Source organism: Cutibacterium sp. KB22876, assembly GCF_059728865.1.
The window spans coordinates 57672-173014 of sequence record NZ_AP040858.1; the positions used below are offsets into that span (position 1 = coordinate 57672).

Annotated in this window: 99 protein-coding genes, 4 tRNA genes and 2 pseudogenes (2 of these 105 cut by a window edge); 36 read left to right on the forward strand and 69 right to left on the reverse strand. The window is 63.9% G+C overall.

Annotation, left to right across the window (positions count from 1 at the left end; all coding sequences use genetic code 11):
* Positions 1–140, forward strand: partial view of a M13 family metallopeptidase gene (locus tag AC6I1W_RS00290; protein ID WP_270236271.1) — the end only. 1843 nt of this gene lie to the left of the window's left edge; 140 of the gene's 1983 nt are visible here — the last part of the coding sequence; the start codon falls outside the window, past its left edge; the stop codon is at positions 138–140.
* A gap of 149 nt (positions 141–289) precedes the next feature.
* Here AC6I1W_RS00290 and AC6I1W_RS00295 read toward each other — a convergent pair whose 3' ends face one another.
* From AC6I1W_RS00295 to AC6I1W_RS00385, 19 genes are all read right to left on the reverse strand, one after another.
* Positions 290–1156 (reverse strand): hypothetical protein, encoded by an 867-nt coding sequence (locus tag AC6I1W_RS00295; RefSeq protein WP_270236269.1) that lies wholly within the window; start codon positions 1154–1156, stop codon positions 290–292.
* 70 nt (positions 1157–1226) lie between these two features.
* Entirely contained in the window at positions 1227–2096 is an 870-nt protein-coding gene (locus tag AC6I1W_RS00300) for an HpcH/HpaI aldolase/citrate lyase family protein (protein ID WP_270236268.1), read from the reverse strand.
* 96 nt (positions 2097–2192) lie between these two features.
* On the reverse strand, positions 2193–2975 hold the full coding sequence (gene cobF / locus AC6I1W_RS00305; protein ID WP_270236267.1) for a precorrin-6A synthase (deacetylating): 783 nt from the start codon (positions 2973–2975) through the stop codon (positions 2193–2195).
* A gap of 39 nt (positions 2976–3014) precedes the next feature.
* Positions 3015–3989, reverse strand: a complete 975-nt coding sequence (locus AC6I1W_RS00310) for a polyprenyl synthetase family protein (protein ID WP_065673477.1) — start codon at positions 3987–3989, stop codon at positions 3015–3017.
* 190 nt (positions 3990–4179) lie between these two features.
* Entirely contained in the window at positions 4180–5796 is a 1617-nt protein-coding gene (gene nuoN, locus AC6I1W_RS00315; protein ID WP_270236264.1) for an NADH-quinone oxidoreductase subunit NuoN, read from the reverse strand.
* Positions 5793–7286 carry an NADH-quinone oxidoreductase subunit M gene (locus AC6I1W_RS00320; RefSeq protein WP_284950545.1) on the reverse strand — a complete coding sequence of 498 codons (1494 nt, stop codon included), beginning with the start codon at positions 7284–7286 and terminating at the stop codon, positions 5793–5795. The genes nuoN and AC6I1W_RS00320 overlap by 4 nt, the downstream gene beginning before the upstream one ends.
* 17 nt (positions 7287–7303) lie before the next feature.
* Positions 7304–9190 (reverse strand): NADH-quinone oxidoreductase subunit L, encoded by a 1887-nt coding sequence (nuoL, locus tag AC6I1W_RS00325; RefSeq protein ID WP_221268303.1) that lies wholly within the window; start codon positions 9188–9190, stop codon positions 7304–7306.
* A 10-nt stretch (positions 9191–9200) separates the two neighbouring features.
* Entirely contained in the window at positions 9201–9500 is a 300-nt protein-coding gene (nuoK, locus tag AC6I1W_RS00330; protein WP_003866464.1) for an NADH-quinone oxidoreductase subunit NuoK, read from the reverse strand.
* Positions 9497–10357 carry an NADH-quinone oxidoreductase subunit J gene (locus tag AC6I1W_RS00335; RefSeq protein WP_065673481.1) on the reverse strand — a complete coding sequence of 287 codons (861 nt, stop codon included), beginning with the start codon at positions 10355–10357 and terminating at the stop codon, positions 9497–9499. Before AC6I1W_RS00335 ends, nuoK begins: the two co-directional genes overlap by 4 nt.
* A complete protein-coding gene (nuoI, locus tag AC6I1W_RS00340; RefSeq protein ID WP_249361276.1) occupies positions 10354–10929 on the reverse strand; it encodes an NADH-quinone oxidoreductase subunit NuoI in 576 nt (191 codons plus the stop codon). The genes AC6I1W_RS00335 and nuoI overlap by 4 nt, the downstream gene beginning before the upstream one ends.
* Positions 10929–12251, reverse strand: coding sequence for an NADH-quinone oxidoreductase subunit NuoH (gene nuoH, locus AC6I1W_RS00345; protein ID WP_065673483.1), 1323 nt, complete (start codon positions 12249–12251; stop codon positions 10929–10931). Before nuoH ends, nuoI begins: the two co-directional genes overlap by 1 nt.
* Positions 12248–14692, reverse strand: coding sequence for an NADH-quinone oxidoreductase subunit G (locus tag AC6I1W_RS00350; protein WP_065673484.1), 2445 nt, complete (start codon positions 14690–14692; stop codon positions 12248–12250). Before AC6I1W_RS00350 ends, nuoH begins: the two co-directional genes overlap by 4 nt.
* Positions 14689–16023 (reverse strand): NADH-quinone oxidoreductase subunit NuoF, encoded by a 1335-nt coding sequence (nuoF, locus tag AC6I1W_RS00355; RefSeq protein ID WP_004809125.1) that lies wholly within the window; start codon positions 16021–16023, stop codon positions 14689–14691. Before nuoF ends, AC6I1W_RS00350 begins: the two co-directional genes overlap by 4 nt.
* Entirely contained in the window at positions 16020–16805 is a 786-nt protein-coding gene (gene nuoE, locus AC6I1W_RS00360; protein ID WP_065673485.1) for an NADH-quinone oxidoreductase subunit NuoE, read from the reverse strand. Before nuoE ends, nuoF begins: the two co-directional genes overlap by 4 nt.
* A complete protein-coding gene (locus tag AC6I1W_RS00365) occupies positions 16802–18103 on the reverse strand; it encodes an NADH-quinone oxidoreductase subunit D (RefSeq protein ID WP_016666149.1) in 1302 nt (433 codons plus the stop codon). Before AC6I1W_RS00365 ends, nuoE begins: the two co-directional genes overlap by 4 nt.
* Positions 18103–18933, reverse strand: a complete 831-nt coding sequence (locus AC6I1W_RS00370; RefSeq protein WP_065673486.1) for an NADH-quinone oxidoreductase subunit C — start codon at positions 18931–18933, stop codon at positions 18103–18105. The genes AC6I1W_RS00365 and AC6I1W_RS00370 overlap by 1 nt, the downstream gene beginning before the upstream one ends.
* Positions 18930–19487, reverse strand: a complete 558-nt coding sequence (locus AC6I1W_RS00375; RefSeq protein ID WP_004809129.1) for a NuoB/complex I 20 kDa subunit family protein — start codon at positions 19485–19487, stop codon at positions 18930–18932. The genes AC6I1W_RS00370 and AC6I1W_RS00375 overlap by 4 nt, the downstream gene beginning before the upstream one ends.
* A gap of 90 nt (positions 19488–19577) precedes the next feature.
* Positions 19578–19937 (reverse strand): NADH-quinone oxidoreductase subunit A, encoded by a 360-nt coding sequence (locus tag AC6I1W_RS00380; RefSeq protein ID WP_015582128.1) that lies wholly within the window; start codon positions 19935–19937, stop codon positions 19578–19580.
* Between the two features lie 120 nt (positions 19938–20057).
* Complete coding sequence (locus tag AC6I1W_RS00385; RefSeq protein WP_117189447.1) at positions 20058–21335, reverse strand: geranylgeranyl reductase family protein; 1278 nt, start codon at positions 21333–21335, stop codon at positions 20058–20060.
* Positions 21336–21598: 263 nt separating this feature from the next.
* Here AC6I1W_RS00385 and AC6I1W_RS00390 point away from each other — a divergent pair, with 263 nt between their 5' ends.
* Positions 21599–22786, forward strand: coding sequence for an isochorismate synthase (locus AC6I1W_RS00390; protein WP_065673555.1), 1188 nt, complete (start codon positions 21599–21601; stop codon positions 22784–22786).
* Between the two features lie 25 nt (positions 22787–22811).
* On the opposite strand, the gene AC6I1W_RS00395 is transcribed toward AC6I1W_RS00390, so the two are convergent.
* Entirely contained in the window at positions 22812–24545 is a 1734-nt protein-coding gene (locus tag AC6I1W_RS00395; RefSeq protein ID WP_065673488.1) for a DUF6297 family protein, read from the reverse strand.
* Entirely contained in the window at positions 24542–25195 is a 654-nt protein-coding gene (gene ccmA, locus AC6I1W_RS00400; RefSeq protein WP_171023514.1) for a heme ABC exporter ATP-binding protein CcmA, read from the reverse strand. Before ccmA ends, AC6I1W_RS00395 begins: the two co-directional genes overlap by 4 nt.
* Between ccmA and AC6I1W_RS00405 the strand changes: the two genes are divergently transcribed.
* The 3 genes from AC6I1W_RS00405 (at position 25185) to AC6I1W_RS00415 (ending at position 29645) form a co-directional block, all read left to right on the forward strand.
* The gene (locus tag AC6I1W_RS00405) at positions 25185–25964 is read left to right on the forward strand and encodes a demethylmenaquinone methyltransferase (protein WP_270236256.1); all 780 of its coding nucleotides are present in this window, start codon (positions 25185–25187) and stop codon (positions 25962–25964) included. The two genes, ccmA and AC6I1W_RS00405, sit on opposite strands and share 11 nt — an antisense overlap.
* 1 nt (position 25965) lies before the next feature.
* Positions 25966–27714, forward strand: a complete 1749-nt coding sequence (locus AC6I1W_RS00410; protein WP_270236254.1) for a TM0106 family RecB-like putative nuclease — start codon at positions 25966–25968, stop codon at positions 27712–27714.
* A gap of 143 nt (positions 27715–27857) precedes the next feature.
* Positions 27858–29645, forward strand: a complete 1788-nt coding sequence (locus AC6I1W_RS00415) for an ABC transporter ATP-binding protein (RefSeq protein ID WP_493536988.1) — start codon at positions 27858–27860, stop codon at positions 29643–29645.
* A gap of 1 nt (position 29646) precedes the next feature.
* Here AC6I1W_RS00415 and AC6I1W_RS00420 read toward each other — a convergent pair whose 3' ends face one another.
* On the reverse strand, positions 29647–30522 hold the full coding sequence (locus AC6I1W_RS00420; protein ID WP_270236251.1) for a 1,4-dihydroxy-2-naphthoate polyprenyltransferase: 876 nt from the start codon (positions 30520–30522) through the stop codon (positions 29647–29649).
* A gap of 203 nt (positions 30523–30725) precedes the next feature.
* Between AC6I1W_RS00420 and AC6I1W_RS00425 the strand changes: the two genes are divergently transcribed.
* The 4 genes from AC6I1W_RS00425 (at position 30726) to dhaM (ending at position 34165) form a co-directional block, all read left to right on the forward strand.
* Positions 30726–32003 (forward strand): MFS transporter, encoded by a 1278-nt coding sequence (locus AC6I1W_RS00425; RefSeq protein ID WP_036979564.1) that lies wholly within the window; start codon positions 30726–30728, stop codon positions 32001–32003.
* 91 nt (positions 32004–32094) lie between these two features.
* Positions 32095–33096: a dihydroxyacetone kinase subunit DhaK gene (gene dhaK / locus AC6I1W_RS00430; protein WP_270236249.1), complete on the forward strand. Its 1002-nt coding sequence runs from the start codon at positions 32095–32097 to the stop codon at positions 33094–33096.
* Positions 33084–33737, forward strand: a complete 654-nt coding sequence (gene dhaL / locus AC6I1W_RS00435) for a dihydroxyacetone kinase subunit DhaL (RefSeq protein WP_493536987.1) — start codon at positions 33084–33086, stop codon at positions 33735–33737. The genes dhaK and dhaL overlap by 13 nt, the downstream gene beginning before the upstream one ends.
* Positions 33734–34165 carry a dihydroxyacetone kinase phosphoryl donor subunit DhaM gene (gene dhaM, locus AC6I1W_RS00440; protein ID WP_004809145.1) on the forward strand — a complete coding sequence of 144 codons (432 nt, stop codon included), beginning with the start codon at positions 33734–33736 and terminating at the stop codon, positions 34163–34165. Before dhaL ends, dhaM begins: the two co-directional genes overlap by 4 nt.
* Positions 34166–34289: 124 nt before the next feature.
* Here dhaM and AC6I1W_RS00445 read toward each other — a convergent pair whose 3' ends face one another.
* Positions 34290–34748, reverse strand: a complete 459-nt coding sequence (locus AC6I1W_RS00445; protein WP_063279320.1) for a deoxycytidylate deaminase — start codon at positions 34746–34748, stop codon at positions 34290–34292.
* Positions 34749–34844: 96 nt separating this feature from the next.
* Positions 34845–35780: a cation diffusion facilitator family transporter gene (locus AC6I1W_RS00450; protein ID WP_270236246.1), complete on the reverse strand. Its 936-nt coding sequence runs from the start codon at positions 35778–35780 to the stop codon at positions 34845–34847.
* A gap of 136 nt (positions 35781–35916) precedes the next feature.
* Between AC6I1W_RS00450 and AC6I1W_RS00455 the strand changes: the two genes are divergently transcribed.
* From AC6I1W_RS00455 to AC6I1W_RS00465, 3 genes are all read left to right on the forward strand, one after another.
* Positions 35917–36882, forward strand: coding sequence for a lactate/malate family dehydrogenase (locus tag AC6I1W_RS00455; protein ID WP_270236245.1), 966 nt, complete (start codon positions 35917–35919; stop codon positions 36880–36882).
* A 133-nt stretch (positions 36883–37015) separates the two neighbouring features.
* Complete coding sequence (locus tag AC6I1W_RS00460; protein ID WP_065673495.1) at positions 37016–37981, forward strand: L-lactate dehydrogenase; 966 nt, start codon at positions 37016–37018, stop codon at positions 37979–37981.
* 50 nt (positions 37982–38031) lie between these two features.
* Entirely contained in the window at positions 38032–39534 is a 1503-nt protein-coding gene (locus AC6I1W_RS00465) for a patatin-like phospholipase family protein (RefSeq protein WP_270236243.1), read from the forward strand.
* 69 nt (positions 39535–39603) lie between these two features.
* On the opposite strand, the gene AC6I1W_RS00470 is transcribed toward AC6I1W_RS00465, so the two are convergent.
* Positions 39604–40383, reverse strand: a complete 780-nt coding sequence (locus tag AC6I1W_RS00470) for an HAD-IIA family hydrolase (RefSeq protein WP_065673497.1) — start codon at positions 40381–40383, stop codon at positions 39604–39606.
* Positions 40384–40513: 130 nt separating this feature from the next.
* A tRNA-Lys gene (locus tag AC6I1W_RS00475) sits at positions 40514–40587 on the reverse strand.
* A 466-nt stretch (positions 40588–41053) separates the two neighbouring features.
* Here AC6I1W_RS00475 and AC6I1W_RS00480 point away from each other — a divergent pair.
* The 4 genes from AC6I1W_RS00480 (at position 41054) to AC6I1W_RS00495 (ending at position 43251) form a co-directional block, all read left to right on the forward strand.
* Entirely contained in the window at positions 41054–42442 is a 1389-nt protein-coding gene (locus AC6I1W_RS00480) for a C40 family peptidase (RefSeq protein WP_462552739.1), read from the forward strand.
* 163 nt (positions 42443–42605) lie between these two features.
* Positions 42606–42678 (forward strand) — tRNA-Glu (locus tag AC6I1W_RS00485).
* A gap of 364 nt (positions 42679–43042) precedes the next feature.
* Positions 43043–43116: transfer RNA gene (locus AC6I1W_RS00490), tRNA-Asp, on the forward strand.
* Between the two features lie 61 nt (positions 43117–43177).
* Positions 43178–43251 (forward strand) — tRNA-Phe (locus tag AC6I1W_RS00495).
* 465 nt (positions 43252–43716) lie between these two features.
* Here AC6I1W_RS00495 and AC6I1W_RS00500 read toward each other — a convergent pair.
* The 10 genes from AC6I1W_RS00500 to purL all read right to left on the reverse strand — a co-directional run bounded on the left by AC6I1W_RS00500 (position 43717) and on the right by purL (position 56213).
* Complete coding sequence (locus AC6I1W_RS00500; RefSeq protein ID WP_284950849.1) at positions 43717–44643, reverse strand: carbohydrate ABC transporter permease; 927 nt, start codon at positions 44641–44643, stop codon at positions 43717–43719.
* A complete protein-coding gene (locus AC6I1W_RS00505; protein WP_063279322.1) occupies positions 44643–45539 on the reverse strand; it encodes a carbohydrate ABC transporter permease in 897 nt (298 codons plus the stop codon). Before AC6I1W_RS00505 ends, AC6I1W_RS00500 begins: the two co-directional genes overlap by 1 nt.
* Before the next feature lie 176 nt (positions 45540–45715).
* Positions 45716–47023 (reverse strand): ABC transporter substrate-binding protein, encoded by a 1308-nt coding sequence (locus tag AC6I1W_RS00510; protein WP_270236238.1) that lies wholly within the window; start codon positions 47021–47023, stop codon positions 45716–45718.
* Positions 47024–47170: 147 nt separating this feature from the next.
* Positions 47171–48127: an alpha/beta hydrolase gene (locus AC6I1W_RS00515; RefSeq protein WP_117189404.1), complete on the reverse strand. Its 957-nt coding sequence runs from the start codon at positions 48125–48127 to the stop codon at positions 47171–47173.
* Between the two features lie 15 nt (positions 48128–48142).
* On the reverse strand, positions 48143–48346 hold the full coding sequence (locus tag AC6I1W_RS00520; RefSeq protein ID WP_023033181.1) for a DUF3073 domain-containing protein: 204 nt from the start codon (positions 48344–48346) through the stop codon (positions 48143–48145).
* A 135-nt stretch (positions 48347–48481) separates the two neighbouring features.
* On the reverse strand, positions 48482–49549 hold the full coding sequence (gene purM / locus AC6I1W_RS00525) for a phosphoribosylformylglycinamidine cyclo-ligase (protein ID WP_117189405.1): 1068 nt from the start codon (positions 49547–49549) through the stop codon (positions 48482–48484).
* Positions 49546–51033, reverse strand: a complete 1488-nt coding sequence (purF, locus tag AC6I1W_RS00530; protein WP_016666173.1) for an amidophosphoribosyltransferase — start codon at positions 51031–51033, stop codon at positions 49546–49548. The genes purM and purF overlap by 4 nt, the downstream gene beginning before the upstream one ends.
* An 82-nt stretch (positions 51034–51115) precedes the next feature.
* The gene (locus AC6I1W_RS00535; RefSeq protein WP_117189406.1) at positions 51116–52363 is read right to left on the reverse strand and encodes an MFS transporter; all 1248 of its coding nucleotides are present in this window, start codon (positions 52361–52363) and stop codon (positions 51116–51118) included.
* 176 nt (positions 52364–52539) lie between these two features.
* Positions 52540–53883: a dipeptidase gene (locus AC6I1W_RS00540; RefSeq protein WP_117189407.1), complete on the reverse strand. Its 1344-nt coding sequence runs from the start codon at positions 53881–53883 to the stop codon at positions 52540–52542.
* 71 nt (positions 53884–53954) lie between these two features.
* Complete coding sequence (gene purL / locus AC6I1W_RS00545) at positions 53955–56213, reverse strand: phosphoribosylformylglycinamidine synthase subunit PurL (RefSeq protein WP_065673505.1); 2259 nt, start codon at positions 56211–56213, stop codon at positions 53955–53957.
* Positions 56214–56352: 139 nt separating this feature from the next.
* Here purL and AC6I1W_RS00550 point away from each other — a divergent pair, with 139 nt between their 5' ends.
* On the forward strand, positions 56353–57651 hold the full coding sequence (locus AC6I1W_RS00550) for an MFS transporter (RefSeq protein WP_117189451.1): 1299 nt from the start codon (positions 56353–56355) through the stop codon (positions 57649–57651).
* Positions 57652–57684: 33 nt separating this feature from the next.
* On the opposite strand, the gene pepN is transcribed toward AC6I1W_RS00550, so the two are convergent.
* From pepN to AC6I1W_RS00570, 4 genes are all read right to left on the reverse strand, one after another.
* Entirely contained in the window at positions 57685–60228 is a 2544-nt protein-coding gene (gene pepN / locus AC6I1W_RS00555) for an aminopeptidase N (protein ID WP_493536986.1), read from the reverse strand.
* A gap of 139 nt (positions 60229–60367) precedes the next feature.
* Positions 60368–60805 (reverse strand): hypothetical protein, encoded by a 438-nt coding sequence (locus tag AC6I1W_RS00560; protein WP_004809191.1) that lies wholly within the window; start codon positions 60803–60805, stop codon positions 60368–60370.
* Positions 60806–60985: 180 nt separating this feature from the next.
* Positions 60986–61699 (reverse strand): C39 family peptidase, encoded by a 714-nt coding sequence (locus tag AC6I1W_RS00565; RefSeq protein WP_065673510.1) that lies wholly within the window; start codon positions 61697–61699, stop codon positions 60986–60988.
* Between the two features lie 84 nt (positions 61700–61783).
* Entirely contained in the window at positions 61784–62341 is a 558-nt protein-coding gene (locus AC6I1W_RS00570; RefSeq protein WP_171048623.1) for a cell wall hydrolase, read from the reverse strand.
* Between the two features lie 383 nt (positions 62342–62724).
* Between AC6I1W_RS00570 and AC6I1W_RS00575 the strand changes: the two genes are divergently transcribed.
* Positions 62725–63687, forward strand: coding sequence for an N-acetylglucosamine kinase (locus AC6I1W_RS00575; protein ID WP_221268337.1), 963 nt, complete (start codon positions 62725–62727; stop codon positions 63685–63687).
* A gap of 99 nt (positions 63688–63786) precedes the next feature.
* Here AC6I1W_RS00575 and purQ read toward each other — a convergent pair whose 3' ends face one another.
* Together purQ and AC6I1W_RS00585 are read right to left on the reverse strand one after the other, a co-directional pair.
* Entirely contained in the window at positions 63787–64461 is a 675-nt protein-coding gene (gene purQ / locus AC6I1W_RS00580) for a phosphoribosylformylglycinamidine synthase subunit PurQ (protein ID WP_270236232.1), read from the reverse strand.
* Positions 64462–64463: 2 nt separating this feature from the next.
* On the reverse strand, positions 64464–65753 hold the full coding sequence (locus AC6I1W_RS00585) for a phosphoribosylaminoimidazolesuccinocarboxamide synthase (RefSeq protein WP_270236231.1): 1290 nt from the start codon (positions 65751–65753) through the stop codon (positions 64464–64466).
* A gap of 136 nt (positions 65754–65889) precedes the next feature.
* Between AC6I1W_RS00585 and ahpC the strand changes: the two genes are divergently transcribed.
* The 3 genes from ahpC to AC6I1W_RS00600 all read left to right on the forward strand — a co-directional run bounded on the left by ahpC (position 65890) and on the right by AC6I1W_RS00600 (position 69082).
* Positions 65890–66453 carry an alkyl hydroperoxide reductase subunit C gene (ahpC, locus tag AC6I1W_RS00590; RefSeq protein WP_021107927.1) on the forward strand — a complete coding sequence of 188 codons (564 nt, stop codon included), beginning with the start codon at positions 65890–65892 and terminating at the stop codon, positions 66451–66453.
* A gap of 97 nt (positions 66454–66550) precedes the next feature.
* Complete coding sequence (gene ahpF, locus AC6I1W_RS00595; protein ID WP_063279332.1) at positions 66551–68125, forward strand: alkyl hydroperoxide reductase subunit F; 1575 nt, start codon at positions 66551–66553, stop codon at positions 68123–68125.
* Between the two features lie 6 nt (positions 68126–68131).
* A complete protein-coding gene (locus AC6I1W_RS00600) occupies positions 68132–69082 on the forward strand; it encodes a LysR substrate-binding domain-containing protein (protein ID WP_270236229.1) in 951 nt (316 codons plus the stop codon).
* A 144-nt stretch (positions 69083–69226) separates the two neighbouring features.
* On the opposite strand, the gene purB is transcribed toward AC6I1W_RS00600, so the two are convergent.
* The 4 genes from purB to AC6I1W_RS00620 form a co-directional block, all read right to left on the reverse strand.
* A complete protein-coding gene (gene purB / locus AC6I1W_RS00605; RefSeq protein WP_270236227.1) occupies positions 69227–70660 on the reverse strand; it encodes an adenylosuccinate lyase in 1434 nt (477 codons plus the stop codon).
* Complete coding sequence (gene purD / locus AC6I1W_RS00610) at positions 70657–71979, reverse strand: phosphoribosylamine--glycine ligase (protein ID WP_462552888.1); 1323 nt, start codon at positions 71977–71979, stop codon at positions 70657–70659. The genes purB and purD overlap by 4 nt, the downstream gene beginning before the upstream one ends.
* A 97-nt stretch (positions 71980–72076) precedes the next feature.
* Complete coding sequence (locus AC6I1W_RS00615; RefSeq protein ID WP_117189414.1) at positions 72077–73375, reverse strand: adenylosuccinate synthase; 1299 nt, start codon at positions 73373–73375, stop codon at positions 72077–72079.
* A gap of 164 nt (positions 73376–73539) precedes the next feature.
* Entirely contained in the window at positions 73540–74511 is a 972-nt protein-coding gene (locus AC6I1W_RS00620; protein ID WP_270236226.1) for a GNAT family N-acetyltransferase, read from the reverse strand.
* A 70-nt stretch (positions 74512–74581) separates the two neighbouring features.
* On the opposite strand from AC6I1W_RS00620, the gene AC6I1W_RS00625 reads away from it, so the two are divergent.
* Positions 74582–75316: a FadR/GntR family transcriptional regulator gene (locus AC6I1W_RS00625; RefSeq protein ID WP_270236224.1), complete on the forward strand. Its 735-nt coding sequence runs from the start codon at positions 74582–74584 to the stop codon at positions 75314–75316.
* A 71-nt stretch (positions 75317–75387) separates the two neighbouring features.
* Here AC6I1W_RS00625 and AC6I1W_RS00630 read toward each other — a convergent pair whose 3' ends face one another.
* From AC6I1W_RS00630 to AC6I1W_RS00650, 5 genes are all read right to left on the reverse strand, one after another.
* Positions 75388–76077: an N-acetylmannosamine-6-phosphate 2-epimerase gene (locus tag AC6I1W_RS00630; RefSeq protein ID WP_270236222.1), complete on the reverse strand. Its 690-nt coding sequence runs from the start codon at positions 76075–76077 to the stop codon at positions 75388–75390.
* A gap of 40 nt (positions 76078–76117) precedes the next feature.
* Positions 76118–77083, reverse strand: coding sequence for a dihydrodipicolinate synthase family protein (locus AC6I1W_RS00635; protein ID WP_065673518.1), 966 nt, complete (start codon positions 77081–77083; stop codon positions 76118–76120).
* Positions 77080–77982, reverse strand: coding sequence for a DUF4862 family protein (locus tag AC6I1W_RS00640; RefSeq protein ID WP_117189418.1), 903 nt, complete (start codon positions 77980–77982; stop codon positions 77080–77082). Before AC6I1W_RS00640 ends, AC6I1W_RS00635 begins: the two co-directional genes overlap by 4 nt.
* 14 nt (positions 77983–77996) lie before the next feature.
* The gene (locus AC6I1W_RS00645; protein WP_117189419.1) at positions 77997–79601 is read right to left on the reverse strand and encodes an MFS transporter; all 1605 of its coding nucleotides are present in this window, start codon (positions 79599–79601) and stop codon (positions 77997–77999) included.
* A 126-nt stretch (positions 79602–79727) separates the two neighbouring features.
* Entirely contained in the window at positions 79728–80258 is a 531-nt protein-coding gene (locus AC6I1W_RS00650) for a DUF3151 family protein (protein ID WP_270236219.1), read from the reverse strand.
* 100 nt (positions 80259–80358) lie between these two features.
* Here AC6I1W_RS00650 and AC6I1W_RS00655 point away from each other — a divergent pair, with 100 nt between their 5' ends.
* The 4 genes and pseudogenes from AC6I1W_RS00655 to AC6I1W_RS00670 all read left to right on the forward strand — a co-directional run bounded on the left by AC6I1W_RS00655 (position 80359) and on the right by AC6I1W_RS00670 (position 84374).
* Entirely contained in the window at positions 80359–80535 is a 177-nt protein-coding gene (locus AC6I1W_RS00655) for a DUF8730 family Cys-rich protein (protein ID WP_488192297.1), read from the forward strand.
* 120 nt (positions 80536–80655) lie between these two features.
* Positions 80656–82518 (forward strand): translational GTPase TypA, encoded by a 1863-nt coding sequence (gene typA / locus AC6I1W_RS00660; protein WP_117189421.1) that lies wholly within the window; start codon positions 80656–80658, stop codon positions 82516–82518.
* Positions 82519–83081: 563 nt separating this feature from the next.
* Positions 83082–83132 (forward strand): annotated as a pseudogene (locus tag AC6I1W_RS00665) (hypothetical protein); the annotation flags it as partial.
* Positions 83133–84020: 888 nt separating this feature from the next.
* A complete protein-coding gene (locus AC6I1W_RS00670) occupies positions 84021–84374 on the forward strand; it encodes a L,D-transpeptidase (RefSeq protein ID WP_065673561.1) in 354 nt (117 codons plus the stop codon).
* A gap of 148 nt (positions 84375–84522) precedes the next feature.
* On the opposite strand, the gene AC6I1W_RS00675 is transcribed toward AC6I1W_RS00670, so the two are convergent.
* Genes AC6I1W_RS00675 through AC6I1W_RS00690 form a run of 4 tightly spaced genes read right to left on the reverse strand, consistent with a single transcriptional unit; the run spans position 84523 to position 88253 of the window.
* On the reverse strand, positions 84523–84885 hold the full coding sequence (locus AC6I1W_RS00675) for a biotin/lipoyl-containing protein (RefSeq protein ID WP_063279339.1): 363 nt from the start codon (positions 84883–84885) through the stop codon (positions 84523–84525).
* 15 nt (positions 84886–84900) lie between these two features.
* Entirely contained in the window at positions 84901–85143 is a 243-nt protein-coding gene (locus tag AC6I1W_RS00680; protein ID WP_004809241.1) for a hypothetical protein, read from the reverse strand.
* Between the two features lie 26 nt (positions 85144–85169).
* Positions 85170–86744, reverse strand: a complete 1575-nt coding sequence (locus tag AC6I1W_RS00685; RefSeq protein WP_117189422.1) for an acyl-CoA carboxylase subunit beta — start codon at positions 86742–86744, stop codon at positions 85170–85172.
* A gap of 15 nt (positions 86745–86759) precedes the next feature.
* Complete coding sequence (locus tag AC6I1W_RS00690; RefSeq protein WP_270236213.1) at positions 86760–88253, reverse strand: methylmalonyl-CoA carboxytransferase subunit 5S; 1494 nt, start codon at positions 88251–88253, stop codon at positions 86760–86762.
* Positions 88254–88411: 158 nt separating this feature from the next.
* Here AC6I1W_RS00690 and AC6I1W_RS00695 point away from each other — a divergent pair, with 158 nt between their 5' ends.
* The 3 genes and pseudogenes from AC6I1W_RS00695 to AC6I1W_RS00705 all read left to right on the forward strand — a co-directional run bounded on the left by AC6I1W_RS00695 (position 88412) and on the right by AC6I1W_RS00705 (position 90894).
* Positions 88412–89287, forward strand: coding sequence for a sulfurtransferase (locus AC6I1W_RS00695; protein ID WP_270236211.1), 876 nt, complete (start codon positions 88412–88414; stop codon positions 89285–89287).
* A 560-nt stretch (positions 89288–89847) separates the two neighbouring features.
* Positions 89848–90516, forward strand: a complete 669-nt coding sequence (locus AC6I1W_RS00700; protein WP_493536885.1) for an amidase domain-containing protein — start codon at positions 89848–89850, stop codon at positions 90514–90516.
* A pseudogene (locus AC6I1W_RS00705) lies at positions 90464–90894 on the forward strand (hypothetical protein). Before AC6I1W_RS00700 ends, AC6I1W_RS00705 begins: the two are co-directional and overlap by 53 nt.
* Before the next feature lie 59 nt (positions 90895–90953).
* On the opposite strand, the gene fbaA reads toward AC6I1W_RS00705, so the two are convergent.
* The 3 genes from fbaA to AC6I1W_RS00720 all read right to left on the reverse strand — a co-directional run bounded on the left by fbaA (position 90954) and on the right by AC6I1W_RS00720 (position 93309).
* Positions 90954–91979, reverse strand: a complete 1026-nt coding sequence (fbaA, locus tag AC6I1W_RS00710; protein ID WP_065673526.1) for a class II fructose-bisphosphate aldolase — start codon at positions 91977–91979, stop codon at positions 90954–90956.
* 110 nt (positions 91980–92089) lie between these two features.
* Complete coding sequence (locus AC6I1W_RS00715) at positions 92090–92572, reverse strand: hypothetical protein (RefSeq protein WP_270236466.1); 483 nt, start codon at positions 92570–92572, stop codon at positions 92090–92092.
* A gap of 140 nt (positions 92573–92712) precedes the next feature.
* On the reverse strand, positions 92713–93309 hold the full coding sequence (locus tag AC6I1W_RS00720; protein WP_333490123.1) for a TrmH family RNA methyltransferase: 597 nt from the start codon (positions 93307–93309) through the stop codon (positions 92713–92715).
* Positions 93310–93421: 112 nt separating this feature from the next.
* On the opposite strand from AC6I1W_RS00720, the gene AC6I1W_RS00725 reads away from it, so the two are divergent.
* Complete coding sequence (locus AC6I1W_RS00725) at positions 93422–94150, forward strand: DedA family protein (RefSeq protein ID WP_270236208.1); 729 nt, start codon at positions 93422–93424, stop codon at positions 94148–94150.
* 63 nt (positions 94151–94213) lie between these two features.
* On the opposite strand, the gene AC6I1W_RS00730 is transcribed toward AC6I1W_RS00725, so the two are convergent.
* Positions 94214–94708: a hypothetical protein gene (locus AC6I1W_RS00730; protein ID WP_174266651.1), complete on the reverse strand. Its 495-nt coding sequence runs from the start codon at positions 94706–94708 to the stop codon at positions 94214–94216.
* 111 nt (positions 94709–94819) lie between these two features.
* Positions 94820–95647, reverse strand: coding sequence for a fused MFS/spermidine synthase (locus AC6I1W_RS00735; RefSeq protein ID WP_493536886.1), 828 nt, complete (start codon positions 95645–95647; stop codon positions 94820–94822).
* A gap of 249 nt (positions 95648–95896) precedes the next feature.
* Between AC6I1W_RS00735 and AC6I1W_RS00740 the strand changes: the two genes are divergently transcribed.
* Positions 95897–98062, forward strand: a complete 2166-nt coding sequence (locus AC6I1W_RS00740) for a LamG-like jellyroll fold domain-containing protein (RefSeq protein WP_065673529.1) — start codon at positions 95897–95899, stop codon at positions 98060–98062.
* 84 nt (positions 98063–98146) lie between these two features.
* Here AC6I1W_RS00740 and clpB read toward each other — a convergent pair whose 3' ends face one another.
* The 8 genes from clpB to AC6I1W_RS00780 form a co-directional block, all read right to left on the reverse strand.
* Positions 98147–100720 (reverse strand): ATP-dependent chaperone ClpB, encoded by a 2574-nt coding sequence (gene clpB / locus AC6I1W_RS00745; protein ID WP_270236205.1) that lies wholly within the window; start codon positions 100718–100720, stop codon positions 98147–98149.
* A 235-nt stretch (positions 100721–100955) separates the two neighbouring features.
* Positions 100956–102320: an ABC transporter substrate-binding protein gene (locus AC6I1W_RS00750; RefSeq protein ID WP_218837195.1), complete on the reverse strand. Its 1365-nt coding sequence runs from the start codon at positions 102318–102320 to the stop codon at positions 100956–100958.
* Between the two features lie 102 nt (positions 102321–102422).
* Positions 102423–103322: a carbohydrate ABC transporter permease gene (locus AC6I1W_RS00755; RefSeq protein WP_065673532.1), complete on the reverse strand. Its 900-nt coding sequence runs from the start codon at positions 103320–103322 to the stop codon at positions 102423–102425.
* Entirely contained in the window at positions 103319–104347 is a 1029-nt protein-coding gene (locus AC6I1W_RS00760; RefSeq protein ID WP_497743511.1) for a carbohydrate ABC transporter permease, read from the reverse strand. The genes AC6I1W_RS00755 and AC6I1W_RS00760 overlap by 4 nt, the downstream gene beginning before the upstream one ends.
* A gap of 246 nt (positions 104348–104593) precedes the next feature.
* Positions 104594–105343 carry an HAD-IIB family hydrolase gene (locus AC6I1W_RS00765; RefSeq protein WP_065673534.1) on the reverse strand — a complete coding sequence of 250 codons (750 nt, stop codon included), beginning with the start codon at positions 105341–105343 and terminating at the stop codon, positions 104594–104596.
* A gap of 164 nt (positions 105344–105507) precedes the next feature.
* Positions 105508–106452 carry a fructose bisphosphate aldolase gene (locus AC6I1W_RS00770; RefSeq protein ID WP_284950560.1) on the reverse strand — a complete coding sequence of 315 codons (945 nt, stop codon included), beginning with the start codon at positions 106450–106452 and terminating at the stop codon, positions 105508–105510.
* Positions 106453–106480: 28 nt separating this feature from the next.
* The gene (locus AC6I1W_RS00775) at positions 106481–106990 is read right to left on the reverse strand and encodes a flavin reductase (RefSeq protein WP_065673536.1); all 510 of its coding nucleotides are present in this window, start codon (positions 106988–106990) and stop codon (positions 106481–106483) included.
* A 58-nt stretch (positions 106991–107048) separates the two neighbouring features.
* Positions 107049–108443, reverse strand: a complete 1395-nt coding sequence (locus AC6I1W_RS00780) for an Nramp family divalent metal transporter (RefSeq protein WP_284956411.1) — start codon at positions 108441–108443, stop codon at positions 107049–107051.
* Positions 108444–108498: 55 nt separating this feature from the next.
* Here AC6I1W_RS00780 and AC6I1W_RS00785 point away from each other — a divergent pair, with 55 nt between their 5' ends.
* The 4 genes from AC6I1W_RS00785 to AC6I1W_RS00800 all read left to right on the forward strand — a co-directional run bounded on the left by AC6I1W_RS00785 (position 108499) and on the right by AC6I1W_RS00800 (position 113712).
* Positions 108499–109734, forward strand: coding sequence for a sensor histidine kinase (locus AC6I1W_RS00785; RefSeq protein ID WP_284950590.1), 1236 nt, complete (start codon positions 108499–108501; stop codon positions 109732–109734).
* Positions 109731–110405 carry a response regulator gene (locus AC6I1W_RS00790; RefSeq protein WP_004809284.1) on the forward strand — a complete coding sequence of 225 codons (675 nt, stop codon included), beginning with the start codon at positions 109731–109733 and terminating at the stop codon, positions 110403–110405. The genes AC6I1W_RS00785 and AC6I1W_RS00790 overlap by 4 nt, the downstream gene beginning before the upstream one ends.
* 155 nt (positions 110406–110560) lie before the next feature.
* On the forward strand, positions 110561–111298 hold the full coding sequence (locus AC6I1W_RS00795; protein WP_063279903.1) for an ABC transporter ATP-binding protein: 738 nt from the start codon (positions 110561–110563) through the stop codon (positions 111296–111298).
* Positions 111295–113712 (forward strand): ABC transporter permease, encoded by a 2418-nt coding sequence (locus tag AC6I1W_RS00800; protein WP_462552720.1) that lies wholly within the window; start codon positions 111295–111297, stop codon positions 113710–113712. The genes AC6I1W_RS00795 and AC6I1W_RS00800 overlap by 4 nt, the downstream gene beginning before the upstream one ends.
* A gap of 27 nt (positions 113713–113739) precedes the next feature.
* On the opposite strand, the gene AC6I1W_RS00805 is transcribed toward AC6I1W_RS00800, so the two are convergent.
* Positions 113740–114120 (reverse strand): NUDIX hydrolase, encoded by a 381-nt coding sequence (locus AC6I1W_RS00805; RefSeq protein ID WP_036976280.1) that lies wholly within the window; start codon positions 114118–114120, stop codon positions 113740–113742.
* A 247-nt stretch (positions 114121–114367) separates the two neighbouring features.
* On the opposite strand from AC6I1W_RS00805, the gene AC6I1W_RS00810 reads away from it, so the two are divergent.
* Positions 114368–115343: the 5' portion of an amino acid permease gene (locus AC6I1W_RS00810; protein ID WP_462552718.1), read on the forward strand. 389 nt of this gene lie beyond the right edge of the window; the window shows 976 of its 1365 coding nt (coding positions 1–976); its start codon is at positions 114368–114370; the stop codon falls past the right edge of the window.

Consider the following 115343-nt stretch of genomic DNA (forward strand, 5'->3'; position numbering starts at 1 on the left):
TTGCTACCGACCCCCACTCGCCCACCGAGTTCCGCTGCAACCAGACCGTCCGCAACATCGACGCCTTCCACGAAGCCTTCGGTGTGACCGAAGATGACCCGATGTGGCTGCCTCCCGAGAAGCGAGTCACCATCTGGTGATGACGATGCCCCCGAGTTCCACGAACCCGGGGGCATTCTTCACTGCTCACGCAGCAGCTCACAGGGCTTGTGTGACCTCACTGAGGCAATGGTGCGGGCAGGCACCCAACGGCCAGCCCGGGCCGAATCGTCGGACGGGAAGGTCTTGATCACCATGACCAGTTCCCTGAGTACCTCAGCAGGTACGCCGATTCGACACTGCACTTGTCCTTGACCGGCTTTCCATTGCGAATGAGCGCCGGGCCAAGGTCCTTCCTCGGACATGGCGCATCCGCGAGACTGTCGCCGATGCGTTGCAACTGGGAACGAGACAATGCGGAGGCGGTATTCGCCGCCGACAAGGCCATCGCGATAGTCGTACTCGGGCCACTGTAGGTCTCGAGATGGCGCAAATACCCGTCCGAGATCGACTCCCACCCCCATTTCTCGGCGTCCTTAGCATTGCTGAATAGGTCGGCACTGGCCAGCGCCTGCATCGCCCACCGAGCCTCCTCGGAAGAAGTCGTCTTGACCTTCCACGGCGTGAGACACAACCCGTCATTGGACAGCCCGATCTCCCGCCTCATCGTCGCGATGGGCAGATCCGTCGTCACTGTCTTTCTCGTGATGCAGCCCTTCGGCAGGCGGGTACGTTTGTCGACCTCTGATCTCTCCTTGTCGGACAACGCGTTGAGGGTCTTCAGGGATGACGCCGCCATGAGTTGGCTGACGTGGGTCTGCCGACTGTCTCCACCATTCACCAAATACGGGCGCAAAGCCGCAACCAGATGATCATGAGCGTAGCCATCGTCGTCGGGTAGATCATGACCGTCAATGAGCCGGAGGTACTCATACGTACTCTTGAGCGTCCCATTGACTGACGAATTCGCGGGCTCGCGAATGAGGGAGTTGGAGGGGCTGAACACCGTCCCGAGACTGTCGACAACGGGCGCCTGCGCGTCATCGTGCCGCGAACACGCAGCAGGCAGAAGAAGCAAGACGGCCGCTATCCCCGCCAAGAATCGTCGAAAAGGCATACTGCGTACAATATGACGCAATCGGCTCACCCCGACGACGTCCTGCCCATGGTCGGGAGGGCATGCGGCATCAATGGCCGCGTACCTCGATCGCCTCGGCCATCGCGAGGGCCCGACGCGCCGTGTCGACGTGCAGGTTCTCGATCATCCGTCCCCGGTAGGTGACGACCCCGGAACCGTTGCCGTTCTCCCAGGCGTCGATGATGCCGCGGGCCTCTTCGACCTCGTCAGCGTCGGGGGCGAAGACCTCATTGGCCGGGGCCACCTGACCGGGGTGTATCAGCGTCTTGCCGTCGAACCCCATGAGCTGGGCCTCACGACACTGGGCAGTGAATCCATCAACGTCGCGCACATCGTTGTACACCCCGTCGAGGATGACGACACCGGCCGCCCGAGCAGCCAACAGGCACATCTGCAGGGCTGCCGTCACCGGGGCGCGACCAGGAACATGGGATGCGCGCAATTCCTTGGTGAGGTCATTGGTGCCCATGATGAGCACCGTCAGGCGGTCGGAGGCTTCTGCGATTTCCGCGCAATCCAGCACGGCCCGCGGGGTCTCGATCATGGCCCACAGCTTGATGTCCTCGCCGGCTCCGGCGGCCTCCATGTCGGCGACGATGGAACGAACCTGCTCGGCCGAGCCGACCTTGGGAACGGCGATGGCGTCAGGACCGGCGGCAACAGCAGCCTTGATGTCGTTGTGGTACCACTCGGTGTCCATCCCGTTGACGCGGATGGCGACCTCCCGGTATCCGTAGGGACGGCCCTCGACGACCTCGGCGGCACGCTCCCGGGCCTCGACCTTGAGGTCGGGGGCCACGGCGTCCTCCAGGTCAATGATGATGCCGTCGCAATCAATAACGCGGGCCTTCTCCAAGGCCCTGGCGTTGGCGCCGGGCATGAACAGAACGGATCGACGGGGACGCAGTGCACTATCCATGTGCCCCATCCTGCCGCACACACCACGGATATGGCGCGTCGGGGCAGCAGGTTCGGATCGGAATCGGCCCCATGTCGACCGGGCCGGGAACGCCCCTCAGCGACGACGCAACAGGTAGGTGTCGAAGACCCACCCCAGACGCTTCTCGGCGTCGGCGCGAGTCGCGAGGATCTCGTCTCGGACCTCGGCCAGGTCACCACTGATGAGGATCTCGTCAGGGGTACCGATGTATGCCGCCCAGTAGATGTCGATACCGGTCGGGTCGATGAGGCTGAAGGTCTGGCGACCGTCCAGCATGACGACGACGTCGTCGACCCCCTCAGGCATCCCGTCGGCCAGCAGGCGGGCAGGGGAGATCTGCAGTGGGCGCCCCTGACGGTTGAGCGGGATCTGATGACGCGAGGCCAGGGACAGGGAGCTGGAGATCCCGGGAATGACGTTGAGTTCGACGGGTACTCCCTCGTCGAACTCAACCGCTGCGATGAGCTTCTTGACGATGGCCAGGGTCGACTCGAACAGGCCCGGGTCTCCCCACACCAGGAATCCACCCCGCTGACCATCAGCAAGGTTGTCCGCGACGGCGTGGGTCCACTGGTCGAGTCGCTGGCGACGCCACAGGGCGACAGCTTCCTTGTAATTCTCGGCGGTCTTCCAGGGACGCGGCGGGTCCTGCAGCTCGACGATCCGCAGGCCGTCGGTGTCGGCCGGCGGACGGTGACGGCGCAATACCTGACGTCGGAACTCGACGAGGTCGTCGACATCATGTTCCTTGAGGACGACGAAGAGGACGTCGAGGTGCTGGATGGCGTCAACGGCGGCCAAGGTCAACCAGTCCGGGTTGCCGGGGCCGATGCCGATGAGGTCGAGATGACGGGACACGATGCCTCCTGGGATTGGCGGTTTCGGACGTGGCCTCTGTCAGGACGAACGGGACACAACCTCGTCGCAGAGGGCCATGAGGGCCTGTTTGGCATCCCCTTCAGGAAGCGGGGCCAGGTGGGTACGAGCGCGATCGGCGCGACGCTGGATCTCGGCACGAGCCTCCTCGACGACGTGGTTGGCGCGCAGCTTCTCGAGCACGTCGGCCAGCACCGCGTCGTCGGACAGGTCGGCGTCGAGCATCTTCTTGAGCTCGTCGTCGGACGGATCACCAGAGGAACGCAACATGAGGGTCGGCAGGGTCGGAACCTTCTCGCGCAAATCAGTGCCCGGCGTCTTGCCGGTCGCCGTCGAGGTGATGTCGATGAGGTCGTCAGCGAGCTGGAAGACCTCGCCGATGTCCTCGCCGAACCGTTCCAGGGCGGCGACGATCTCCGGTGAGGCATGGGAGACCATGCCACCGAATACCGCGGACGCAGCGATGAGCGAGCCGGTCTTGTCGGCCACGACCTGGAGATAGTGGGCCAGCGGGTCCTCGTCCTCGGAGGGTCCACGGGTCTCGGCGATCTGACCCTGCACCAGGCGGGAGAAGGTCCGGGCCTGCAGGCGGACGAAGTCGACGCCCAGTTCGGCCACTGCCAGGGAGGCGCGGGAGAAGAGGTAGTCGCCGACCATGATGGCCACGGAGTTGCCCCAGCGCAGGTTGGCAGAGGGGGCACCGCGGCGCTTGGAGGCCTCGTCCATGACGTCGTCGTGGTAGAGGGAGGCGACGTGGGTCAGCTCCATGACGACGGCAGCACGAACCAGATCCGCATCGTCGACCTCGTCACCGAACTGGGAGCACAGCACCACCAGCAGTGGACGGAATCGCTTGCCGCCGGCGGAAATGATGTGGTTGGCCGCCTCGGTGACGAAAGGCGTGTCGGCGCCGGCCTGGCGACCCAGCTCATCCTCGATGAGGGCAAGTTTGGCGGTCACCAGATCGGTGAACTCGCTGCTGGCGCTGTACGACACAGTTCTCCTCTTCCGACCGGGCGTGTGCTCGGTGCTCGTCCGGCCGTCGTCTCTCCGTGACACGACCGTGTTCCACATTACTGGTTAGACGGGCCTCGCGTCTTGCCGGGATGCGGTTGGGATGGCCCACAGGTGTGACCAGGCCGGAGTCGCAACCCTTCTGAACAGCGACCCCGGCCTCATGAACAACTCAGCGCAGGAAGGTACTCGCCTGGTTGAACAGGTCAATGATCGGCTGCGGGGCAACACCCATGACGATGGTGGAGACCGCGCAAATGATCAGCGTGATCCACCCGGCGATGGACGGCTCTGCGACCTCGACGGGATCGTTCTCATCCTTCGGGTTGCGGAAGAAGACCACGGCGATGATGCGCAGGTAGAAGGCCGCCGCTACGAGGGAGAAGAGCACTCCGAGGAGCACCAGCCAGGCATATCCGCCACGCCATCCGGCCAGGAAGACCACCAGCTTGCCAGTGAAGCCGGCCGTCAGTGGGATGCCGGCGAAGCTCAGCACGAAGATGACGACGAGAACACCGAACCACGGGTGTTTGCGACCGAGACCAGCCCACGAGTCGATCTCCGTCGACTCACCACCGGCACGCCGCACCATGAGGATGAGGAGCCAGAAACCGATCGAGGACAGACCGTAGGCCGTCATGTAGACCAGCACCGAGGAGACCGAACCGGTATGACCCGGGGTCATACCAGTCTGGATCGTCCAGGCACCGACGACGCCCACCAGCACGAAGCCAGCGTGAGCGATCGCGGAGTAGGCCAGCAGACGCTTCATGTCAGTCTGGGCCAGACCGACGACCGCGCCGACAGCCATGGACGCCACGGCGACCACTGCGAGGATGATCTGCCAGTCCCATCTCATGGCGCCCAGACCGACGTAGAGCACACGCATCAGACCGACGAGGGCGACGAGCTTGGTCGCCACCGCCATCCAGCCGCTGACCGGGGTCGGGGCTCCGGTGTAGACGTCAGGAGTCCAGGAGGCAAACGGAACAGCGCCCACCTTGAACAGCAGTCCGACGGCGACCAGCACCATGCCGGCGATGATGAGCCTTGACGAGCCCACCTGGGTGACGCCGACCGCGGCGATGGCGCCCAGCTTGAAGCTGCCTGCGCAGCCGTACAGCAGGACGATGCCGTAGAGGAACAGGGCCGAGGACAGTGCGCCCAGCAGGAAGTACTTCAGTGCGGCTTCCTGGGACAGGAGCCGACGACGACGAGACATCCCCGACAGCAGGTACAGCGGCAGGGAGAAGATCTCCAGGGCGACGAACATCATGATGAGGTCGTCGGAGGCGGCGAAGCACATCATGCCCAGCACCGCGAACATCAGCAGCGGGTAGACCTCGGTGTGCTCGCGATGCTCCTGCTCGGCCTTGGCCTCCAGCGGAGATCCGGGCACCGACGAGGCGCTCGCCACGAAGGCCGTCTGGGTACCACCCACTCGCTCGGCGAAGAGCACCACGGCACCGAGGCTCGTGACGAGCAGGACCATCCAGGTGGCCAGGGTCGGACCGTCGAGAGCCAGGGTTCCCTGACCGGCAACGATCCGGGTGCCCTTGGCGATCGTGGTCAGCGTCGAAGCGATGGCCACGGCGAGGGCGGCTACCGTCAGGATGATCTGGGTCGGACGGCGACCGGAGCGAGGCACGAAGGCCTCCACCAACACTGCCAGGCAGGCGCCAGCCATCAGAGCGAAGACCGGCATCAGCGGTCCGTACTCGATGTGCGGGGCCACGACGTCAAGGGGCGCGAGACACCCGAGCGCGGGAATCAACAGGACGGGATTCACTTGAGGCCCTCCTTGACGACGGGTGCCGGATCGGTGGCGTGAACCTGGGTCGTGGTCGCGGTGGCTGCCGGTTCAATGGCGTGCAACATCGGCCGTGGGAAGAAGCCGAACACCAGCAGCAGGATGATGAGCGGTGCGAGCACCAGCTTCTCCCGACCATTGAGGTCGCTGACCTTCTCGGAAACTCCCTGCACGGGACCGGTCATGGTGCGTCGGTAGGTCACCAGGACGTAGACGGCAGCCAGCACCATGCCGATGATGGAGACGGCGACGTAGATCGGGTGACGCGTCCAGGCACCGGCCAGGGCCATGAACTCGCTGACGAAGTTCCCGGTGCCCGGCAGTGACAGGGTGGCCAGCCCGGCGAAGAGGAAGGTTCCCGCGAGCACCGGGGCGACCTTCTGGACGCCACCGTAGGCGTCGACCTTCGCCGTCCTGCCGCGACGTACCAGGAATCCGAGCACCAGGAACAGTGCCGCGGTGGAGAAGCCATGGTTGAACATGTAGAAGATCGAGCCGGTGATCGAGGTTGTCGTCAGGGCGAAGATGCCGATGACCATAAAGCCGAAGTGGCTCACAGAGGTGTAGGAGACGAACCTCATGAGGTCGCTCGAGGTGGCGGCCATCATGGCACCCCACAGCACCGAGATGATCGCCAGGGTGAGCACGAACGGGGTGGCCCAGTCGGAGGCGGCCGGGAACAGGCCCAAGCACAGCCTCAGCATTCCGAAGGTGCCGATCTTGTCGAGCAGACCGACGAGCAGGGCGGACGTTCCGGCGGTCGCCTGTTCGGCGGTGTCAGGCAGCCAGGTGTGCACCGGAACCATCGGGGCCTTGATCGCGAAGGCGATGAAGAAGCCGACGAACAGCTCCTTTCCGATGGCCCCGGAGAAGTTCACCTTGGCCAGGTCGCTCAGCAGGAAGGAACCACCGTGGACACCGACGCCGATGACAGCGAACAGCATCACCAGGCCACCGGCCAGGGAGTACAGCAGGAACTTCATGGCGGCACGGCCTCGTCGCGGACCTCCCCATCCGGCGATGAGGAAGTACATCGGGATGAGGGTGGCCTCGAACATGAGGTAGAACAGCAGGACGTCGGTGGCGGCGAAACAGTAGATCGCCAGCCCCTCGAGCATGAGGGCCAGGCCGAAGAAAGCGCCGGTCGACCAACGCGCCTTACCTTCGTCGCCCACGTGCCACTCGGCGAGCAGCACCACTGGGACGAGGATGACGACCAGCAGGATCATCGTCAGAGACAGCCCGTCGCCACCCAGGGCGTACCAGGCGCCGATGGCGCGAATCCAGCGGTGGGTCTCCGACAGATCAGTGCCGTTGACCCCGCGGATGAAGGCGTAGACACCCAGCACCAGAGTGACCAGGGAAAACACCATGCCGGTGGTTCGGGCCGCGGCTCCGCGCATCATCATGGTGATGATGCCGCCGACGATCGGCAGCAGGGCGATCACGGTGAGGATCGGGAAAGACATGTCAGCTCCTCCTGCGCTCAGGCCATCCGGCCCAGGACGACGACGAGTCCGACGACCAGCACGCCGACGACCATCATGAGGCCGTAGCTACGTACATAACCGTTCTGGACCTTGCGGACGATCTGGGAGCAGGCCGTGGTCACCGAGCCTGCGCCGTTGACCAGACCGTCAACGACCGCACGGTCGAAGCCCTCGACCCCACCGGCCAGCCAGCGCCCCGGCTTCACGACGACGACGTCGTTGACATCGTCGCCGTAGAGATCGTGACGACCAGCGATGAGCAGCGGATCGTGGGTGGCGGGTTCCTCGCTCGGCACGTCGTGACGGTTGAGCAGCCAACCGGCCAAGATGCCGAGGATCACCACGACGAGGGTGATAATGCCGATCATGCCCATGTGCCACATGCCGACGTGCTCGACCTCAGCACCGGTGGCCGGGGCCAGCCAGTCACCGATCCAGTTGTTCATCAAGGCACCTGCGAAGATCGACAGGATGGCCAACACGATGAGCGGGATCGTCATGACGGCCGGGGACTCGTGCGGGTGGACGTCCTCACGCCACCGCTTGGATCCCAGGAAGGTCAGCACCATGAGGCGAGTCATGTAGTAGGCGGTGATGCCGGCACCGATGAGGGCCAGCACACCGAAGACCGCGCCCTTGTCGAAGGCGGCCTCGATGATGTGGTCCTTGGAGAAGTAGCCCGAGGTGCCGGGGATGCCGATGATGGCAAGGTAACCGCAGGCGAAGGTCCAGAAGGTGACGGGCATGACCTTCGACAGTGCACCGAAGTGGTACATGTCGGTGTCGTCGCCCGTACCGTGCATCACCGAGCCGGCTCCCAGGAACATGTTGGCCTTGAAGAAGCCGTGGGTGATGAGGTGGAAGATCGCCAGGGCGGCACCGGCCGGGCCGAGGCCCGCAGCCAGCATCATGTAGCCGATCTGGCTCATCGTCGATCCGGCGAGGACCTTCTTGACGTCCTTCTTGGACGAACCGATCCAGGCGCCGAACAGCAGGGTGACGGTACCGACGATCGCGACGGCCAGCGAGGCTGCTCCTGTTTCGGCGTAAATGGCGTGGGACCGCACGACAAGGTAGACGCCGGCAGTGACCATCGTCGCGGCGTGGATGAGGGCCGAGACCGGGGTCGGCCCCTCCATGGCGTCGAGCAGCCAGGCCTGCAGCGGGACCTGGGCCGACTTGCCGCAGGCGGCCAGCAGCAGCATGAAGCCGAGCAGGGTGGCCCAGGTTGACGTCAGCCCGGAGGCCTTGTCCGAGACGTCGGCGAAACGCACGCTGCCGAACTGGGCGAGCATGGTAAAGATCGCCATCGTCAGACCGAGGTCGCCGATGCGATTCATGATGAAGGCCTTGTTACCTGCGCGAGCGGCGGCCGGACGACCGAACCAGAAGCCGATGAGCAGGTAGGAGGCCAGACCGACGCCCTCCCAGCCGACGAACAGGATGAGGTAGTTGTCGGCCAGCACCAGCGTCAGCATCGCGGCGATGAAGAGGTTGAGGTAGGCGAAGAAACGACGTCGATCGGTGTCGTGGGCCATGTATCCGATCGCGTAGATGTGGATCAGGGAGCCCACGAAGGTGATGAGAAGGACGAACAGGATAGAGAGCTGATCGACCAGTAGGCCAACCCTCAGATCCCACGATCCGACGTCGATGAACTGGTAGACCCCCACCTCGACAGCACGGGACGCGGCATCGCGGCCCAGCAGGTCGATGAAGAGGACCAACCCGATGACGAAGGAGACGATCGGGGCCACGGTGGCCAACAGATGTCCCCAGACGTCGCTGCGGCGTCCGAGCACCAGCAGCAGTGCGGAGACGACCAGCGGCACCGCGATCATGAGCCAGGCCACGTTGAACAGGCCGGTTTCCAGGACAGTCACGGTACCTCCCTCAGAACTTCAGCAGGTTGGTGTCGTCCACCGAAGTGGTGCGACGGGAACGGAAAATGGTGACGATGATCGCCAGACCGACGACCACCTCGGCAGCCGCCACGATCATCACGAAGAACGCCCCGACCTGTCCGTCGAGGGAACCGTGGACGTGGGAGAAGGTCACCAGTGCGAGGTTCGCGGCGTTGAGCATCAGCTCCACCGACATGAAGGCCACCAGGGCATTACGCCTCGTCAGGAAGCCCAGGATGCCGATGGCGAAGAGAATCGCCGAGAGCACCAGGTAGTCATTCGGGTTCATTCGAGTTCTCCTTGCGCCTCGTGGCGGGCAGCACTGATCGAGGCGAAGGCCCGATGGGTCGGAGCCTTCAACTCGCCGGCGTCGATAATGGCGCCGCGGGTGGCCAACGTTCCCGAGATCGAATCCTGGGCGACCGTGCCGTCAGGCAGCAGGGCCGGAGCACCGATCTGGTTGGTGCGGGCGTACACACCGGAGTTCGGACGAACGCCGGGGTGAGCACCGTGCTCGGCGTAGGCCGCCATACGGTCGGTGACCCGCTCACGCTGGGACTTCTTCTTGTCGGCCTCGCCGTGGGCCAGCACCATGGTGCCGACGGCAGCGGTGATGAGCAGGGCCGAGGTGGCCTCGAAAACGATCACATACTTGGTGAACACCAGCTCTGCGATGGACTTGACGTTGTCACCGCCGGCGGCATTGGCCTCTCGCAGGCCGATCGACTGATCGGTGCCGATCACGCCGGTCGTCACAGCGTTGCCGACGGCCAGGATGAGCAGCACCAGGAAGGCCAGCGCGGCGATGATGGCCGCCACCTTGTGTCCCTTGAGGGTCTCCTTGAGGGAATCGGTGGAGTCGACGCCGACGAGCATGACGACGAAGAGGAAGAGCATCAGGATGGCACCGGTGTAGACGATGATCTGCACCACGAAGAGGAATGGCGCCTCCTGACTGGCGTACTGAACGGCCAGACAGATCATGACGACGGCCAAGGACAGGGCCGAGTGAACGGGCTTCTTGGCGAAGACCATGACCAGGGCTGCGAGCACCATGATCGGGGCCAACAACCAGAATGCCCACTGGGAAGCCGTCACCATCGGGACGAGTCCACTCGAGGGAGCGGTGAGCAGGGAAACAGTCATCGGGCTGCCCCCTCGTCGTTGCGCTGGGTCTGATGGGCGCCGGTGGGCGGGCCGGTCCGCACGTCGTCCTGACCGGAGGGAGGCAAACCGTTGAAGTAGTCGTCCTCGTCGTCACCGAGTCGGCGCGGATGCGGCGGCTGCTCCATACCCTCCTTGAGGGGTGCCAGCAGCTCGTCCTTGGTCCAGATGTGCTTGGCGCGGGTGGTGTCGGCCAACTTGAAGTCGTTGGTCATCGTCAGCGCACGAGTCGGGCAGGCCTCGATACACATCCCGCACAGGATGCATCGCAGGTAGTTGATCTCATAGACGCGGCCGTAGCGCTCCCCGGGGGAGTAACGCTCCTCGTCGGTGTTGTCGGCCCCCTCGACGTAGATGGCGTCAGCCGGGCAGGCCCACGCGCACAGCTCGCAACCCACGCACTTCTCGAGCCCGTCGGGCCAGCGGTTGAGCTGATGACGACCGTGCATGCGCGGCGGCATCGGCTTCTCCTTGCCCTTCTCCGGGTATCCCTGGGTGAAGGGCTTGCGGAACATCGTCTCGAAGGTGATCCCAAATCCGGACCAGGCTCCCATCACAGACCTCCGTTCTCGTCGTGGTCTCGTCGCGCCACCGTGGTGGCCGTTGTGGCCCCGGCCAACGGGGCCTGGACCTGGTGTGGCAATGGCGGCACCGGATATCCGCCCGCGAAGGCGTCGAAGGGTTCGTCAGTGGCCACCTCGGGTCCGGACTCGTCCTTGCCTCCCATGAACGCCCAGATGAGCAGGGCGACGACGATGAGGCCGACGATGACCATGAAGATCGGGTTGCGGCCCCAGCCCTGGTTGAGAACGGTGCGCCACGCGGCGACCAGCAGAACCCATCCCAGGGACACCGGGATGAGGACCTTCCAGCCCAGATCCATGAAGTGGTCGTACCGGAACCTCGGGATGGCGGCCCGCACCCACACGAAGAAGAAGATGACGAGCTGGGTCTTGAGGAAGAACCACAGCAGGCCCCACCATCCGGAGTCGATGGCACCGAGGTAGTTGAGCGGCCACGGAGCGCGATAGCCCCCCAGGAAGAGGGTGGTGCAGACGGCCGACAGGGTAGCCATGTTGATGTACTCCGCCAGGAAGTACATGCCGTAGGGGAATCCGGAGTACTCGGTGATGTAACCACTGACGAGCTCCGACTCGCATTCTGGCAGGTCGAAGGGCAGACGATTGGACTCACCGAACATCGTGATGACGTAGATGATGAAGCTCGGGATGAGCAGGAGCCAGTAGTGCCCGGCGATGTGGGTGTCGAATCCGCCGATGACCAGGTGGCTGGCCTGGGACTCGACGATCCCGGAGGTCGACATGGACCCCGAGAAGATGAACACCGTCACCAGGGACAGGCCCATGGCGACCTCGTAGGAGATCATCTGGGCACTGGAGCGCAACGAACCGAGCAAGGAATAGGTACCTGCCGACGACCACCCGGCCAGCACCACACCGTAGATGCCGATGGACGCCACCGCGAGGATGAAGAGCACGGCGACCGGCACGTCGGTGATCTGCAGCCTGGTGGTGTGACCAAACATCGACACCTCACCACCGAGCGGGATGACGGACCAGGACGCAAAGCAGGCAATGCCTGCGATCACCGGCGCCAGATTGAAGACGATCTTGTCGGCACCCTTCGGGGTGAGCATCTCCTTGAAGATGAGCTTCAAACCGTCACCAACGGCCTGGAACACACCACCAGCCCACGCCGAGTTCATGATCGGGCCGATGCGGTTCTGCATCTTGGCCAGCACCCGGCGCTCGAACCACACGTTGAAGATGGTCCAGGCCAACAGGATCACGAAGAGGATGACGACCTTGACGATGATGAGCCACACCGGGTCGATGGTGGCCTCGAGGGGACTCATGCCACACCTGCCTCTCGATTGGACGGAGTCTCGGATTCAACGGCACTCAGCGAGACGAAGGTTCCGGGAGCGTCTGGGACGGTGGTGCGGCTCTGCGGAGAGGTCGAGCCGCCACGCAACGACGGGATCCACACCGCCTCGGCCGACATCGTCGCGTCGATCTTGACCGGGAGTCGCAGGCTGATGGGCCCGGCGACGTCGATAAGTTGCCCGTCGGTCACGCCGAGCTGATCCGCTGTCAGCGGGTTGACGACGACGACGGGAGCCGGTGCGGTCGCCACCAAGGCATCGGCACCCGTGAGGCTCGCCGATCCCTCCAGCAGCTGACGCCATGTCTCCAGCACGCGACCGACGGATCCCGGCTCGACCGTGGGTGCCTGCGGCACGACCGGGGAAGTCGACTCCATCTTCGGGTGCCCGCCCTGCCACTGACCGAGATCTCGCCAGGCCTTGTGGGCCTGGGCGACGGTGGCGAGTCCGGAGACCGATCCCAGCTGCGAGCTCAGGGCGTCGAGGACGCGGATCTCGTTCATCGGGGTAGCAGCCTGCTTGTTGACCACGCGCACCCGACCGGGGCGATGCTCCCAGTCGAGGAAGGTTCCCGAGGTTTCCTCCAGCAGGCAGACCGGCAGGACCACGTCGGCCCTCTCGGCCACCTCGGAGAACCGCTGCTCCAGGGAGACCACGAAACCACAGTTCTCGACGGCCTCGCGGGCTCCTGCCGGATCGGGCATGTCCGCCAGCTCCACCCCCGAGACGACGAGGGCCGAGAGCTTGCCGGCGCGGGCAGCGGCCAGCATGCCGGCGGTGTCGAGGCCGGGCTTGGTCGGCAGGTTGTCGACTCCCCACGCGGCAGCGATGTCCACGCGAGCCTCAGCGTCGTCAACGAGACGTCCGCCCGGAAGCAGTTGCGGCAGCAGACCGGCCTCGATCGCGCCGATCTCACCGGCACGACGAGGCACCCAGGCGACCCGGACTCTCGAGTCGAGGGAGGCGATGGCAGAGAGCGTTCCGGGCCGGGTGGCGGCCCTCTCCCCCACCAGCACGATGGTTCCCTCGCCGATCGTGCCGTCGGAGACCAGCTGCTCCACGGCCTGGGGCTCCTGACCGGGCAAGCAACGGGCCAACTCGGCCCCCATCTTCGCCGAGCCATTGGACAAGTGGGTTCCGACTGCGGTGATGGCGACCTTCTTACGGCGCCACGCCTTGCGCAGTCGTAAGAAGATCATCGGGCACTCGTCCTCAGGCTCAAGATTCACCAGGACAACCCGCGACGCCTTCTCGAGGTCGGCGTAGGTCACCGACTCCGCGAGGCTGCGTCCGGCGACCGTGGCGGCCAGGAAGGAGGCCTCCTCGGCGGAGTGCGGACGAGAACGGAAGTCGACGTTGTTGGTACCGAGCACGACACGCGCGAACCGCGACCAAGACAGGCAGGTCTCCACCGGGAGACGTCCACCGGTGAGGACGCCGACGCTGGTGCCGGCCTTCTCGAGTCCGGCAGCTGCCGTCTGCAGGGCCTCGGCCCAGGACACCTTCTCAAGGATTCCGTTGTGTCGAACCAGCGGGGTCGTCACCCGGTCGTCGCCACGGCCATAGCGGAAGGCGAAGCGGCCCTTGTCACAGTTCCACTCCTCGTTGACCTCGGGCAGGTTGCCGGCATTGCGACGCTTGACCTCGTAGTGACGGTGGTCGGTGCGCAGCTGACAACCGGCGGCGCAGTGCTCACAGGTCGTCACCGTCGAGACGAGGTCGAAGGGGCGGGAACGGAAGCGGTACTCGGCGCTGGTGAGGGCTCCCACCGGGCAGATCTGGATGACGTTGCCCGAGAAGTAGGAGTTGAAGTCGTCGCCCTCGTAGGCCCCGATCTGGGAAACAGCCCCGCGCTCCTGCAGGTTGATGAAGGGATCTCCTGCGATCTGGTCGGCGAACCGGGTGCAGCGCTGGCACAGCACGCACCGCTCGCGGTCCAGCAGCACCTGGGCCGAAATGTTGATCGGCTTGGGGTAGGTGCGCTTGATTCCGCCATAACGGGACTCACCACGTCCGTTGGCCATGGCCTGGTTCTGCAGCGGGCACTCGCCGCCCTTGTCACAGATGGGGCAGTCCAGCGGGTGATTGATGAGAAGGAACTCCAGCATCCCCTCCTGGGCCTTGCGGGCCATCTCGGAGCTGACCTGGGTCTTGACGATCATTCCCTCGGCCACGGGCATGGTACACGACGGCTGCGGCTTGGGGAAACCACGACCATTTCCGGCGTCGGGAATCTCGACGAGGCACTCGCGGCAGGCACCCGCAGGGTCGAGCAGCGGATGGTCGCAGAACCTGGGGATGGCGGTGCCGATGGACTCGGCTGCGCGGATAATGAGAGTTCCTTTGGGGACGCTCACCTGCTGACCGTCGATGGTGCAGGTGACGAGTTCGACGGGCTTGTTCTCGCTCATGCTCCGGCCCCCTCCAGGACTCGGCGATCGGCGTCGGTGAAGATCGAGCTGCGCTCGTAGGGCAGGTACTGCCAGGCGGGGATGCCGCGGCAACCGGCCTCGAACTCTTCGCGGAAGTGGCCGATGGCTCCTCGCAGACAGCCCACGGCACCGTCGGCCAGAGCGCAGAAGGAACGACCGCCGATGTTGTCGGCGATGTCCATCAGCTTGTCGACGTCACCCTCCTGCCCCTCCCCGGCCTCGATGCGACGCAGCATCTGGACGACCCACCAGGTTCCCTCACGGCACGGGGTGCACTTGCCGCAGGACTCGTGCTTGTAGAACTCCAGCCATCGCAGCGTGACACGAACCACCGAGGTCGTCTCGTCGAAACACTGCAGGGCCTTGGTGCCCAGCATCGACTTGGCCCCCATCATTCCCTCGTAGTCGAGCGGGGTGTCGAGATCGTCGGGGGTGAGGAGCGGGGTCGAGGAACCACCGGGGGTGAAGAACTTCAGCTCGTGGCCCTCGCGCATGCCACCGGAGATCTCGAGCAGCTGACGCAGGGTGATCCCCATGGGGGCCTCGTACTGGCCGGGATGGGCCAGGTGTCCCGACAGGGAGTAAATGGTGAAACCGTCGGACTTCTCGGTGCCCATCGACTTGAACCATTCCTTGCCGTTGCGCAGGACCGACGGCACCGTCGAGATCGACTCGACGTTGTTGATGACCGTCGGGCTGGCGTACAGACCGGCGACAGCGGGGAATGGCGGACGCAGACGGGGCTGACCACGGCGTCCCTCCAAGGAGTCCAGCAGGGCCGTCTCCTCGCCACAGATGTAGGCTCCGGCACCGGCATGGACGACGACGTCGAGGTCATAACCGGAACCAAGGATGTTCTTGCCGATGTATCCGGCCGAGTAGGCCTCGCGCACCGCCTGCTGAACGCGTCGGATGACGTGCAGCACCTCGCCACGGATGTAGATGAAGGCCACCTTCGCCTTGATGGCGTAGGCGGCGATGATGACTCCCTCGACAAGGGTGTGCGGGGAGGCCATCATGAGCGGCATGTCCTTGCAGGTGCCCGGCTCGGACTCGTCACCGTTGACGACCAGGTAGGTCGGGTTCGGGTTGTCCTTGGGCACGAAGGACCACTTCATGCCGGTGGGGAATCCAGCGCCACCACGGCCACGCAAGTTGGCGTCCTTGACCAGCGAGACGACTTCGTCAGGCTGCATCGTCAAGGCCTTGCGAAGTCCGGCGTAGCCTCCCTGACGCTCATAGTTGAGCAGCTTCCAGCTGCGCTCGTCGTCCCAGTTGGCCGACAGGACCGGGGTCAGTGGATCGGTCACTTCTTCTCCTCCTCCACGGGCTCAGCAGGAACGGGCAGGTCGTTCGGGTCCGGAGCCTTCCAGCCGTTCTGCTTGGCCAGTCGCACACCCCGCAGGGACGCCTCACCAGCACTGGGGCCCTCATCAGCCCGACCGTCGGGGAAGCCGGCGAGCACTCGCTCGGCCTCACGCCAACTGGTGATCCTCGCACCGCGGGTGGAGTGAACCTCCTCGTCGCGGGCCAGCGCGTCGAGGATCTCCTCGGCGCGGATCGGGGTCATGTTGTCCATGTACTCCCAGTTGACCATCATGATCGGGGCGAAGTCGCAGGCGGCGTTGCACTCCACACGCTCGAGGGAGAACTTGCCGTCAGGGGTCGTCTCCCCCTCCTTGATGCCGAGCTTCTTCTCGACCCGGGCGAGCACCTCCTCGCCGCCCATGACGGCGCACAGCGCTGTGGTGCAGACACCGATGTGGTGCTGTCCGGCCGGATGCTTCTTGTACATGGTGTAGAAAGTCGCCACCCCGGAGACCTGGGCGGTGGTGATGCCCAGTACCTCAGCTGCGGTCTCGATGCCGACCGGGGAGACACGTCCATCCACCGACTGCACCAGGTGCAGGATCGGCAACAGGGCCGAACGGGGATCGGGGTACCGCGAGGCAATCTGGCGCATGTCCTCGATGGTGTGCTCATTGATGTTGGTGGAACGGTCGGACTGGTCGACTCCGCCGGTCCCCGAGAAGTCGGAGTGGAAGGACTCGACGTAGGGGTATCCCAGGTTGACGGGTTCGCGATCGCTCATCGGTCGACTCCTCCCATGACGGGGTCCAGGGATGCCAGGGACGGCACCACGTCGGAAAGCATCCCGCCCTCACACATGGCGGGCAGGGACTGCACGTTGATGAATCCGGGGTCGCGCAGGTGGGAGCGGTACGGCCGCACCCCGCCGTCCGAAACGAGATGGCAGCCAAGCTCACCGCCAGCACCCTCGATGGCCTGGTAAACCTGACCGGCAGGCACCCGAAATCCCTCGGTGACGATCTTGAAGTGGTGAATGAGGGCCTCCATCGACTCGCCCATGATGTGGCGAATGTGCTCGTTGGAGTTGCCCTGACCGTCGGGGCCCAGGGCCAGCTCTGCCGGCCACGCGATGTGCGGGTCCTCCACCATGTGACGGTCGCCCTGGGTGTCCTCGAGACGCTTGAGGCACTGCTTGAGGATGCGCACCGACTGGTCCATCTCCTCGAGACGAATACGGAAACGACCGTAGCAGTCGCAGGTGTCCCACGTGGCGACGTCGAAGTCGTAGGTGTCGTAGTCACAGTAGGGCTGGGTCTTGCGCAGATCCCACGGCAGGCCGGTGGCTCGCAGGGCCGGCCCCGTCACGCCGAGGGCCATGCAGGTGGACAGGTCGGCGTAACCGATGTCCGTGGTACGAGCCTTGAAGATCGGGTTCTCGTTGCAGAACAGGCCGATCTCGGGGAGGTACTTCTCCATGCGCTTGATGAGGTCACGCAGCTGGTCCAGCCCGGTCTCAGGCAGGTCACTGGCGACGCCACCAGGACGAATCCAGGCGTTGTTCATGCGCAGACCGGTGACGGCCTGGTTGAACTCCAGGATGATCTCGCGCTCCCTCAAGCCGACCTCGGCCACCGAGGAGGCGCCGAGCTCCAGGCCGCCGGTACCCACCGCGATGAGGTGGGAGGAGATGCGGTTGAGCTCGGTGATCATGACGCGGAGGACCTTGGCCCGCTCCGGGATGTCGTCGGTGACACCCAGCAGCTTCTCGACAGCCAGGCAGTACGCCAGCTCATTGAAGAAGTTCGCGACGTAGTTGCATCGCGTCATGAAGGCCACACCCTGGGTCCAGGTGCGGAACTCCATGTTCTTCTCGATACCGGTGTGGAGGAATCCGATACCGACGCGAAGGTCGGTCACCGACTCACCATCGAGCTCGATGATGAGTCTCATGACGCCGTGGGTGGACGGGTGGGACGGTCCGAAGTTCACGACGACGGTCTCGTCGCCCCTCTCGGCAGCCTCGTCGACGATCTGGGCCCAGTCGCCGCCCTGGGACAAGTACTCGTGGTTCTCGCTCATCAGTTGTAGCTCCTGCGCTGGTCCGGCGGTGGCACGACAGCACCCTTGTACTCGATCGGGATGCCGCCGAGCGGGTAGTCCTTGCGCTGCGGGTGGCCGACCCAGTCGTCGGGCATCAGGATGCGGGTGAGGGCCGGGTGGCCGTCGAAGATGACTCCGAACATGTCCCAGGCCTCACGTTCCTGGAAGTCCACGTGCGGGTAGACCGACACGATGCTGGGAACGTGGGGCAGGGAGTCGACGTCGCTGTGACCGGTTCGTGCCACGTCCTCCTGGCCGGGATCAGCCAGTGCGACCTCGAGGCGGATGCGACGGTTGTGGGTCATCGACAGCAGGTCGTAGACGACGTGCATCTCACGACCCTCCATGTGCGGATAGTGCACACAGGTCAGACAGGAACAGCTCTCGAAGCGCAGGGCCGCGTCGTCACGCAGCACCTTGGCGAGCTCCAGCAACTTCTCGGGACGGACGAAGAAGGTGATCTCGCCGCGATCGACGAGGGTCAGGCCGTCCGAGAAGTCCGGGACCAGCTCCTCCATCCGATCAGCGACCTCGTCGAACCAGCCACCGTAGGGACGCTCGGAACTGCCGGGCATCTCGACGGTGCGGACGATACCGCCATAACCGGAGGTATCACCCGGCCCGGAGGTTGCCCCCCACATGCCCTTACGGGTGTCGATGCGACGATCCTCCTGGGTCCACTGAGTGCCCTTGGCCGGGGTATGGGCCTGGTCAGGATTGCTGGCATCGAGGAAGTTGCGGCCGTCGGGAATACGGTCCCCGGAGTCCGAGCCGCCAGCGGCACCGCGCGGAGTCGGCTTATCACTCATCGCATGAGCCCCTTCTGCTCGAGGGTGGTCGGGGCCTCGAGGGCCCGCTTCTCCTTGGTCGCCTCGACCTCGGACATGTGACCCATCAGCGGCCAGTGCTGGATCTGCTCACGGATCTTGAACACGGCATCAATGAGCATGTCCGGGCTGGGCGGGCAGCCTGGCAGGTAGACGTCAACCGGGACGATGTGGTCACAGCCCTGAACGACGGCGTAGTTGTTGAAGATGCCACCAGAGGAGGCGCAGGCGCCCATCGAGATGACCCACTTGGGCTCGGGCATCTGGTCGTAGAGCTGACGAACCACCGGAGCCATCTTCTGGCTCACGCGACCCGAGACGATCATGAGATCAGCCTGACGGGGAGAGGCACGAAACACCTCGTGGCCCCAGCGGGCGGCGTCGGCACGCGGGCCGCCATAGGAGATCATCTCGATGGCGCAGCAGGCCAGGCCCATCGTCAGGGGCCAGAAGGAGGTCTTGCGCAGCCATCCGACGATGGCCTCCATCGAGGTCATCACGATTCCAGCTGGGACATCGGCGTCGTACTCAGCCATCTCGTGCGTCCTTCCTTTCAGACGTTGACTGACGCGGCAGCGGGTCGCTCGAACGTTGATTGGGCGCGGCCCGCGAGCCGCGACGGGAGATCAGGTCCAGTCCAGGCCGCCACGGCGGCGAATGTAGAGGTAAGGGATGAACACCATCGCGACGAACAGCACCATCTCGACCAGGGCGAAGACGCCGAGATGGTTGAAATCGACGGCCCACGGGTAGAGGAACATGATGTCGATGTCGAAGACGATGTAGAGCATTGCGACGACGAAGAACTTGACGGGGAACTTTCCGCCACCAGCTGGTTGTGGCGTTGGCTCGATGCCGCACTCGTAGATTTCGTGCTTGGCGCGGTTGGGTCGCTTCACCGCAAGAAGGACGTTGACTGCGATCGTCGCGAGCACGAAGACCGCACCCAGGATGATCATCCCCACCAGGGGGGCGTATCCGTTCATCTCACCACCTTTGGTCAGCACCGTTGGCTCAGACCTTACGACGCCCATCTGGCGGTCGGGTACTTTGGGTAACCTAAGTTCTGATAATGCGTCGCCAGACGGCATCAGCGGCCACTGAGCTCACACTGACGGGGCAATCCTCGTCAGAACGTTAATGATACGGTCATCAAGGTCTCCGCCCTTGGAATCTGTGAGATTCGCCAACAATTTGTTGACGAACTTCATAATTCGACGACGCGGAAGGCCATAGGTCGTGCAGATCTTCATGACCCGCGGGTCACCGATAAGCCGGACGAAGACCGTCCCGAGTCGGTAGTAGCCGCCGAAGTGCTCCTGCAGGGCGCGCGGATACCCCTGCAGCGCCTTCTCGGCGGCCGGTGTGCCGTGACCCCGGTAATGAGCCTCGGCAATGGCGTCAGCGGCCATTTCTCCAGCCTCCATGGCGTAGTCGATGCCCTCACCGTTGAAGGGATTGACCATGCCGCCTGCGTCACCCACCAGCAACAGACCATTGAGATAGTGCGGCTGACGATTGAAGGCCATCGGCAGCGCCGCGCCCCGGATCGGCCCCTCACGGTGCTCCTCGGCGAGGGTCCACTCGGCGGGCATGTGGGACAGCCAGCGCTTCATGAGGGAGCGGTAGTCGGTGTGGCCGAAAGCATCAGAAGAATTGAGCATTCCCAGACCGATGTTGACTGTTCCGTCACCCTCGGGGAACGCCCAGCCATATCCAGGCAGCAAGTCTGACTCGTGCGGAGCGCCGTCCCACAATTCCAGCCAGCTCTCCAGGTTGCGCGCCTCGGACAGCGGGGAGCGGTAGTAGGCGCGCACCGCCACACCCATCGGACGGTCATCACGCTTGTGAAGTCCCATGGCCAGGCCGAGGCGGGAGGAATTGCCGTCAGCTGCGACGACGACGGGTGCCGAGTACACCCTGCCGTCGGCAGTCCGGACGCCGCGAATACGGCCATCGGGGGCAAGAATCGGCTCGGTGACGTTGGCTCCTTCGACGAGGGTGACGCCCTGGGACTCGGCGTGGCGGGCTAGCCGCTCGTCGAGAACGGTGCGACGGCAGACCATGCCGAAGTTCGGGTAATCGGCGAGTTCGGGCCAGGGAAGGACGAAGGGGGCGACGCGTCCACCATGGATCCGCAGCCCCTCGGTGTGCTTCCAGCCGGCCTCCTCGGAGACGTCGATCCCCAACCGGATGAGCTGCTTGACGGCACGAGGGGTGAGGCCGTCACCGCAAACCTTGTCGCGTGGGAAAGTCGCCTTCTCCAACAGGGTGACGTGCAGCCCCCTACGAGCAAGGTGCGCAGCTGTGGCCGAGCCACCAGGCCCAGCACCGACGACGACGACGTCGGACTCGATCTGGCTCGTCACGTGGGCCCCTCCTATGAAAACCATGGATATCGTGCCGGGATCCCGGCGATGTGCACCGGCGAGTCTAGACGGTGTGACTCGTGGGAAACTCCGGCCGGGGCCCGAATCCCACACCCTTCTCCACGCCGCAAACAGTAAACACCCCCGACCCGCCGTGGACAGCGCCTACCACACAGCACGCGCTCGGTTATCCTGCGAAGGTGATCCTCAATCCAGGTTCCACGCGTCTACGCGCCCGCACCGTCTCGATTCCGGACCCCGGCCCACTCGAGAACTACATGACGCCCAACGACTCGGTGTGTTTCCTGCACCGCAATTACGGCATGGTCGGCCTGGGAGAGATCACCCGGTTCGAGACCGACTCCCCCACTGCCGCCGACGTCTGGTGGGAGGCTCTCTGTGACGATCTCGAGCACGAGACCGAGATGCCAGGAGCCGAGGCGACCGGCCCCGTCGCCTTCGGATCCTTCGCCTTCGATCCCGACCGCTCGTCATCACGCTCGGTCATGATCCTGCCCAAAACAATCATCGGCCGTTGGCCTGGCTACTCCTGGTTGACCCAACTGTCCTGGGGATCGGTTAACGATGATCCACCTCGTCAGCAAACCGTGCCGCACTCCCCCGGCACCATGACGATGCCAGACGGCGTCGTCACCGCGGAGAGCTGGCGTCGCATCGCCCGGCAGGTCCAGGACATCATGAGCCCTGACGACCTCGAGCAAATCGTTCTCATGCGTGACGTCGAGGCCCACGCGGCCTCACCCATTGATCCTCGATGGATCGTCGAGACCCTCCGCCGTCAGTTCCCCAACTCGTACACCTACCTCGTCGAGGGATCAGTCGGCTCCACCTCGAAGCTCACCGTCGGCTTCAGCAAGTCCCTGGTGAGTTCCCGGGTGCTGACCCACTCCCCTGCCACCGACAAGAATCACGAGGCCCTTCTCTCCGCCCTGCAGAACGAGGGACCGCTGGCCGCTCACCACGCCGAGATCGTCACGCGCACCTGCGAGCGCCTGGAACAGTTCTGTGACACCCTCCACATCCCCGACTGTCCGGGAGCGGTGTTCACCGAGGCGTCCAACTACCTCGTCACCGACGTCACCGGCGTCCACTCCCCCGGTCAGGGATCCTGCCTGGCCCTCGTCGATGCCCTGTGCCCACCGGCATTCGTCACTGGCCTGCCGCCGCACCGCGCGAAGTGCGTCCTCGCCGAGGTCGAGCACGTCGATCGTGGCCGTGTCTCCGGACCGACCGGATGGGTCGACTCCTTGGGTAATGGCCAATGGGTGACCGATTGTCGGGGCGGTCAGATCGACGGCACCGACCCGTCCTTGGTCCACATCTTCTCCGGGCACCCCATCGGGCATGACGACGACACCGAGATCCTGTCATCCGAGGCCGAGCACCGCCTCAACATCCTGCGAGACATCTTCCCCATCGGGGCGGACAGCCCCACGGAATCCTGAGGGTGGTAGGGCGTCTCCATGGTTCTCAACGACGCTTGCGCTCGATGACCTTCTTCTCGACCTTGTCACCACGGGCCTCCTCGCGAGCCTCGGCCAGCTGACGCTGCGATTCCTCACGCATCTCCGCCAGATCCTGCTGGTTCATACCTCCCATGCGGAGGAATCCGAACACGACGACGGCAATGAACACCGATACCCACGGCGACCATCCGAGCACCACCGGAATGGTGATGAGGGCAACCATGTCGAAACCACGGATGAGGTTGAACATCAGCCCCGGTGGCATGGCACCGGCCTGGGTGGCAACCATCGGCGAGGAGTAGTCAGCCGGCTTGGCACTCACCCAGCGGATGGCACCCGCCAGACCGGCAGCAGCCGTCACCAAGCCGTCCATGATGGCCTGATCCCATGGCCGCGACGTCGTCGAACCGACACCGTGGAAGGCCGGGATGACCGCGATCGCCCAGATGACAGCAGCGACCGCAGGCACCACTGACGCAGCTGAGATGACCTGACTCGTCGTGAAGGGCAGGCAGCGCACCAGACCCTTGCTTCGTGTCAGCACGCGCAGGCTGGTGAAGAAGGGAACCAGGGCCGCGATGAGCACCAGAGCCGAGACCGGGACCGTCAACGCCCCGAAACCGAGGGCCGACACCGCGTAGGGCACCACGGCCGTCACGACGAGGGTGAACAACGGCTTGGGGAAACGCATGAGACGTTGCACATCGCGCCACACCAGGGAGCTGAGTCCCTCACCACGTCCACGGGTGGGTCGGACCTGACCACGCTCGATGGCCTCGCGCTCCTGAAGGATGTCGCGAATGAGGGCGAAGTCAAGGGCGAAGGCAGCACCCTGCATGCCCGATGCCAGAGAGCCGCCGGCCATGAGACGAGCCCGTCGGATCCGATTGAGACGCATCCGGGCGATGACGTAGGAGACGACCAGGAGCACCGCTCCGCCCCCGGCCACCGCCCAGGCAGATACGAGGTTGGCGTCACTGGACATCGGTACTGCGTACCAGCCCGACGCCGTCGAGATGACTCCCAACAGGACGGCCAGACCAGCCAAACCAGCTAGGGCCTCGACGACCTTGACCGGCCAGGTGCGCTCGGCTCCTTGCTCGGCGGCCGAGAAGGAGACGACACCAGCCGCTCCGAGCGCCGTCGCGAGGGTCCAGGCGATGACGGCCTTTCCGGACCCACCGGTGAGGGCTGCCACCAGGGCCCCCAGGACGGCACCGCCGATGACCGAAACGAGCACCGCCGCACGCAGGCGCTTGGCCAGGAACCGCGCCCGGCTGATCGGCGCGTCCATGAGCCAGAAGCCCTCGGCTGCCGAGGCGAGCACCGGGCCGAACACTCGGGCAGCAGCCAGAGCGAAGGCCAGGACACCGGACAGTGCAGCCCACGGCAGCAGGCCACGAGCGGTCTGACACCCCGTCGAGGTGCAGCCGGATGCCTGGCCCTGGGCCTGCACGATGAGGCTGATGATCATCGCGAGCACGACGACCAGGGAGAAGACGAGCACATAGGCATCGCCGATGGCCTGCCAGATGTTGCGTGTCGTCCGGCCCTTGCGCCAGTCGCCCATGAGGAGGGAGAGCTGACGTTCATCGGCCTGGCCTGCGAAGAACTCGTCGGGACGATGGGTGATGACCAACTCCGGATCGGGGGCGGCCACCGCCTCCGCCATCACGGCCTGCTCCGGCCGCGGATTCCTGGGACGGGGCTTGGAATGCTTGCTGTTGCGCCGACTCATCCGCGCGGGCCTCCCAGCTCGACGATGCGAGCGCCGAGGGTCTGGACGAGAGCTGGCTCGTGGCTGGCCATGATGATCGCCAGACCGTGGTTCATCTCCTCGCGCAGCCTCTTGCCGAGCCAGGCAACCCCCTCGACGTCCAGCCGGGCCTCCGGCTCGTCGAGAACGAGGAGCTTGCGCGGACGCACCAGGGCCGTAGCCAGGCCGAGACGACGTCGCTGGCCGGACGACAGGGTGCCGGGCAGCTGGCCGGACTGCGGAACGAGCTGCACCTCCTCGAGCACCTCATCGACGAGGGCGTCGGCGTCAACGAGCCCGTGAGCGCGGGCGAGCAGATCAAGGTGCTCGACCACCGACAGATCAGGGAAGAAGTCCAGGTCATCGATGACCGTGGCAACGTTGCGACGAAACTCGGGGTTCGTCTCGGACACCTTTTTGCCGAGCACCTCGATCGTTCCCGAGCTGGGACGATCCGCCCCCACCAGCATTCTCAACACCGTCGACTTGCCAGCGCCGTTGCGGCCGGTGAGTGCGACAGCCTCACCCTCACGGACGGTGAGGGACAGGTGATCAACGATGGTTCGGTCGCCATAAGACTTCGAAATGTCCTTGGCCACGAGGACGGTGGAGCGAGATGCCATGCTGGCCATTCTCCCGCACCGTCGAGGCCGACCCCAAACCGTGTGGAAGACTGGGCGCGTGTTGACGACCCGAGCCACCCTTGACAAGCACCACGCCGATGTCGCTTCAATGTTTGACGGGGTGGCACAGCGCTATGACCTCATGAACCAGATCATGACGATGGGGGCGGTCGACACCTGGCGCGACCTCGTCGTCGATGCGGTGGAACCTGAGCCGGGCCAGGTCATCCTCGACCTGGCCGCCGGAACCGGCACCTCCTCAGCCACGTTCGCCGCCCGCGGAGCACAGGTCTACCCCACCGACATCTCCACCGGAATGCTCGTCGTCGGCAAGCAGCGCCAGCCCCATCTGCACTTCGTCGCCGGGGACGCCACCTGCCTGCCCTACGCCGACAACTCCTTCGACGCCGTGACGATCTCCTACGGCCTGCGCAACGTCGAGGACCCACAAAAGGCACTGCGCGAGATGCTGCGCGTCACCAAGCCTGGCGGCCGGGTCGTCATCTGCGAGTTCTCCTACCCCACCTGGGCACCGTTCCGCCACGTCTACACCAAGTACCTGCTGGCGGCGATCCCGGCCATGGCCAAGCTGGCCTCCTCGAACCGGGATGCCTATGACTACCTGGCCGAGTCGATCCTCGCCTGGCCCGACCAGCCTCATCTGGCAGACATGATGGCCGAGGCCGGTTGGCAGGCCATTGCGTGGCGCAATGTCTGTGGCGGCGTCGTCGCCTTACATCGTGGTTGGAAGGGCAGTGACGAGAAGGAGATGGCCTGAGGTGAAAGGTCCCTCCTCCCCGATCCTCCTCGACGCCTGGGCAGCTCGCAACTGCCCGGTCAAGACCCAGAACGCCTATGACCCCACCCTGTCAGAACCGGTCGGCGATCCGCGTGACGACGAGCTCTTCGCAGGAGCCGAGGCTCACCTGACCGTCATCTGTGACGCCCTGGCAGCCGTCACGGACGCCGCCGATCTGCGCTCGGCCACCTTGAGCGTGGCCGGTCACCGGGTCGCCACTCGCAGGGCCATGGACGCCGGCGCACCCGTCATCGTCTGCCCTGAGTTGCCGTCGTCCCCGCAGGAACACCGCACCGGCTCCCCCGACGCCTTGGTGCTGGCCGGCAAGCGTGCCGACGGCGGGCCTGGATACTTGCCGGTCATCGTCAAGGACCACCTGGTGCTGGAGAGCCACCACACCCTGGCGGAATTCACCTGGGTGTCCCCCCTGAATGATCCGGATCCTCGCCACGCGCGGATGTCACTGGACCAGACCTTCCGCGCCGGCCGGGAACGCGCCCTCATCCAGGCCGCCCATCACTGGAGGCTCCTCGAGGACCTGGGTCTGGTCGCCACCCCTGACGAGTGCCCCAGCCATCGACGTCTCGCGGGGCTGGTCGGCCACGACGAGGTTGGGATCCTCGACGACGCCCTGGCCGTCTCCTGGCTCGATCTCGACCACAAGTTCATTCGCACCTTCTCGCGCTCGGCCGCCTCAGGATGGCGTCGCCGCAGCGTGCTGGACCGATACGACCACGAGCACACCTTCCGAGTGTCGGTGGCCGAGCACGCCATCGCCGGCGGCGAGCCGATGGTCGCCCCGATCGTCGTGCGTGAGTGCGAGTCCTGTCAGTGGTGGGCCATCTGTGAGCCACGTCTCGACGATGCCGATCTCTCCCTGCGCATCTCCAAGGCTCCCCTGGACGTCCGGGAGATCTCGACCCTGCGTCGTCTCGGGGTTTCCACCGTCGACGACCTGGCCGACGCCGACCTGAACGAGCTGCTGCCGGTCTACTTGCCTGAGGTTCAACACCGTCCCCGCCCCGAGCAACGACTCCGGGCGGCCGCCCGTCGCGCGCGCCTCATCCGTCAGGGAGTCCTGCTGGAGCGCAACGACGAGGGACCCATCGAGGTGGCCTCGTACCGACTGGAACTCGATTTCGACATCGAGACCTCTCCGGATGGTCGGGTCTATCTGTGGGGTTTCGAGGTCAGTGATCCTGAACGCCTGCTCGACTCGACGACCGGCGACGTGCCCTATTACGTCGCCTTCGGCGAGTTCGCTGACATGGGTGACGACGACGAGAACGCACTGGCTGCCCGCGCCATCGCCTGGCTCGACGAGATCGTCTCGGCCCACCCGGAGACGATCGTGGTCCACTACTCCGACTACGAGATCGTCCATCTGCGTCATTTCGGTCACGTCTGCCAGAACGTGGAGACTCGTCAAGCGGTGCGTCGGCTGCTGGACTCCGGCTGTTTCGTTGACCTCTTCACCACCATCAAGGCGCACTTCTTCGGGGTCAACGGAATTGGTCTGAAGGTCGTTGCCAACGCCGGCGCCGGGTTCTCCTGGCGTGACCCGGACCCGGGTGGCCTCAACTCCCAGACCTGGTGGGACCTCGCCGTCCATGACCCCGATCCGCAGGTCCGCGAGTCCTCCAGAACCCGAGTCATGGAATACAACGAGGACGACGTGAAGGCTACCCTCGCTGTTCGCCGTTGGCTTGCCGAGAGGCCCTCCGAGTAATCCTGGGACGCCTGGTCACGACGTTTCGCCGTGGCGGGTGTCGCCATCGGCATGAGGTCAGGCAAAGATGATCCTGGCATGGCAAAGGTATACGGTTTTGTTGACACGTCCCTGACGATCCCTATCCGCTCATCTGGAGACCCATGCGTTCCTTGACACGAATCCTTCGATTCACCTCGCAGCTGTGGAAGTTCTACCTCGGGGTCGTCATCTCGGCTGTCATCGTCGCAATCACTCAGCTGGCCGTACCCTTCGTCATCGCCCGGGCCACCGACCTCGCCGTGGCAGGCGTGCGCGGAAACGACCACCACATCCGCGACATCATGCTTCTCGCGGTGGTCATCCTCGTCCTCGACGTCGTCAACTCCCTGCTCACCAACGTCAACGGATGGCTAGGCGACATCATGAGCGCCAAGATGCGCCAGATCCTGTCGACCCGGTACTTCAGCAAGCTGCTGGAGCTGCCGCAGTCCTGGTTCGACGAGGAGCTCACCGGATCGATCACCTCCAAGCTCACCCGATCGATCACCAATGTCACCGACTTCGCCAAGGCCTTCTCGAACAACTTCTTCACCCTGCTGCTGACGACGTTCGCCGTCCTCATCATTTCGGCCATCTACTACTGGCCGCTGGCCCTGCTGTTGGCGATCGTCTTCCCGATCTACGTCTGGTTGACGGCCTTGACGTCACGCAACTGGCAGACCCATCAGGACGTCATCAACCACCACATCGACACCGCCGGCGGACGTTTCCAGGAGGTCGTCTCCCAGATTCGCGTCGTCAAGTCCTACGTCACCGAGGCCAGCGAGCAGAAACAGTTCAACGACCACTACGACGCCACCGTCGACGCCACCCGCCAGCAGTCCAACCACTGGCACCTCATGGACACCGTGCGGAGGGTGGTCCTCAACGTCATCTTCTTCGGTATCTACGCCATCATCTTCGTCCGAACAGCCAAGGGATACTTCGGTGTCGGGGACATGATCCTGCTCATCCAGCTCATGACGATGGCTCGCCAGCCGGTGCAGATGATGAGCTACATCATCGACGTCGCCCAGCGCGCCGTGGCCGGGTCCAAGGACTACTTCTCCGTCATGGAGACCCGTCCGGCCCACGTACCGCAGACCGCCACGACGACCATCCGCGAGCCCGAGCCGGGCGTCCCGATGATCTCCTTCAACGACACCGTCTTCAGCTACGACGGCACCAATCGGGTCATCGACCATGTCACCTTCGACGTCAGTCCCGGCGAGAAGGTGGCACTTGTGGGCGAATCCGGGGGCGGAAAGTCCACCTTGGTGAACCTGCTTCTCGGCCTCTACCCGGTCACCGAGGGCGCCATCATGGTGGCCGGCAACGATATCTCTCAGGTGACCCCGGATGCCTTGCGACGACGTATCGGAGTGGTCTTCCAGGATCCGGCACTGTTCTCCGGATCGATCCGGGAGAACATCGCCTACGGCACCGAGGCCACCGACGCGCAGATCCGCGACGCTGCTCACCGCGCCTACGCCGACCGCTTCATCAAGCGGTTCTCCCAGCAGTACGACACCCTCGTCGGGGAGCGCGGTATCAAGCTCTCCGGTGGCCAGAAGCAGCGCATCTCGATTGCCAGGGCCCTGCTCAAGGACGCCCCGATCCTCGTTCTCGACGAGGCCACCTCAGCCCTGGACACTAAGTCCGAGCGGTGGGTGCAGGCCGGTCTGGAATCCCTCATGGCCGACCGCACCAGCCTCATCATCGCCCACCGCCTCTCGACGATCTCCAGCGTGGATCGGATCGTCACCCTGGACGCCGGTCGCGTCGACGAGATCGGCACCCCGGCCGAGCTGGCCGCCTCCGGAGGTATCTACGCCGAGTTGTTGGCCCTGCAAGCATCCAGTTCGAAGGCCGACCGCAAGAGGCTGGAGCGATTCGGCATCAAGCTGTAAGTCAGATAAGCGCCCCGACGAACAGTCCGATCGAGCACACCAACTCGGCCAGCCCGGTGTTCTTGAGGACCGGCACCAGGGCCATTCCGGTGGCCTTGGTGACCATGGCCTTCACCGGGGAGACGAGCAAGACGATCATGAGCAGGCCCAGCAGGACCCACCAGGTCGTCAACGCCGCGACGACGATGACGCCGACGCCGGCCATGAACACCAAAGCGAGGTAGCAGACGCGGGTCCCCTGGTGCCCCAGTTTGGTGGCCAGGGTGTGCTTGCCACTAGTCCGGTCACCGTCGATGTCGCGCAGATTGTTGGCCACCAGTACCGCGCACGCCAGGAAACCAATGAGGCTGGCCGTCACCCACCCCGCGGCACCAACGTGATCGGTCTGGACGTACACCGTGCCGCCGACGGCCACCAATCCGAAGAAGACGAAGACGAAGACCTCCCCCAGCCCGGCATATCCGTAGGGGTGAGATCCTCCGGTGTAGAACCAGGCCGCAAGGATGCACGCCAAGCCCAGGATGAGAAACCACCAGTGTCCGGTGCTGATGGTGATGACCAGACCGGCCACCGCCGAGACACCGAAACACCCGAAGGCTGCTGCCTTGACGTGGGAGGGCTCGGCCACCCCGGAACCGACCAGCCGCAGCGGACCGACACGATCCTCACCGTCGGAGCCGCGAATGCCGTCGGAATAGTCATTGGCGAAGTTCACCCCGATGACCAGCCCCAGGGCCACCACCAGGCACAGCGTCGCCAGCCCCCAGCGCGCACCGCCGTCGGCGATGGCAATCGCGGTTCCGGCGAGCACCGGTGCGATCGCAGTGGGAAGGGTGCGCGGACGAGCTCCCTCGAGCCATTCGGCTGTTGTGGCCATAGACAAACTCCTGGGATAGACGGTGAAGACGTGAAATTCACGTCATGACGGTGCTGAACCGCAGATCTTCCCGGGACATGCACCACGGGCGACCATATCGCCGCTGCACATTCAGCCCCGCATCAGCAGAAGCTACGGAAGCGGTACATAATCTCTCTTACCCCACAATCCCATCGAGTTTGGCAGGAGTCCCCGTGAGAACCATGTTCGCCAGCCTGACGGTTCCGAACTATCGGATCTACTTCTCGGGCACCCTCATGACGAACATGGGACAGTGGATGGCCCGTACCGCCCAGTCATGGCTGGTGCTCATCATCCTCACCCACGGCAACGCGGCCATGCTGGGCTGGGTGATGGCGGTGAACTTCGCCCCCATCCTCCTCATCACTCCCTGGGCCGGTGCCCTGGCTGACCGGATGTCCAAGCGCCGCATCATGGTGACCGCCCAGATCGTCATGGCCATCGACGCCGCGATCCTGTCCACCCTCGTGCTCACCGGGGCGGTGCAGCTGTGGATGGTCTTCGTCATCTCGGCCATGGACGGCATCGCCGGCGCGTTCTACAGCCCTGCCACCCAGGCCTTTGTCTCCGAGCTCGTCCCGCTGAAGAACCTGCCCAACGCCGTGAGCCTCAACTCGGCCTCCTTCAACGGAGCCCGCCTGTTCGGACCTGGCCTCGGCGGTCTGCTCATCGCCACCGTGGGAGTCGGCTGGGTGATGGCCATCAACGTCCTCTGCTTCATCGGGTTCATCACAACCCTGTTGCTCATCAACGCTGACCGTCTTCACACGTCCCCACCATCGTCCGAGAAGGCACGAGTGCGAGACGGCGTCCGGTACGTCAAGCGTCGCCCCGACCTCGTCATCCTGCTGGCGATCGGGTTCATGATGGGAACCTTCGGTTTCAACTTCAACATCTCCGATGCGGTCATGGCGACTCAGGCCTTCGGCAAGGGATCTGGCGAGTACGGTCTGCTCGGTTCCCTCATGGGTATCGGCTCAATGGCCGCCGCACTGGGAGCGGCTCGACGCAAGCCGCGGCTGCGCTGGGTCGAGCTGGCCCTGCTCGTCTACAGCGTCAGCATGGGTCTGTCCGCCCTGGCCCCGAATTACGGCATCTTCGCCGTGCTCAAGATCTTCGTCGGCTGGGGAGCCATCTCGACCCTCATCACCGCCAACGCCATGGTGCAGACCTCGGTCACCCCGCAGATGCGCGGACGTGTCATGAGCCTGTGGGCCACCCTGGTGATGGGCGGCACCCCGTTCGTCTCCCCCATCGTCGGATGGATCGGCAACGCCATCGGCCCGCGCTCCACCGTCGCATGGGGAGCCATCAGCCTGGGCATCACGTTCGTCGTCATCACCGCCGTCATCATGCACAACGACAAGATCCGGGTGGTCTTCGATCCCTCCAAGCGGGCCCCCTGGCTGCGTCAGGTACGTGGCACGGTGACGATCGACTACGTCCAGCAGACGAAGTGAGCCGTTCAGTGGTGCGACCACAGGTGAACACAGTCCACCTTTCCCTAGAGCCCCCTCTGGAAATTCAGGGCCAAGATGGTTCACTGGTCCCATGAAGAAACTCATCAACGCTGTTGAGGACGTCGTCGTTGATTCCCTGCGCGGCGTGGCAGCCGCCCACCCCGATTCCCTGAAGGTCGATCTCGAACACCGCATCGTGCTACGCGCCGACGGCCCTGTCAGCGGGAAGGTTGGCCTGGTCTCCGGTGGCGGATCCGGCCACGAACCGCTGCACTCCGGCTACGTCGGTCGCGGAATGCTCGACGCCGCCTGCTGCGGCGAGGTGTTCACCTCCCCCGTTCCCGACCAGATCACCGAGGCCACCAAGGCCGTTGACGGTGGTGCCGGGGTGCTCCACATCGTCAAGAACTACACCGGTGACGTCATGAACTTCGACATGGCTGCCGAGCTGGCCTCGATGGAGGTCGGCACCCGCGTCGAGTCCGTCGTCATCGCCGACGACGTTGCCGTTCAGGACTCCCTGTACACCGCCGGTCGTCGTGGTGTGGGCCTGACGGTCCTGGCCGAGAAAATTCTCGGTGCCGCTGCCGAGGAGAAGCGTGATCTCGACGCCCTGCTCGAGCTCGCCAAGCACATCAATGACGGTGGCCGCTCCTTCGGCGTCGCCCTCACCTCCTGTACCGTGCCGGCAGCCGGCAAGCCCACCTTCGACCTCGGTGACGACAAGATGGAGTCCGGCGTCGGTATCCATGGCGAGCCCGGTCGCGAGACCGTCAAGCTGGGGACGGCCACCGAGGTCGCTGCCCAGATCGTCGAGCCCATCATGGCAGACCGTGACTTCACCGGAGCTCCCGTCATCGCCATGCTCAACGGCATGGGTGGAACCCCGCTCATCGAGCAGTACTTGGTGTGGGGAGAGATCGCCAAGATCCTGGAGGGCAAGGGTGTCAAGGTTGCCCGCACCTTGGTCGGCAACCACATCACGAGTCTGGAGATGGCAGGATGTTCCTTGACGTTGCTCTCCGCTGACGACGATCTCCTGACGCTGTGGGATGCCCCGGTGGAGACTCCTGGACTTCGATGGGGATGCTGATGCCTGAAATTTCTGCCGCGACCGTTTCCGAGTGGCTCAAGGATTACTCGGAGGACATCTCGGAGCACGCGAATGAGCTCACTGACCTGGATCGCCAGATCGGTGACGCCGACCACGGTTCGAACATGGCCCGCGGAATGACCGCAGTTGCCGCCCTTGACCCGAATTCCTTCGCCTCTGCCGCCGAGTTGCTCAAGAAGGCGGGGATGACGCTGGTGAGCACCGTTGGTGGTGCTTCCGGCCCCCTGTACGGCACCTTCTTCCTGCGTCTGTCGACGGTCATCAAGACTGACGGCGAGCCCACTGCTCAGCTGCTTGCCGATGCCCTCGATGCCGGCCTGGCCGGCATCGAGGCTCGCGGTAAGGCTGAGGTCGGCGACAAGACCTTGGTTGATGCGCTGTCCCCCGCCGTTGATGCCGTCAAGAAGGTCGCCGCCGACGGTGGTTCTGCCGCCGAGGCCCTTGCCAAGGCGGCGGAAGCCGCCAATGAGGGCCGCGATGCGACCATCGAGATGGTGGCTCGTCGAGGCAGGGCCTCCTATCTTGGAGAACGAAGTAGGGGACACCAGGACCCAGGAGCCACCTCAATGGCCATGCTCGTGGGGTCCGCCGCACGCTGCCTGTCAGGAGCTGAATCATGAGTGAATCGAACCAGGGCGTTGGAATCGTCATCGTCTCCCACAGCCGACCGCTGGGACGTGCTGCGGCCGATCTTGCATCCCAGATGCTGCCCGGTCCGGATACTCCGCCCATCGAGGTTGCCGCCGGTCTCGACGACACCACCTTGGGCACCGATGCGGCTGCTGTGAGCGCCGCCATCGAGAAGATTGGTAGTTGCGACGGGATCCTCGTACTGGTGGATCTGGGATCGGCGATTTTGTCGGCCGAGATGGCCCTGGAATTCCTCGATCCCGAGATCGCCAGCAAGGTGAAGATCTCCACCGCCCCGCTGGTCGAGGGGGCTGTCGTCGCGGCCGTCATGGCGTCGACGGGGGCCGAGTTGGAGGTCGTCGCCGCCGAGGCGGAGAAGGCCTTGGAGCCGAAGATCTCCCAGATCTCCAACGACTGAGTCCGTTCTCAGAGCAACGGTGGTGTCCGGTTCATCCGGGCACCACCGTCTCGCATTTCTTGAGAGCTTTTCGATTCTGGAGAGCACAACGCCCTGGCGGGGGGCCAGCGCGGCCACGACGCCGTCACAGCTCCCAGTTGACGAGCCCGTCCTGGTCGAGCTCACCGTCCGGCCACACCGCCCTCACCACGCCCGCAGCCGCGAGCGCCTTTCGACATCCCGGGCATGGCTTGTCGGTGACATAGGCCGTCGCCCCGGCGGTGTCGCGGGTGGCGAAGAGCAGTGCATTGACCTCGGCATGGATGGCGATGCAGAACCCCGGGGAACCGGGAACGTCGTAGTCGGAGAAGGCGGGCACCTCCCCGTACCCCAGCCGGCCGCGCGGGCAGGCTCCCTCCAGACAGTCCGGACGACCGGGAGCGGCACCGTTGTAGCCCGTGGCGATGATGCGGTGTTCGTGGACGAGAAGGGCGCCAACACGACGACGGATGCACTTGGCCCGGGCCGCGACGGCCTCAGCTATGCCCAGGAAGTACTCGTCCCAATCAGGCACCGTCACGACCTCGCCGTTGACCTCAGCCATCTCGGACTCCTCTCATTCGTCCGTCGTTCCACGTCTACCAGACGCTTCTCCGGTGAACCACCATGACCGGCCCTAGTCATGACCGGCCCCATGGAATCAGACGTCCATATCCTCATAGGAGCGGGGGTCCTCGATCGGTTCCAGGTGGCCGCTGACCCGCATCTCAGGCCACTCATCGAGGATTTCGTCAATGAGGTCCTCCATGGCGTCATGACCCTGCTTGACCGTCCAGGATCCCGGCACGAGCATGTGAAACTCGAGGAAACTCCGGTAGCCGGCCTCCCGGGTACGCACCGCGTGGAACTTGACGTGGTCGTTGGAGTGGGCGTCCAGGAAGTCCCGAATTGCCTCGTTGTCCTCCTTGGGCAGGGAGACGTCAAGCAAGGCCGTACCGGACTGGCCGACGAGCTTGGCCCCGGTGACGAGGATGTTCACGCCGACTGCGAAGGCGACGATCGGGTCAAGCCGCTGCCAGCCGGTCAGCCAGACCAGACCAACTCCTACCGGGACCCCGACCGAGGTCCACACGTCGGTCAGCATGTGTTTTCCGTCGGCGATGAGGGTCATGGATCGACGCTGCCGACCATTCTTGAGCAGCACCCACGCGACCAACCCGTTGACGACCGAGGCCAGCACCGAGACCAGCAGACCGATACCGACGTCCTCGATGGGCCGGGGATGGATGAACCGCTGCACGGCGGTGTACATGATGACCGCAGCCGCGATGAAGATCATCATCCCCTCGGCACCGGCGGAGAAGTACTCAGCCTTAGAGTGCCCGAAGGGATGGTTCTTGTCCGGCGGACGGATCGACACCTTGAGGGCGACCAGGGCGATGATCGCAGCAACGAGGTTGACGAGGGATTCCGCAGCGTCCGAGAGGAGCCCGACCGACCCGGTGATACGCCAGGCGAGGGTCTTCAGCAGGATCGTCACAGCGGCCGCAGCGATCGACAGCCATGCGAAGCGGCTGAGATCGTCTGGCGGCCGATGCCGCGGCGGTGCCTCGGAGATGTCGGGAATTGTCGTCACTCAGACATTCTCCCAGCCCATCCTGTGTTCTTCCTGTGTTCTTCGCAAGGAACGGGCATTGGCGAGACACCGCATCAATGAATCGTTCGAGGTGCATCATGGATGGACATAACGAGGACGATCGAAGGGGTTCGCAATGTCCATCAAGCCACACAAGTTGGGGATCATTGGCGTCGGCCGCGTCGGGGAAGCGGTGCTCTTCGACGCCATGGCAAGTGGGCTGTTCGGTCGCATCGTCCTCATCGACATCAAAGAGGGACTGCCTGAAGGCCAAGCTCTCGACCAGCACCACGCCACCGCAGTCCCCAACATGCCCAACACAACGGTGATTGCCGGCGACCACGACGACCTGACGGACGCCGACGTCATCGTCATCGCAGCTGGACCGTCCATCGATCCGTCCAAGGGCCCTGCCACCGGCGCCGATCGCCGCGAGCTGGCCGCCACGAATGGCCGGATCATCCGCGAGATCATGACCAAGATCACCAAGCGCAACCACGACGTCGCGGTCATCATCTGCTCCAACCCGCTGGACGCCAACGTTCACATCGCCAGCACCGAGTTCGACCACCCGCGGGGGCTCGTCATGGGCACCGGCACCCTCCTGGACTCGGCGCGGATGTGCCGTCTCATCGCAGACCACGTCGGTGTGAACCCGGAATTCGTGCGCGGTTACATGATCGGCGAGCACGGACCTTCGGGATTCCCGCTCGTCAGCGGGGTCAATGTCGGTGGCGTGAGCTTCGACGACCTGCCGCAGGTCTTCGGCGTCACTCCGCTGGATCCCGACGACATCGCCACCCGCACCAACAATGCCGGAACCGACATATTCAACCTCAAGGGCTGGACGAATGCCGGAGTCGGGCAGGCCGCGATGACGATCGCGCAAGCCATCGTACGTGACGAGCGGTCCCTCTACCCGGTCTGCACCACCCTGCACGGCCAGTACGGCCACGACGGCGACGTCTCCATGAGCACCCCGTGCATCATCGGAGCCCACGGCGTCGAGCAGATCATCGAGGTGCCCCTCAGCGAATGGGAGCAGGAACATCTGGCGACGACTGTCAAGGCCATTCAGGACACCGTGGCCATTGCGTCCTGACGCCGCTGGAGCACCACACAGGGACCACTGTGGTCACCGCAACGAGCCAGGCCGTCACGAGATTGAAACCTCCCGGGTTAATGATGGGAGCGTTGGTGCGTATTGCACTTCGCGACGACTTCAGGAGGTATCCATGCCCATCAAGCCACACAAGCTCGGGATCATCGGGGTCGGCCGGGTCGGTGACGCCGTGCTCTCCGACGCCATGATGAGCGGCCTCTTCGGTGAGATCTGCGTCATCGACGTCAACGAGGACATGGCTGCCGGGCAGGCTCTCGACCAGCACCACGCCACCGCGCTCCCGAATGTCACCAATGTTGACGTCCATGCCGGCGGCTACGACGACCTGGCCGACGCGGACGTCATCATCATCACCGCCGGCCCTTCCATCACCGCCGGAAAGGGCGGTGCCACCAGCGCCGCGCGCCGCGAGCTGGCCGCCACCAACGGCAAGATCATCCGCGCCACCATGGCGGAGATCACCCGCCGCAACCACGACGCGGCCATCATCATCTGCTCCAACCCGCTGGACGCCGTGGTCCACATCGCCAGCACCGAGTTCGACCATCCCCGGGGCCTCGTGCTGGGTACCGGGACGGTCCTCGACTCGGCCCGCATGTGTCGGGTCGTCGCCGACCACCTCGGGGTCGATCCTGACTACGTGCGCGGTTACATGATCGGCGAGCACGGACCTTCGGGCTTCCCGATGTTCTCCGGGGTCAACGTCGGTGGTGTCGGTTTCGACGGCCTGGCAGAGCTCTTCGACTCCGACCCAATGGACCGTGACGAGCTCACCGAACGCATCAACGACGCCGGAACCGACGTATTCAACCTCAAGGGTTGGACGAGCGCCGGCATCGGTCAGTCGGCACTGACAATCGCCCGGTCCATCCTCCTCGACGAGCACGCCGTCTACCCGGTCTGCACCACCCTGCACGGCCAGTACGGCCACGACGGTGACGTCTCCATGAGCGTGCCCTGCGTCATCGGTGTCAAGGGTGTCGAGAGAATCCTCGAGGTGCCGCTGGACGACTGGGAACAGGAGCATCTGAACGCCACGATCACAGCCATTCAGGAGACCATCGCAGCCGCCTCCTAAGGGTGACCGTTCGTGCCGTGAATATTGGCTGCGGCCCGTAGGATCGAACCATGGAATTCCCCTCATGGCTCGGCATTCCCACTCTCGCCTTCGGGCTCGGAAGCCGGTCCCCCCAGCAGGGGCTCGTCCTTGCTGGGGGCGGGTCCAAGGCCTCCTTCCAGATAGGGGCACTGCGACATCTCTATGACGTCGTCGGCATCGCCCCCACCGCAATGGTGGCGACCTCGGCCGGATCGATCGTGGCCTGCACCCTGGCTCAATGGACGGATCCTGCCAAGCAGGCGGCTGCACTGCGTCATTTGGAAGCGATGTGGCTGGAGATGACCGACCAGTCCGACATGTTCACCCCGCGGGCGTGGTTCGCGAAGCTGTTGGAGAAGGGCCCGGAATGGATGACCCTGCTCAATCGTGAGGCCGCCAAGGCCAAGGGCCCGCGCCCATGGATGAGCCTGCCCTTCCACCGAGGTGGGGAGCAGACGAGGGTCCCCGACCCGGCAGAGCCGGTCGCGGGCCGCGACGACGACCGGCTCACCGGCCAGGCGTGGACTCTGGAGATCGCCACCCGTGACGACCCCATCCCTGCCGACTCCTGGACGCCGGGGGTCATCCTGCAGTTGTTGTCCACCCTGTCGCGGCTGAGCCTGGACGGCGGCGACATTTCCACCATCGTCCGGGGCGCCGAGACCTCCGCGTCGACCTACCGCGCCGGCCCCATCCTCGCCAAGCTTCTCGATCGGGACTTCTTCAAATCAGAGTTGCTGGCCACCTCAGGGATGTCGGTCCGCATTGCCACCGTCGCCCTGGAGTCCGGGGAACTGCGCTACATGACCGAGTCCGGAGAGCTCGTCGACCGGGACAACAACCCCATCGGTTCCTCGACCTTCGACGTCTCCCGTGGCGTGCTCGCATCGTGCTCGATTCCTGGGGTGTTCCGTCCGGTCGACCTCGACGGAGAACACTACGTCGACGGCGGTCTGCGGGAGAACGTGCCCGCTGAGATGGCCATCGGTCACCTTGGCGTCACGAACCCATATGTCATCACTTGTTCGCCACAGGGAGCGAGCAGGGAGTCTGATTACGGCTCGCGCAACATGCTTGACCTGGTGACCAGATCGGTGTCGATTCTCACCGACGAGACCGAACGCGACGAGGTCGCTTATGCCCTCAACGCCGGTGCCGTCGTCATCGGCCCGGAATTCTCCGTTCACGACTCCATGACGGTTGATCCTGGTTTGCTACGCATCAACCGGGATTACGGCTGGATGTGCTCGGCCGAGAAGCACGTCAAGGCCAGTTCTGATGACCACGAGCTCATCAAGGATGCGGTTCGCACTCGCGTACGTGGTTGGGAGTTGGAACAGGCCTGGCTCAAGAAGGAGTCGACCCGCGACGAGATGAACGAGTTGCAGCGCGTCAAGGATCATCTGCGCGACGTCGCGGCTCGAATGTCCATCGACCTGGCCCCCGAGGAGATCGAGACATGGGGATACGTCCTCGAGGGCCACGGGCACCCGGCAGCTCCGGAGGACGTCGTCATCCCCTGGCAGGTGTGAGGACGTTCGGCACGGACGACGCGGCAGCGAACCTGCGGTTCACCGCCGTCGCAGTGTCAGATGACCAGCTCAGATGAGCTCGTTAAGATCCGCCACCGAGTCGAGGATGATGTTCGGGCGGTAGGGGTAGTGGTCAACGTCCTCACGCTTGGTGATGCCCGAGAGCACCAAGACCGTCAGCAGACCAGCCTCCATACCGGCAACCATGTCGGTATCCATACGGTCACCGATCATGGCGGTGGTCTCGGAGTGAGCCTCGATACGGTTCAGGGCAGAGCGGAACATCATCGGGTTCGGCTTTCCGACGATGTACGGCTTGTGCTTCGAGGCAGCCTCGATCATCGACGCGACCGCGCCGGTGGCGGGCAGTGGGCCTTCCTTGGTCGGTCCAGTGGCATCCGGGTTGGTGCAGATGAACCGTGCACCGTCGACAATGAACCGGACGGCCTTGGTGATCGCCTCGAAGGAGTAAGTACGGGTCTCTCCGAGGACGACATAGTCAGGGTCGGTGTCGGTGAGAATGAACCCGGCCTCATGCAAAGCCGTCGTCAACCCTGCCTCACCAATGACGTAGAGGCGGGCACCGGGATGCTGGTCAGCCAGGAAATGCGCGGTCGCGAGCGCAGAGGTCCAGATGTTGTCCTCCGGCACCGTCAGACCCGAAGCTTGCATCCGGGCAGCCAGGTCCCGCGGAGTGAAGATGGAATTGTTGGTCAGGACCAGGAATCGCTTCGAGGTGTCGACCCATCGATTGATGAGATCGCTGGCGCCAGGCACCTCATGGTTCTCGTGGACGAGCACGCCGTCCATGTCGGTCAGCCAGCACTCGATGTCTGCAGGATCTCTCATGAGGCCAAGACTATCGGTGGAGGGCTTGCGCAGGAAGGATGCGGGGCAAAGAGAACCTCTGTGCAGACAGGCGCCATGGGCGCGACACGATGCCCACCACATGGCAACCATCAGATTCGCTGTGAGCCAGTGCCCCCACTGGGACTCGAACCCAGGACCCGCGGATTAAAAGTCCGCTGCTCTAACCAACTGAGCTACGGGGGCTCCCCTAGTGTAGCGACACGCCCATGTCGGTGCGAGGTGGCCGAGGAGCCTGCCGCTGTCCAAGGTCTGTCCAACATGCCTTCCACGAGGCCTGACGATGCCTACTCACAAGCGTCAACCACTACTTCAGAGTTGGCAGAAAATCCTTAGACTCGCCATCCTGCCGACGCCACCCTCCGGCATCCTTGTCAGTACCAACGGCATCATCCCTAGTCAATGCGGATTATGAGACCTTTGACACCTTTTTCAAATCCCAAATAACACCTTTGAGATTCTCAGCTCTTTCTCGGCGTGTCGCGTTGACGTCGACAGAAAATACCTCCAACCGAGTGGACGAAACCGTTTCGGCCGCCTTCAATGTCCTTGTCACGAGAGGCGTTCCTGGTTGGGTCGGTGGACGGATCCGGGGAAGAGTCAGGAGCTCCTCGAATGGAGGCGGGTCCACACGCCGAAAGGAGTCAGTTCCATGGGTGTAGTGCGCCCACTTCGGGCCGGGGTCGCGACTCTGGCCACCGCTGGTCTCGCCATCAGCGGCAGTCAGTTCTTCGTCCCCCAGGCACAAGCCTCCAAGACCGCAGTCCTGGCCCGTGTGTCGGCTCGCACCGCCGTCAACATCAGGTCCCAGGCAGGCGTCCACGGAAAGATCCTGGGTGTGCTCGAGAGAGGCCAGCAGCTTAATCAAACCGGCACGCCCGTAAACGGGTGGGTCCCGGTCGCTTACCGCGGCCACACGGCTTACGTTGACCATCACTACCTGTCATCGGTCGCCTGGCGCCCTTCGACCTCAAACCCCTCCGCATCCAGCTCTCCGGTTGGGTTCGCCCAGGCGACGACATACGTCAATGTCCGAGCAGGGCACTCCATGCAGACCACCAAGGTGGGGATGCTCTCCCCCGGCGAGAAGGTCGGCCTCACCGGCCGTACCTCCCAGGGATTCAGCGAGGTCGTCTACAACGGCGTCCATCGCTGGGTGGCTTCCCGTTACCTGAGCACCACCACCGTCAAGCCCACTCCCAAGCCCACACCAAAACCAGCCCACACCACGACCGTCTACACGACCGCCAACCTCAACCTGCGCAACGGCGCATCAATGAGCGCCTCGGTCGCCACCACCGTGTCTCGCGGCACCGCCCTCACCACCACCGGACGCACCACTGGCATCTGGACACAGGTCAACTACCACGGCCACAACCTGTGGGCCTCCAGCACGTACCTCACCACCACCGTCAAGCCCACTCCCAAGCCCACACCAAAACCAGCCCACACCACGACCGTCTACACGACCGCCAACCTCAACCTGCGCAACGGCGCATCAATGAGCGCCTCGGTCGCCACCACCGTGTCTCGCGGCACCGCCCTCACCACCACCGGACGCACCACTGGCATCTGGACACAGGTCAACTACCACGGCCACAACCTGTGGGCCTCCAGCACGTACCTCACCACCACCAACCCAGCACCCAAACCAACACCCACGCCCAGGCCTTCAGTTTCACCCAGTAGCGCCCGGGCCGCCATTGTCAACTACGCCAAAGCGCAGGTGGGTAAGGCCTACATCTGGGGAGGCGAAGGTCCAAACGGCTTCGATTGCTCCGGCCTGGTGTTGAAGGCATACCAGCAGGCTGGAATCTATCTGCCTCACTACTCAGGGTCGCAGATCGCGCGTGGCCATCGCATTTCCTTGGACGAGATCCAGCCAGGAGACCTCCTTGCCAAACCAGGCGGTGGTCACATCGCCATCTACGTCGGTAACGGGCAGATAGTGGAAGCAGCGAATCCACGTGCTGGAGTGCGCCTCACCTCTATCTACTCCTCGTTGTACCCACTTCGCATTGACTCGGACATCCTCGACTGAGCCACCACCACGCCGGCAACCCTCAAAGGGGTTGCCGGCGTGTGTAATTTCTGGCGTGCCGGGACTCCGGCGGTCAGACTTTCGAGCCGCCGATTTCTCGCCTGTGATGTGACCTAGATATGATGGTCCAGTTCGGCGGTCGCCACTGGTGCGCATCCGCTGAGTCCCGGTCGTCCAGAGGCCTAGGACACCGCCCTTTCAAGGCGGCAACGCGGGTTCGAATCCCGTCCGGGATACAAATCCAGAACCCTGTACCGAATTCGGTACAGGGCCTTTTCATGCTCTACGGACGTCTTCTCACGTGACCACACTCCCTATCGCACCCCACCTCCCTCCTCCCCCAGGCTGTCGAAGTCCTCGACGCCGTCTGGACATCCACTATCTCTAAGTCCATTCGCACCATCTCCACCCCGAAAGCATTTCGTTGTGTTCACTCAGAGTGAACACAACAGCACTGCAGACAGCACCCCAGGGAGCAAGTAACACCCCTAGTCACAGCGTCTTTGAACCCCAATCCCGGACTCGATTTCCCTTCCACCCCAAAACCTTGCTATATTTTTCGAGTTGCCTGAGGCAGCGGTCAGGGCTCGAAAGAGCCAAGGCCCCGTAGCGCAGTTGGTTAGCGCGCCGCCCTGTCACGGCGGAGGTCGTGGGTTCAAGTCCCATCGGGGTCGCTGAAGCGGTGATGAGTTCATCACCGCTTTCGTGTTCATGAGACTTTTGCATGGACACGATGGCCGGGTAGCTCAGTTGGTAGCAGCGTTCGCCTGAAAAGTGAAAGGTCACCGGTTCGACCCCGGTCCCGGCCACCCCGAAGAACATTCTGTAATGCTGCAGACCGCTCAGCTTCCGCCTGATCCTTCATACAAATCATATCTTGACTGACTCTGTGACCTCACGGCTTCCCTGCCAGGATCCTCGGCGCCAACCCCGTCGCGCATTGCGCCCAGCGGGTTCAATGTCGTCCACGAAGGCGGCTCAGGAACCTCGACGACGGTGAATCTCATCGGTTCTGGGCAACTACTACGTCGCTCTTCCCCCCAGCGTCGTCTCTGGCCTCCAGCATTCGAAGTCCTCGGCAGGGTCCGATCCCGAACTCGTGGCCAAGAGCATTTACCGCTACCACTTCAGATCCAGCGCTGATGGCCCCATTCAAGGTTTGACAGCCCGGAGAGACCGCGAGTCATGGAACGTGCACGTTCAACAAGTCGAAGGGGGCAGGCGATAATCTCGCCTGCCCCTCGTCACATCCCCCAGGAGGATACGTCAGCGAATCACTTCACCGATCCACTCATGAGACCGGACACGAAGTACTTGCCCAGGGCGATGTACACCAGCAGGGTCGGCAGGCAGGCGACGAGCACGCCAGCCATGATCTGCGGGTAGTTCGGGTTCTGCCCGGACGCCAGGGCGTTCAGACCGAAGGTGACCGGACCATTGTTCTGGTTCGTCAGGAACAGCGCGAAGAGGAGGTCATTCCATGCGCTGGTGAACTGCCAGATGAGGGTCACGACGAAGCCGGGAATCGACACCGGAAGGACGATCTTGGCGTAGGTCGAGATCGTAGCGGCGCCGTCCACGCGAGCCGCCTCAATGATCTCCGAGGGCACTGCGGTGGCGTAGTAGTTGCGGAAGATCAGCGTGCAGATCGGGATGCCGTAGACAACGTGGCACAAGATCAGGGTGGGAATACCGGCGAACCACGGAGCTCCCTGCTGAATGTCCAGCATCATGCCCGACAACGGGATCATGATGGCCTGGTAGGGAATGAACATTCCGAACAGGAAGAGCACGAAGATGACGTGGGATCCAGGGAACTTCCACTTCGCGAAGACGTAACCATTCAAGGATCCCAGAATGGCCGAGAGGATGGCTGCCAGCACAGCCATGACGAGGGACCGTCCCATGGCAGGAGCCAAGGCCTTCCACGCGGCCTGCCAGCCGCCCACGGACCACACTCGAGGCAACTTCCACGCCGTTGACTGATCGTAGCCAGATGGCGTCTTGAAACTCGTCACGAGCAGGGCGTAGGCGGGAGTGAGAACGAGTACTGCGAAGAACACCAGAAGGACGTAGCGGACCGCACCCATGGTCTTCTGGGCAGGGGTGCGACGGCGACGACGCTTCGGCATGTCGGTCAGGGCGTCACCGGGCAGGGTGGGAGGCACGCTGGCCTCACCCGGAAGCACTGTGGTGGTCATCAGCGTCCTCCCTTCTCGGTGCGGTTGGTGTAGATCAGGTAAGGCACGACGACCACGGCCACGATGACCAACAGGATCGTCGCGTTGGCGGCGGCTGCCGTCGGGTTGTTGAGCTGGAACATCTGGGTCCACATCAAGGTGGCAGGCACCTCAGCCGTGTAGGAGCTCTGGCCGGCAATGGCGTAGATGAGGTCGAACATCTTCATCGACATGTGCCCGACGATGATGAGGGCACTCAGGGCGATCGGCGAGAGCTGCGGGAACAGCACATTCCAGTAGAGCTTGAACTCGGAGGCTCCGTCGACCCGTGCCGCCTCGCGCTGGTCCTCGGAGATGCCACGGAACCCAGCCAGGAAGAGAGCCATGATGTAGCCCGATAGCTGCCAGATCGCCGGGACGGCCATGGCAGCCATGTTGAACTTCCCGGACGAGTACCACGACGACTGCAAGCCGGGCATCCCCAGGTGGACGAAGAGCTGGTTGAGACCGGTGGCCTGACCATCTTTGGCCGGAGAGAGCAGCCACCGCCAGATGACTCCGGCAGCCACGAATGAGACGGCCATCGGGAACAGGAACACCGACCGGAAGAAGCCCTCACCGGTGACGCCCTTTTCCAACAGGAGAGCCCACAAGAGGCCGAAGATCATGGTTCCGGCAACGAAGACCACCGTCAGGACCAAGAGGTTCCACATGGCGTGCTGGTAGCGGTTGTCGGCCAACAACTGGGAGTAGTTCTCCCAGCCACCGGGCGCCTTGATGCGTCCCGACTTGGTCTTGACCCGAACCAGCGAAGTGAAGACGGTCTTTCCGATGAAGCCGTAGACGAAGATACCGACGAGGATGATTGACGGCAGTACGAGGAGAAAGCTCGGAAGCCAGCGTCTCACTCTTTTCATGATGAATTCTCCCGGGTTCTGGGGGGTGACAAGTACGACACAGTGCCCTGAAGGCGTGCACGGACTCCTGACGCCGTCTCACCACCAGCACGACGAGATGTCAGGAGCAGCGCCTCCGGCGTGGTGTGGGGCCAGGCAAGCACGGGCCCCACACCAGTCGCGCCAGAATCAGACGGTCACTTGCCGTACTTGTCGTGTGCGGCCGCCAGCGAGGAGGCCAGGTTGTCGGTGTTCTTGTCCTGGTAGAACTTGCTCATCGCGGTGTTGATCTCGGAGCTCCAGGCCAACGAGACAGCAGCACCGTGAGCGATCGAGGAGACGATCGGCAGGTCCTTGAAGTCCTTCATAGCGTCCTGCTGGTACTTGCTGAATCCGTCCGGCTTGACATCGGTACGGGCCGGGATGGATCCCTTGATCTTGTTGAAGGACTCCTGGGCCTCGGCGGAACCGACGAAGCGCAACCAGTCCTTGGTGGCCTCGGAGTTCTTGGTGTCGGTTGGCAGGGTGAAGGAGTCGGCCAGGAAGTCGTAGACGATCTCCTTGCCAGGCACCGCGAAGGCGGTGTAGTCGGTGCCGTACTTCTTGCCCTTCATGTCGAACTCGGCGACGGCCCAGTCACCCATGACGTTGTAGGCAGCCTTCCCAGAAGCAACCATGTCGGTCGCGGCCGGCCAGTCGTCACCGTCGGAGGCGGTGTTGGTGAAGGTGAGAACCTTCTTGTAATCCTCGATGGCGGTCTTGACCTCGGGGCTGTCCCACTTGCCGTCCGGGGTGAACAGCTTGTTGTAGCCGTCGGCACCCAGATCAGCAGCCAGGATGGATTCGAAGAGCTCGGTCTGGGTCCAGGTGCCACCAACCGACAGCGGGGTGGCGACGCCGGAGGCCTTGACCTTCTCCATGTCGGTAATCCAGCCCTTGACGTCCGTCGGAGTCTTGGTGATGCCAGCCTTCTGGAGCAGAGCTGAGTTGGCCCACACGACATTGGCGCGATGGATGTCGACCGGCACCGAGTAGATGTGGCCGTCAACGGTCAGCCGATCGGTGAGGGTCTTCGGGAAGACCGACTCCCCACCGAGCTCCTTGATGATGCCGTCGACGGGCTCGATCTGTTCGTTGTCGATATAGTCGGTCAGCTCAGCACCGGCGTGCCCCTGGAAGGAGCCCGGAGGGTTGCCGTTCTTGAGGTCGGAAGCCAGCTTGGCCTTGGCGTTCGAGCCAGATCCGCCCGCGACGGCCAGATTCTTGAACTTGTCGTTCGGATACTTCTCGGCGAACATCTTCTCGAGGGCGTCGAGACCCTTCGCCTCGGAGCCGTCGGCCCACCAGGTGAATACGCCGACCTCGCCGCCGGCTCCGCCTGCCTTCGGGGTTGACGAGGACGTCGTCGACTCCCTGCTCCCGCTCTCGTCAGTCGTGGTCGAGCTGCAGCCGGCCAGGACGAGCATCGATGCCGTCGCAAGGGCTGCGATCTTCTTCGCGTACATTCCAAACCTCCGTGTGGTTCGGTCAGACCCCATCCCCCGGCCTCAGTGCCGCGGAGTTGATCTGCACCTGCTGGACGACGGTGCCCAGCAAGGGAAGTTTGACACAAAAATGTTAACGACGCTCAAAAAACTGGTGGATGTGAGATTTCACGCTAAATATGCGCACACCCACCGCTCCATCTCCGCAAAAACGTTGGCTCGCACTGACGGCGCGGAAAGCACCACGTCGTGCAGCCCACCCCGGACACGGACCAAGGTGAGATGGCGTCCCAAATTGACCGAGGCACGGGCCAACCTCTCGACATCGAGAACGGTGTCAGCTGACCTCATGGACGGCTTCCAGGTTGCAGACAGGTCGCTGCGATCCGAGATCAGCACCAACATCGGGACGTCTATGTGAAGCCCTTGGGCCACCGCCTGATGGCCGTCAAGAATGGCAGCCAACCAGCCGGCACGAATAACGAATGGTGCCCAGGGCGGGTTCTTCACCTCGGGCACATCCCATTCCCCGCCAAATTCACGACGGATGGTGCGGCCGAAGTTGTCCCGTGATGGAATGGGCAGCACTGTGGTTGGCTCCGCGATGCGCACTGACCGGGCCAGCGGTCCAGCCAGAGCCCTGGCGAGGAATGACCCCTGCAGATCGATCCACGGGGAGTTGAGGATGACCCCGTCGACACGTCCCGGATGGCGTGAGACCCACAAAGGTACGGTGAGCCCTCCGGTGGAATGGCCCATCATCGTCACCGAGTCGTGGTCAGCGCGCAGCAATGACACCGCTGCATTGATTTCCTCGTCGTACTCGGCGAGATCACGCACCCAACCAGCCATCTGGCCAGGGACAAGGTTCCGTCCGTACCGACGCAAGTCGAGACCAAGGAAGTCATATCCCCAGCCCTCCACCGCCTCGGCAAGATGGGCTTGGTAGAAGCAATCTGACCAGCCGTGAACGTACAGCATTGCGCGGCCATGACGTGGCTCACGACGACGCACCACACAGGCAGTCAGGAGTCCGTCGGGGTCGCCGACAGACTTGGCTGCATGTGGGAGCCCGATCCGGGCATATTCAAACCCGTCGATCAGGGGGTCGTTGAGCCACCTCACGGCCGCGTTACCGGCTCAGTCGTCCTCGCCGTAGTGGGCGTACTTCTCGGCAAGATCGGCGTACTCGTCAGACAGGCCGTCCTCGTCATGAGGATCTTCCTGCTGACGATTGTCGCCTCTTAGCTCTCGCTCCAGTGACTCGAGATCCATGTTCACCGAGCGATACTTCAGATCGCGGGCAACCTTGGTCTGTTTCGCCTTTGCACGGCCGCGCCCCATGTGGGTCGACCCCCTCGCTTCATCAATAGCGGCTTTGCCGCCCAAAATCATCAACTGTCGTAGGGCACAGGCTACCCGAGCGATGACCCTGGTACCAAAGTGGGCCACCGCAAGATTCATTTCCGGGCGAACGGTCTAGCCGCGAGAATGGCTCGAAACCAGCACCGCCCCCGGTTCGTCGGGTCCGCCACGACGGGAAACATGACCGCATTGCCATGCGAAAAGACCGCGACCAGCAAGCACCTCGATCGCTTCGGAGATGTTCGCCTCTGGCATGACGACGACCATTCCGACGCCCATGTTGAGAGTTGCCTCGATATCAGGTTGCGAGACGTCGCCCACCTGCTGGACGAGGGTGAAGATCGGAGCAGGAGTCCATGTCGACCGGTCAACAGTCGCGACGAGGTCGTCGGGAAGGACGCGGGCGAGGTTGTTGGCCAGTCCCCCACCTGTGACGTGGCTCATCGCGTGCACCTCGACCTGACGGATGAGGGCCAGCAGGTCGGATGCATAGACGGTGGTGGGCTCCAGCAATTCCTCGCCGAGGGTGCGTCCCAGTTCGTCGACGTGACGATCAAGGGTCCAACCGGCGTCGGCCAGCAACACCTTGCGGACCAGCGAGTAGCCGTTGGAGTGCAGCCCCGAGGAGGCCACCGCCAGCAGGACGTCACCCTCCTGGACCCGCTGCGGGCCGAGGATCTCGTCGTACTCGACGGCCCCGGTGGTGGCACCTGCGACGTCGTACTCCTCGGGGGCCAGCAGGCCGGGATGCTCGGCCGTCTCGCCGCCGAGCAGTGAGCAGTCCGCCTTGGCGCAAGCTGCAGCGATGCCCTTGACAACATTCGCGATCCGATCCGGATCGACGCGACCACAGGCGATGTAGTCGGTGACGAACCACGGCTCCGCACCCACCACGACGAGATCGTCGACGAGCATGCCGACCAGGTCGAAGCCAATGGTGTCGTGGACGTCCATGGCCTGGGCGATGGCGACCTTGGTACCGACACCGTCAGTGGAGGTGGCCAGCACCGGATGACGGTACTTCCCCAGCGCAGAGGCGTCGAAGAAACCAGCAAAGCCGCCCAGGCCGCCGAGAACCTCCGGACGACGAGTGGCGGCCACGTGGGCCTTCATGAGATCGACGGCACGCTCACCGGCCTCGATGTCGACGCCGGCACGGGCGTACGCGGACTCGTTGCTCACTGCTTCTCCTCATTGGGATCGGTATGGGTGGCATCGGCGACGACGTCTCGTGCGGATGCAGGCACCTGCACGGGGTAGACACCGTCGAAACAGGCCCGGCAAAGGTTGTCGGCATCGACGTGGGTGGCTCGGACGAGACCCTCCAGGCTGACATAGCCCAGCGAATCAGCGCCGATGGATCGGCAGATGTCCTCGACCTCCAGACCAGGGGCGATGAGCTGGGCACGGGTGGCGAAGTCGATGCCGTAGAAGCAGGGCCATTCCACCGGTGGGGAGGAGATACGCACGTGCACCTCGGCGGCTCCCGCCTCGCGCAACATCCGGACGAGCTGTCGCTGGGTGTTGCCGCGCACGATGGAGTCGTCGACGACGACGATGCGGCGTCCCTCGATGACGTCACGCAGCGGGTTGAGCTTGAGACGGATGCCAAGGTTGCGCAGGGTCTGGGAGGGCTGGATGAAGGTTCTGCCGACATAGGAGTTCTTGACCAGACCCATGCCGTAGGGAATGCCGGACTCGTCGGCGAAGCCGATGGCAGCCGGGGTGCCGGACTCGGGTACCGGGATGACGAGGTCGGCGTCGACGGGGTGTTCCTGGGCCAAGATCTTGCCGATCTTGACACGGACGTTGTGAATGCGCCGTCCGGCAATGACGGTGTCAGGACGGGCCAGGTAGACGTACTCGAAGATGCAGCCCTTGGGACGGGCCTCGGCGAAGTGGCTGGTGCGAAGACCGGCGGCGTCGATGGCGATCATCTCACCGGGCTCGATCTCGCGGACGAAGGTGCCGCCGACGATGTCGATGGCAGCAGTTTCGGAGGCGACCACCCATCCGCTGGAGAGGCGACCCAGCACGAGCGGCCTGATACCCTGCGGGTCGCGGGCGGCACACAGGGTGTGGTCATCCATGAAGACGAGGCTGAAGGCCCCCTTGAGGTGGGGCAGCACCTGGGCGGCGACCTCTTCGAGGGTGCCGTCGTAGGTCGTCATGAGGGCGGTGACCAGCGAGGTGTCGTTGCTGGAGTCCATCCGGTCCTTGTGAGGAACATCGGTGTTCGGCGCGCGCTCGACGATGAGAGCCTCGAGGGCGTCGGTGTTGGTGAGGTTGCCGTTGTGAGCCAGGGCGAGACCGCCGCCCCCCTGACGAGAGCGGAAGGTCGGCTGAGCGTTGTCCCAGACGCTCGCACCTGTCGTCGAGTATCGGGTGTGCCCGACGGCCATGTGGCCCCGGAGGGAGTTGAGGGTGGCCTCGTCGAAGACCTGGGAGACCAGTCCCATGTCCTTGAAGACCATCATTCGGCGACCGTCCGACACCGCCATGCCAGCGGATTCCTGGCCTCGGTGTTGCAGGGCGTACATGCCGAAATAGGTGAGTTTGGACACCTCCTCACCAGGGGCATAGATCCCGATGACGCCACAGGCGTCCTGGGGCCCGTGGTCCTGGGGGTCGAGGTCTGCGGTAAGCCTTCCGTCTGCGCGCGGCACGAGGCCACGGTATCGCACACTGGCCGATGGTGACTGTGGAACAGGTTTCAGGAGCGTCGGGGCAGCCCGTCAGTAGCAGGCTTCAGCCCCTGACCGGGGTCACCTTCCGGGCCACCAGGACGGCCAACAGGGTCGCCGCGACAGCGACGCCGAAGGTCACCGCGTAAGCCTGGGTGCCACCTCCCCAGTCGGCGAGGCGTCCGGCCATCGTCGTCCCGAAGGCATAACCGAGGCTGTTCACGGCCGCCATGAGGGTCATGACGGTACCGATCCGTCCGGCGGACGCCGAGCGCTCCGCGACGCTGTAGAGGGTGATCATGTACGGCGCCGCAGCCATGCCGAGGACGATCAGGGCCGGGACTAACGGGCCGAGGTGATGGACGACGAGCAGCGGGGCTGCGAACACCGCCAGCCCCAGGGCGAAGAGCTTCCACCTTGCGACGAGGTCGAGGCGTCTGGCCAACCTCGGCAGGGCCAGACCGGCAGCCGCACTGCCGACCGACAACAGGGCGTGCAGCAGGCCCGCCAGACCAGGCCGCCCCGCCTCCGTGGCAAGACTGGTGGTTCCGGTCTGGACGGACCCGAAGACCATGCCCATGAAGATCATGCCGACGCAGGTGGCCAGCACACCAGCAGTGAGCAACGGGCCGGGAGCACGACGCTCCAACGGGGTCGAGACCCCCGGACGGTCGGTCCCGCCACGGTGCACCTCGACGAGCCTTGACGTCGGGTCCAGGGCGAACCAGCTGCCCAGCACCAACAACATGGAGCCGGCGACGAGGAGGCCAGGGACGGGGCCCGCAAGCACCGCGAGGATTCCGACCAAGGCCGGTCCGAGGGCGAAGGCGGCCTCGTCAACGGATCCCTCCCACGCGAAGGAGGTCTCCAGCACCCCTGCCTCGATGTTGGGATTCGCCGCTCCTATGGCCCGCCAGCGAACTCTCGCCATGGTGCCGATCTGAGGCATGAAGAATCCCGCGACACCTCCGATGGTGGCCACGATTGGCCAGGTGGCTCCCATCTCGGCAGCCATTCCTTCGGCGATCAGAGCGAATCCACCGACCAAGGACTGCACCAACAGCACTGTGCGCTGACCGTGACGGTCGGTGAGGGCGCCGAAGATGGGAGAGCCGACGGCGATGGCCAGGGCCACGATGCCCGCGGCCAGACCACCAGGGCCCAGTCGTCCCGCCACCTGCGGACTGGAGACGAGCAACAGGGTGCCCAACTGGCTCATCGCCAGGGGCAGACGAGCCAGGGCGGAGACGGTAACGAAAGTGCCGCCTGGCAGGGAGAACAGAGTTCGGTAGCTCACAGAGCCGGACGACATGGGCAGGCCTCTCGATGACGGGAACAACTGGCTGTCCGCGTCTGCCCACCCTTCTGACGCGAGCCCCGGTGACCGTCACTCGGACAAGAGATGGTTCCGTCGGACGCCCCAGGCCCTGCTGACCGGCACAGCCGACAGCAGGGCCATTCTACGCGGGAACACCCTTCAGCGGAACTTCACTCAGCCAGGCCGGCGAGCATGAGTGCCTCGGTGAGGATGGCCTTGCGGAAGTCACTCAGGTGCAGAGACTCGTCGATGCCATGCATGCGCGACTCCGGATCGGTGACGGCCGTCACGAGGACGGTCGCCTGCGGGAACGCATTCTGCAGATCGGTCACAAGGGGAATGGCGCCTCCGGTACCCATCTCGACGGGCTCCTGCCCCCAGGCCAGCTTGAAGGCCTCGTTGGCGACCTCGGCCCGCTTCCCGGTGAAGGGAACGATGCCCGGCTGACCGAGCTGACCACGGGTCACCTTGACGTGGGCGCCAAACTCGACGTGGGTCTCCAGATGCTTGACGAGAGCCTCCATGGCCTCGCCGGCATCCTGACCAGGGGCGACGCGCAGGCTGATCTTGGCGCGAGCGGTTGCCGGCAGGATGTTGATGGCGTCCTTGACCGGGGTGGCGTCGATGGCGACGACAGTGACCGACGGCTTGGTCCACATCTTCTCAACGGCGCGTCCCCGACCGACCCACTGGACTCCGTCCAGCACACCGGTCTCCTCGCGCAGACGATCCTCCGGGTAGTCCAGCTCCGGGCCGGTGAATCCCTTGAGGCCGTCGACGGTAACCTCACCAGTCTCGTCATGCATGGTCGCGATGAGACGGCACAGAGTCGTCAGGGCGTCGGGGACGATGCCACCGAACTGGCCGGAGTGCAGCGCGTGGTCGAGGGTGGAGACCTCCACGACACAGTCGACGACGCCACGCAGGGTAGTCGTCAGGGAGGGCACGCCCTGGGTCCAGTTTACCGAGTCGGCGATGACGATGACGTCGGCGGCCAGCTCCTCCTTGTGGCCGGCGATGATCGCCTCCATGGAGGGGGAGCCGATCTCCTCCTCACCCTCGACGAAGAGGGTGACGCCGACCGGCGGCTTGCCGTCGAAGGCACGGATGGCAGCCAGGTGGGCAGCGACGCCACCCTTGTCGTCAGCAGTGCCACGCCCGAAGAGACGCTCTCCCCTGGTGGTGGCGACGAAGGGGTCGGTGTGCCACTCGTCGAGGTTGCCGGTGGGCTGGACGTCACCGTGGGAGTACAGCAGAACGGTGGGCTTGCCCTCGGGGGCAGGCCAGTGAGCGATGACAGCCGGCAGCCCGTCATTCTCGGTGATGACGTTGACGTCGGCGGCGCCAGCCTCCCTGGCGGCAGCTGCGACGAATTCGGCTCCGGACCTCACATCGTCGGGTTTCTGTGAACTGATCGACTGCACCGCGACGTGACGCGTCAGCTGCTCGACGGCACCGTCGAAATCAGCGTCAACCTTGGCGGACAGCTCGTTGAGAACATGCGAAAGATCCATGCTAAAAGTCTAGGGCCCACAGACCGTCCTGCCGTCGAATCATGACGGCAGGACGGTCAAGGCCGAGGGCGTCACTCCCCCATGGCAGCCGGGATCGGCTTGCGCCAGGTGCGCTCGATCTCGTCGAGGGACAGGCTGAACAGCCCGTTGACCTCGAACTCGCCGTGATCGATGACCTCACCAATCCGAGCGACCGGTACACCGTTCTCCTGGCACAGCTCCTTGAACTCGCGGTAGTCGGCACCGGACAACGAGACGACGGCGCGAGCTGGGGACTCCGAGAAGAGCAGCACCGAGGGCTCCCCCTCGGGCAGGGTGACCGAGGCACCGAGGCCGCTGAGCAGACAGCTCTCCACGAGAGCCTGGGCCAGGCCGCCGTCGGACAGGTCGTGAGCGCTGGAGAGCAGACCGCGCCTGGCAGCCTCCACCATGACCGCGGCCAGGGCCTTCTCGGCGTTCAGATCGGGCATCGGGGGCATGCCGCCGAGGTGACCGGCGTGAATGACGTCGTCGTAGACCGATCCACCGAACTCGCACTTCGTGGTGCCGAGCAGCAGGACAGCGTCACCGTCATGGGCGAAGGCGGAGGGGATGCGGGTGCGAACGTCGTCAATGACACCGAGGACACCGACGAGCGGGGTGGGCCGGATGGACTCGTCACCGGTGCGGTTGTGCAAGGAGACGTTGCCACCGGTGACCGGCACGCCGAGCTCGCGGCAGCCGTCGACCAGACCGAGGATGGTCTCGTCGAACTGCCACATGATGTCGGGGTCGTACGGGGATCCGTAGTTGAGGCAGTCGGTAACGGCCACCGGGGTCGCGCCGCTGACAGCGACGTTGCGGTAGGCCTCGCACAGAGCCAGCTGGGCACCCAGGTATGGGTTGAGGGTGGTCTGACGACCATTGGCGTCCAGGGACAGCGCGATGCCGAGGTTGGTCTCCTCGTCGACGCGGATCATGCCGGCGTCGTGGGGCTGGGCCAGCACCGTGTTGCCACGCACGAAGCGGTCGTACTGGTCGGTGATCCAGGAGCGGTCGCACAGGTGAGGAGAACCAACCAGAGCCAGCAGAGCACCTGCCAGACCCTCTCCCGAGTTGTCGCGCGGAAGGTTGTTGGCGTCATCGCCGTTGAGCTCGTCGATCCACCACGGACGAGCTGCGGGCATGTCGAGGACCGGACCGTCGTGGGCGACGGTGCGCGGATCGACGTCGACGATCCGCGCACCGTGCCAGTCGATGTGAAGACGGCCGGTGTCAGTGACCTCGCCAATGACGGTGGCGGCCACTCCCCAGTGCTCGCAGATCTCCATGAACTTGTCGAGCTGGTCCGGACGCACGACGGCGGCCATCCGCTCCTGGGACTCGCTCATGAGGATCTCCTCGGGGGCGAGGCTGGGGTCGCGCAACGGGACGCGGTCGAGCTCGACGTGCATGCCACCATCGCCGGCACTGGCCAGCTCCGAGGTGGCGCACGAGATACCGGCCGCACCGAAGTCTTGCAGGGCTTCGACGACGCCGGCATTGAACAGGTCGAGGGTGCACTCGATGAGCAACTTCTCCATGAAGGGGTCGCCCACCTGGACGCTGGGCCGCTTGGACTCCCCCTCGGCGGCGAAGGACTCGGAGGCCAGGATCGACGCACCACCGATGCCGTCACCCCCCGTCGCAGCACCGAAGAGGATGACGAGGTTTCCCACACCGGAGGCCTTGGCGAACTGTAGGTCCTCGTGACGCAGCACTCCGACGCACAGCGCGTTGACCAGCGGGTTGCCGTAGTAGGTGGGGTCGAAGAGGGTCTGGCCGCCGATCGTCGGCAGGCCAAGACAGTTTCCGTAGTCAGCGATGCCGGAGACGACACCGGGCAGTACTCGGGAGGTGTCGGAACCATCGAGGGGCCCGAAGGCCAGGGCATTCATGACGCCGACCGGGCGAGCGCCCATGGCCATGATGTCGCGAACGATGCCGCCGACTCCGGTGGCTGCTCCCTGATGGGGCTCGACATAGGACGGATGGTTGTGGGACTCCGCCTTGAACGTGACGGCCAGCCCATTGCCGATGTCGACGACGCCGGCGTTGTCACCGATGCCTGCCAGCAGCGGGCCGAGCGGCGTGCGCTGGGGCAGGTCACCGAAGCGTCGTAGGTACTTCTTCGACGACTTGTACGAGCAGTGCTCCGACCACATCACCGAATACATGGCGAGCTCGCCGCCGGTCGGGCGACGTCCCAGGATCTCCCGGATGCGCTGGTACTCGTCAGCGGACAACCCCAACTCAGCCCAGGGCTGCTCGACGTCGGGGGTGCTGACGGCGTTCTCAACTGTGTCTGCCACAGGACCAATCTAGCCGTTGGATGGCGTCATTGCCGCCCCGACCACGTATTGCCGGCTCACTCAGCGCATGGGGAGGGCGCAACGTCTTACCATGAGCCCCGTGAGTACCGCCCCATCGAACCCTCGTCACCGCGGTGCCATGACATGGGTGGTGTGGATCACCGCGGTCATCGCCTACGGGTTTGCCGTCATGCAGCGAACCTCTCTGGGCGTCATGGGGCTGACGGCCGCAGACCATTTCAACGCCCCGGCGTCCGTCGTCGCCACTTTCATGGTGCTCCAGCTCGCGGTGTACGCCGTTCTGCAGATTCCGGCCGGTGTGGCCGTCGATCGGTTGGGGTCAAGAGTCGTCATCACTGCTGGATCAGTCCTCATGGCCGTCGGCCAGGTCGTCATGGCCCTGGCAGGGAGTGTGGGAGGTGCCATGCTCGCCCGCATCCTGGTGGGATGTGGCGACGCCTTCATCTTCGGTGCTGCGGTGCGTCTGGTGCCTGCTTGGTTCCCGACTCGTCAGATCCCGCTGATGACTCAACTCACTGGTCTGTTGGGCCAGTTCGGACAGGTTGTCTCGGCCGTCGGCCTGGTGGCCATGGTGGAGACCAGCGGGTGGCGTTCGAGCTACTTCCTCGCTGCGGCCGGGGCGGCACTGGCCGCAGTGCTGGCCGTCCTTCTCATCCGTGACGCCCCGCCCGGAGTCGAGCCGGAACGCACCGACGCCAATCTCAAGCAACTCCCCCACCAGGTTGTCGAGGTCGTCAAGCATCCCTCGACGAGGCTGGCCTTCTGGGCCCACATGTCGTCGAACTTCGCCGGCATCGTCTTCTCGCTGATGTGGGGAATGCCCTACCTCACTCATGCTGAAGGCCGATCAACCGCCACTGCCTCGACCCTCATGACGGTGTACGTCATCGCCAATGCCATCGCCGGACCAACGGCGGGCATCCTCACCAGCCGGCACCCCATTCGTCGCGGCACCCTCATCGAGGCTATGATCGCCGCCTCCACGGTGGCGTGGCTGATCGTCCTGGTGTGGCCAGGGCCCGCTCCGCTGTGGATGCTCTACGTCCTCGTCATCTGCCTGGGCATCTCACTGCCCGGTGGGGGCGTTGGGTTCGACGTGGCTCGCACCTTCCAGCCCGGCAACCGGCTGGCCACCGCGACCGGTGTGGCCATCACGGGCGGATTCTTCTTCGGCCTGCTGGAGATCGAGATCATCGGTCTGCTTCTGGAGGTACTATGTCCCGGCGGGCACTACACCCTCAGTGGCTTCCGCTGGGCCATGTCCACCCAGCTCGTCATCTTCGCCATCGGTCTCATCGGCCTGGAGGTCAACCAGCGCCGTCTGTACCGGATGATGATCGACAACGGCGTGACGGTGCCGACGTGGCGGGAGGCACTGGCACGCCAGTGGCGGGTCGTCAAGCAGCGTCGCCGCTGAACAACCCGCCACTGTCAGGCGCGATGGGGCTCGTCAGCTGTTGTAGTCGCGGGCCGTCTCCGCACGAGAGGCCGCGTCACGAAGCTCCTTGACCGTCCGCGTCAGGCCACCCGTGGCCGAGGGGTGGTGCGCCAACCAATGATCGGCATCCTCGACGACGTCACCGTCCGGGAAGAGTCCGATCACCAAGCGCTGGGCCATCTCGATCGGGAACTCCTGCCAGATCTGTTCCAGGTCGTCGAAGTAGGAGCTGTTGAGGCCCGCAAAGGTCTCGGCTCCCAGCGGGGTGCGCAGACCGTCGATGAGTGCCAAGCAGTGCTCGTTGGACAGCTCGCCGGGGGTGCGCAGGCGTCGGTAGGCGTCCTGTTTGGCAGCATCGTCGGGACAGGCCGTCATGGCGGCCATGTGATGGGCGACGCCGGTCTTGGTGCGATCACGCTCCAGCTCGGCGTCGAGGTCCTCGACGCTGGCCTGGCCCAGGGCGGCCAAGGCCGTCCAGGCCTGCCACCGCAATTCAGGATCGACGGCAAGATCGGTGACGTGGCCGTCGAGGAGTTCGCGAACCCGATCGACCGACTCAGGGTCGGCTGTCGACAGGGCCAGAGCGTGGCGGGCCCAGATGCGCTGCAAGTCGCTGCCGGGCTCGGACTCGTCAAGTCCCTGCCATGCTCGAGCGGCCTCGGCTCGACGCGCGTTGTCGCGAGCCGAATCAGGCAGGTAGTTCTCGACCGCCATCCGCAGCTGCTGCAGCACTGTGGTGAGGATGGCCGGTTCAGTCTCCTTGGGGCCGTGCAAGGCGACAGCGTCGAGGTAGTCCTGAACCTTGAGCTTGGCGTCGCGAACCGCATTCCACAGCATCGACCAGACCAGCGCGCGGGCCAGCGGGTTCGACAGGCCGGACAGGTGGGCCAGCACCGTCTTCGTCCCGGTGGCCCCCAGACGCACCTTGGCGTAGGTGAGGTCGTCGTCGTTGATGAGGATGAGATCCGGGGCAGGCTTGCCGACGGCCTCGCGCACCGGAGTACGCGGCGAGGACACGGTCACATCAACGAGGTCAGTGCGCACCAAGTCGTTTCCCTGCAGGGAGTACAGGCCGACGCGCAGGGTGTGCGGACGATTGACGTCTCGGCCGGTACGCACGTCGATGGAGTCACGCACCACGGCGAGCTCCTGGACGACCCCGTCACGAACGGTGAGTTCCGGCAGCAGGACGTCAGGTCCGGTGGTCTTGAGCCAGGCATTCACCCAGGAGCTCAGGTCTCGACCGCATGCCTTCTCGAGGTGACGGATGAGATCGTCGAGAGTGGCTGAGGAGAAGGCCAGTTCGCGGAAGTAGTGGCGTGCCGCGCTGAAGAACTTCTCGACGCCGACGTGGGCGACGAGCTGCTTGAGCACCGACGCACCCTTGGCGTAGGTGATGCCATCGAAGTTCTGACGGGCGGCCTCCAGATCGACGATGTCGGCGACGATCGGGTGCGTCGTCGACTGCTGGTCGGCGGTGTAGGCCCAGGCCTTGCGACCGACGGCGAAGTTCGTCCAGGCCTCGCGGTACTCGGTGGCGTTGACCGAGGCATGGGCTCCCATGTACTCGGCGAAGGACTCCTTGAGCCACAGGTCGTCCCACCACTTGGGGGTGACGAGGTCTCCGAACCACATGTGAGCCATCTCGTGGAGGATGGTGTTCGTCCGACCGGCAAGCTCGGAGCGAGTGGCCGGGCCGCGGTGGATGTAGTTCTCGGTGAAGGTCACGAGGCCCGGATTCTCCATGGCGCCGAGGTTGTACTCGGGCACGAAGATCTGGTCGTACTTGCCCCACGGGTAGGGGTAGCCGAAGGCGTCGTGGTAGAAGGCCAGGCCCTGCTTGGTGATCTTGAAGATCTCCTCATGATCCACGTACTCGGCCAAGGATGCGCGAGCGAGAATGCCCAGCGGGATGGACTCCGAGCCGTCGCGGGAGTGCCATTCGTCCTCGAATCGGACGTACGGGCCAGCGGCGATGGCGGTGAGGTAGGTCGACATCCTCGGGGTGAGGGCGAAGTCGTGCAGGATGCCGCCTTCCTCCTCGCGGGTGTCCTCATGGACCTGGTTGGAGATGACGCGCCATCCCTGCGGTGCGAGGACATCGAAGTCGACGTGGGCCTTGAGGTCGGGCTGCTCGAAGACCGTGTACATACGTCGGGAATCAGCGGCCTCGAAGTGGGTGTAGAGGTACACCTTGCCGTCAGCCGGGTCAACGAAGCGGTGCAGACCCTGGCCGGTGTGTTGATAGGGCAGCTTGGCGGTCACGACGACGAGATTCTTACGATGAGTATGGAGTCCGTGAAGCTGGATACGAGAGCCGTCATACTCCGGCTCGACCTCCTCATCGTTGACGATGACCGACTCAATCTCGCCGTCGAGCAAGTCCAGGAAGGTGTCGGGCTCCTTGGTCGAGAATCGCACCCTGGTGCTGGAGGTGAAGTGGGTGGCCCCATCAGCGTCAGCACCACGCACGTCGATGCGGACGTGGTATCTCTCGACAGTGATGATCTCGGAGCGGCGGCGGGCTTCCTCGCGGGTCAGATTCTTCGTACTCACACCACCAGAGTATGGCAGTGGCGCGTGCCATGGGCGTCTAGACCGAGCAGTTCCTCTGGATGAAGCTGCACCTCGAACCGATCAGGGTGTCTCATGTCCGCTGTTGACGGGTACGAGCCGGCGGGCAAGGGCAGCCGTGTCAGGGTAGGTCATCCAGCGATTCCTTTGGACAATCGACCTGCTGGACCGTCACCCCATGGGCCACGTCGTACACCCGACACGCGACCGAGGATGCCGATTTGCCCCCGTCAGGTGGCAACAGAGAGCCTGACTCCATATGCCTGTATAAGTCGACACGAAACCGGGTCCCCTCACGACTACGCACAACCCACCAGTCGACGACGTTAACATCCGGCGGGTTGGTCTCGTTGAACCATGTCTGCGCGGCGTCCGCACGTTCAGCCGGGGAGGTGAGCCCATGCGAGTCCAACTCCTTGCGCAACGCGTCGGGCAGGTCGTAGTCAGCTCGCCCAGCAACATCCTCATCCGTCTCAGACTGGATCGTGCTACAACCCGCCAAGCCGAAGCAGAACAGCACACACGCAGTCATGACGGCCCCGGACCGAAGACCCCTCATCGGCGCCCCCTCAGTTCTCGCCGAGCAACCGCACGCCGCTCGGGCAAATAGGTATCCTACGGTACCAGCGCCTCGTCAACCGCCGACCTCGTTGGTTTTCCCAACGCCCTCGTTGCTGCGAGCCAGGACTTCGAGCCTGAGTGACATCGCCGCGGAAGGTGGAACGCCTGGGATGTCGTATCAGGCGCTGTATCCCTTCGGAGGAATGAGCGTGGCCATCTGATCGAAGCTCAGTTTGTAGGTCGGCGTACCGGCAAATCCGGCCGGATCAGCAACCAGCACCTCCCGGGTGTCAGGGTTGTAACCGACAATCGTCAGGTAGTGGTAGATCGTGCCACCCGGATAGCCCGGCGGATGATTGTTGGCTGGGGCGACGATGTTGGCAACGATGGCGTAGCCCTTGTCGATGTCCGTCGTGATGTCGTGCCACAACAGATCCTTCTGATCCTGGGTCGGCGGATCATTGGGCATGTACTTGTTCTCGTACCACTGCGGATTGAGGTGGTTGTTGAGCACGCTCGTCACCAGCGAGATGTCGTTGGTGCCGTTCTCGGTGGTTCCGAGCTCGTTGGCCATCTGCTGCTGACTGACATTGACGCCACGAGCTGACAGCGCGATCCGGGTCGAGGCCGGGCCACACCACCAACCGGTGGCCTGGTACTCGAAGTTGATATTGACGGTATGAAATCCGTGCGCGGCGGCATCGGCAATCTGGCCGTTGGCAACATCAGCGGCAGATACCTGGGCCTGGACGGAAGCGACCTTGGCCACCTGAGGCTGATTGGCCGGTTCCGAGCCAGCCTGGGCCGTCACCGCAGCAGGGCCAGCCCCGACCGCGAGCACCGCCAGACCGACCACGGCACCGCGCCGTAGCCTATTGATCGTGGAGATCATAAGATTTTCCCTTCACTTGTGATGTGTCACAGGAGCGGTTTTCGGCGGGATTCTCCCCGCCGAACAGTCGTCACCGAGGGGGCCTCAGCGGCCGGAGCGGTAATCGTTGAGAAGTTCGACGGACAGGTTGTACCAGTTGTCGTAACGGTCAGGGTATGCGGAACGCTGCACGGCCTGGGCCAGCTGACCGGGGTTCATGGTCTGCCAGCCAGGCTGCTGAATGACACCAGGGTTACTTCCGAAGGAGTTGATTCCGTAGAAGGACTGGGCAGCGAAGACCGGGTCCATGATCTGCTCGACGGACCCCCAGCCGGTGGACGGACGCTGCTGGAACAGACCGACGGAATCGCGGTCACCGTAGTTGAGATTGCGCAGGCTGGACTCCTGCATGGCAGCCATGATCGCGGCGTGAATGGCATTGTCCTTGCCAGCAGGATCGATGGCATTGGATTCTTCAGCGACACGAATGATGGTGTAGGCATTCTGACGTTGCTCAGCGGTCAGGCTTGCAGCCGGGACGCTGGATGTGGAGGCTGCAGGTGCTGCCTGAGCCACCGTGGAGGCGGCCACACCGGCTCCCGTCAGCGCCATAGTGAGAGCCGCGGCCGAACCGACCAGTCGTGCCGTTGTTTTCCCGAACATGTCGTCACCTTTCGTCGACGTCAATCAGCACATTACGGTCGCCGGTCTCATCGTCAACGGATCCCCATCAATGAATGACACCATTGTTGTCCTGAGGGCTAGTTCCATTACCAGAGGCACTTCTAGCCATGATCACGACCCATGAGGAATTGGGGAAATGCCACCATGAGATTTCCCTTGTCGCCATGATCATAAAGACATTGCACAATTCAGACAAAGAACTTCACACGGCTACGGATCAGGACATGCCCGAGGATCAACCGTTCGCCGTGAGTGAACCGATACCTGTCCGAAAGGGCATCTCACTCTGTTCGATCGAACTAGGTGGTCGTCCGAGTCCCCCGATGGGCATGGTGCCGGCTCTCCCCCATACCCTTGAACCCATGAGTGATGCCGCGCGAAGTGATTCCGCCCCCACCGGTCCCGTCCTCGCCGTGGACGCCGGACAGTCCAGCACCCGTGTCCGCTGCAAGCCGGGCCCTTGGGGTCCAGGGTGGATGGTCACCTCGTCCGGTGTCCGTACTGCCCTCCCCCTCGCCCCGCAGTTCGCGACCGTCATGGCTGACGTCGTGACAGCCCACCCGGAGGTCATCGGGTCAGACTGCACGGTGGCCATCGGGTCGTCGGGAGCCCGCGACGACGAAGACCCCGCTCCCGTCCTGGAAGCTCTCAAACCCTACGGCGTCGCTCGGGTGCTGCTGGCCCATGACTCCATCACCTCCTACCTGGGCGCCCTGGGCGACCAGCTGGGGGTCGTCACGGCAGCGGGAACCGGGGTCATCACGCTGGCCGTCGGCCACCACGATGTCGCCCGCGTCGACGGCTGGGGTTACGTCATCGGCGATGCCGGATCGGCGTTCTGGCTGGGCCGCCATGCCCTCGACGCCGTCATGCGCGCCCACGACGGTCGTGGCGAACAGACGGTCCTCAGCGAGACCATCGGCGGAGATTTCGACGACATCGAGGCCGCCTACCTGGAACTCCACGCGGACCCACTCATGGTCTCGCACATTGCCGCCTACTCCACCAAGGTGACCGCCGCCGCGGAGGGGGGCGATCACGTCGCCCGTGACATCTGCGTGCGCGCGGCCCACGAGTTGGCTCACTCATCCATCACGGGACTACGTCAGACCCATCTGACCGACGAGGACAGCCCTGCCGTCGGCCTGCTGGGAGGCGTCATGAGGTCCCGCCTCATCCATGCGGCGATCGTCGAGAAGATCTCCGTGGCCATGCCGGGAGCGCGCATCGTCGAACCCCTCGGAGAGGGCCTCGACGGGGCCGCAGCCCTGACGGCCGTCAGCCCTGATTCCCCGCTCGGCCAGCGCATCCACGTCGCTCGGTGACGACAGCGTCCGGGACTGCACAGTTCTGACGACACGACGACGGGGTGACCTCATGAGGACCACCCCGTCACACATATCCGGGAAACCCGGACACCCCGCTTACAGCTGGGCTGACAAGAAGGTCAGCAGGGAGCGGAAGAATTCCAGCCCGTCGGTGCCAGCCCCGGTGAGCTCCTCGACGGAGTGCTCGGGGTGAGGCATCAGACCGACGACGTTGCCCGCCTCATTGGTGATGCCAGCGATGTCGTGAGCCGAACCATTCGGGTTGTCGGTGTAGCGGAAGACGACCTGGTTGTTGGCCTCCAGAGCTGCCAAGGTCGCATTGTCGGCAACATAGTTGCCCTCGCCATGCTTGGCGGCGATGCGAATGCGCTGGCTGAGACGGAAGGCGCAGGTCCACACGGTGTCAACGCTGGCGACCTGAAGCTGCTGCACTGAGCAGTGGAAACGCCGCTTCTCGTTGCGCATCAGGGTGCCAGGCAGCAGGTGAGACTCGCAGAGCACCTGGAATCCGTTGCAGATGCCGAGCACAGGAAGACCAGCTTCCACCGCTTCACGAATGGAGGACATCACCGGCGAGGCTGCAGCCAGGGCGCCCGAGCGCAGATAGTCGCCGTAGGAGAACCCTCCCGGAAGGACGACGGCGTCAACCCCGGCCAGATCCGTCGAGGCGTACCACAGCGGCACGGGCTCAGCCCCAGCCAGGCGAACAGCCCTTGCGGCATCCTGGTCGTCAAGGGTTCCGGGGAAGGTGACGACTCCGATACGTGTCATCGTCAGTCCTCCACGCGCACGTCGAAGGACTCGATGACGGTGTTGGCCAGCAGCTCGGAGGCGACCTGACGGATCTCGTCGAGACGATCCTCCAGCCCCTCACCGGTGATTTCGAAACGCTTGCCCTGGCGCACCGTCAGGCCGTCATGGCCGAGCCGGGCGAGCACCGACGTGATGGCCTTGCCCTGGGGATCGAGAATCTCGGGCTTGGGCATGACCTCCACCACTACACGTGACATGCCACCAATCTTATCGGCACTACGGGGATCCGGCTCGTCGGGGACATCGACTGCGCCAGGAACACTGGCATCGGGAGCAACGACGGGAATCGACATCGCACCCTGGACAGGCCCCACACCACCTTCCGGCGGAAGCACGGAATCAGACGACTGTTCAGCATTCGAGACGGCGACGGTATCGTCCTGGGCCATCTGCCCGCCGGTCAGACGCGCCCACGCCTCCTCATAGCGACGGCTGGTGGCCTCGACGACCTCCTCGGGCAGAGCCGGGGGCTCCTCATCGCTGGACCGATCCCATCCCGACTCCTTGGTGAGCCAGTCACGCACGTACTGCTTGTCGAAAGAGTCGGCACCCTTACCGGGCTGCCAGGTCTCCGCGTCCCAAAACCGCGAGGAGTCAGGGGTGAGAACCTCGTCAGCGAGGACGATGGTGCCATCGGCGCGACGGCCGAATTCGAACTTGGTGTCGGCGAGGATGATGCCGCGCTCACGGGCGATCTCCTCGGCTCGCTGGTAGATCCGCAGCGAGAGGTCGTGCAGTTGGGCGGCGACCTCCGGACCAACGAGTTTCACCAGGTGCAGGTAGTCGATGTTCTCGTCATGCTCACCCTGAGGAGCCTTGGCCGCCGGGGTGAAGATGGGCCCCTCGAGCCGGGAACCATCTTGCAGCCCCTCAGGCAGTCGGATTCCACACACCGCGCGATTGCGCTGGTATTCAGCCCAGCCGGAACCCGTCAGGTAACCACGCACCACGCATTCAACGGGGAACATCTCCAGTTCCTCGACGATCATGGCTCGTCCGGCGACCTCAGTGGGAACATCCAGACTGACGAGATGGTTGTCGACGATGCCGGCCAGTTGGTCGAACCACCACAACGACAGGTTCGTCAGGATGGCTCCCTTCCCGGGAACCCCCGGGGTCAGGACGTGGTCGTAGGCGCTGATCCGGTCAGTGGCAACCATGAGGAGGCGGCCCGGCTGATCGGGGAGGCGATAGAGGCGACGGACCTTGCCCTCAGCCAGCAACGGGAGTTCGAGGTGCGGAGTGACCATGGGGGCATCATGCCACGGTTGTGGGCCCTGACGACACAGAGAGAGCCCTGATTCGTCTCCAACATAGGCATTGACTATGGAGAGCCTTTCAGTGATAGCGTTGAACTATCACTTCGTCGACCAGAGAGGACTCATCATGAGTCTCATCAACACCAAGATCGTCCCCTTCAAGTCCAACGCTTTTCGCAATGGGGACTTCATTGAGGTCTCCGACGCCGACATCAATGGCAAGTGGGCCATCTTCTTCTTCTACCCCGGTGACTTCACCTTCGTCTGCCCGACCGAGCTGGGTGACCTCGCCGACCACTACGAGGAGCTGCAGGCGATGGACGTCGAGGTGTTCTCGGTGTCCACCGACTCGCACTTCGTCCACAAGGCCTGGCACTCCGACTCCGACACCGTCGGCAAGGTCAACTACACGATGATCGGCGACCCGAACCTCCAGCTGACCCGCAACTTCGACGTCGAGCGCGAGGGAGCCGGGCAGGCCGACCGCGCCACCTTCCTCGTCGATCCCGACGGCGTCATCCAGTTCTACGAGCTGACCGCTGAGGGCATCGGCCGCAACGCCACCGAGCTGGTCCGCAAGGTCAAGGCCGCCCAGTACGTCTACACCCACCCAGGCGAGGTCTGCCCCGCCAAGTGGGAAGAGGGAGCTGACACCCTCGCCCCGTCGATCGACCTCGTCGGCAAGATCTGAGCTCCGACCCGAGCACCTGCCGCAGGGGCGATCGTCCCTGCGACGGATCCCCGGGCCGGCACGTCCATATCCCCCTACTTCCCCACCCAGGAGAATCATGCTTGACAACGCCCTGACCACCCAGCTCAAGACCTACCTCGAGATGGTGCGTGAGCCCATCGTCCTGGTGCCCTCCCCCTACCGGGGAGACGACGCCACCAAGGCATCGAAGTCGGCCCAGATGGACGAGTTGCTCGCCGAGATCGCTGCCCTGTCGGACAAGGTGAGCGTCGGTGACCCCGTCGACAACGAGCGGACCCCGTCTTTCGCCATCACCTCTCCAAGCTCCCAGAGCGACATCCGCTTCGCCGGTCTGCCGATGGGCCACGAGTTCACCTCCTTGGTGCTGGCCCTACTCCAGGTCGGTGGCCACCCGGTCAAAGAGGAGCAGTCCCTCATCGACGCGGTGCGGGCAGTCAAGGGGGAGCACCACTTCGTCACCTACATGTCGCTGACCTGCCAGAACTGCCCGACGGTGGTTCAGGCCCTCAACGCGATGGCCGTCCTCAACCCGAACATCCATCACACCGCCGTCGAGGGTGGCACCCACACCGACGAGGTGGAGGCCAAGGGCATCGCCTCGGTGCCGGCCATCTACCTGGATGGCGAGGACTGGGGCTCGGGCCGCATGGACATGGCCGAGATCCTCGAACGTCTCGACGCCAACGCCGCTCAGGGAGCCAAGGAGAACCTGTCCGAGCGCGATCCGTACGACGTGCTCGTCGTTGGCGCTGGCCCTGCTGGTGCCGCAGCTGCCGTCTACGCCGCCCGCAAGGGTATTCGCACGGCGATGGTGGGGTCTCGAGTCGGCGGCCAGGTACTCGACACCGAGGCCATCGACAACCTCATCTCTGTGCCTCACACCACTGGTCCGAAGCTGGCCGACGCCCTGCGGGCCCACGTCAATGACTACGACATCGACGTCATCGAGCGTCAGACCGCCAGCACCCTGGAGACTGCCGACGGCATGACGACGGTGCGTCTGACTGACGGCGACCTGCGTGCCCGCTCGGTCGTCATCGCGACTGGTGCCCGCTGGCGCAACCTCGGCGTTCCCGGTGAGGAGGAGTACCGCACCAAGGGTGTCACCTACTGCCCACACTGCGACGGCCCCCTGTTCAAGGGCAAGAAGGTCGCCGTCATCGGTGGTGGAAACTCCGGAATCGAGGCGGCGATCGACCTGGCCGGCGTCGTCGACCACGTCACCGTCGTCGAGTTCCTCGACGTTCTCAAGGCCGACGACGTGCTGCTGCGCACCCTCAAGTCACTGCCGAACGTCGACGTCATCACATCGGCCCGCACCACTCAGATTCTGGGCGACGGCTCCAAGGTGACGGGACTGGAATACGAGGACCGCACCAGCGGCGAGGTCAAGACCATCGAGCTGGCTGGCGTCTTCGTCCAGATCGGCCTGCTGCCCAACACCGAGTGGCTGGAAGGCGCCGTGGAGCGCACTGGCCGTGGAGAGGTCGTCATCGACGAGCGCGGTGGCACCTCGGTGCCCGGCGTCTTCGCTGCCGGTGACTGCACCACCCAGCCCTACAAGCAGATCATCATCTCGATGGGTGCTGGCGCGACGGCAGCTCTCGGGGCCTTCGACCACCTCATTCGTCAGAACCCCGCGCAGAACTGAGTCCGCGTGAACCTTCGTGATCTGAGATACCTCGTCGCCCTGGCCGAAGAACACCACTTCGGCCGGGCGGCGGCGTCGTGCGGCGTCAGCCAACCGACCTTGTCGACCCAGATCCACCGGCTCGAGAATGAGCTCGGTGTGCCGCTGGCCGTCAGGGCGGGACGACGCATCGAGATCACCCCAGTGGGCGAGCGTATCGCCCAGACTGCCCGGGAAATGCTGGTGTTGGCTGACGACATCCGGACCCTGGCCCTGGAGGAGTCCGAGCGGACGACCCGCCAGCTCAAGGTCGGGGTCTTCCCCACCCTGGGGCCGTTCCTGCTGCCACGCGTCATCGCTCGGTTCGACCAGTACGAACCGGGGGTCAACATCCATGTGGTGGAGAAACGCACTGCCAGGCTGCTGGAGGCCGTCAATCAGGGGGATCTCGACGTCGCCGTGGTGGCTGCCCCGGTCGAGGACGAGACCCTGACGGCAATCCCGGTCTTCCGGGAGGAGTTCCTGCTGGTGACGGGGGTTGACGACGAGCTGGCCCACGAAAAGGGGCCGATTGACCCCCACGACGTCTCGACCGATGGGCTCATCCTGATGTCCGAGGGACACTGTTTGCGTGACCAGGTGCTCGAGGTGTGCAGCCCATCTGGCCCGATGCCACCGAATGCCTTGTCGGCAGGATCCCTCGCGACCATCCGCGAGCTAGTGTCAGTGGGGGCAGGACGAACGTTAATGCCACGCAGCGCGGTGTCGGCACCCAAGCCGAAGGACCCCCGCATCGTCGTCCGGGAGTTCACTCAACCCCGACCTCACCGAGACATCGTGGCGTGTGGCAGGCCTGCAGGCATGACACGTCCATCAGTCCTGACCTTGATCAGCATCCTTCGGAATCTCCCCGGCGACATCGTCGAGCCGCTGGGCGTCGATGGGGCGACGCTCTGCTCCCATGGTCTGGGGAACTGAGAGGTCGAACCCAACCGCACTCCCCCACTGCCACTCGTCAACTGCGCCCGATCTTATGGCATAGGTGAGGCCATGACTGGCGCAGATATGAAAGGGAGGGCCGGCTCAACGAGCCGGCCCTCCCGCAATATTCAGATCACCGCGTCACAGCACCAGACCAGGCAGGTAGCTGGCAGCCTCCGGGTACTCCCGGACGATGTCCTCGACCTTGGCGCACAGCGCCTCTACCTGGTCCTGAGCCCCACCAGTGAGATCCAGCGGCGATGAGACCAGACCGCGCAACTGCTCCTTGGACAACGGGATCCGCGGGTCGGCAGCCAGACGGGCGAAGAGATCGTTCTCGGTCCTGCCGGTCTCACGCATCTCCAAGGCGACGGCCACGGCGTGCTCCTTGATGGCCTCGTGAGCGTCCTCGCGACCGACGCCAGCGCGGACGCAAGCCATCAGGATCTTCGTCGTCGTCAGGAAGGGCAGGTAACGCTCCAGCTCGGCCTCGATGACGGCCGGGAAGGCGCCGAAGTCACCGAGGATCGTCAGGAAGGTCTCGAAGGCCCCGTCAATGGCGTAGAAGGAATCCGACAGAGCGACGCGACGCACCACGGAGCAGGAGACATCGCCCTCGTTCCACTGCACACCGGCCAGACCGGTAACCATGGTGAGGTACCCGCGCAGGACGACGAGGAAACCGTTGACGCGCTCGCAGGAGCGGGCATTCATCTTGTGCGGCATCGCCGAGGACCCAACCTGGCCAGGCTTGAACCCCTCGGTGACGAGCTCGTTGCCGGCCATCAGGCGGATTGACGTCGCCAGGTTCGACGGCCCCGACAACACCTGCACCAGCGTCGAGATGACCTCGAAGTCCAGGGATCTCGGGTAGATCTGGCCGGTCGAGGTCAGCACCTGGTTGAAGCCGAGGTGATCGGCGACCCGATGCTCGAGATCGTCGAGCTTGGAGTCATCCCCACCGAGCAGGTCGAGCATGTCCTGGGAAGTTCCCATCGGCCCCTTGATTCCGCGAGCCGGATACCGCTCGATGAGCTCGTTAACGTGCTCCCACGCCACCAACATCTCGTCGATGGTGGTCGCGAACCTCTTGCCCAAGGTCGTCACCTGGGCGGCAACGTTGTGTGACCGACCAGCGATCGGCTGATCCGAGTACTGGGCAGCCAGTCGGGACAGCTGGTTCAGGGTGGCGACCATCTTGTCGCGCACCAGCTTCAGCGACTCCAGCACCTGCATCTGCTCGATGTTCTCGGTGAGGTCGCGGCTCGTCATGCCCTTGTGGATGTGCTCATGGCCGGCCAGGGCGTTGAACTCCTCGATCCGAGCCTTGACGTCGTGTCGCGTGACGGCCTCACGCTCGGCGATCGAGTCCAGATCGACGTTGTCGAGAACAGTCTGGTAGTCGGCCAACACCTGCTCGGGATCGTCGCCCCCGAAGCTGACGCCGAGGTCCGCCTGGGCCTCGAGGACGGCCAGCCATAGCCTGCGCTCGGCACGGATCTTGTTCTCCGGCGTCCAGATGGAGCGCATCGCCGAAGAGGCGTAACGGGTGGCAAGGATGTTGGGAACGCTCATGAATTCTCCCCGTCGGTCGGGTTACTGGGATTGTTCTCGGATTGGGGCGCGAGTCCATCGGCCATCTCGTCGACGGCCTCGAGCTCAGCTGCGTGAAGGGCAATGTCAGTGCGGTGGAACCCGCCACTCACCTCGAGCTGGTCAACCCTGCTGTAGGCATCGGTACGGGCCCCGGCAAGGGTCTCACCATGGCCAAGCACCACGAGGACGCGGCCACCGCTGGTGACCAGCCCATCCCCCTCGATACGAGTTCCGGCGTGCAGGACGTCCTCGTCATCGACCGGAGCGACAACTCGGCGTCCCTTCACCGGAGATGCAGGATACCCCTCGCTCGCCATGACGACGCCGACGGCAGCTCCGCGGCGGAACCGCAGGCCATCTGTTCCGGACACGTCTCCGCGGGCGGCGGCCTGCATGATCTGTGCCAACGGGGACTCCACCATGCTGAGCAGTGGCTCGGTTTCCGGGTCGCCGAAGCGAACGTTGAACTCGACGACCTTCGGACCGTCAGAGGTTAAGGCCAGGCCCACGTACAGCAGACCGATGAACGGGGTGCCGCGATCTCGCATGGCTGACAGTGTCGGGGAGATCACCGTGTTCGACACTGTCTCGACAAGGTTGTCAGGCGCCCATGGCAACGGCGTGTACGCGCCCATTCCGCCGGTGTTGGGGCCGACCCCGCCATCACCGACCCGCTTGAAGTCCTGGGCCGGCTGCATGGGGAGAGCACGCTCGCCGTCACAGATCGCGAAAAGGCTCACCTCGGGGCCGTCGAGGTACTCCTCGATGACCACCTGGTGGCCAGAATTGAGGCACTGCTCGGCATGGGCCAGGGCCTCGTCACGGTCCTCGGTGACGACAACTCCCTTGCCACCTGCGAGCCCGTCATCCTTGACGACGTGGGGAGCCCCTAATTCGTCGAGGGCTGCCCCCACCGAATCGAGGTCACCGCAGGATCGAGATGCGGCGGTGGGAACACCGGCAGAAGCCATGACCTCCTTGGCGAAGGCCTTCGAGCCTTCCAGCCGAGCAGCCTCGGCACTCGGACCGAAACAATCGATCCCTGCGTCGCGCAGGGCGTCTGCCACCCCCGCGACCAGCGGGGCCTCCGGGCCGACGACGACAAGGTCGGCCGCAACCTCGCGGGCAAGGGCGACGACGGCGTCCTTGTCGCACGGGTCGATGGGATGGTTCGTGGCGAGGGATGCCGTTCCGGGATTACCGGGGGCGACATGGACGGCAGCAACCTGTGGGTCTCGGTGGCATGCCAGAGCGAGGGCATGCTCGCGACCACCAGATCCGAGGACGAGAACAGTCATGCTGGACACGACCTCAAGAGTAGAGGGTGGTTCCGACCGTTTCCCGATCGGCCTTGTTCCTCCCCGGCACCGGAGTGGAACACCGCATCGTCAGCTCTCAGTCGATGAGGTCGTTGAGCATGATGGACTGGTCACGACCGGCACCAACACCGATACCGGAGATCCGCGTACCGACGAGCTCCTCGAGACGACGCACGTAGGCCTGGCAGTTGCGCGGCAGATCCTCGAAGGAACGGGCCTTCGAGATGTCCTCGCTCCAGCCATCCATGAACTCGTAGACCGGCTTTGCGTGATGCAGGTCGGACTGGGTGACGGGCATGACGTCGGTGCGCTCGCCCTCGACCTCGTAGGCCACACAGACCGGGATGCGATCCCAGCCGGACAGCACGTCAAGCTTGGTGAGGAACAGGTCCGTCACCGAGTTGATCATGACAGCCTGCTGCACCAGCGGGGCGTCGAACCAACCACAGCGACGCGGACGCTTCGTCGTCACGCCGTATTCGCCACCCTCACTGCGCAGGCGCTCGCCGTCCTCGTCAAACAGCTCGGTCGGGAACGGCCCCTCACCAACGCGGGTGGTGTAGGCCTTGGCGATGCCGACGATGCGATCGATGCGCGTCGGCCCGACTCCTGAACCGGTGCAGGCGCCTGCAGCGATGGGGTTGGACGAGGTGACGTACGGGTAGGTGCCGAAGTCGACGTCGAGATGGTGGGCCTGGGCTCCCTCGAAAAGCACGACTTTGCCCTCGTCGAGACCCTTGTTGAGCACGCGCGCGACGTCAACGACATAAGGACGGATGCGCTCGGCATGAGCCAGCAGCCCGTCCGCAACGCGCTCCGGGTCGATGGAGCGCCGGTTGTAGATCTTCACCAAGATCTGGTTCTTCTGATCCAGGGAGGCCTCCACCTTCTGGCGCAGGATCGACTCGTCGAACAGATCCTGGACACGGATGCCCATGCGGTTGATCTTGTCGGAGTAGGCCGGCCCGATGCCACGTCCCGTGGTACCGATACGACGTTTTCCGAGGAAACGCTCGGTCACCTTGTCAAGGGTCTGGTGGTACGGGGTGATGAGGTGCGCGTTGGCGCTGATGAGCGGGTGAGGGATGTCCACACCACGGCTGCGCAGCGTGTCGATCTCATCAGCCAGCACGTCAAGGTTGAGGACGACACCGTTACCGAGGACCGCCGTGGAATTCGGGTTGAGGACACCGGACGGCAGCAGGTGCATGAAGAACTTCTCGGCACCGACGACGACGGTGTGTCCAGCGTTGTTGCCTCCCGAGTACCGCACGCAGTAGTCAACGCGCTCGGACATCTGGTCGGTGGCCTTGCCCTTGCCCTCGTCACCCCACTGGGTACCCATGACGACGATTCCAGGCATCTGTTCCTCCATTTCCTCGCACCGGTGTGCGGGTTGCCTCCGGTTGCAGGGGCACATGCCGCTCTGCAACCAGGCACACTTTACGTGGTCGCTACGACATCAACGGCGTCAGACCGGAGAGCGAAGGGGTTTCCTCCGCTCCACGTGGTCCTTTGTCGTCAATACGTCACGGTCGATCAGGCGACGGTCGCACCGCCCTCACCAATGGCCCCCTCGCCGGCATCGTCGCCGTCATCCGGCAGAACCGGGATCTCCAACAGATCGAGGCTTGCCCCCTCAAGAGGCAGACGCGACGCCAGCGGGCCGAAGTGCGGATCACCACGGTGTCCATCAAAGTTGACGCGCTTGTAACCAGCGTCCTCGGCCCAGCTGATGACCGACGACATCGCCGAGGCGACGGCAGCATCGCCTTCAGGCGTGTCGGCCTGCACGGTCTCTGCCACGACCGTCGGGTTCTCGTCGACGAAGACGAAGGCGACGGCTGCCGGCTGACCGTCGATGAGAGCGACCCGGGTGGCTCCCGCGTCGAGGTCCTCGAGCTCCTGCCGCAGCGCCTCATGAGCGGCCTCGCTGTCATCAACCGGCGACCATGACTCGTGCATCCACACGTAAATCTGTTCCCAGAGCGTCTCGAGCACACCAGGGGCCAGGGTTGCGCCCGAAATGGCACCGCCCGGGCCGACACTGACCTCTGCAAGGGATTCAATAGCCCGACCGAAGTGACGACGCGGCAACTCGAATGGCGGACAGGAAGCGTAGACCTCGCCGCCCAGGGAAAAGATGAAATTCTCGGCGTCCGAGCCGACAATGGCCTTGGTGGCCAGGGGCCGCTTCACCCGCTGCTGAATCTGGCGCACCAGGCGGGTGCCGATACGACGCCCACGAGAATCAGGATGGATCTCCACATCAATGAAACGACGGGTACGATGCACCACTGCGAGCCAGGAAACCGCGTACCCGACGATGCGGTCCTCGTAGAGGGCGACCCGGGCGACAACGTCGGGACGATCAATGCGATCGATCAGCGATCCTGGTTCCCCGAAGGTGATCACCTTGACGTCTTCAGGCCGCATGTCGCGGAAAACAACGTGCTCACTCATGTCGCGCTCCTGACTCTGGCGACGCCCTTGACGTCGCTGTGTCCCCATTCTTTCGCCTTTTGCGAGCCCGCGTCGACCAGGGGGGATTATCCGGCGCCAAGATCATGCAGGTCATGACATGATTAGCGGCATGTCAGACCCGAAGGATGTCGTCCACCTGGCCGATAACCTCAACCCTGCGGCGCAGCGGATGTTTGAGTGGATTCTCTCCTCGGACCTGACCCCCGGAGATCCCATTCCGATCGAGCAGGATTTGGCGACTCAATTCGGTATGGCGCGCGGCACTGTTCGTGAGGCGGTGCGGGAATTGCGGGCGCTGGGAATCCTCGAGGTCCGACGTGGCTTGGGCACCTACCTGTCGACAGCCTCCGCGTCGACGATTCGTCCGGGGCTCGTGTATCGCGGCGTCAAGCAGGTCAGCGCCGACACCGCCGGGAACAGGGACCTCACGGGGTTGCGAGAGATGGTGGAGGTCCGCGCATTGCTGGAGTGTTCGTTGGCAGCCGAGGTGACCGGCTCCATCAGCGCAGCGACCGGTCGTGAACTGCACGCTCTGGCAGCACGCATGGACAGCCCCAAGGACTCCGCGTCGGCAGATCGCCAATTCCACCGGATGCTCTACGCCGGTGTGGACAATCAGCTGGCTCGCGAGCTCATTGATGTGTTCTGGGACTCCCTCAACCTTGCCGATCTGCGACTGCCGCCAACCAACACCGTCAAGGCCACCCGTGACGCCCACGACCGCATCGCGGACTGCGTCGTCGGCAACGATCCTGAGGTCAGCCGTGACGCCATGTGGCATCACTTCGATGCCATCCGGGAGCGGCTTGCCGGGGCGACCACCCAGCGGTAACACCCACGCACCGCCTTGTCTGGCGCGTGACGAGGTGGCCTGCCTACTGGCAAGCCCCCTGTGATGGCCCACTACTTCAGAGCGTCGCGGAACCATCCCGTGATCGAGGTCGGGTGGGTGATCGCGGTTCCCACCACGACGGCGTGGGCACCCACATCCATCGCGCGACGCGCCTGCTCAGGGGTATGAATGCGTCCCTCGGCAATCAATGGGCGACTGCCGTCAAGCTCCTTGACGAGAGTCTCGATGACCTCGTAATCAGGACCATCCGTCTTGGGACGTTCACCGGTGTAGCCACACAGCGTCGTGCCGACGAGGTCAGCTCCGGCCTCAGCCGCCGCGAGGCCGTCATCAACCGATCCACAGTCAGCCATGACGACGACGTCGTACTCGTCCTTGAGACCTGCAATCGTCTGGGCCAGGCTCAGGCCGTCGGCGCGCTCCCGCCGGGTGCCGTCGAGGGCGACGATGTCGGCACCGGCAGCGGCCACGCAGCGCGCGTGACGAAGGGTCGGGGTGATGTAGATGCCCTCGTCGCCCTCCTTCCAGATGCCGACCACCGGGACGCTGACGCGCCCCTTGACTGCGGCGACGTCGGAGAGCCCCTGGGCTCGCACAGCGACCGCTCCCCCGAACTCGACAGCAGCGGCCATCTGCGCCATGGTCTCCGGGTGCCGGAGGGGTTCTCCTGGGTAGGCCTGGCACGAGACGACGAGGCCTCCCGCCATCGACGCAATGGTCCTGTCGGTGAATGCGCTCATGATCGAGTCCTCCTCGGATTGATACTTGTCCTGGCCATGATCACGCCAGCTGACCGACTCGACGCAGCACTTCCGCGACCCTCTCGACATTCTCACCCATGAGGGTAGGCAGCGGCACACACATGGTGTTGGTCTCGATCGTTCCCAACAGCTGCATGGCCGTCTTGAAGGCTCCCACACCAGCAGCCGGACCGACGACTCCCTGCGGAACGAACGCGATCTCCATAAGCTCGGTGGCCTTGTCCTGCTCGGTTCGGACCGTCTCCCAGTCGCCCTCACGATAGGCCTTGTACATATTCACGTAGTTGGTCGCGTCGACGTTCGCCAAACCCGGGACGACACCGTCGGCACCGGACATGAAAGCTCCGTCGACGACGACCTCGTGGCCGGTGAACAGGGCCAGCGGAGAACCTGCGACGCGGTTGGCCAGGGCCAGACGGCGGAAGGAGACATCGTCGGCGGAGGAGTCCTTGCATCCAGCGATGACACCTTCACGCCCAAGTTTGATCATGAGGTCGACGGGCACCTTGACGTGCACGCACACCGGGATGTCGTAGACGAAGAGCGGCAGTTCGGTGGCCTCGTGCAGGGCGCGGAAGTGATTCTCGACCTCGGTCGGGCCGGTGATCGCGTAGAACGGCGCGGTGGCGACGACGGCGTCGACCCCGATCTCCTCGGCCTGACGAATGTGACGAATGACGCGCAGGGTCTCGGTGTCGATGACCCCGGCGAGCAGCGGCACCCGTCCGTCGATGATCCGTTTGGCCTCTCCCAGGACCCGTCCGCGCATCTCGTCGTCGAAGAAGGCGACCTCGGAGGTGGAGCCGAGGACGAACAGGCCGTCAACCCCCTGCTCGATGAGGCGATTGATGAGCCTCTCGTAGGAGGCGACGTCGAGGTCACCGTCGGTCGTCAGCGGGGTGACGACGGGGGGAATGACTCCGTGGAACTTCGTGGTCATGGTGGTGTCCTTCGTGGTGTTCGCGATTGTTGTGGTGAGTGTCATGCCGACGCCATGGCGTCATGGATGGAGGTGATCATGGCCAGTCGCTGCTCGACGGTGGCATCGGCAGGGGTCTGGACCTTGATGCCCTGGTAGGACTGCACCCCTCGGGCGGCGGTCATGAAGGAGTCGATGAGATCAGTAGTCAACAGGCTGGTCGGCTCGTCGTCTCGGAGAGGAAGATGCGCGTCTCCCCAGGCCGGCCCGTACTGGGTGACTTCCGGACCGGCACCGGAGACCATCACTCCACCGAGTAGGCCGGCATCGGCGAGTCGATCGACCTGGCGAGCCGGCAGATCTGGATCATGGGACTCGACAACGCTTCGCCCCCAGTTGACCGTCAGCCGCACTCCGGTACCGGAGAGCGCGGTGATCTCGTCATCCAGGCTGAGGAATTCCTTCTCCCCCGGTCCAACTCCGCCCGAAGCATCGCAGTGCTCAATGACGGGAGTGAGCTCGGCATCGGCGAAGAGGCTGGAAAGCTCCGCCAGGGAAGCCTTGAGCGCGGTTGGCTCGGCGTGGTTGCTGGGTGCCGAATGGAGCTCGACGAATCGGACAACCGGGTGGCCGACCATCTCGTGCAGGGAACGCACATCGTCGACCAAACCAGCGATCCACGTCATTGCTCGCTGACGACCCTCCTCATCGGATGAGGCGAGCCCGAAGTGAGGATCGTTGGCCAAGTGCCCCATCGTCCCGGGAATAGCCGTGACGACGCACTGGGTGAACCGGCCGCGCAGCTGGTCTGCCAGCCAGCGCGGATCGGCGTCGACGCCATCACGATACGGGATCTCGATTCCGTCGACCCAGCCGGTCTCGCCGAGCTCCCGGTAAAAATCTTCTCGATTGGTCATGGTACGCGGCATCGCAGCGTACGCGCCGACGATCGTTGGAATGCTCATGGCATGACTCCATATCAGGATGCCACGACGGCATCGGGGTTGTTGGATGCGGCGAACTCCTCGTCCACGTGATCCATCCGGTCAGCGGAACGGACATGATCAGGGCGGAACAACTTCTGCATCCGGTATGGGAAATTGATGGCAATCAGGATGATGATCACTCCGGTGAAGGCGAAGGACAGGATGAACAGCGTCCACCCCAGACCCCAGCTGGATGGCAGAGCGCCGCCGATGCCGGTCGCCGGATCACCCGCCAGCGCTATACCGAGAACCGGGGCAATGGCACCGCCGAGGGCACCCACGTTGTACGAGAAGCCCAGACCAGCGGCGCGCTTCTCAACCGGGAAGTAGTTGGAGATGAACTTCGGCAGCAACCCGGAGATGCCCTGCCCGAACATCTGCTGGACGAAGATAAAGACACCCAGCAGGACGACCCACACCGTCGAGGAGTGCACCATGTCACGGCTGACGAGGAAGACCGGCAGCACAAGGAACTCCGAGATGAGCAAAGACGTCCAGTAGGCCTTCCGGGTACCGAACTTGTCACCGATGAACCCCGCCATGATGCAGCCAGCAGCGGCGCCGAAAGAGGTTGCGGTCACGAGGTTCGACGCAGTGTCACTGCCCAGCCCCAGAGTCTGACGGTAATAGGTCGGCAGCAGGGCCTGCAGCGGCCACGAGTAGAGGAAGGCGACGAACACGGTGATCATCACTGCGACGCCGGTCGGCCACCGCGGCCCCTCGAACTGCACCATGAAGCTCACCATGACGGCTGTAACAACGATCCACAGGAGGGCCAGGACAAACCCCGGAACTCCGCTCTTGAACAGGTAGATCACGATGAGGCATCCAAAGGCGACCAGAGCCAGCACGATGTTGATGATGCTGCGCTTCAGGTTACGGGCGAAGAGCATCGTGAACATGTCCGTCTTCTCGACGACTTCACCAGCCGCAGCTCGGGCAGCCTGTTCCTCCCGCATCTTCGCGAAGTCGGCGGCCTCCGGCAGAGCACGCCGCAGCCACAGCGCCAACGCGATCGGAATGATTCCCAGTGCAAAGAGGATTCGCCAGGTGTATGGCTCCGCTGGTGTGCCCCGTGTGAGGTGTTCGATCAGGGCATACACCTGAGCCGTCACACCAGCACCGACCGAGAACCCGGAGATGAGGAATCCTGAAGCCTTGTTGCGCAGGCGGACAGGCCACGACTCAATGACATACGTGGCCGAGGATCCGTACTCGCCAGCCATGCCCATGCCGATACAGACACGGGCGACGAAGATGACCCAGAAGGCCGGGGCTATGGCACAGACGACCGATCCGCCCGCGTACAGCAGGATCGATATGACCATGGCCTCCTTGCGACCCAATCGGTCACCGATGGCTCCCAGCAGCAAACCACCGAACCACCGAGCGATGAAGGCAGCCGAAACCAATGTGGCCGTCGCTGCCGCGCCGACATTGAAGGTGCGCCCAATTTCAGTGAGGACCAGAGTGATCATGACGAAGTCGAATCCGTCCAGCAGATATCCGATCCATGCTGCCCAGAAAGACTTCCACTGCGTGCCGGTCAGCTCATCACGCCATGACTTCTTGGCCGCCGTGGCCTCGACATTGCTCATACGCCCATCTCCATTGATTGGTCGGGATAGCCCCGTGCGTTACATTGGACATCGGATGTCCTACATCAAGGATGAATGCGGCAGATCACAATGTCAATCTCATGAGCTCACCTTGACGGCGAAAGGTCACTCCTGGTGATCGTTCTCCTGATCACCGTCGGACTCGTCCTCGCCGACCTCGACGTCAACAGCGTCATCGGTGGGCACCTCGTCGCCACGCAGCGCTCGCCAGGCCTCATCGCTCAACTCGCGCAGCAAGGTGTCGGCGTCATCGGACTCGTCACCAAATCCCAGCCTCTCAGCCGCCATCGCGAGGGCATGGAGACAGCGGAACACCCCCTGGTTCGGGAGGTAGCCCCAGTCGACAGCGCCCTCGCCGTCCCAGCCCGCATCTCTCAGCTGCTCCAGGCCGAGATCACGCCCGGTACGTGCATAGGCATAGGCCGCGACATCGGCAGCATCGGTACCGCACAGCAGGGACCCCTCAGCCAGCAGAGCCCAACACAACGTCGAGGACGGATGTTCCTTGACGACCGACATGAACTCACCGCGTCCCCGCTTGGCAAGTTTGCGGATGGCCGGGTCGGGCGGCAAGTGGACGCCGTGGTCCTGTTCCTCGATCTCTGTGGTCGGATCGGTGTTCTGCTCCTCAGCCATACTCCCAAGCCTAGGGCGAAACGCGCCGAGGCGCTCGCTCGGGCCGTCTGCAAGGGCATGTGACATAAACTTGTTCCAGCCAAATGAAAGGATCACCACCATGTGCCGACCCGTCAGATGTGACGTCTGTGGTAGGACGACCTGGGCCGGATGCGGCCAACACATCGACCAGGTCAAGGCACAGGTGCCACCTTCTCAGTGGTGCGACGGCAATCACACTGCCGCCGAGAAGTCAACACACCAGCCACTGCGTCGGCGCTTCGGAATGCGGCGCTGACTCGCTCATTCGTAGCTCAACCCTGCACTGACCTACACTTCACGGTGGTGCGTTTTCGCCCGCCGAAGTCCCGCGGCCTCGTCGCGGTGTCCACATCCTCGATCTGAACCGGAGTTCTGCATGCCCGTACGCAAGGATCTGCGCAACATCGCCATCGTGGCCCACGTTGACCACGGAAAGACCACGCTGGTCGACGCGATGTTGTGGCAGTCGGGAGCCTTCCGTGAGGGCGCCGAGGTCGAGAAACGCGTCATGGACTCGATGGACCTCGAGCGCGAGAAGGGCATCACCATTCTCGCCAAGAACACCGCCGTCAAGCACGTCATGAGCGACGGCGAGGAGATCACCCTCAACATCATCGACACCCCTGGACACGCTGACTTCGGCGGCGAGGTCGAGCGTGGCCTCGAGATGGTCGACGGCGTCATCCTCCTCGTCGATGCCTCCGAGGGCCCCCTCCCCCAGACCCGCTTCGTGCTGCGCAAGGCCCTGGCCAAGAAGCTCCCACTCATCCTCGTCCTCAACAAGGTCGACCGCTCCGACGCTCGCATCGACGATGTCGTCGAGGAGACCTACGACCTCTTCATGGATCTTTCCGAGGACGATGACGCCTCCCTGCTCGACGTCCCGGTCGTCTACGCCTCAGCCAAGGCCGGACGCGCCTCCCTCAACAAGCCCGAGGACGGTGGGATGCCCGACTCCCCCGACCTGCAGCCGCTGTTCGACTGCATCCTCCAGAACATTCCTGCTCCCACCTACGAGGAGGACGGGGTGCTGCGCGCCCACGTCACCAACCTCGACGCCTCCCCCTACCTCGGTCGTCTGGCCCTGTGCCGCGTCGTCTCCGGTGAGATCTCCAAGGGGCAGACGGTGGCCTGGTGCAAGCGCGACGGCTCGGTCCAGAACGTCAAGCTGTCCGAGCTGCTCATGACCGAGGCCCTCGAGCGCGTCCCCGCAGAGAAGGCCGGCCCCGGTGACATCGTCGCCATCGCCGGCATTCCTGACATCACCATTGGTGAGACCCTCTCGGATCCTGAGAACCCCGATCCGCTGCCCCTCATCCACGTCGACGAGCCTTCGATGTCGATGACCATCGGCATCAACACCTCGCCGCTGTCCGGCCGTTCCGGTGACAAGCTCACTGCTCGTCTTCTCAAAGCTCGCCTCGACCAGGAACTCATTGGAAATGTGTCCATCAAGGTGACCGACACCGACCGTCCGGACATGTGGGAGGTCCAGGGCCGCGGCGAGCTGCAGTTGGCCGTCCTCGTCGAACAGATGCGTCGTGAAGGATTCGAGCTCACTGTCGGCAAGCCTCGGGTCGTCACGAAGACCATCGACGGCAAGCTGCACGAGCCCTTCGAGCGCGTCACCATCGATGCCCCCGAGGAATTCATGGGAGCCGTCACACAGATGATGGGCCTGCGGAAGGGCCAGATGATGCACATGGTCAATCACGGCTCCGGCTGGGTACGCATGGAGTTCGTCGTGCCGGCTCGTGGCCTCATCGGCTTCCGCACCGAGTTCCTGACCCAGACCCGGGGTCAGGGCATCATGAACCAGATCTTCGAGAACTTCCAGCCCTGGGTGGGCGAGTTGCGCACCCGCCAGAGTGGCTCGATGGTCGCCGACCGGCAGGGAGTCGTCACCTCCTACGCCCTGTTCAACCTGCAGGAGCGCGGCACGATGTTCGTCTCCCCCGGTGACGACACCTACGAGGGCATGGTCGTCGGCGAGAACTCCCGCCCCGACGACATGGATGTCAACCCCACCAAGGAAAAGCACCTCACCAACGTGCGTTCCTCCACCGGCGACGAGCTGGAGCGCCTCATCCCGGCCACCAAGCTCTCCATGGAGCAGCAGCTCGAGTTCTGCCGTGAGGATGAGTGTCTCGAAGTCACTCCGGACGTCGTCCGTATTCGCAAGACCGAGCTGAACGCCCACGAGCGGGCCAAGGCTCGCACCCGCGCGAAGAACAGTTGACGAGCACCTGGCCACATGTCAATGGCGCCACGGTTCCTGCTGACTCGGATGCTGCGGCGCCATCCCAGGGCGAAGATCCTGCCACAACTGCACCGGAGCTCACAGGAACCAAGTCGGAGTCATTGCAGAAAAGGCGTACCATCTTGTCGTCCACATCCCCGGAAGGTGTTTGATCCATGCACTCCGCTCGCGCTGCCGGCCTGGCAGCCACTCTGGCCATGTCCTTGCCCGTCGGGATCGTCGGTACTGCCAATGCGGAGCCCTCGACCCCGCCAACCGCCACGGATTCCCCTTCGCGGCCTGCGTCCACCGTCAACGCTCCTGAGGCTCCCGCTGCCCCAGCGACGACCCCCGCCGTTGTGGAGGGTTCCTCCGCCCCGGAGACCGCCCCCGCGACAACTGAGCCGGATACTCCGAGCCTTCCGGCCACCCCCAAGGTTTCCACCGAGTCGATTCCCTCGGCGAAGAACTCCGCGGCCACGAATCCGACCAAGATCGAGGAAACCGCCTGGATCTACGTCGCCACCGATCTGCGTACCGGAGCCGGCACGCAGTTCCGTTCCATGGGCAGGATCTCGGCGACCACCCGGGTCGTCATCCATGGCGAGGAGCGCAACGGCTGGGCCCCAATCCGCCACGGCGACACCAATGCCTGGATCCCCACCAGCGCTCTCACCACCGACCAGCCGCGAGCCCTGTGGACCTACATCTCCGCGGACCTGCGCACTGGCGCATCGTCCAGCTTCCGCTCCATGGGACGGACACGGGCTGCAAAGAAGATCGTCATCCGTGGCCCCGAGCGCAACGGCTGGGCCCCAGTTCTCTACGAGGGCAGCCAGGCATGGGTTCCCACCAACACCATGACGACGACCTACCCGCAGACCATGTGGGTGTACCTCTCCTCCGACCTTCGCACCGGTGCCTCCAGCTCCTTCCGCTCCATGGGACGCACGGCTTCCACCCATGCCCTCATCCGTCGTGGTCCGAACTACAACGGCTGGGCCCCGGTGCTGTACAGGAACACTCAGGGTTGGGTTCCTGCCAACACGGTGACGACCTGGCACCCCCAGACTCAATGGATCTACGTCGAGACCGAGCTGCGTACTGGCGCGTCAAACTCCTTCCGCTCCATGGGACGCACCCATGCCACGACCGTCATGGTCCGCCGTGGGCCGAACCACCATGGCTGGGCCCCAGTCTTCTACAAGGGTAAGCAGGGCTGGCTGCCAGGCAACACCGTCACCTCCACCCGTCCGCAAACCTTCTGGGTGAAGAGGGACCAGACGATGCGAACCGGTGCGTCGAACTCCTTCCGCTCGATGGGCACCGCCTACCAGGGCACCCGCGTCGTCCGTCGCGGTCCGAACCACAACGGCTGGATGCCGGTCGTCTTCAACTCCATGCAGAGCTGGATCCCGGTCTCTGCGGTGTCTTCCAAACCCGTCTCGGCACCGGTGAGTCTCCCGATCAACAACTCGGGTGCTCGTCTTGACCGCCGCTGCATGACGGGAACCGTCATCTGCGCCTCGAAGAACCAGCGCAAGCTGTGGATGGTGCAGAACGGGCGCATCCTCATCACCCTTGACGCTCGCTTCGGACGCGCCAGCGAGCCCACTGCCGAGGGCGTCAACACCGTGTACTGGAAAGACAAGAACCACGTCTCGAGCATTTACGGATCTCCGATGCCGTACTCGATGTTCTTCCACGGTGGTCAGGCGATCCACTACTCGTCGGACTTCTCCCGTCGTGGATGGAATGGTGCCTCGCATGGTTGCATCAACATCCGCAACATGTCCGGCCTGAAGTGGCTGTGGGATCACACCCCGACCGGACGCAAGATCATCGTCTTCAAGTGATTTGAGACACGGCGGCCTGCCTCCACCTGGAGGCAGGCCGTTATCGTGTCCTCGGCCAATGACAACCACGAGCACATGGCGGCCACGGAAACATGACAGTGGCGCCGCACCTGAAGGTGCGGCGCCACTGTGGTCTGTGTACCGGCGGTCAGCCCAGAGCCACCAGGCCCTGACCACCCTGGACGGCGTCACCGACAGCCACCAGGATGCCCTTGACGGTCCCATCCGCCGGGGCATTGATCTCGGTCTCCATCTTCATGGCCTCGAGGGTCAGGAGCACCTGACCAGCCTTGACGGCATCACCCTCGGCCACGAGGATCTTGGCAACGGTGCCAGCCAACGGAGCGGGAATCTCACCCTCTCCAGCCTTGCCGGCGCCGCCACCGGACGCCTTCATCGGGCCACCGGAGCCGCCTCCGAAGAGGATCGGCGCCATCGGCGTATTAGGGGTCTTGTCAACGTCAACGTCAACGTCGTAAGCGACGCCATTGACGGTCACCTTGAGCTTCATGTCAGTTTCTCCAGGTCAACGAATCGAATGGTTCTGCTGAGCCCTGCGTCCCTGACGGACCCAGGTCTCACTCGGGGCGAAACGGACGGCCTGAACCTTTCCGTCGTTGCCCAGGTAAGCCGAAACGGCGGCGCAGATGACGGCGAGCACGTCCTCAGGAACGTCCTTGCTCGTCTTCTTGAGCCGGGAAACCTCGGCCTCCAGCGCTGCGAGTCGCTTGTTCAGCGTCTCGATGACGAGTTCATTGTTCTCACTCATCTTGTCCTCCCATCAGCCTTCTTCACTCAGCACGGCATGACGCCGTGCTTCTTGGCCGGACGGGACTGGCGCTTGGTGGCGTAGGTCTCCAGTGCGGCGGTGATCTTGCGACGAGTGTCGGCGGGATCGATCACGTCATCAACCTGCCCACGAGCAGCAGCCACATAAGGCGTGTTGAAGGCGTTGCGGTACTCCTCGATCTTGGCAGCGCGAGTGGCTGCGGGATCCTCAGATTCCTTGATCTGGCGACGGAAGATGACGTTGGCGGCGCCATCGGCACCCATCACCGCGATCTCCGCACTCGGCCAGGCGTAGACGGCGTCGGCACCCAGGTCACGGTTGCACATGGCCAGGTAGGAACCGCCGTATGCCTTGCGCAGCACCACGGTGATCTTCGGGACGGTGGCCTCGGAGTAGGCGTACAGCATCTTCGCGCCATGGCGAATGATGCCGCCGTACTCCTGCTGGACACCAGGCAGGAAACCAGGAACGTCAACCAACTGCACCAACGGAATGTTGAAGGAGTCGCAGAAGGTGATGAACTCGGCAGCCTTGTCGGAGGCATTGATGTCGAGGCAGCCCGACATGACCTTCGGCTGGTTGGCCACGATGCCGACGGTACGACCGTTGACACGAGCAAAGGCGGTGACGATGTTGGTCGCCCAGCCAGCCTTCACCTCGAGATAATCGCCCCAGTCGACGATCTTGGCGATGACGTCGCGGACGTCGTAGCCCTTCTTGCCATCCAACGGAACGATCTCGCGCAGCTCGGGCTGCGGGGAGACGTCGCTGTTGGGATTGGAGATCTGGGCGTCCTCGGTATTGTTCTGCGGCAGGAAGCTCAGCAGCTTCTGCGCGATGAGCACCGCGGCGTCGTCGTCCTCGGCCACGAAGTGGATGTTGCCCGAGGTGGACATGTGCGCGTCGGCACCACCCAGGTCGTCAGCGGTGACCTCCTCGCCGGTGACCGACTTGATGACTCCGGGGCCCGTGATGAACATGTGGGCCTTCTTCGTCATGATGATGAAGTCGGTCAGAGCCGGGGAGTAGGAGGCGCCGCCGGCGCAGGGGCCGGCGATGATGGCGATCTGCGGCACGACGCCCGACAGCTTGACGTTCGCGTAGAACATCTTGCCGTAGCCGGACAGCGAGTCAATGCCCTCCTGGATTCGGGCGCCGCCCGAGTCGTAGAAGAACAGGAACGGGGTGCCGGTCAGCAGGGACTGCTCCATCGTCTCGACGACCTTGGTCGACTGGGTCTCACCAGCGGAACCACCCATGACGGTGAAGTCCTGGGAGGCGACGTGCACCGGGCGACCGTGAATGGTCGCGCGACCGGTGACGACACCGTCGGCGGGAACCTCGGCCTTGTCCATGCCGAAGAGGGTGGTGCGGTGCTTGCGGAACGCACCCACCTCGTCGAAGGAGTAGGCGTCGACGAGGTTGTCGATGCGCTCGCGGGCAGTTTGCTTGCCCTTATCACGCTGTTTCTCGAGTCGAGCCTCGCCACCTCCGAGCTCCACATTGTGGCGCTCGTCGGCAAGCTGCTCGATTCGGCCGGCCATGGTGTCGGCCAGCTTGATTGGTTTCTTCTCAGCCATGGTTGGCGATCATCCTCACGCAGGCTCGACGGTCACCTGGTGGTTGTTGCCACCGACCGTCACGTTGTAGTTGACCGGTCCGGCGATGCCGGCAGCGCCGGTGCCTTCCTTCTCGGCCTTCAGCTGTGCCTCGGTCATCGCGACGCTCTTCGGGCCCTCCGGACGCTCCTTGAGGAACTTCGGGGCGACTCCCGGGAACAGGGCGTTGGTGAGAACGTCCTCGTCGGTGCCGTCGAAGCCCTCGAGGCCCTTGGCCTGCTCAACCAGCTCATCCCACTCGGGCTCGAGCAGGTCGGCGGGACGGCAGTCGATCGGCTCCTTGCCGGTCTGCTTCTTGGCCATCTCGACGATGTCGGGGTTGAGCTCACCAATCGGCTTGCCGTAGTAGCCGAGCATCAGGTCGGCGAACTCGGCGGTGAGGTTCTTGTACTCGCCATTGCCCATGAGGACGTTGAACACGGCCTGGGTTCCGACGATCTGGGAGGACGGGGTGACCAGCGGCGGGTAACCGGCATCCTTGCGGACGCGCGGCACCTCCTTCATGACCTCGTCCATGCGGTCGCCAGCGCCCTGCGCCTCGAGCTGGGACTCCATGTTGGAGAGCATTCCGCCCGGGATCTGGGACTGGAAGATGTTGGTGTTGACCAGCGTCTTCGACTCGAACTTCTTGTACTTCGGACGAACCTTCTTGAAGTGGTCACGGATCTTGAGGAGGCGATCCATGTCGAGGTCAGTGGTGTACTCGGTGCCCTCGAGCATCTCGACGAGGGACTCGGTCGGGTTGTGGCCCGGACCGAGCGACATCGAGGAGATGGCGGTGTCGACGACGTCGACGCCAGCCTCGATGGCCTTCTGCAGGGTGACCAGGGTGACACCCGTGGTGGAGTGGCAGTGCAGGTTGATCTGCACGTCGGGGTGGTTCTCCTTGATGCCCTTGATGATGTCAAAGGCGGGCTGCGGCTTGAGGAGGGCCGCCATGTCCTTGAAGGCGATCGAATCGGCACCCATGTCGATCAGGCGATCGGCCTGCTTGATGAAGCTCTCCGGGGTGTGAATCGGGGAGGTGGTGTAGCAGATGGTGCCCTGAGCATGCTTGCCGGTCTTCTTGACGGCAGACATGGCGTGCTCGAGGTTACGCGGGTCGTTCAGTGCGTCGAAGACACGGAACACGTCCATGCCGTTCTCGGCCGACTTCTCGACGAACTTGTCGACGACCTCATCGTTGTAGTGACGGTAGCCCAGGAGGTTCTGGCCACGCAGCAGCATCTGCAGCCGGGAGTTCGGCAGCAGCTTGCGGAAGGTGCGCAGACGCTCCCACGGGTCTTCGTTGAGGAATCGGATGCAGGAATCGAAGGTAGCTCCACCCCAGCACTCAACGGACCAGAAGCCTGCCGCATCGATGTCGGCACAGGCATCGACCATGTCCTCCATGGCCATGCGGGTGGCAAGCAGGCTCTGATGCGCGTCGCGGAGCACGAGCTCGGTAACGCCAATCTTTCGCGGACTCATGGCTCCATGATTCCACTTGCCGAGAGCGTTTGGGACAGGTGGGCCCCTTTTTCACACTTGAACCGTGTTCAACTGATCAATTGCCCGTTGAGGATATCTCTGGGTGGAATCGTCGGTGACATGATGCAATTACGGCTGAGACCTTGTGCCCCACTCCCATGGTCCATCCGCAGGCCCTCATGGAACTACTCGAGAGCTCTGACGCCGCCCGCATCGTCATCGTCGATGTGTCCCCTTGCCGCCCTGGCGTGCCGCATGTCCCTGGAGCCCTTCCCTTCGATCTCGACGGCCCCATGAGCGACCAGTCGACCGGACTTCCCCACACGATGCCATCGGTGCCCCAGTTCCAGGCACGACTGCGCGAGCTGGGCGTCAATAATGACTCCCACGTCATCGTCACCGAGGACGACTTCCTTTTCGCATCCGCCCGGCCGTGGTGGATGATGCACGCCTGTGGCTTCGACAATGTGTCGATCCTGGAGGGTGGAAATGCCGGCTGGGTGGTCGCTGGCGGACACCTGACGACTGACATCACCCCGACGTTGGAGCCTGGCAATGTCACCCTGACTGCGATTCCTGGCGCCATCGTCGATGCCCGCTCCGCCGAGCGGTTTGCGGGCAAGGTCGCGGAGCCCCGCGTCGGGCTGCGTGCCGGTCACATACCGACGGCAACGAACTTGCCTTACACCCAGGTCATCGACGACGGCCGGATTCGCCCCGTCGAGGAGTTGCAACAGCTGGTCAACGATGCCGCAGGCGATCGTCCCATCGTCGCGACGTGCGGCTCCGGTGTGACAGCTTGCGTCATCGCGCTGGCCGCAACCCTGGCCGGACGCAAGGACGTCGGCATCTACGACGGCTCGTGGAGCGAGTGGGCGCGGCCCGGAGACACCCCGGTCGTCACCGAGGAGCGAGTCACCGCCACGGTCGCTTCGGGCACCACCCGACATCTCATCAGGCTGGAAAGTGTGATCGCACCCCCAAATCCTCATATCAATAGCATCGCGCAGTACCCGGTACTCAGCGCAGGTTAATCTCTCCTTGCATACTACCAATATCCATCATGGGGATACATTTCGACCCCAGGGGAGAAACAGTGACCATCCACAGAAGAACCTTCCTCGCCCTAACGGCCGCCACCTCAATTGATACTTCAGCCATTCGAGGGTGCGTAGAAGCTATCGATCATCTCGCCAGAGATGTGCCACTCGGAACTGAGGCAAGACAGTCACTCAACGACTATGCATCCATCCAAACATCGATTGACACTGGGGCACCGGATGTTCTGGGACAATTCCTAGGACTCAACGAAGTCGTTCTTACAGAAAGCCAGGATACTTCCACCCACCAAGGCCGTTTCCAAATAGTCACACTCACTCTCCGGTACGCCATCGACGACAATCACACCCGGGCCGAGACTATTCCCGTCATCCTGGCGCTCCAGGGATCTCATATCCAAAACATCATCATCCCCTCAGCCGATGACATCGGCACATTGCCAGAGCCTCTTCGCCAAGCGATCCTTGCACCACAAAAAGACATTCACCGCGGCGAACCCCCGGATCCAGCACCGTCAACTGCCGAACTTCACGAGATGGAGGCGCGAACCGATCCGGCGCTAAGCGAGAGATCAGCCGGCAAATCAGGCCGCTCCAAAGCAGCCGCATACGCCAACAAATACTGGTCGCACTACAGCGGCGCCTATCGCCGCTTTGATGGCTCGGGACGGGGAGGAGACTGCACGAACTTCGTCTCTCAATGCATGGAGGCATCTGGTTGGGGATACACCGGGAACCTAGTATGGAAGAATACAGACAGATCATGGTTCTACCTCAAATGGCCTCAGTACACCTCAGCATCATGGGTCAACATCGGAAAATTCCGATCATTTGCGCTAGCGAATAAACGCACCAGGCTCGCATCGCACTACTACGACATGTGGCACGGAAACGTCGTTCAATATGGATACAATAGTGCGTGGTATCATAGCATGATCGTCACAGGAAGAAGCGGAAAACAGCCGCTCCTAACCTATCACAGCACCAACACCCACAACATACCATTCTTTGCGCTTCAAAAGAGAGCTAATTCAGCTGGGAAAAAGAAGCACCTGGGACGGACAACACGGACACTTCACTTGATACTAATTCAGCTACCGCTCGGAGAGATCAATGAACATCAAAGATGTTCTAACGTATCTGATATGTGCCATCGTGGCCGCTGCTGCCGGGATTGGAGGCACGCTTCTGGTGCAGCATCATGATGACGAACTTCAGCCAAGTGACGTCGCCATAGCGGCCTACTTCGCCGAGGCCATATCAACCCCTGACACTATTGACAACGACCGCGTTCAGGACCTCGTCGCACCCAATACCGGCTGGGATGGTCATTCCAGGAAAGCCGAAGAGTGGGGCCAAGCCATTTTCAAGGCCTACCACGATGACACGCCGGACCAAACGAAGGAATCCTTATTTCCGAGGGGCCTCTTCCAACACGATCAGCGGACATCTATTCACGTTCGACAGCAGAACCAATCATGACCGTCATCATGACCTCCGTTGATGGAAAGTGGCTCGTCGACTGGAACGCAACAGTGCGGGCCAACGACACTCCACCTCCACCACTGCCATCGCACCGATGACCGCAAGAATCCCGGCCAATCCTCACCATAGGACTGGCCGGGATTCTGCACAGGCATACTCAGGCGTTGACCGAGGTGCCCTTCGAGCCAAGACGCTCACAGGCCTCGATGACGCGGGCAGCCATGCCAGCCTCAGCCTTCTTGCCCCACGAGCGCGGGTCGTACATCTTCTTGTTGCCGACCTCACCGTCGATCTTCAGCATGCCGCTGTAGTTGGAGAACATGTGATCGACAACCGGGCGGGAGAACGCGTACTGGGTGTCGGTGTCAACGTTCATCTTGATGACGCCGTAGGACACCGCGTCAGCGATCTCCTGAGCGGTGGAGCCAGAACCACCGTGGAATACGAGGTCGAACGGCTTGTCCTTGCCGTACTTCTTGCCGCACTCGTCCTGGATCTCCTTGAGGATCTCCGGACGCAGCTTGACGAAGCCGGGCTTGTAGGCGCCGTGGACGTTGCCGAAGGTGAGGGCGGTGATGTAGCGGCCCTTCTCCCCCAGGCCGAGGACCTCGAGGGTACGCATGCCGTCGGCGACGGTGGTGTACAACTTCTCGTTGATCTCACCGGTGACGCCGTCCTCCTCGCCACCAACAGCGCCGACCTCGATCTCGAGGATCAGCTTGGCCTTCGAGGTGCGAGAGAGCAGCTCCTCGGCGATCTGCAGGTTCTCCTCGACCTCGATGGCCGAGCCGTCCCACATGTGGGAGTTGAACAGCGGGTCCTGACCCTTGTCGACGCGCTCCTGCGAGATGGCGATGAGCGGGTTGACGTACTTGTCCAGCTTCTCCTTCTGGCAGTGGTCAGTGTGCAGGGCCACGTTGATCGGGTAGTTCTTGGCGACGACGTGGGCGTACTCGGCGAGAGCAACCGCGCCGGTCACCATGTCCTTGACCTTCTGACCCGACAGGTACTCAGCACCACCGGTGGAGATCTGGATGATGCCGTCGGAGCCAGCCTCGGTGAAGCCCTGGAGGGCAGCGTTGAGCGTCTGGGAGGAGGTCACGTTGATGGCCGGGTAGGCAAAGCCCTTCTCCTTCGCGCGATCGATCATCTCGCCGTAGACCTCGGGTGTTGCGATGGGCATATTGCGCCTTCCTGTATGAACTCGCGATGACGAGAGTTCATTCTTCCGCATTTACCCGGGTGATGTCAGTCCGGGACTCCAGCACGCTCAAAGGTGCTGCGCAACGCACATCAGTCGGCGGTGTCAACCCCTGCTTGCTCGACGCACACCCGGCCGCCCGACGCTATTGAGACTGCGGCGTCGATGTCTGCTGGCGGACAATCCAGCCAGGACAGCGGGACTTCCCACTGACGGCCATCGTCAGCATGGACGACGAGCCCGGGGCCCGACCCGATGGACGACCCACCCACCTTGATGGACGCCATGTCCTTCCAGCCGATCTCGTCCATGGTCGGTGCGGCGAAGTCCTCCTCCCCGGTCCGCAGTATCCGTCGCACGCTCAAACCGTCGGAGTCGACGATGAGGGCTGGCCCTTCCCCGACGTCGAGGAGATCCTTGCGCGCAGCATACAAACGCAAATTCTGAATGACGAAGAGCACCAGGAACAGCACCACCCAGGCACCGAACATCCACATCACGGTGGACAGTTCAAAGGCGTCAGCCGTCAACGCCCACAGCAGGCCACCGATGATGACGACGACGAGGGCTTGCACGGCAAGACGGAATCTCGTCGCGTGATGGTGGGCAACCCGGGAGGCACTCGGCACTGGATTGAACGCCACCACCAGTCGTCCTGGGTCCTCGGCGGGCTGTGTGCTCATGGCACGAGCCTAGGGGGTCGCGGTTTCCCTGTTCAGTCGGTGGGTAGGTTTGGGGCCTCGCACCACTGGGTCGTCCAGGCGTACATGGCGATCGCGGCAGCGGCTCCGGCATTCATCGAACGAGTTGACCCGTACTGGGTGATGGCCACCAACTGGTCGCAGCCTGCGACGACCTCGTCGGTCAGTCCAGAGCCTTCGGAGCCGAAGAGCAGGCAACAGTCCTGCGGGAGTCTTGCCGTTTCCAGCGGCACCGATCCGGGCAGGTTGTCCACGCCGACAGGGGTGATGCCGTGCTCGTCAAGCCACTCCAGGAAGGTGGGGACGTCCGGGTGGTGATAGACGTGCAAGTACCGATCGGTCACCATCGCACCGCGTCGGTTCCAGCGTCGTCGTCCCAGAATGTGCACAGCCGCGACGTTGAAGGCGTTTGCGGTGCGCACCACGGAACCGATGTTGAAGTCGTGCTCCCAGTTCTGGATGGCCACGTGCAACCGGGACCGTCGGGTGTCGAGGTCAGCGACGATGGCCTCCATCGTCCAGTATCGATAACGATCAACGACATTGCGTCGATCCCCCGATGCCAACAGTTCAGGATCGAGTCTTGGGTCGTCAGGCCACGGTTCGGGCATCGGCCCGACACCTACGACTGTGGTCGTCTTCTGACCGGGAATCTGCAGTGAGGGGGCCTCCGCGAGGCCGCCATCGGTCGGGGCACACACGAATCAAAGATAGTCTTGGCCCATGCCGAGTCTCCTCATGACCCTCCCTGTCCTGCTCACCCCCGCCTGGATGGACCCACAGGCCATCATCCAGGGCGCCGGTGCTGCAGCCCTGTGGATCGTCGCACTGATCGTCTTCGTGGAATGCGGCCTGGCCGTGTTCTTCATGCCCGGAGACTCTCTGCTTTTCGCCCTCGGAATGTTTGCTGCCGTGGGCGTCAACTCCTCCGTCCCACTGGTCCATTACGGGCCCCCGGCAACGACCCTCGTCGTCGTCAACCTCGTCCTCATCATCTGCGCCATTTCCGGAAACATCTGCGGTTACTGGATCGGCTACGTGGTGGGCCCCAAGCTCTTCCGGGAGCGAGAGGGGTTCATGGGCAAGGTGTTCTCGCCCAAGCACGTCGACACCACCCACGACTTCTTCCGCAAGCACGGGTCGGTGGCCCTCATCCTTGCCCGATTCGTGCCGATCGTCCGTACTTTCGTCACGATGATCGCTGGCGTGGGCCGGATGAACTTCCGCAAATTCATCACCTACACCGCCATCGGCGGCGTCCTCTGGGTGCTCATCGCCGTGCAGGCCGGTTACTTCCTGGGACAGATCCCCGTCATCCGCAACAACTTCGAGGCGGCTCTGCTCCTCATCATCGTGGTATCGGTGCTGCCGATGCTCTTCGAGTGGCTCAAGGCCCGCCGCAAGGGCCAGACCAGCCGACCTCAGTCGGCGGAACGTTCCCGCGTCGAGTGACGCTCGGCTCACAATGTGACGCGGGGCTGGCCAGCATCATGCTGACCAGCCCCTCTCTCGCGCTCATCGAACTCGTCTGCCACCCACCGCGGTCTGCCATGGCTGGCCCTGCCCTGGTTCGAGCCACCCTTCCTCCGGCGGGTTGGCAATGACCTTGTCACGTTCCGCGACGGCCTTGATCCACGCGTTGACGGGACCACTCCAGACCGTCGCCAGGACGGCAGCCACCGTCATGACTCCGATGACGTCAAAACCTCTCATGAACTCGTTGCCTCGCGAGAGTCTCCACATCCACACCAAGGACAGCACGGTGAACAGATAACGGTCGATGGCATGGCCACGACCCATAGTCACAGTCAGAACACAACCCGCCAGGGGGATGAGCAGGTACTGCACCCAACCCCCCGAATCCATGCCCAGGGCGAACGACGTCAGGACCGGACCAAGTGTCGTCTGACTCTCGCTGCGCCCAGCTGCCCACATGCCACAGACGACGAGGGCCCACAACACCGAGAAGCCGATGACGATGACCCGTGCCACGACGATGGCTGATGGCATGTCTGGCAACGAGGGCACATGGCCGTACTTGGGCTTGCTGTCAGGGGCGGAATTGGCCATGCCGCCATCATGTCACCCGAAACCGACGCGGGGGAGAGCCGTCAGGGTGTCTCAGGAGAAGAACGTCGCTCCCCCAGGTGGCCCTGGAGAGGGCTCGACGTCATCGTCACGGAACGGTGCGGCGTCTGCGAGAAGCTTCGTCAGGGCTTCCCCGCTGATGAGCCGGAAGGGGAAGGCGGCCCCGCTGCAACGTCGCACCAGTTCCTGCTCGTGCAGCGGTCCGTTCGAGCCCGCCAGGATGATGTTGCCGTAGCGACGCCCCTTGAGGGTCGACGACTCTGCGGCCAGACAGACATTGGAGAACACGTCGCCAGCGGCCCTGACGACCCTCTTGGTCCAGGCCAGAGGGGCCGAGTCGGCCAGGTTCGCCACGACGATGCCGTCAGTGTGCAGGATGCGCAGGACGTCGGTGAAGAACTCGACGGTGACCAGGTCAGCGGGCACTCTCGCACCGTCGAAGGCATCCAGGATGACGACGTCAGCGAAGTCCTCGCGCATGGCGGCGATCCCAGAGCGTCCGTCGACGGGCCGCACCTTGATCCCGGAACGAGGCGGAAGCGGGGCCTTGAGCCGCACTTCCTCGGTGAGCTCGGTATCCGGCTCACAGACGATCTGCGGGCTCGTCGGACGGGTGAACGCCACGTACCGTGCCAGACACATTCCTGCCCCGCCGACGTGAATGACGCGCATCCTCTCCCCCGCCGGGCGGTGGACGTCAAGGTGATCAGCGATACGTCCCATGTAGTCGAACTCGAGATGAGTGGGGTCATCCGGGTCGATCCAGGACTGATCAGCCCCGCCGACGCGGACAATCCATGCTCCTGGGGTGTCTGGATCGGGCACGAGACGCTCGTGCCGCTGGTGGAGGTCAGGGGCAATCACGGACTCGACCCTATCGAGGCTGTCGACGCTATTCGTCGCCACCCTTTTCCCTGCGGATCCGGTTGCGACCTGGTCCAGCGTTGCGAGCCCGCCCGGGACGACCCCCGTCGGGCGCGCACCGACTGTTCGTCCTCTCGTCCACCCGCGTTCACAAACCCGTGGGACCGCTGTCGCGCCCGTCTGCTCTGATGAAATGCGCGGCTGTGACGGAGAGTGTCCAGCCATGAGTGTCGAGGAGCCATACACATGTCGTCGATCAGTCGTCGCCACCTCATCCTGGGCGGGGCCGCCATCACCCTGGCCGGGGTAGCCGTTCACAAGGGCTGGCCAGCCAACGCTGCCCCTTACACCACCACCGGGGTGGTCGAGGATGGGCCCGGTATCCGTGGCTGCATCGCCTTGCTGCCCGACACCCAGTTCTATTCACGATACGGCGTAGCCACCGCCGACCTCTTCACCAAGCAGTACCCCGGACTACCCAACCCGTATGACTGCCAGACGAAGTGGATTGCCGACAACACGAAGACCTACCGGATCGAGATGACTCACCACTTGGGTGACGTCGTCGATCAGTCCGGCAATGGCCACGAAGACCAGTTCGTCGTCGCCTCCCGCGCCATGAAGATCATGGACGACGCCAAGGTGTCGTACTCGATCATCCCCGGCAACCACGACGTCGCTAACGACTTCAAGTACTACCGCACGTGGTTCCCGAAATCTCGGCAGAAGTCGTCACCCAGTTTCAAGGCCATGGGCCCCAGCGGACTGTCCAACTGGCACGCATTCTCCGTCGCCGGAGTACCGATGATGGCGGTCAACGTCCCGTGGGGTTCCGACACTGCCGACCTCGACTGGGCCGAGTCGGTGCTCAACGCCCACCCGACGGTGCCGACAATCATCACGACCCACCAGATCATCGACATCTCGCCGGAGGGGACCGCCCTGTCGACCGCCTTCGGCCAGCGCATCTGGGACCGCCTCGTCAAGACCCACAACCAGGTGTTCCTCACCATCAACGGTCACCACCACGGAGCGACGAACCGCATCCTCACCAATGACGCCGGTCAGCCGGTGTTCCAGCAACTCCTCGACTACCAGATGGCCTACCAGGGTGGCAACGGACTCATGGCACTCATGGAGTTCGACTTCACCCACAACCAGTTGTCGCAGACGGCCTTCTCACCGTGGGTGCCGCTCAAGGGAGCCAAGGCCAACTCCTTGGACCGCGCCCTGTTGGAGGGGCCCGGCGACACGTGGTCGACGCACTTCGACTTCGCATCCCGGTTCGCCTCCTTCGGCGCTGACTTCCACCCGACCGGCGAGGTTCCCTCGGCCACCAAGGCGCTGCGCGACCATCTTCTGAAGACTTTTACCCCGATCGCCGAGCTGCCACTCGTGCCACCGGTTAACGATCAGGACTACCCCAAGGTTCCCGGCACCGTGGCGCACTGGCGGCCGACGTCGGTCGACGGAAAACTCATCGAGAAGGACATCACCGAGAACGGCAACGACATGAAGCTCATGGTGGCCGGCCTCGCCCCGGACTCGGCCGCCCTCGTCGACGATCACATGAACTACTCGTCCGGAATGCAGGCCATCAAGCTCGTACCGGCGTCCAAGGGCAACTTCTCGTACTTCGCCACGAGCAAGGACGCCCCCATCAACAAGGAACGGTTCACGAAGGGCTACACCTTCGAAACCTTCATCAATATCGACAAGGACTACAGCGACCCCAACTACTGGAGCGCCTTCCTGAGCCGAGGCGGCACGCGCAACGACCTGCCGAACTTCAACGTCCCCGGTGCCGACGACAGTGATCTGGACGAGCCGCCGATGGCAGGGGCGATCTCAAGCCTCAAGGAGATCCAATGGGCGTTCACCGACATCGCCCCCGTCGGCATGGGCTACTCTGACTGGTCCGGCGACGTCGACCTGGGCAAGTGGTACCACATCGCGGTCGTCGACGACCCTGCCGAGGGTTCGGTCGTCATGTACGTCAATAGCGTACCCATGTTGCGCAACCAGTACGGCACCAAGGGGCAGGCCCACGGCATCAACGGCTTCGACGACCTGCCGTGGATCATCGGAGGCAGCACTTACGGCGGCGCCATGGACAAGGGCTTCTTCGGGCTCATCGGTGAGATGCGCTTCATCGACCATCCGACCACGCCTGAGCAGTGGCTCACGGCGCGCGCCACCAAGTCTTCTCCCACGCCGGCTTCCTCCACGACGCCGACCTCGACCTCTACCACCACCCCGTCGGGAACGGCATCCTCGACGACCCCGTCGGCAACGACACCCTCGACGACCCAGTCGCCCGCGGCCCCATCGTCTGGGCCCTCAGTGACGGCACCGTCGATCTTCCCGGGCCGCGCTCAGCATCCGTCGAGGTTGCCGCGCACCGGTCGCTGAGACCGGCACATCGCTGACCTGTGGGTGTTGGGGCCGCGAACTCACGGCCCCAACACCCACAGGTTCGAAAACTCGGCTGACCCGTCATCGGCTCGTCAGGCCGTCGGAGTCCGCGGCGACGTCGAAGGTGACCATGTCCCCGTCCTGCACCTGACCGGAGAGCACCTTGCGAGCCAACTGGTCTTCGATGGTGGTCTGTATCAGACGACGCAGCGGCCGGGCGCCGTACACCGGATCGAATCCCGTGGTCGCGAGCCATTCCTTGGCGGCATCAGTGGTCTCGACGGTGATCCTGCGATCAGCGAGCCTCGAGTTCAACTTGGCCAGGTTCGTCTCGACGATCCGAGCAAGATCCTCACGGGACAGCGGGTCGAACATCACGACGTCGTCGAGTCGGTTCAGGAACTCGGGACGGAATGCCGCACGCACCGCATTCATGACGGCCTCGTGCTTGGCCCTGTCATCGAGGTTCGGATCCGACAGGAACTGGCTACCGAGGTTGCTCGTCAGCACCAGGATGGTGTTTCGGAAGTCGACCGTACGACCCTGACCGTCGGTGAGACGGCCGTCATCGAGCACCTGCAGCAGAATGTTGAAGACGTCCGGATGAGCCTTCTCCACCTCGTCGAGGAGGATGACCGAGTATGGACGACGCCGCACCGCCTCGGTGAGCTGACCTCCCTCCTCGTATCCGACGTAGCCCGGAGGGGCACCGACCAGGCGCGAGACGGAGTGTTTCTCCATGTACTCGCTCATGTCGATGCGGACCATGGCGGTCTCGTCGTCGAAGAGGAACTGGGCCAGGGACTTGGCCAGCTCGGTCTTGCCGACGCCGGTCGGTCCGAGGAAGAGGAAGGATCCGGTGGGCCGGTTCGGGTCGGAGATGCCCGCCCGGGAACGACGCACCGCGTCCGACACCGTCTTGACGGCGCGCTCCTGGCCGATGAGGCGTTCGTGCAGGCGCTCCTCCATGTGGAGCAACTTCTCCTGCTCGCCCTGCATCATTCGACCGACGGGGATGCCGGTCCACGAGGACACGACCTCGGCGATGTCGGAGGTGCCGACCTCCTCGGAGACCATCCGGGAGCCGTTCTCCTCGGCCTTGTCAGCCGCCTCAGCCTCCTTCTCCAGGGCCGGGATCTGGCCGTAGAGGATCTCGGAGGCCTTGCCGAAGTCACCCTCACGCTGGTACTTCTCGGCGGAGGTGCGCAACTGATCGATGCGGGTCTTGAGCTCGCCGACCTCGTTGAGGCTGGCCTTCTCGGCCTCCCAGCGGGTCTCGAGCCCGCGCAGGGTCTCCTCCTTGTCGGCCATCTCGGCGCGCAGCCTCTGCAGACGCTGCTTGCTGGCCGGGTCCTCCTCCTTCTCGACGGCGAAGATCTCCATCTTCATGCGGTCGACCTCACGACGCAGGGTGTCGATCTCCTCCGGGGAGGAGTCGATCTCCATGCGAAGACGGGAGGCAGCCTCGTCAATCAGGTCGATGGCCTTGTCAGGGAGCTGACGCGCGGTGATGTACCGGTTGGACAGGCTAGCGGCCGCGACGAGGGCACCGTCGGTGATCCGTACCTTGTGATGGGCCTCGTAGCGCTCCCGCAGACCACGCAGGATGGCGATGGTGTCCTCCACCGAGGGCTCACCGACGAAGACCTGCTGGAAACGACGCTCCAGGGCAGGGTCCTTCTCGATGTGCTCGCGGTACTCGTCAAGGGTGGTCGCGCCGATCATCCGCAGCTCACCGCGAGCCAGCATCGGCTTGAGCATATTGCCGGCGTCCATCGCGCCTTCGCCAGAAGCTCCGGCACCGACGACGGTGTGCAGCTCATCGATGAAGGTGATGACGTGCCCCTCGGCCTCCTTGATCTCGTTGAGGACGGCCTTGAGACGTTCCTCGAACTCGCCGCGGTACTTGGCGCCCGCGACCATCGAGGACAGGTCCAGGGAGACGACCCGGCGACCCTTCAGGGAGTCGGGGACGTCCCCGGCCACCACTCGCTGGGCCAGCCCCTCGACGACGGCGGTCTTGCCGACACCGGGCTCGCCGATGAGGACCGGGTTGTTCTTGGTACGTCGCGCCAGGACCTGGACGACGCGACGGATCTCCTGGTCGCGACCGATGACTGGGTCGAGCTTGCCGGAGCGAGCGCGCTCGGTGAGATCGACGGAGTACTTGGCCAGGGCGGACTCTCCGCCCTCGGACTCCTCGGAGGTGACGCGACGGTCACCACGTCCCTCGTTGAAAGCGGACGCCAGGGAATCGGGCTTGAGGCCGAGACCCGCGAGACCGCTCTGGACGTCGGAGGGAACCGCCGTCAGGGAGATGAGGAGGTGTTCGGTGGCGACGAAGGAGTCACCCATGGCCTCAGCACGGTTCTGTGCGTCGGCAATCACCCGAGCAAGGGCACCCGAGAGCTGCGGCTGGGCGACGGATGCTCCCGAGCTCGACGGCAGGGCACGCATGGCGGTAGTTGCGACGGCGTCAACCCGTTGCGGATCGATGCCCAGGCCAGCCACCAGGGGGCCGACGGTGTTGTCCGGGATGGTGAAAAGAGCATGAAGAAGATGCGAGGGCTCCACGGACGGATTCCCGTGGGCCAACGCGTGCCGAGTGGCGGCGGTGACCGCGTCACGGCTCATCGTGGTGAGATTGGTGTCCATTACCTGCCTCGCTGAAGTTGAGTTGCTATGACTCAAGTATGGACCTTCATTCGGCGCAGTCAAGTAGGGTTGAGCTCCATCGACTCAACTATGCCGACAGCAGAGGAACGCACCTCGTCACGACCACCAAATCCCCTTGTCACCGACAAAATACGGCGACGCCGCACCTCACAGCACGGCGTCGCCAATTGTCATCGCTGCGACAGCGGCGGCCTCAGAAGCCGTCGAGACGCGATCACAGGTGGGGTTTCACCTGAGTGTTGTAGATGTTCTCGAGGGTGGAACGCAGCTTGGTCATGGCCGGCTTCAGCTCGGCACCCTGCTGGATGACCGAGGCGATGGCCTTGGCGATCTCCTGATCGCCACCGGGCAGGAAGACGCGAGCGTAATCCTGCGGACGGGTGGCGTCGAGCTGCTTGATGGCCTCACCGATGAGCGGGTTCTCCTTGAGCAGCTTGGAGGTGTCGGAATCGTTGCAGACCGGCATGTAACCGGTGGCAGCGGAGAAATCGACGGTGTTCTCGGCATTGGTGAGGAAGCCGATGAACTTGGCGGCGGCCAACTGCTTCTCTTTGCTGGAGCGAGAGCAGATGGCCACACCGGCACCACCGGTCGGGCAGACCGGCTTCTCGACGGCAGGTCCACCGGGCAGGAACCCGACGCCGACCTCGAACTTGTTGCCGACGGCCTTCTGGACGCCGACGAGCGAGCCGGTCGAACCGATGGTGGCCGAGCAGGCGCCGGCAGCCATGTCGTCGGTGGACTCGTTGGAGGAGACTCCGGCCCACTTCTCCTTGAGGACCGCGTCACGAACGACCGTCAGGGCCTTGATGGACTCGTCGGAGTCACAGATGATGTCGAAGGAGTCCTTCTTGGACCAGCCGCCGCGGTATCCCCACAGGATGTTCTGCAGGGTCCAGCCCGCGTAGTCGGTGACCGACGGGAACTGGTAGGCGTGCTGAGCTCCGGTCTTGGCGTCCTGCAGCTTCTTGGCCCAGGTCCTCCACTCGTCCCAGGTCTTCGGGGCGCGGTCGGGCAGACCGGCGGCCTTGAAGTGGTTCTTGTTGTAGTAGAACAGCGGGGTCGAGCGGGAGAAAGGCAGGGCGTACAGGTTGTCCTTGTAGCGGTAGTCGTCGATGAGGCCCTTGCGGTAGGCCGAGACGTCAACCTTGGCAGCCTTAAGCAGGTCGTCCAGCGGAGCGATGGCGTCCTGCATGTAGTAGCGGAACCACCAGACGTCGGAACCGATGATGACGTCAGGGGTGTCTTTGCCGGTCAGCGCGGTCTGGAACTTCTGCGCAACCTCCTCGTAGGAGGAGCCGGCCGGGACGATCTTGACGGAGATTCCTTCCTTCGCCTTGAAGTCGTCGCAGATCTTCTTGGTGACGTCACCGGACCCGCCTGGATTGTTGGTCCAGAAGGTGATGTCGGTGGCGGGCTTGACGTCGGCGTAGTCAACCTTCTCGGCAGCCTTGGAGGCTCCCTTGCTGGAGGAGCTGACGGCGGAGGGGCCCGAGCACGCGGCCAGGCCCAGGGTTCCGGCCCCGAGGGCCGCCATGGTCAACAGCCGACGACGGCTGATGGGATTGAGGTCGGACACGGTGATGCTCTCCTTGTGGATCGAGTCGAACGTGAAACGGGGATGGATGGGAACTCGCGCCGGAAGGAAGACCGGTAGCGTCACTGGGTCAGCGGACGCAGGTCACTTGACCGCGCCCTGGGTGAGTCCGGCGACGAGGTATCGCTGAAGTAGGACGAAGATGAGGAGGACCGGGAGGATGACGAACACGGCACCAGCCATGAGGATCGGATAGACGCCGGCGTCGGAGTCGACGGCCTGCAAGGCGGTGAGCCCCACCGGGAGCACCATCCGTGAGGTGTCCGAGGTGATGACCAACGGCCAGATGTAGTTGTTCCACTCGTCGACGATCGTCACCAGGGCGACCGTCGCGATCGCGGGAGCTGACATCGGGATGACCATCCTGAACAGCCGGGTCATGTGGCCTGCACCATCGACCTCGGCAGCTTCCATCACCTCGCCCGGCAAGGACAGGAAGTGCTGACGTAGCAGGAACGTCCCGAAGGCCGTACCCAGGCCGGGGAGAATGATGCCCCAATAGGTGTTCACTCCCCCGAGCTGGGAGATGAGGACGTAGTTCGGGACCAGGGAGACCTGGGCGGGAACCATGAGGGCAACGAGAACCAGGATGAAGATGATCTTGCGTCCCGGGAAGTGCAGGAAGGCGAAGGCATAGGCGCTGGTGCAGGCCAGGACGAGCTTGACCGTCGCGCCAATGGCAGTGACGATCACGGTGTTGAGGAAAAGCTGCGGGAAGTCGATGGTCCGGGAGGCCTGACGGTAGGCGTCGAAACTCCAGTGATGAGGCCACCAGACGACGTCCTGGCCAACGATCTCGGACGGGGTCTTGAAGGATCCCAGCACCATCCACAGCAGCGGCAGGACGACGATGAGGGCGGCCAGGATCATCGGCAGGTAGCCCGTGAAGGCCTTGGAGACACCGGACTCGGCCCCCACGACCGACTCGTCGACCTTGTGGGAACGGCGGATGTCGGCGCGACGAACGGCTGCATTCAAGCTCACGAGTAGTGCACCCGCCTTTCGAGGAAGCGCATCTGGATGACGGTGAGGATGAGCAGGATGACGACGAGGACCGTCGACTGAGCGGCCGAGTAACCGGCGCGGTTGTACGTCCCGAAAGCCTGGATGTACGAGGAGTACATGAGGGTCGAGGTGCCCTGACCCAGCGGGGTCATGATCTTGATGATGTCGAAGGCCTGCAGGGAGGACAACATCGTCGTCAGGGTGAGGAAGAAGGTCGTCGGGGACAGCAACGGCCAGACCACTGAGCGGAAGGTGCGGCGACGGGAGGCGCCGTCGAGGGCTGCCGCCTCGAGCAGGTCGCGCGGAATGCCCTGCAGGGCTGCCAGGTAGATGACCGCGCAGTAGCCGAGGTTCTTCCAGACGTAGACGATGATGACCATGACCAGGGCCAGATGCGGGTTGTTGAACCACTGCGGCACCGGAAGGTGCATTCCCCGCAGAATCGCGGAGAGGACGCCGGTGACGGGGTCGAAGATGAACATCCACACCATGCCGATCCCCACACCGGAAAGGACGTACGGTGCGAAGACGACGGCTCGGGCGACGTTACGTCCCACCAGTTGACGGTTGAGGACGACGGCCAGCCCGAGGCCGATGAGCATGGAGAATCCGACGGTGGCGACGGTGAAGATGAGGGTCGTCGTCAGGACAATGCCGGCGTCGCGAGTGAAGAACTCGACGTAGTTCTGCAGCCCAACCCAAGTGGCATTGGCCGAACCGAGGGTCCAGTCGAGAGCCGAGTAGTAGATGTTCAGGAAGAACGGTCGGTAGACGAATAGTGCAATGAGGATCGCGTTCGGGGCCACGAAAGCCAGGAAGAGCAATGCCTCCCGTCGCATTCTCCGGCTCGGGCGACGTCTGGGCACTCGATGTGGCGTGGCTGTGGACGTGATTTGTGAGGTGGCCGTCGACCTGGCTTGCGGCACTGGATCCGACGCCGGTGACGTCGCCATTCCAGACGACGTCGCGCCCACCGGCACGGCTTCGTCGACTCCGATGTTCACCCGCCCTCCTCGAGGTCTCATTGCCGCTCTCTCACAGGCAGCACCAGGGAAGGACACTAGGAAGCCGAGATGTCATCATCTCGATGATCAGATGACATGGACCGGACCCCAAGATGAACTCTTATGCCAAATCGTCGGGAGGATCACGAAAATGAACCTTTTTTCGTGATACACGGGGTCTTCAGGTGGCGTCATGACACCATTTCATGGCAGCCGAGAGGCAGTTTCGTGAAGGTATGAAATTTGTCAGTCAGACAATAATTTTTCGAGTTTGTCAGCCGTGTCCTGCCAATCCGTGACGGCGACGCACGGGATGCCCATGACCTTGACGGGGTAGTCGTTACCGTGCTCGTCGAGGCGATCCCCGTAGAAGAGCACGTCCTCCTTGGACAGGCCCGTCGCAGCGAGCAACTTGCCCATCCCGAAGGACTTGTCGCGGCCGACGCGGGTGATGTCGACGGAGGTGGATCCGCCGGCGCGCACCTCGAGGTCCGGAAGCTTCGCCGCCACGACCTCGCGGAGCTTGAGCTTCTTCTCACCGCTGGGATCCCACGCCTTCTTGGCATCGACGGGGGCCTGCTGGCCCAGGGCGGAGAAGGTGATCTGGGACTCGCGATCCTCCAACCTCGGCCCCCAGGTGCGCTCCTCCCACAACCCCAGGTTACGGGCGCAGGTCTCGACGGCATCGATGGCGCGGGACTTCTCGTCCTCGGTCAGCGCCTCGACGTAGATACGCTGCCATTCTCCGTCAACGCAGCGGAAGTACTGGGTGCCGCAGGCGGGCAGCAGGTGGAGACGATCCAGGTGAGGGGCATTGACGTCGTCAAGGGCCTCGACGACCTGAGTACGGAACTGGCCGAACTGACCGCCGGAGATGACACAGACGCTGGTGTGATCCAGCAGCCGCGAGAGGATGCGCGCCATGGGCTCAGGGAGACGGGTCTTCGAGGGGGCCAGGGTGTCGTCCAGATCGAACGCGACGAGTTTGGGGCTCACAGCAGCATTCTACAAGGCAGACAGCCCTCCACACCACCGTTCACCCTGTTCCGAGGCCGTTTGCGTCCAACCGGAGCCACTCTGCGTGCCAAGGCTGGGCATCCATCCCATGACACGACGACGGGCCCGCGAGTTTCCTCGCAGGCCCGTCATACGACGAAGGGTCAGGACACCGAAGCAGCGTAAATCGAATCGATGGAGCTGCGGAGGGTCTCGTCGAACTCCTGCTGGGACTGGCCGTGGCTCAGCCCCTCGGCGAGAGCACGCGAGAAACTCGCGATCAGTCCGTGGTTGCGAGCCAGCTTCTCATTGGCCTCCTCACGGGAGTAGCCACCGGACAGAGCCACAACACGGAGAACCTTCGGATCCGCAATGAGATCGGTGTACAGGTCATCGGTCGTCGGAATCGTCAGCTTCAGCATGATCCTGGCGTCGAGAGGCAGAGCGTCGATGTGCTCACGAATGAGGTTGTGGAGCCTCTCCTCCGCCTTCTGCTTGTTCGGGGCATGGATGTCGACCTCAGGCTCGAGGATCGGCACCAAGCCAGCGGCGCGGACCTGCTCACCGAGCTCGAACTGCTGATCGACGATCTTCTTGATGCCGTCCTTGTCGTCATCAAGAATGACCGAGCGCTCCTTGGTGCCGAAGATGTGCTCCTCCTCGACAGCGCGATGAAGGAGCTCGTCAAGACCGGGGATCGGCTTCATGACGCGGACGTGGGACTCCTCGTCGGCCAAGCCCTTGTCGATCTTGAGGAAGGGGACGATGCCCTTCTTCTGCCACAGAAAATCACCGGTGGGAATTCCCTCGATCTCACGATCCATCGTCATCTCGAACAGAATCGCGGCAAGAATGTGGTCGCTGGTGAACGACGGGCTGGTGATGATCCTGGTCCGCATCTCGTGGACCAGATCGAACATCTTGTCCTTGTCGTCGCCGTAGACCTCGGGCTCCACCCCGTACGCCTTGAGAGCCTTCGGTGTGGAGCCTCCGGACTGGTCCAGAGCGGCAATGAATCCGGGCGCAGTTCCCATACGTTCAGTCTGCTGGGCGCACGCATCAGTAGCTGTCATAGCGACATCTCCTTCGACTTCGATGGCGTCTTCCAACGTACCCGAAAAAGCGGGACAAAAAAGTCTAGCGAGGTATTTCGTGCCATCCTCGCGCCATCCTCACCAAACCGGGAGCGCGACGGTTTCCAATGTCGATCCGATCAACGGTGACGGCGATGAGCGTGGCCGATCCGGTATCGGCCATCGCCTGGACGAAACCGTGCAAAACCGGGCCTGGGGTACTCAGTTGCGGTGCTCCCTCAGTGCTGGGTATCCACTCAGTTCCGACGAAGTGGTCCGCACCGGGTACCGCGAACGCATCTGCCAGATCGGTCCGGTCCGCATCAAGCATGTGGACGACGACGCGGGCCCCCTCCTTCAGAGCCGCCAAGGTCGTCGAGCCATTACCCATCGACACCGAGACGACGGCAGGCACGACTGATACTGATGCCAGGGAGGACACCGTCAGCCCCTCCGGACCAGCTGCACCCATCGTCGTCAGGATTGCCACGCCGGCAGGATGTCCGCGAAAAGCGGTCGCCAGCTCAGTGGCCAGTTCGTGAGTTGGACTCGGTGTGGGGTTCGGCGTCGTCACGCCCTGAGTTTGTCACCAATCTCACGAAGGACGCCAGATAGTTTCACTCAGGGATCATTTACCTCATGATCGTCGCGACGACGAGGACGACGTTGAGAGCTGACACCGCAACGACGACCGTCCACGAGATGACGGACATGACGCGACCATTCGCCCATTGACCCACCAAGCGTCGGTCCCCCGTGAACCGCGCCAGTGGCACGAGGGCCAGCGGCAACCCCATACTCAGGAGGACCTGGCTGAGGACGAGGGCCCTGGTCGGATTCGCTCCCGACGCCAGGATGATGAGGGCCGGGATGATCGTCACGAGTCGGCGGACGAGCATGGGCACTCTCATGTGGAGCAGCCCTGCCATGATCTCAGCCCCGGCATAAGCACCTACCGACGTCGAGGCCAACCCCGACGCAAATAGTCCGATGGCGAAGATGACCCCGATCGTCGACCCCAGGGAGGAGCTGATGGCCGCGTGGGCTTCGGCGATGCCGTCAATCCCCTCGACTCCCTGCAAGCTCGCCGCTGCCAGCAGCAGCATCGCGATGTTCACCGATCCGGCCAACACCAGGGAGACCGCGACGTCCCATCGCGTCGCCTTGAGAAGTCTGGAGATCTGGCTCGGCCGATCATTCACCCCGTGACGATCTCGCACCAGTGAGGAGTGCATGTACACCGCGTGTGGCATGACGGTGGCGCCCAGCATCGATGTGGCCAACATGACCGTTTCGGTGCCTTCGAACCTCGGAACCATGCCGGAGGCAATCCCGCTCCACGACAGGGGCGAGAAGGCCAGTCCTGCCGTGAAGCCAATGGCGACGACCACGAGCATCCCGATGATGACGATCTCGAAAGTACGCTGCCCGTGACGAGACGGGATTGCCAGGATCGCCAGGGACAGCGCCCCAGTAATGAGACCTCCGACAAGCAACGGTAGGCCGAAAAGCAGCTCCAAGGCCACTGCCCCACCGATGACCTCGGCCAGGTCCGTCGCAGCCGCGACCAGCTCGGCCTGGAACCAGAAGGCCAGCCGACTACTTCGACGTGGTAGAGCGTCCCCGACGAGCTCAGGAAGGGAATGGCCCGTGACCAGTCCCAACTTGGCCGACAGATATTGCACCAGCATCGCCATGACGTTGGCGATGACGAGCACCCACACCAGCAGGTAGCCATAGCAAGCCCCTGCCGAGAGGTTCGCGGCGACGTTCCCGGGATCGACATACGCCACGGCCGCGATGAAGGCCGGGCCCATCAGGCGTATCAGTCGGGAACGGTTCTGCACACCGCAATCATGTCCCCTCGGCCGCGGACCTCCCAGCGGAGCCACAGCCAACGGCCATGTTTTCGGAGAGAGCTGAACGGTCACGGCCGGTCGGATTCTCCTTAAATCCATCGACGGAAGGATGTGACTCATCCGTTCTGGCCGTAGGGTCAGAACGGTGAGCAGCACTTCCGTCCCCACACGTCGTCCCCCGGGACGTCTGCGTCGTGGCTATCGATGGTTGCGCGCGCACCCCATGATCCTCGACTCGGTGTTCGCCTTCATCGTCGTTGTGGTCACCGTGGTGTCCTGGGCTCAGCAAGACCATGTCACTGCCCATGAAATATGGATGCTCGTGCTGGTCCTCGTGGTTGCAGCCTCCTGGGTGTGGGCCCGCACCAGGCCGGAGATCACGGCGGCAGTACTGGTCGGCTCACACCTCGTCCAGCTTGCGATGACGACCGACCCGTGGCCGCAGAACGTTCTGGTACCCATCATTCTGTACCAACTCTCGCTGAAGACCGAGAGACCACGGCGCAGCTTCTGGCTCGCACTGTGCTTCGTCGCCCCGATCGCCGCCGCGGTGAGTTGGGGATTCGACCCCAGGTCCGATCTGAACACGCATACGAAGCTGCTGCGCTCCGGCATCATCGCGATCGGGTGCATGGCATGTTGTCTGGCAGCCTGGTTCGCCGGAAGTGCGGCTCGGGATCGTCGCCAGACCATGGAGGCGTTGCGCCAACGCGCCATCGACCTGGAACGCGAACGCGACCAGGGCATCCGTCTTGCCACTCAGGAGGAACGCGCCAAGATCGCCCGGGACATGCACGACATCGTCGCCCACTCCCTGTCGGTCATCGTGGTGCAGGCCGACGGTGGCTCCTACCTCGCCCACCACGAGGAGGTCGGCGACGCCGAGACCCGTCTGGCAGCCAGCGCCCAGGCTCTCGACACGATCGCCACGACCGCCCGTCACGCCCTCGACGAGACCCGCCGTCTCGTCGGGGTGCTGCGCGACGACGACTCCGACCCCGAACTCGCACCCACCCAGGGCCTTGACGACATTCCTCGTCTGGTCGAGGAGATGAAGGGAGCGCTGTCCATCGACCTCAGGGTCGAAGGAGACCCGGAATGCCACGAACCCCTCTCCCAGGGCGCCCAGCTGGCCTGTTACCGCGTTGCCCAAGAAGCCCTCACCAACGTCCTCAAGCACGGCGGTCCTGCCGCCACTGCCCAGGTCATCGTCAGCCATCACCCCGACGACGTCACCCTGGAGATCCTCGACGACGGACGAGGAGCCGGGGTGACTGGCATCGAGCGGGCCGACGGGGCAGGGCACGGCCTGGTGGGAATGCGCGAACGTATGTCCGCTTGGGGTGGCACCCTTGAGGTGGGGAGTCGCCCGGACCACGGGTTCCGAGTCCACGGCGTCATCCCCACCCATCAATCATTCAGTAATCGTCAGTCCGAGCCCCGAAGGACCATGCCATGACCGACCCGATCCGACTCCTCCTAGCCGATGACCAGCAGATGGTTCGGGCCGGATTCCGTCTGGTCCTCGACGCCCAGCCCGACATGACCGTCGTCGGGGAGGCCAACACCGGCGCCGAAGCCGTCACCCTCGTCGATGAGCTGTCCCCCGACGTCGTCCTCATGGACATCCGAATGCCCATCCTCGACGGCCTGGGCGCCACCGAGAAGATCATGGCCGCCCACACTGAGGCCAGGATCCTCGTCTTGACGACCTTCGACCTTGACGAGTACGTCCATGCTGCCCTGCGCGCCGGAGCGTCCGGATTCATGCTCAAGGACGCCGGTCCGACGGAACTGCTGGCTGCCATCCGAGCGGTTCGTGACGGCGACTCGGTCGTCGCCCCGTCGGCCACCCGTCGTCTCATCGAACGCTTCATCCCTCGTCAGGGGGAGGGTGCGCCGACGATGACCGACCCCAAGCTCATAGATTCGCTGTCCGACCGGGAGCGCGAAGTGCTCACCTGCGTCGGCGAAGGGCTCACGAACACCGAGATCGCCGAGCGGCTCTACCTGGCCGAGACAACCGTCAAGACCCACGTCGGGCACATCCTGTCCAAACTCAACCTGCGCGACCGGGTCTCCATGGTCATCACTGCCTACGACGCCGGACTGGTTCGGCCCGGCCGCTGACCTTTCGGACATGAGGGGCCTCAGCCCGGTCCTTCTGCGGACGAGCTGGGTCCTCCTGCAGTAGGAGAGCGGGAACCGTTCCCGGGACTGATGTGTGACGAGGGACAACGCCCATAGCGTCAAAGGCGTTGTTGCACCTCGACACAGGAGTTCTCATGTCTGCCTCAGCGCCGGCCGCGCCGACCACATCCTCAACGACCGCCCCCAGCGCGGTCCGCACCCTTGACCTCACCAAGACCTACGGCTCGGGAGCCACCCTTGTGCGGGCGCTGCGCTCCGTGACCCTCGACATCCCGGCCGGGCGCTTCACCGCCATCATGGGAGCGTCGGGCTCGGGCAAGTCGACCCTGCTGCACTGCATGACGGGTCTGGACTCCCCCACCTCCGGACGGGTCTGGATCGGCGACACCGAGATCACTCACCTCGACGACGACGCCCTCACCCGGCTGCGTCGCGACCACGTCGGATTCGTGTTCCAGTCCTTCAACCTCATGCCGACGCTGACGGCCACCGACAACATCATGCTGCCGCTGAGACTGTCCCACCGCAAGGTCGACAAGGAGTGGTTCGACCACATCACCGGGATGCTCGGTCTCACCGAGCGTCTTCGCCACAAGCCGTCGGAGCTGTCGGGCGGCCAGCAGCAGCGCGTTGCCGTCGCCCGTGCCCTGGTGACCCGTCCGGACGTCATCGTCGCCGACGAGCCCACCGGCGCCCTTGACTCGGAGGCCAGCGACGACCTGCTCGATTTCCTGCGCCACTGCGTCGACGACCTCGGCCAGAGCGTCGTCATGGTCACCCACGACCGCGACGCCGCCGCCAGGGCCGACGACATCGTCACCGTCGCTGACGGCCAGGTGTCCACCACTCGTGGGCAGGAGGTGTTGGCATGATTCATGAACGTCGTCGTCTCATTCCCACGATGATCGCCGTCATCATCGGGGTGGCCTTCATGGCCAGCACCCTGATGTTGATGGATTCGATGAAGGCTTCCGCGTTGCGGACCCAGGCGGCAGCCGTCGGGGATGCCGCCGTAGTCGTGACTGGCAAGGACAAGACCATTGCCCAGACCACCGTTGACAAGGTCGCCAAGGTCGATGGTGTGACCTCGGTCGAGGCCACCCGCAACGTCTTCCTGCAGCGCACCGACAACGGGCAGTCCGCCTATGTCACCGGTCACCTCATGCCAGCCCACCCCGACATGGTCGAGGGACGCACCCCGACGGGGCCGAACGAAGTCGTCGTCAACCAGAGCACTGCGGACAACAAGGCCACAGTCGGTTCCCGGATCACGGTCAGTGACATGTCCCAGAAGAAGCTGAAGTCCACCAACCTGACCGTGGTGGGCGTGCTCAATCCGAATGCTCGGACCACGAGCACCCCGACCTCTCCGGAGATCTACCTGCCTACCGCCACCCTGGCCAGCATCAGTGGTCAGGGGGGTGCCGACGTCCTGTACGTCAATTCCGACCGTCGAGCCTCCGAAGTCGTCAAGGATGTCTCCAAGGTCGTCGGCAGTACCGCCACCGTCCGTACTGCCGACGACGAGCGGGCCCATCAGGCCGAGCATGCCTCCGACGGATTCGCGGCCATGACGACCTTCATGGGTGCCTTCGCCGTCATCGCCCTGGCCGTCGCAGCGATGGTGATCGTCAACACCTTCACCATCCTCGTCGCCCAACGCACCCGCACCTTGGCCTTGGCCCGCTGCATCGGTGCCACCCGCAAACAGGTGCGTCACTCGGTGGTGGGCGAGGCCCTCACCGCCGGCCTCATCGGATCGGCCGTCGGAACGGCTCTTGGTATTGGCGTCACCCAGCTCATGCTCATGGGGCTCAAGGCTGCGGGCTCCCCGGTCGACGCTTCGGTCAGCGTCACCGTGATGTCATGCATCATCCCACTCATTGTCGGAATCGTCGTGACGACCTTGGCCGCCCTGCCACCGGCACGTCGCGCGACCAAGGTCGCCCCGGTCGCTGCTCTGCAGCCCATGACCGAGACGCCCACCCGCAGGATCGGTCGAGTCCGCATCATGCTCGGTGCCCTGCTCTTCATCGCCGGTGCCGCCCTCGTCATCGCCTGCGCGACCGCTGACATGGAAACCAATGTCGCCGTGCTGTGCGGGGTGGCCGGTGGATTCGTCAGCTTTGCCGGCGTGCTGGTGCTGGCTCCCGTTCTCATCGGCGGGCTGAGCCGAGCCATCGGTGCCGCCCACCTCGGTGGGGTTCCGGGAGAGTTGGCTGTCGAGAACACCCAGCGCAACCCGCGCCGTACCGCCACGACGACGTCTGCCCTGCTCATCGGTGTCACCCTCATCGCCACCGTCGCGACGGGAGCTGCCACCGGACGGGCCTCCATCGACAAGGTCATGAACGGTCACTTCCCCGTCGACGCCACCGTGCAAGCCCAGGGCCCGCTCGACAAGGCGACCATCCAGGACGCCAGGAAGACCGACGGAGTCGCCAAGGTCGCTACTGTGACGACAGCCACCGGAACCATTGAGGGCGGCGGGGATGCCAAGCAGACCACTATCCAGGGCGTCTCGTCGGAGTTCTCCCAGGTCGTTCGCAACGATTCCGCCACCAAGGGGCTCGACAGCACCCACGCCGTGGGCTCCGTGCCGGGTGCCTCCGACGGCGACAAGATCACCGTCACCGTCAAGGGCAACAAGGTCAACCTGACCCTGGTCGGACATGGTCAGGACACGCAGGGCATCGTCGTCACCCAGGATGTCATGACCAAGCTGGCTCCGAAGGCCGAACCCACCCAGCTGCAGGTCCGCTACAAGGACAGCGCCGATCAGTCCAAGACGACCCAGGCCCTGTCCAAGTCCATGTCGGCCCACCAGGGAGTGACGGTCGCCTCGACCGCTGACCAGAAGGCCCAGATGGACAAGGTGATCAACATCCTGCTCGGCATGGTCGTCGGTCTGCTGGTGATTTCGGTCATCATCGCAATGGTCGGTGTCGCCAACACCCTTGGCCTGTCGGTGGTGGAGCGCACCCGCGAGATCGGGTTGCTGCGCGCCCTCGGACTGACGCGGAAACAGGTGCGGTCGATGTTCGGCGCGGAGGCGCTCATCCTCTCGGGCATTGCGGCAATCCTCGGTATCGCGCTGGGTATCGGGTACGGCATCGCCGGATCCCACGCCCTCTTCAGTTCGATCATGACCGTTCAGGCGTCCGTGCCGTGGGTTCAGATGCTCGTGGTGGCCGTCGTCTCGGTGCTGGCCGGATGGCTGGCCTCCGTGATACCCGGTCGCCGGGGAGCGAAGATCAAGCCCGCCGTCGCCCTGGCTGAGGAGTGAGCTCAAGGGCTGGCGACACCATGAGGTTCACAGCAGGCCTCGCTGTTGCAGGGCCGGGATGACCCGGTCGAGCAGCAGCGGGGCCTGTCTCACGTCATCGTGGCAGTGGTCGAGGTCGGTCCACTCGTACTCGACGATCTCGGAATCGGGGACGGGCTCTGGCCAGGAGTCCTGCCAGTCACAGATGTAGACCGCGCAGCGAATGCCATCGGCGTCACCGTTGGCGGCAGGGGCGTCGAAGGTTCCCAGGTGGGTGAGGTCTGCGGGATCGAGGACCAGACGGGTCTCCTCCCGGGCCTCGCGGATGGCGGCATCGAGAGGGGTCTCGCCGGGCTCGATCTTGCCACCGGGAAGGATGACGTGATCGGCTCCCCGTTTTCGGACGTTGAGACAGGTTCGCCCTCGCATCAGGCACACGGCGGAGAGGTTGAAGATCACCTGGTCAGGGTACCGATACCCCGACGTCACCCCACGGAGCTGCCAAAAAGTGGCCCGGATCAGGCATGTACACGTTTTCATCTCGATTTTCTGGCAGCTCCGTGGGGTGACCGGCAAGTATCGGCACCTCGGCGTCGTCGTGACCTCTCGCCTGCGCGAACGCTCACCCCTCGATCACCGCCGCCTCCTTCTCGGACCCGCCCCTAAACTCACCGGCGTGACCGAACCTGATCAGCAACTGCACCGCAGTCTGAGAAACCGACACATCCAGCTCATCGCCCTGGGTGGCGCCATCGGAACCGGCCTGTTCTACGGAGCTGCCGACTCGATCTCCGCCGCTGGCCCGGCCATCGTCATCAGTTACCTGGTGGGGGGCGCGGTGATCTACCTCATCATGCGTGCTCTCGGCGAGATGAGCGTCCACCACCCGACCTCGGGCGCCTTCAGCGAGTACGCGCACCGATGGTGGGGGGACCTGCCCGGCTTCATCTCCGGCTGGAACTACTGGTTCAACTACATCTTCGTGTCGATGGCCGAGCTCTCGGTGGTCGGAATCTACGTCAACTACTGGTTCCCGGCCGTGCCCCGCTGGCTGTCAGCGGCGGTTCTCCTCGTCATCGTCACCACCGTCAACCTGCTCCACGTGCGCGCCTACGGCGAGGTGGAGTTCTGGTTCGCCATCATCAAGGTCGTCGCCATCGTCGCGATGATCATCCTGGGGCTGTGGATCATCCTCTTCGGATCTCCCTCCACCCCGGCGACCGGATTCAGCAACATGTGGCGCAACGGCGGGTTCATGCCCCACGGCGTCACCGGGATGCTCGCCGGCATCATCATCGTCATGTTCTCCTTCGGCGGCACCGAGCTCATCGGCATCACCGCCGGCGAGGCCGAGGACCCGCAGCGTTCCATCCCGAAGGCCATCAACCGGGTCGTCGGGCGGATCCTGATCTTCTACGTCGGCGCCCTCGTCGTCATGCTGGCCATCGTCCCGTGGACCAAGATCGACGGCACCGCCAGCCCCTTCGTCCAGATCTTCGACCTCGTCGGCATCCCGGGAGCGGCCGCCATCCTCAATCTCGTCGTGCTCACCGCGGCGATGTCGGCGTACAACTCCGGTCTCTACGCCAACGGTCGGATGCTGCACGCCCTGGCCCACCAGGGTGACGCCCCCAGGGTTCTCGGCAAGGTCA

Bases quoted from the DNA above. Each gene is read 5' to 3' on its own strand.
- AC6I1W_RS00295 (WP_270236269.1), bottom strand. From the start codon at position 1,156: ATGCCTTTTCGACGATTCTTGGCGGGGATAGCGGCCGTCTTGCTTCTT.
- AC6I1W_RS00300 (WP_270236268.1), bottom strand. From the start codon at position 2,096: ATGGATAGTGCACTGCGTCCCCGTCGATCCGTTCTGTTCATGCCCGGC.
- AC6I1W_RS00320 (WP_284950545.1), bottom strand. From the start codon at position 7,286: ATGTCTTTCCCGATCCTCACCGTGATCGCCCTGCTGCCGATCGTCGGC.
- nuoK (WP_003866464.1), bottom strand. From the start codon at position 9,500: ATGAACCCGAATGACTACCTGGTGCTCTCGGCGATTCTCTTCGCCATC.
- AC6I1W_RS00335 (WP_065673481.1), bottom strand. From the start codon at position 10,357: ATGACTGTTTCCCTGCTCACCGCTCCCTCGAGTGGACTCGTCCCGATG.
- nuoI (WP_249361276.1), bottom strand. From the start codon at position 10,929: ATGGGAGCCTGGTCCGGATTTGGGATCACCTTCGAGACGATGTTCCGC.
- nuoH (WP_065673483.1), bottom strand. From the start codon at position 12,251: ATGAGTCCCCTCGAGGCCACCATCGACCCGGTGTGGCTCATCATCGTC.
- AC6I1W_RS00350 (WP_065673484.1), bottom strand. From the start codon at position 14,692: ATGAGCGAGAACAAGCCCGTCGAACTCGTCACCTGCACCATCGACGGT.
- nuoE (WP_065673485.1), bottom strand. From the start codon at position 16,805: ATGAGCGATCGCGAACCCGTCAACCTGGGATACCCCTACGTCGAGTCC.
- AC6I1W_RS00365 (WP_016666149.1), bottom strand. From the start codon at position 18,103: ATGAGCGAGAACCACGAGTACTTGTCCCAGGGCGGCGACTGGGCCCAG.
- AC6I1W_RS00370 (WP_065673486.1), bottom strand. From the start codon at position 18,933: ATGAGTGATAAGCCGACTCCGCGCGGTGCCGCTGGCGGCTCGGACTCC.
- AC6I1W_RS00375 (WP_004809129.1), bottom strand. From the start codon at position 19,487: ATGGCTGAGTACGACGCCGATGTCCCAGCTGGAATCGTGATGACCTCG.
- AC6I1W_RS00380 (WP_015582128.1), bottom strand. From the start codon at position 19,937: ATGAACGGATACGCCCCCCTGGTGGGGATGATCATCCTGGGTGCGGTC.
- AC6I1W_RS00390 (WP_065673555.1), top strand. From the start codon at position 21,599: ATGACGCCCAACGACTCGGTGTGTTTCCTGCACCGCAATTACGGCATG.
- AC6I1W_RS00395 (WP_065673488.1), bottom strand. From the start codon at position 24,545: ATGAGTCGGCGCAACAGCAAGCATTCCAAGCCCCGTCCCAGGAATCCG.
- AC6I1W_RS00405 (WP_270236256.1), top strand. From the start codon at position 25,185: ATGCTGGCCATTCTCCCGCACCGTCGAGGCCGACCCCAAACCGTGTGG.
- ccmA (WP_171023514.1), bottom strand. From the start codon at position 25,195: ATGGCCAGCATGGCATCTCGCTCCACCGTCCTCGTGGCCAAGGACATT.
- AC6I1W_RS00415 (WP_493536988.1), top strand. From the start codon at position 27,858: ATGCGTTCCTTGACACGAATCCTTCGATTCACCTCGCAGCTGTGGAAG.
- AC6I1W_RS00420 (WP_270236251.1), bottom strand. From the start codon at position 30,522: ATGGCCACAACAGCCGAATGGCTCGAGGGAGCTCGTCCGCGCACCCTT.
- AC6I1W_RS00425 (WP_036979564.1), top strand. From the start codon at position 30,726: ATGTTCGCCAGCCTGACGGTTCCGAACTATCGGATCTACTTCTCGGGC.
- dhaK (WP_270236249.1), top strand. From the start codon at position 32,095: ATGAAGAAACTCATCAACGCTGTTGAGGACGTCGTCGTTGATTCCCTG.
- dhaL (WP_493536987.1), top strand. From the start codon at position 33,084: ATGGGGATGCTGATGCCTGAAATTTCTGCCGCGACCGTTTCCGAGTGG.
- dhaM (WP_004809145.1), top strand. From the start codon at position 33,734: ATGAGTGAATCGAACCAGGGCGTTGGAATCGTCATCGTCTCCCACAGC.
- AC6I1W_RS00445 (WP_063279320.1), bottom strand. From the start codon at position 34,748: ATGGCTGAGGTCAACGGCGAGGTCGTGACGGTGCCTGATTGGGACGAG.
- AC6I1W_RS00455 (WP_270236245.1), top strand. From the start codon at position 35,917: ATGTCCATCAAGCCACACAAGTTGGGGATCATTGGCGTCGGCCGCGTC.
- AC6I1W_RS00460 (WP_065673495.1), top strand. From the start codon at position 37,016: ATGCCCATCAAGCCACACAAGCTCGGGATCATCGGGGTCGGCCGGGTC.
- AC6I1W_RS00465 (WP_270236243.1), top strand. From the start codon at position 38,032: ATGGAATTCCCCTCATGGCTCGGCATTCCCACTCTCGCCTTCGGGCTC.
- AC6I1W_RS00470 (WP_065673497.1), bottom strand. From the start codon at position 40,383: ATGAGAGATCCTGCAGACATCGAGTGCTGGCTGACCGACATGGACGGC.
- AC6I1W_RS00480 (WP_462552739.1), top strand. From the start codon at position 41,054: ATGGGTGTAGTGCGCCCACTTCGGGCCGGGGTCGCGACTCTGGCCACC.
- AC6I1W_RS00500 (WP_284950849.1), bottom strand. From the start codon at position 44,643: ATGACCACCACAGTGCTTCCGGGTGAGGCCAGCGTGCCTCCCACCCTG.
- AC6I1W_RS00505 (WP_063279322.1), bottom strand. From the start codon at position 45,539: ATGAAAAGAGTGAGACGCTGGCTTCCGAGCTTTCTCCTCGTACTGCCG.
- AC6I1W_RS00510 (WP_270236238.1), bottom strand. From the start codon at position 47,023: ATGTACGCGAAGAAGATCGCAGCCCTTGCGACGGCATCGATGCTCGTC.
- AC6I1W_RS00520 (WP_023033181.1), bottom strand. From the start codon at position 48,346: ATGGGGCGCGGCCGTGCAAAGGCGAAACAGACCAAGGTTGCCCGCGAT.
- AC6I1W_RS00535 (WP_117189406.1), bottom strand. From the start codon at position 52,363: ATGTCGTCCGGCTCTGTGAGCTACCGAACTCTGTTCTCCCTGCCAGGC.
- AC6I1W_RS00540 (WP_117189407.1), bottom strand. From the start codon at position 53,883: ATGGATCTTTCGCATGTTCTCAACGAGCTGTCCGCCAAGGTTGACGCT.
- AC6I1W_RS00550 (WP_117189451.1), top strand. From the start codon at position 56,353: ATGACATGGGTGGTGTGGATCACCGCGGTCATCGCCTACGGGTTTGCC.
- AC6I1W_RS00560 (WP_004809191.1), bottom strand. From the start codon at position 60,805: ATGAGGGGTCTTCGGTCCGGGGCCGTCATGACTGCGTGTGTGCTGTTC.
- AC6I1W_RS00565 (WP_065673510.1), bottom strand. From the start codon at position 61,699: ATGATCTCCACGATCAATAGGCTACGGCGCGGTGCCGTGGTCGGTCTG.
- AC6I1W_RS00570 (WP_171048623.1), bottom strand. From the start codon at position 62,341: ATGTTCGGGAAAACAACGGCACGACTGGTCGGTTCGGCCGCGGCTCTC.
- AC6I1W_RS00575 (WP_221268337.1), top strand. From the start codon at position 62,725: ATGAGTGATGCCGCGCGAAGTGATTCCGCCCCCACCGGTCCCGTCCTC.
- purQ (WP_270236232.1), bottom strand. From the start codon at position 64,461: ATGACACGTATCGGAGTCGTCACCTTCCCCGGAACCCTTGACGACCAG.
- AC6I1W_RS00585 (WP_270236231.1), bottom strand. From the start codon at position 65,753: ATGGTCACTCCGCACCTCGAACTCCCGTTGCTGGCTGAGGGCAAGGTC.
- ahpC (WP_021107927.1), top strand. From the start codon at position 65,890: ATGAGTCTCATCAACACCAAGATCGTCCCCTTCAAGTCCAACGCTTTT.
- ahpF (WP_063279332.1), top strand. From the start codon at position 66,551: ATGCTTGACAACGCCCTGACCACCCAGCTCAAGACCTACCTCGAGATG.
- purB (WP_270236227.1), bottom strand. From the start codon at position 70,660: ATGAGCGTTCCCAACATCCTTGCCACCCGTTACGCCTCTTCGGCGATG.
- purD (WP_462552888.1), bottom strand. From the start codon at position 71,979: ATGACTGTTCTCGTCCTCGGATCTGGTGGTCGCGAGCATGCCCTCGCT.
- AC6I1W_RS00615 (WP_117189414.1), bottom strand. From the start codon at position 73,375: ATGGAGGAACAGATGCCTGGAATCGTCGTCATGGGTACCCAGTGGGGT.
- AC6I1W_RS00620 (WP_270236226.1), bottom strand. From the start codon at position 74,511: ATGGGGACACAGCGACGTCAAGGGCGTCGCCAGAGTCAGGAGCGCGAC.
- AC6I1W_RS00625 (WP_270236224.1), top strand. From the start codon at position 74,582: ATGATTAGCGGCATGTCAGACCCGAAGGATGTCGTCCACCTGGCCGAT.
- AC6I1W_RS00630 (WP_270236222.1), bottom strand. From the start codon at position 76,077: ATGAGCGCATTCACCGACAGGACCATTGCGTCGATGGCGGGAGGCCTC.
- AC6I1W_RS00635 (WP_065673518.1), bottom strand. From the start codon at position 77,083: ATGACACTCACCACAACAATCGCGAACACCACGAAGGACACCACCATG.
- AC6I1W_RS00640 (WP_117189418.1), bottom strand. From the start codon at position 77,982: ATGAGCATTCCAACGATCGTCGGCGCGTACGCTGCGATGCCGCGTACC.
- AC6I1W_RS00645 (WP_117189419.1), bottom strand. From the start codon at position 79,601: ATGAGCAATGTCGAGGCCACGGCGGCCAAGAAGTCATGGCGTGATGAG.
- AC6I1W_RS00650 (WP_270236219.1), bottom strand. From the start codon at position 80,258: ATGGCTGAGGAGCAGAACACCGATCCGACCACAGAGATCGAGGAACAG.
- AC6I1W_RS00655 (WP_488192297.1), top strand. From the start codon at position 80,359: ATGTGCCGACCCGTCAGATGTGACGTCTGTGGTAGGACGACCTGGGCC.
- typA (WP_117189421.1), top strand. From the start codon at position 80,656: ATGCCCGTACGCAAGGATCTGCGCAACATCGCCATCGTGGCCCACGTT.
- AC6I1W_RS00670 (WP_065673561.1), top strand. From the start codon at position 84,021: ATGACGGGAACCGTCATCTGCGCCTCGAAGAACCAGCGCAAGCTGTGG.
- AC6I1W_RS00675 (WP_063279339.1), bottom strand. From the start codon at position 84,885: ATGAAGCTCAAGGTGACCGTCAATGGCGTCGCTTACGACGTTGACGTT.
- AC6I1W_RS00680 (WP_004809241.1), bottom strand. From the start codon at position 85,143: ATGAGTGAGAACAATGAACTCGTCATCGAGACGCTGAACAAGCGACTC.
- AC6I1W_RS00685 (WP_117189422.1), bottom strand. From the start codon at position 86,744: ATGGCTGAGAAGAAACCAATCAAGCTGGCCGACACCATGGCCGGCCGA.
- AC6I1W_RS00690 (WP_270236213.1), bottom strand. From the start codon at position 88,253: ATGAGTCCGCGAAAGATTGGCGTTACCGAGCTCGTGCTCCGCGACGCG.
- AC6I1W_RS00695 (WP_270236211.1), top strand. From the start codon at position 88,412: ATGGTCCATCCGCAGGCCCTCATGGAACTACTCGAGAGCTCTGACGCC.
- AC6I1W_RS00700 (WP_493536885.1), top strand. From the start codon at position 89,848: ATGGAGGCGCGAACCGATCCGGCGCTAAGCGAGAGATCAGCCGGCAAA.
- fbaA (WP_065673526.1), bottom strand. From the start codon at position 91,979: ATGCCCATCGCAACACCCGAGGTCTACGGCGAGATGATCGATCGCGCG.
- AC6I1W_RS00720 (WP_333490123.1), bottom strand. From the start codon at position 93,309: ATGCCCGAACCGTGGCCTGACGACCCAAGACTCGATCCTGAACTGTTG.
- AC6I1W_RS00725 (WP_270236208.1), top strand. From the start codon at position 93,422: ATGCCGAGTCTCCTCATGACCCTCCCTGTCCTGCTCACCCCCGCCTGG.
- AC6I1W_RS00730 (WP_174266651.1), bottom strand. From the start codon at position 94,708: ATGCCATCAGCCATCGTCGTGGCACGGGTCATCGTCATCGGCTTCTCG.
- AC6I1W_RS00740 (WP_065673529.1), top strand. From the start codon at position 95,897: ATGTCGTCGATCAGTCGTCGCCACCTCATCCTGGGCGGGGCCGCCATC.
- clpB (WP_270236205.1), bottom strand. From the start codon at position 100,720: ATGGACACCAATCTCACCACGATGAGCCGTGACGCGGTCACCGCCGCC.
- AC6I1W_RS00785 (WP_284950590.1), top strand. From the start codon at position 108,499: ATGATCCTCGACTCGGTGTTCGCCTTCATCGTCGTTGTGGTCACCGTG.
- AC6I1W_RS00790 (WP_004809284.1), top strand. From the start codon at position 109,731: ATGACCGACCCGATCCGACTCCTCCTAGCCGATGACCAGCAGATGGTT.
- AC6I1W_RS00795 (WP_063279903.1), top strand. From the start codon at position 110,561: ATGTCTGCCTCAGCGCCGGCCGCGCCGACCACATCCTCAACGACCGCC.
- AC6I1W_RS00800 (WP_462552720.1), top strand. From the start codon at position 111,295: ATGATTCATGAACGTCGTCGTCTCATTCCCACGATGATCGCCGTCATC.
- AC6I1W_RS00805 (WP_036976280.1), bottom strand. From the start codon at position 114,120: ATGCGAGGGCGAACCTGTCTCAACGTCCGAAAACGGGGAGCCGATCAC.